This is a genomic window from Ruegeria sp. CDSB013 (assembly GCF_059611165.1).
On record NZ_JBXWPA010000008.1, the window covers coordinates 110,589 to 224,316 of the forward strand.

General features: G+C 57.1%; 106 protein-coding genes, 2 tRNA genes and 1 riboswitch (2 of these 109 only partly in view). Of the genes, 46 read left to right on the top strand and 62 right to left on the bottom strand.

Going from position 1 to position 113,728, the window contains the following annotated elements; genetic code table 11:
- On the top strand, nt 1-1,538 hold the 3' portion of the coding sequence (locus AC2FJF_RS14710; protein WP_496726064.1) for an ATP-binding protein. Its footprint begins 1,141 nt before the window's first position; 1,538 of the gene's 2,679 nt are visible here — the last part of the coding sequence; its start codon lies off the left edge, out of view; its stop codon occupies nt 1,536-1,538.
- 77 nt (nt 1,539-1,615) lie between these two features.
- Complete coding sequence (locus AC2FJF_RS14715) at nt 1,616-2,722, top strand: FliM/FliN family flagellar motor C-terminal domain-containing protein (RefSeq protein ID WP_496726065.1); 1,107 nt, start codon at nt 1,616-1,618, stop codon at nt 2,720-2,722.
- 18 nt (nt 2,723-2,740) lie between these two features.
- Here the strand turns inward: AC2FJF_RS14715 and AC2FJF_RS14720 are convergent, their stop codons facing one another.
- The 4 genes from AC2FJF_RS14720 to AC2FJF_RS14735 are packed head-to-tail and all read right to left on the bottom strand — an operon-like array spanning nt 2,741 to nt 4,931.
- A complete protein-coding gene (locus AC2FJF_RS14720; RefSeq protein ID WP_108861797.1) occupies nt 2,741-3,172 on the bottom strand; it encodes a protein tyrosine phosphatase family protein in 432 nt (143 codons plus the stop codon).
- Between the two features lie 9 nt (nt 3,173-3,181).
- A complete protein-coding gene (locus AC2FJF_RS14725) occupies nt 3,182-3,613 on the bottom strand; it encodes a DUF6691 family protein (RefSeq protein WP_496726066.1) in 432 nt (143 codons plus the stop codon).
- The gene (locus AC2FJF_RS14730; RefSeq protein ID WP_058277020.1) at nt 3,613-4,035 is read right to left on the bottom strand and encodes a YeeE/YedE family protein; all 423 of its coding nucleotides are present in this window, start codon (nt 4,033-4,035) and stop codon (nt 3,613-3,615) included. The genes AC2FJF_RS14725 and AC2FJF_RS14730 overlap by 1 nt, the downstream gene beginning before the upstream one ends.
- A gap of 32 nt (nt 4,036-4,067) precedes the next feature.
- Entirely contained in the window at nt 4,068-4,931 is an 864-nt protein-coding gene (locus AC2FJF_RS14735; protein WP_496726067.1) for an MBL fold metallo-hydrolase, read from the bottom strand.
- A gap of 245 nt (nt 4,932-5,176) precedes the next feature.
- Between AC2FJF_RS14735 and AC2FJF_RS14740 the strand changes: the two genes are divergently transcribed.
- Nucleotides 5,177-5,392, top strand: coding sequence for a hypothetical protein (locus AC2FJF_RS14740; protein ID WP_496726068.1), 216 nt, complete (start codon nt 5,177-5,179; stop codon nt 5,390-5,392).
- A 9-nt stretch (nt 5,393-5,401) separates the two neighbouring features.
- On the opposite strand, the gene AC2FJF_RS14745 is transcribed toward AC2FJF_RS14740, so the two are convergent.
- Entirely contained in the window at nt 5,402-5,620 is a 219-nt protein-coding gene (locus tag AC2FJF_RS14745) for a hypothetical protein (protein ID WP_170565420.1), read from the bottom strand.
- Between the two features lie 161 nt (nt 5,621-5,781).
- On the opposite strand from AC2FJF_RS14745, the gene AC2FJF_RS14750 reads away from it, so the two are divergent.
- Complete coding sequence (locus tag AC2FJF_RS14750; protein ID WP_058272185.1) at nt 5,782-6,048, top strand: DUF2312 domain-containing protein; 267 nt, start codon at nt 5,782-5,784, stop codon at nt 6,046-6,048.
- 13 nt (nt 6,049-6,061) lie between these two features.
- Here AC2FJF_RS14750 and AC2FJF_RS14755 read toward each other — a convergent pair whose 3' ends face one another.
- Nucleotides 6,062-6,622, bottom strand: a complete 561-nt coding sequence (locus AC2FJF_RS14755) for a hypothetical protein (protein WP_496726069.1) — start codon at nt 6,620-6,622, stop codon at nt 6,062-6,064.
- A 500-nt stretch (nt 6,623-7,122) separates the two neighbouring features.
- Here AC2FJF_RS14755 and AC2FJF_RS14760 point away from each other — a divergent pair.
- Nucleotides 7,123-7,198, top strand: a tRNA-Thr gene (locus tag AC2FJF_RS14760).
- Nucleotides 7,199-7,330: 132 nt separating this feature from the next.
- Nucleotides 7,331-7,621 (top strand): hypothetical protein, encoded by a 291-nt coding sequence (locus tag AC2FJF_RS14765; RefSeq protein WP_496726070.1) that lies wholly within the window; start codon nt 7,331-7,333, stop codon nt 7,619-7,621.
- 455 nt (nt 7,622-8,076) lie between these two features.
- Here the strand turns inward: AC2FJF_RS14765 and AC2FJF_RS14770 are convergent, their stop codons facing one another.
- The 3 genes from AC2FJF_RS14770 to AC2FJF_RS14780 form a co-directional block, all read right to left on the bottom strand.
- A complete protein-coding gene (locus tag AC2FJF_RS14770) occupies nt 8,077-9,900 on the bottom strand; it encodes a hypothetical protein (RefSeq protein ID WP_496726071.1) in 1,824 nt (607 codons plus the stop codon).
- A 360-nt stretch (nt 9,901-10,260) separates the two neighbouring features.
- Nucleotides 10,261-11,340: a DUF6538 domain-containing protein gene (locus tag AC2FJF_RS14775; protein WP_496726072.1), complete on the bottom strand. Its 1,080-nt coding sequence runs from the start codon at nt 11,338-11,340 to the stop codon at nt 10,261-10,263.
- A gap of 354 nt (nt 11,341-11,694) precedes the next feature.
- On the bottom strand, nt 11,695-12,177 hold the full coding sequence (locus AC2FJF_RS14780; RefSeq protein WP_496726073.1) for a hypothetical protein: 483 nt from the start codon (nt 12,175-12,177) through the stop codon (nt 11,695-11,697).
- 236 nt (nt 12,178-12,413) lie between these two features.
- On the opposite strand from AC2FJF_RS14780, the gene AC2FJF_RS14785 reads away from it, so the two are divergent.
- Nucleotides 12,414-12,499: transfer RNA gene (locus AC2FJF_RS14785), tRNA-Leu, on the top strand.
- An 8-nt stretch (nt 12,500-12,507) separates the two neighbouring features.
- On the opposite strand, the gene AC2FJF_RS14790 is transcribed toward AC2FJF_RS14785, so the two are convergent.
- Both AC2FJF_RS14790 and AC2FJF_RS14795 read right to left on the bottom strand, forming a co-directional pair.
- Nucleotides 12,508-13,005 carry a hypothetical protein gene (locus tag AC2FJF_RS14790; protein WP_108862396.1) on the bottom strand — a complete coding sequence of 166 codons (498 nt, stop codon included), beginning with the start codon at nt 13,003-13,005 and terminating at the stop codon, nt 12,508-12,510.
- A complete protein-coding gene (locus AC2FJF_RS14795; protein WP_496726074.1) occupies nt 12,998-13,747 on the bottom strand; it encodes a helix-turn-helix transcriptional regulator in 750 nt (249 codons plus the stop codon). The genes AC2FJF_RS14790 and AC2FJF_RS14795 overlap by 8 nt, the downstream gene beginning before the upstream one ends.
- Before the next feature lie 604 nt (nt 13,748-14,351).
- On the opposite strand from AC2FJF_RS14795, the gene AC2FJF_RS14800 reads away from it, so the two are divergent.
- The 6 genes from AC2FJF_RS14800 to AC2FJF_RS14825 all read left to right on the top strand — a co-directional run bounded on the left by AC2FJF_RS14800 (nt 14,352) and on the right by AC2FJF_RS14825 (nt 23,028).
- Nucleotides 14,352-16,544 carry a hypothetical protein gene (locus AC2FJF_RS14800; protein ID WP_496726075.1) on the top strand — a complete coding sequence of 731 codons (2,193 nt, stop codon included), beginning with the start codon at nt 14,352-14,354 and terminating at the stop codon, nt 16,542-16,544.
- Between the two features lie 128 nt (nt 16,545-16,672).
- Nucleotides 16,673-18,616, top strand: coding sequence for a type I secretion protein (locus tag AC2FJF_RS14805; protein WP_496726076.1), 1,944 nt, complete (start codon nt 16,673-16,675; stop codon nt 18,614-18,616).
- 218 nt (nt 18,617-18,834) lie between these two features.
- Nucleotides 18,835-20,946 carry a type I secretion system permease/ATPase gene (locus tag AC2FJF_RS14810; protein WP_496726077.1) on the top strand — a complete coding sequence of 704 codons (2,112 nt, stop codon included), beginning with the start codon at nt 18,835-18,837 and terminating at the stop codon, nt 20,944-20,946.
- Complete coding sequence (locus tag AC2FJF_RS14815) at nt 20,943-22,295, top strand: HlyD family type I secretion periplasmic adaptor subunit (RefSeq protein ID WP_496726078.1); 1,353 nt, start codon at nt 20,943-20,945, stop codon at nt 22,293-22,295. The genes AC2FJF_RS14810 and AC2FJF_RS14815 overlap by 4 nt, the downstream gene beginning before the upstream one ends.
- 72 nt (nt 22,296-22,367) lie before the next feature.
- Nucleotides 22,368-22,739 carry a rhodanese-like domain-containing protein gene (locus AC2FJF_RS14820; protein ID WP_496726079.1) on the top strand — a complete coding sequence of 124 codons (372 nt, stop codon included), beginning with the start codon at nt 22,368-22,370 and terminating at the stop codon, nt 22,737-22,739.
- A 100-nt stretch (nt 22,740-22,839) separates the two neighbouring features.
- Nucleotides 22,840-23,028 carry a hypothetical protein gene (locus AC2FJF_RS14825; RefSeq protein ID WP_496726080.1) on the top strand — a complete coding sequence of 63 codons (189 nt, stop codon included), beginning with the start codon at nt 22,840-22,842 and terminating at the stop codon, nt 23,026-23,028.
- Here the strand turns inward: AC2FJF_RS14825 and AC2FJF_RS14830 are convergent, their stop codons facing one another.
- The gene (locus AC2FJF_RS14830; RefSeq protein WP_496726081.1) at nt 23,029-23,787 is read right to left on the bottom strand and encodes an alpha/beta fold hydrolase; all 759 of its coding nucleotides are present in this window, start codon (nt 23,785-23,787) and stop codon (nt 23,029-23,031) included. It abuts the gene before it with no gap.
- Between the two features lie 92 nt (nt 23,788-23,879).
- On the opposite strand from AC2FJF_RS14830, the gene AC2FJF_RS14835 reads away from it, so the two are divergent.
- Complete coding sequence (locus AC2FJF_RS14835; protein ID WP_496726082.1) at nt 23,880-24,254, top strand: hypothetical protein; 375 nt, start codon at nt 23,880-23,882, stop codon at nt 24,252-24,254.
- Nucleotides 24,255-24,318: 64 nt separating this feature from the next.
- Here AC2FJF_RS14835 and glyA read toward each other — a convergent pair whose 3' ends face one another.
- Complete coding sequence (gene glyA / locus AC2FJF_RS14840) at nt 24,319-25,614, bottom strand: serine hydroxymethyltransferase (RefSeq protein ID WP_058274229.1); 1,296 nt, start codon at nt 25,612-25,614, stop codon at nt 24,319-24,321.
- Nucleotides 25,615-25,782: 168 nt separating this feature from the next.
- On the opposite strand from glyA, the gene AC2FJF_RS14845 reads away from it, so the two are divergent.
- On the top strand, nt 25,783-26,544 hold the full coding sequence (locus AC2FJF_RS14845; RefSeq protein ID WP_058274290.1) for an NAD kinase: 762 nt from the start codon (nt 25,783-25,785) through the stop codon (nt 26,542-26,544).
- A gap of 258 nt (nt 26,545-26,802) precedes the next feature.
- Here AC2FJF_RS14845 and AC2FJF_RS14850 read toward each other — a convergent pair whose 3' ends face one another.
- From AC2FJF_RS14850 to AC2FJF_RS14860, 3 genes are all read right to left on the bottom strand, one after another.
- The gene (locus tag AC2FJF_RS14850; RefSeq protein ID WP_496726083.1) at nt 26,803-28,236 is read right to left on the bottom strand and encodes an amidase family protein; all 1,434 of its coding nucleotides are present in this window, start codon (nt 28,234-28,236) and stop codon (nt 26,803-26,805) included.
- Between the two features lie 94 nt (nt 28,237-28,330).
- On the bottom strand, nt 28,331-30,220 hold the full coding sequence (gene prpE, locus AC2FJF_RS14855) for a propionate-CoA ligase PrpE (protein WP_496726084.1): 1,890 nt from the start codon (nt 30,218-30,220) through the stop codon (nt 28,331-28,333).
- A 274-nt stretch (nt 30,221-30,494) separates the two neighbouring features.
- The gene (locus tag AC2FJF_RS14860) at nt 30,495-32,768 is read right to left on the bottom strand and encodes an NADP-dependent malic enzyme (RefSeq protein WP_058274225.1); all 2,274 of its coding nucleotides are present in this window, start codon (nt 32,766-32,768) and stop codon (nt 30,495-30,497) included.
- 185 nt (nt 32,769-32,953) lie between these two features.
- Between AC2FJF_RS14860 and AC2FJF_RS14865 the strand changes: the two genes are divergently transcribed.
- The 7 genes from AC2FJF_RS14865 (at nt 32,954) to upp (ending at nt 39,352) form a co-directional block, all read left to right on the top strand.
- On the top strand, nt 32,954-33,658 hold the full coding sequence (locus tag AC2FJF_RS14865) for a hypothetical protein (protein WP_496726085.1): 705 nt from the start codon (nt 32,954-32,956) through the stop codon (nt 33,656-33,658).
- The gene (locus AC2FJF_RS14870) at nt 33,621-34,724 is read left to right on the top strand and encodes a cupin domain-containing protein (protein ID WP_496726086.1); all 1,104 of its coding nucleotides are present in this window, start codon (nt 33,621-33,623) and stop codon (nt 34,722-34,724) included. Before AC2FJF_RS14865 ends, AC2FJF_RS14870 begins: the two co-directional genes overlap by 38 nt.
- A gap of 103 nt (nt 34,725-34,827) precedes the next feature.
- Nucleotides 34,828-35,220 carry a cytidine deaminase gene (locus AC2FJF_RS14875; protein ID WP_496726087.1) on the top strand — a complete coding sequence of 131 codons (393 nt, stop codon included), beginning with the start codon at nt 34,828-34,830 and terminating at the stop codon, nt 35,218-35,220.
- A 4-nt stretch (nt 35,221-35,224) separates the two neighbouring features.
- Nucleotides 35,225-36,532 (top strand): thymidine phosphorylase, encoded by a 1,308-nt coding sequence (locus AC2FJF_RS14880; protein ID WP_496726088.1) that lies wholly within the window; start codon nt 35,225-35,227, stop codon nt 36,530-36,532.
- The gene (locus AC2FJF_RS14885) at nt 36,529-37,740 is read left to right on the top strand and encodes a phosphopentomutase (RefSeq protein ID WP_496726089.1); all 1,212 of its coding nucleotides are present in this window, start codon (nt 36,529-36,531) and stop codon (nt 37,738-37,740) included. The genes AC2FJF_RS14880 and AC2FJF_RS14885 overlap by 4 nt, the downstream gene beginning before the upstream one ends.
- Nucleotides 37,737-38,723 (top strand): adenosine deaminase, encoded by a 987-nt coding sequence (locus AC2FJF_RS14890; RefSeq protein WP_496726090.1) that lies wholly within the window; start codon nt 37,737-37,739, stop codon nt 38,721-38,723. The genes AC2FJF_RS14885 and AC2FJF_RS14890 overlap by 4 nt, the downstream gene beginning before the upstream one ends.
- Nucleotides 38,720-39,352 (top strand): uracil phosphoribosyltransferase, encoded by a 633-nt coding sequence (gene upp / locus AC2FJF_RS14895; protein WP_058274218.1) that lies wholly within the window; start codon nt 38,720-38,722, stop codon nt 39,350-39,352. Before AC2FJF_RS14890 ends, upp begins: the two co-directional genes overlap by 4 nt.
- 5 nt (nt 39,353-39,357) lie before the next feature.
- Here the strand turns inward: upp and AC2FJF_RS14900 are convergent, their stop codons facing one another.
- A complete protein-coding gene (locus AC2FJF_RS14900) occupies nt 39,358-40,371 on the bottom strand; it encodes a hypothetical protein (RefSeq protein ID WP_496726091.1) in 1,014 nt (337 codons plus the stop codon).
- 153 nt (nt 40,372-40,524) lie between these two features.
- On the opposite strand from AC2FJF_RS14900, the gene AC2FJF_RS14905 reads away from it, so the two are divergent.
- Nucleotides 40,525-41,460 carry a DMT family transporter gene (locus tag AC2FJF_RS14905; protein WP_496726092.1) on the top strand — a complete coding sequence of 312 codons (936 nt, stop codon included), beginning with the start codon at nt 40,525-40,527 and terminating at the stop codon, nt 41,458-41,460.
- A 322-nt stretch (nt 41,461-41,782) separates the two neighbouring features.
- Nucleotides 41,783-42,541: a Hint domain-containing protein gene (locus AC2FJF_RS14910; protein ID WP_496726093.1), complete on the top strand. Its 759-nt coding sequence runs from the start codon at nt 41,783-41,785 to the stop codon at nt 42,539-42,541.
- 63 nt (nt 42,542-42,604) lie between these two features.
- On the opposite strand, the gene AC2FJF_RS14915 is transcribed toward AC2FJF_RS14910, so the two are convergent.
- From AC2FJF_RS14915 to AC2FJF_RS14950, 8 genes are all read right to left on the bottom strand, one after another.
- Nucleotides 42,605-44,806: a 3-hydroxyacyl-CoA dehydrogenase NAD-binding domain-containing protein gene (locus tag AC2FJF_RS14915; protein ID WP_496726094.1), complete on the bottom strand. Its 2,202-nt coding sequence runs from the start codon at nt 44,804-44,806 to the stop codon at nt 42,605-42,607.
- The gene (locus AC2FJF_RS14920; RefSeq protein ID WP_496726095.1) at nt 44,799-45,287 is read right to left on the bottom strand and encodes a cupin domain-containing protein; all 489 of its coding nucleotides are present in this window, start codon (nt 45,285-45,287) and stop codon (nt 44,799-44,801) included. Before AC2FJF_RS14920 ends, AC2FJF_RS14915 begins: the two co-directional genes overlap by 8 nt.
- Nucleotides 45,287-46,498: an acetyl-CoA C-acetyltransferase gene (locus AC2FJF_RS14925; protein WP_496726096.1), complete on the bottom strand. Its 1,212-nt coding sequence runs from the start codon at nt 46,496-46,498 to the stop codon at nt 45,287-45,289. The genes AC2FJF_RS14920 and AC2FJF_RS14925 overlap by 1 nt, the downstream gene beginning before the upstream one ends.
- An 11-nt stretch (nt 46,499-46,509) precedes the next feature.
- On the bottom strand, nt 46,510-47,148 hold the full coding sequence (locus AC2FJF_RS14930) for a glutathione S-transferase family protein (protein ID WP_496726097.1): 639 nt from the start codon (nt 47,146-47,148) through the stop codon (nt 46,510-46,512).
- Between the two features lie 135 nt (nt 47,149-47,283).
- Nucleotides 47,284-47,496, bottom strand: a complete 213-nt coding sequence (locus AC2FJF_RS14935) for a hypothetical protein (RefSeq protein WP_058274212.1) — start codon at nt 47,494-47,496, stop codon at nt 47,284-47,286.
- A 54-nt stretch (nt 47,497-47,550) separates the two neighbouring features.
- Complete coding sequence (locus AC2FJF_RS14940) at nt 47,551-49,332, bottom strand: acyl-CoA dehydrogenase C-terminal domain-containing protein (RefSeq protein ID WP_496726098.1); 1,782 nt, start codon at nt 49,330-49,332, stop codon at nt 47,551-47,553.
- Between the two features lie 49 nt (nt 49,333-49,381).
- Nucleotides 49,382-49,783 (bottom strand): MerR family transcriptional regulator, encoded by a 402-nt coding sequence (locus AC2FJF_RS14945; RefSeq protein ID WP_058274210.1) that lies wholly within the window; start codon nt 49,781-49,783, stop codon nt 49,382-49,384.
- Nucleotides 49,784-50,065: 282 nt separating this feature from the next.
- Nucleotides 50,066-50,434 carry a MerR family transcriptional regulator gene (locus tag AC2FJF_RS14950; RefSeq protein WP_496726099.1) on the bottom strand — a complete coding sequence of 123 codons (369 nt, stop codon included), beginning with the start codon at nt 50,432-50,434 and terminating at the stop codon, nt 50,066-50,068.
- A 117-nt stretch (nt 50,435-50,551) separates the two neighbouring features.
- Here AC2FJF_RS14950 and AC2FJF_RS14955 point away from each other — a divergent pair, with 117 nt between their 5' ends.
- Genes AC2FJF_RS14955 through AC2FJF_RS14965 form a run of 3 tightly spaced genes read left to right on the top strand, consistent with a single transcriptional unit; the run spans nt 50,552 to nt 52,812 of the window.
- A complete protein-coding gene (locus AC2FJF_RS14955) occupies nt 50,552-50,971 on the top strand; it encodes a PaaI family thioesterase (RefSeq protein ID WP_058274208.1) in 420 nt (139 codons plus the stop codon).
- Nucleotides 50,971-51,489: a PaaI family thioesterase gene (locus tag AC2FJF_RS14960; RefSeq protein WP_496726100.1), complete on the top strand. Its 519-nt coding sequence runs from the start codon at nt 50,971-50,973 to the stop codon at nt 51,487-51,489. The genes AC2FJF_RS14955 and AC2FJF_RS14960 overlap by 1 nt, the downstream gene beginning before the upstream one ends.
- Nucleotides 51,490-51,495: 6 nt before the next feature.
- Complete coding sequence (locus AC2FJF_RS14965; RefSeq protein ID WP_496726101.1) at nt 51,496-52,812, top strand: MATE family efflux transporter; 1,317 nt, start codon at nt 51,496-51,498, stop codon at nt 52,810-52,812.
- Here AC2FJF_RS14965 and arsC read toward each other — a convergent pair.
- From arsC to AC2FJF_RS14985, 4 genes are read right to left on the bottom strand one after another with little or no spacing between them, the layout of a single operon-like run.
- Entirely contained in the window at nt 52,809-53,150 is a 342-nt protein-coding gene (gene arsC / locus AC2FJF_RS14970) for an arsenate reductase (glutaredoxin) (RefSeq protein ID WP_496726102.1), read from the bottom strand. The genes AC2FJF_RS14965 and arsC overlap by 4 nt on opposite strands.
- Nucleotides 53,147-54,205, bottom strand: coding sequence for a quinone-dependent dihydroorotate dehydrogenase (locus AC2FJF_RS14975; RefSeq protein ID WP_496726103.1), 1,059 nt, complete (start codon nt 54,203-54,205; stop codon nt 53,147-53,149). The genes arsC and AC2FJF_RS14975 overlap by 4 nt, the downstream gene beginning before the upstream one ends.
- Nucleotides 54,202-54,633 carry a DUF1330 domain-containing protein gene (locus AC2FJF_RS14980; RefSeq protein WP_496726104.1) on the bottom strand — a complete coding sequence of 144 codons (432 nt, stop codon included), beginning with the start codon at nt 54,631-54,633 and terminating at the stop codon, nt 54,202-54,204. The genes AC2FJF_RS14975 and AC2FJF_RS14980 overlap by 4 nt, the downstream gene beginning before the upstream one ends.
- On the bottom strand, nt 54,630-54,968 hold the full coding sequence (locus AC2FJF_RS14985; RefSeq protein ID WP_496726105.1) for a DUF952 domain-containing protein: 339 nt from the start codon (nt 54,966-54,968) through the stop codon (nt 54,630-54,632). Before AC2FJF_RS14985 ends, AC2FJF_RS14980 begins: the two co-directional genes overlap by 4 nt.
- A 108-nt stretch (nt 54,969-55,076) precedes the next feature.
- Here AC2FJF_RS14985 and AC2FJF_RS14990 point away from each other — a divergent pair, with 108 nt between their 5' ends.
- From AC2FJF_RS14990 to mnmH, 3 genes are all read left to right on the top strand, one after another.
- Complete coding sequence (locus AC2FJF_RS14990; protein ID WP_496726106.1) at nt 55,077-56,654, top strand: bifunctional metallophosphatase/5'-nucleotidase; 1,578 nt, start codon at nt 55,077-55,079, stop codon at nt 56,652-56,654.
- 131 nt (nt 56,655-56,785) lie between these two features.
- Complete coding sequence (locus tag AC2FJF_RS14995; RefSeq protein WP_496726107.1) at nt 56,786-57,451, top strand: SOS response-associated peptidase; 666 nt, start codon at nt 56,786-56,788, stop codon at nt 57,449-57,451.
- Nucleotides 57,452-57,493: 42 nt separating this feature from the next.
- Nucleotides 57,494-58,546, top strand: coding sequence for a tRNA 2-selenouridine(34) synthase MnmH (gene mnmH, locus AC2FJF_RS15000; protein ID WP_496726108.1), 1,053 nt, complete (start codon nt 57,494-57,496; stop codon nt 58,544-58,546).
- On the opposite strand, the gene selD is transcribed toward mnmH, so the two are convergent.
- From selD to AC2FJF_RS15035, 7 genes are read right to left on the bottom strand one after another with little or no spacing between them, the layout of a single operon-like run.
- Nucleotides 58,537-60,696 carry a selenide, water dikinase SelD gene (gene selD, locus AC2FJF_RS15005; protein ID WP_496726109.1) on the bottom strand — a complete coding sequence of 720 codons (2,160 nt, stop codon included), beginning with the start codon at nt 60,694-60,696 and terminating at the stop codon, nt 58,537-58,539. The genes mnmH and selD overlap by 10 nt on opposite strands.
- Nucleotides 60,697-60,701: 5 nt before the next feature.
- Nucleotides 60,702-61,088 (bottom strand): Na+/H+ antiporter subunit G, encoded by a 387-nt coding sequence (locus tag AC2FJF_RS15010; RefSeq protein WP_282119930.1) that lies wholly within the window; start codon nt 61,086-61,088, stop codon nt 60,702-60,704.
- A 7-nt stretch (nt 61,089-61,095) separates the two neighbouring features.
- Nucleotides 61,096-61,365 carry a K+/H+ antiporter subunit F gene (locus AC2FJF_RS15015; RefSeq protein ID WP_058274196.1) on the bottom strand — a complete coding sequence of 90 codons (270 nt, stop codon included), beginning with the start codon at nt 61,363-61,365 and terminating at the stop codon, nt 61,096-61,098.
- Complete coding sequence (locus AC2FJF_RS15020) at nt 61,362-61,862, bottom strand: Na+/H+ antiporter subunit E (RefSeq protein WP_496726110.1); 501 nt, start codon at nt 61,860-61,862, stop codon at nt 61,362-61,364. Before AC2FJF_RS15020 ends, AC2FJF_RS15015 begins: the two co-directional genes overlap by 4 nt.
- Entirely contained in the window at nt 61,859-63,403 is a 1,545-nt protein-coding gene (locus AC2FJF_RS15025) for a monovalent cation/H+ antiporter subunit D (RefSeq protein ID WP_496726111.1), read from the bottom strand. The genes AC2FJF_RS15020 and AC2FJF_RS15025 overlap by 4 nt, the downstream gene beginning before the upstream one ends.
- On the bottom strand, nt 63,400-63,759 hold the full coding sequence (locus AC2FJF_RS15030) for a Na+/H+ antiporter subunit C (RefSeq protein ID WP_108860216.1): 360 nt from the start codon (nt 63,757-63,759) through the stop codon (nt 63,400-63,402). The genes AC2FJF_RS15025 and AC2FJF_RS15030 overlap by 4 nt, the downstream gene beginning before the upstream one ends.
- A complete protein-coding gene (locus tag AC2FJF_RS15035) occupies nt 63,759-66,629 on the bottom strand; it encodes a monovalent cation/H+ antiporter subunit A (protein ID WP_496726112.1) in 2,871 nt (956 codons plus the stop codon). Before AC2FJF_RS15035 ends, AC2FJF_RS15030 begins: the two co-directional genes overlap by 1 nt.
- A 218-nt stretch (nt 66,630-66,847) precedes the next feature.
- Here AC2FJF_RS15035 and AC2FJF_RS15040 point away from each other — a divergent pair, with 218 nt between their 5' ends.
- On the top strand, nt 66,848-67,321 hold the full coding sequence (locus AC2FJF_RS15040) for a rhodanese-like domain-containing protein (protein WP_496726113.1): 474 nt from the start codon (nt 66,848-66,850) through the stop codon (nt 67,319-67,321).
- A complete protein-coding gene (locus AC2FJF_RS15045; protein WP_496726114.1) occupies nt 67,318-68,133 on the top strand; it encodes a CE1 family esterase in 816 nt (271 codons plus the stop codon). Before AC2FJF_RS15040 ends, AC2FJF_RS15045 begins: the two co-directional genes overlap by 4 nt.
- On the opposite strand, the gene mdoH is transcribed toward AC2FJF_RS15045, so the two are convergent.
- The 13 genes from mdoH to cbiE all read right to left on the bottom strand — a co-directional run bounded on the left by mdoH (nt 68,134) and on the right by cbiE (nt 82,868).
- Nucleotides 68,134-70,002 (bottom strand): glucans biosynthesis glucosyltransferase MdoH, encoded by a 1,869-nt coding sequence (gene mdoH, locus AC2FJF_RS15050; RefSeq protein WP_496726115.1) that lies wholly within the window; start codon nt 70,000-70,002, stop codon nt 68,134-68,136.
- Nucleotides 69,999-71,504, bottom strand: a complete 1,506-nt coding sequence (locus AC2FJF_RS15055; RefSeq protein ID WP_496726116.1) for an OpgD/OpgG family glucan biosynthesis protein — start codon at nt 71,502-71,504, stop codon at nt 69,999-70,001. Before AC2FJF_RS15055 ends, mdoH begins: the two co-directional genes overlap by 4 nt.
- Nucleotides 71,501-72,718, bottom strand: coding sequence for an OpgC family protein (locus AC2FJF_RS15060; RefSeq protein ID WP_496726117.1), 1,218 nt, complete (start codon nt 72,716-72,718; stop codon nt 71,501-71,503). Before AC2FJF_RS15060 ends, AC2FJF_RS15055 begins: the two co-directional genes overlap by 4 nt.
- 32 nt (nt 72,719-72,750) lie before the next feature.
- Nucleotides 72,751-74,121: a tetratricopeptide repeat protein gene (locus tag AC2FJF_RS15065; RefSeq protein ID WP_496726118.1), complete on the bottom strand. Its 1,371-nt coding sequence runs from the start codon at nt 74,119-74,121 to the stop codon at nt 72,751-72,753.
- Nucleotides 74,122-74,302: 181 nt separating this feature from the next.
- Complete coding sequence (locus AC2FJF_RS15070; RefSeq protein ID WP_496726119.1) at nt 74,303-75,487, bottom strand: CaiB/BaiF CoA transferase family protein; 1,185 nt, start codon at nt 75,485-75,487, stop codon at nt 74,303-74,305.
- Nucleotides 75,474-77,093, bottom strand: coding sequence for a thiamine pyrophosphate-binding protein (locus tag AC2FJF_RS15075; RefSeq protein WP_496726120.1), 1,620 nt, complete (start codon nt 77,091-77,093; stop codon nt 75,474-75,476). Before AC2FJF_RS15075 ends, AC2FJF_RS15070 begins: the two co-directional genes overlap by 14 nt.
- A gap of 78 nt (nt 77,094-77,171) precedes the next feature.
- Entirely contained in the window at nt 77,172-77,630 is a 459-nt protein-coding gene (locus AC2FJF_RS15080) for a DUF302 domain-containing protein (protein WP_496726121.1), read from the bottom strand.
- A gap of 100 nt (nt 77,631-77,730) precedes the next feature.
- Complete coding sequence (gene cobF / locus AC2FJF_RS15085; protein ID WP_496726122.1) at nt 77,731-78,474, bottom strand: precorrin-6A synthase (deacetylating); 744 nt, start codon at nt 78,472-78,474, stop codon at nt 77,731-77,733.
- Nucleotides 78,467-79,195, bottom strand: coding sequence for a uroporphyrinogen-III C-methyltransferase (gene cobA / locus AC2FJF_RS15090; protein WP_496726123.1), 729 nt, complete (start codon nt 79,193-79,195; stop codon nt 78,467-78,469). The genes cobF and cobA overlap by 8 nt, the downstream gene beginning before the upstream one ends.
- Entirely contained in the window at nt 79,192-80,520 is a 1,329-nt protein-coding gene (locus AC2FJF_RS15095) for a cobyrinic acid a,c-diamide synthase CobB (protein ID WP_496726124.1), read from the bottom strand. The genes cobA and AC2FJF_RS15095 overlap by 4 nt, the downstream gene beginning before the upstream one ends.
- Nucleotides 80,513-81,307, bottom strand: a complete 795-nt coding sequence (gene cobM, locus AC2FJF_RS15100; RefSeq protein WP_496726125.1) for a precorrin-4 C(11)-methyltransferase — start codon at nt 81,305-81,307, stop codon at nt 80,513-80,515. The genes AC2FJF_RS15095 and cobM overlap by 8 nt, the downstream gene beginning before the upstream one ends.
- A complete protein-coding gene (locus tag AC2FJF_RS15105) occupies nt 81,304-81,672 on the bottom strand; it encodes a cobalamin biosynthesis protein (protein ID WP_496726155.1) in 369 nt (122 codons plus the stop codon). The genes cobM and AC2FJF_RS15105 overlap by 4 nt, the downstream gene beginning before the upstream one ends.
- On the bottom strand, nt 81,669-82,868 hold the full coding sequence (gene cbiE, locus AC2FJF_RS15110; RefSeq protein WP_496726126.1) for a precorrin-6y C5,15-methyltransferase (decarboxylating) subunit CbiE: 1,200 nt from the start codon (nt 82,866-82,868) through the stop codon (nt 81,669-81,671). Before cbiE ends, AC2FJF_RS15105 begins: the two co-directional genes overlap by 4 nt.
- On the opposite strand from cbiE, the gene AC2FJF_RS15115 reads away from it, so the two are divergent.
- Nucleotides 82,867-83,616: a cobalt-precorrin-6A reductase gene (locus AC2FJF_RS15115; protein ID WP_496726127.1), complete on the top strand. Its 750-nt coding sequence runs from the start codon at nt 82,867-82,869 to the stop codon at nt 83,614-83,616. The two genes, cbiE and AC2FJF_RS15115, sit on opposite strands and share 2 nt — an antisense overlap.
- On the opposite strand, the gene cobJ is transcribed toward AC2FJF_RS15115, so the two are convergent.
- From cobJ to AC2FJF_RS15150, 7 genes are read right to left on the bottom strand one after another with little or no spacing between them, the layout of a single operon-like run.
- On the bottom strand, nt 83,589-84,341 hold the full coding sequence (gene cobJ / locus AC2FJF_RS15120; RefSeq protein WP_496726128.1) for a precorrin-3B C(17)-methyltransferase: 753 nt from the start codon (nt 84,339-84,341) through the stop codon (nt 83,589-83,591). The genes AC2FJF_RS15115 and cobJ overlap by 28 nt on opposite strands.
- Nucleotides 84,338-85,066 carry a precorrin-2 C(20)-methyltransferase gene (locus AC2FJF_RS15125; protein WP_496726129.1) on the bottom strand — a complete coding sequence of 243 codons (729 nt, stop codon included), beginning with the start codon at nt 85,064-85,066 and terminating at the stop codon, nt 84,338-84,340. The genes cobJ and AC2FJF_RS15125 overlap by 4 nt, the downstream gene beginning before the upstream one ends.
- Nucleotides 85,063-85,692, bottom strand: a complete 630-nt coding sequence (locus AC2FJF_RS15130; RefSeq protein ID WP_496726130.1) for a precorrin-8X methylmutase — start codon at nt 85,690-85,692, stop codon at nt 85,063-85,065. The genes AC2FJF_RS15125 and AC2FJF_RS15130 overlap by 4 nt, the downstream gene beginning before the upstream one ends.
- Complete coding sequence (gene cobG, locus AC2FJF_RS15135) at nt 85,692-86,819, bottom strand: precorrin-3B synthase (RefSeq protein ID WP_496726131.1); 1,128 nt, start codon at nt 86,817-86,819, stop codon at nt 85,692-85,694. The genes AC2FJF_RS15130 and cobG overlap by 1 nt, the downstream gene beginning before the upstream one ends.
- On the bottom strand, nt 86,816-90,109 hold the full coding sequence (gene cobN, locus AC2FJF_RS15140) for a cobaltochelatase subunit CobN (RefSeq protein WP_496726132.1): 3,294 nt from the start codon (nt 90,107-90,109) through the stop codon (nt 86,816-86,818). Before cobN ends, cobG begins: the two co-directional genes overlap by 4 nt.
- Before the next feature lie 3 nt (nt 90,110-90,112).
- On the bottom strand, nt 90,113-91,168 hold the full coding sequence (gene cobW, locus AC2FJF_RS15145; RefSeq protein ID WP_496726133.1) for a cobalamin biosynthesis protein CobW: 1,056 nt from the start codon (nt 91,166-91,168) through the stop codon (nt 90,113-90,115).
- Nucleotides 91,165-91,554: a DUF1636 family protein gene (locus AC2FJF_RS15150; protein ID WP_496726134.1), complete on the bottom strand. Its 390-nt coding sequence runs from the start codon at nt 91,552-91,554 to the stop codon at nt 91,165-91,167. Before AC2FJF_RS15150 ends, cobW begins: the two co-directional genes overlap by 4 nt.
- An 83-nt stretch (nt 91,555-91,637) precedes the next feature.
- Nucleotides 91,638-91,847, bottom strand: a riboswitch (cobalamin riboswitch).
- A gap of 570 nt (nt 91,848-92,417) precedes the next feature.
- Between AC2FJF_RS15150 and AC2FJF_RS15155 the strand changes: the two genes are divergently transcribed.
- Nucleotides 92,418-92,588 carry a hypothetical protein gene (locus tag AC2FJF_RS15155; RefSeq protein WP_496726135.1) on the top strand — a complete coding sequence of 57 codons (171 nt, stop codon included), beginning with the start codon at nt 92,418-92,420 and terminating at the stop codon, nt 92,586-92,588.
- A gap of 241 nt (nt 92,589-92,829) precedes the next feature.
- Here AC2FJF_RS15155 and AC2FJF_RS15160 read toward each other — a convergent pair whose 3' ends face one another.
- The 3 genes from AC2FJF_RS15160 to AC2FJF_RS15170 form a co-directional block, all read right to left on the bottom strand.
- A complete protein-coding gene (locus tag AC2FJF_RS15160) occupies nt 92,830-93,786 on the bottom strand; it encodes a hypothetical protein (RefSeq protein WP_496726136.1) in 957 nt (318 codons plus the stop codon).
- An 861-nt stretch (nt 93,787-94,647) separates the two neighbouring features.
- A complete protein-coding gene (locus AC2FJF_RS15165; protein WP_496726137.1) occupies nt 94,648-95,172 on the bottom strand; it encodes a flavodoxin domain-containing protein in 525 nt (174 codons plus the stop codon).
- 134 nt (nt 95,173-95,306) lie between these two features.
- Nucleotides 95,307-95,771: a hypothetical protein gene (locus AC2FJF_RS15170; protein WP_496726138.1), complete on the bottom strand. Its 465-nt coding sequence runs from the start codon at nt 95,769-95,771 to the stop codon at nt 95,307-95,309.
- 291 nt (nt 95,772-96,062) lie between these two features.
- Between AC2FJF_RS15170 and AC2FJF_RS15175 the strand changes: the two genes are divergently transcribed.
- The 8 genes from AC2FJF_RS15175 to AC2FJF_RS15210 all read left to right on the top strand — a co-directional run bounded on the left by AC2FJF_RS15175 (nt 96,063) and on the right by AC2FJF_RS15210 (nt 106,054).
- Nucleotides 96,063-96,509 (top strand): universal stress protein, encoded by a 447-nt coding sequence (locus AC2FJF_RS15175; RefSeq protein WP_496726139.1) that lies wholly within the window; start codon nt 96,063-96,065, stop codon nt 96,507-96,509.
- Nucleotides 96,510-96,857: 348 nt separating this feature from the next.
- Nucleotides 96,858-97,643: a formate/nitrite transporter family protein gene (locus tag AC2FJF_RS15180; RefSeq protein WP_496726140.1), complete on the top strand. Its 786-nt coding sequence runs from the start codon at nt 96,858-96,860 to the stop codon at nt 97,641-97,643.
- Nucleotides 97,644-98,099: 456 nt separating this feature from the next.
- On the top strand, nt 98,100-98,477 hold the full coding sequence (locus AC2FJF_RS15185) for a SnoaL-like domain-containing protein (RefSeq protein WP_496726141.1): 378 nt from the start codon (nt 98,100-98,102) through the stop codon (nt 98,475-98,477).
- Between the two features lie 347 nt (nt 98,478-98,824).
- A complete protein-coding gene (locus tag AC2FJF_RS15190) occupies nt 98,825-99,820 on the top strand; it encodes an HlyD family secretion protein (RefSeq protein WP_496726142.1) in 996 nt (331 codons plus the stop codon).
- Nucleotides 99,817-102,513: a ribosome-associated ATPase/putative transporter RbbA gene (gene rbbA, locus AC2FJF_RS15195; RefSeq protein ID WP_496726143.1), complete on the top strand. Its 2,697-nt coding sequence runs from the start codon at nt 99,817-99,819 to the stop codon at nt 102,511-102,513. Before AC2FJF_RS15190 ends, rbbA begins: the two co-directional genes overlap by 4 nt.
- A complete protein-coding gene (locus AC2FJF_RS15200) occupies nt 102,514-103,632 on the top strand; it encodes an ABC transporter permease (RefSeq protein WP_496726144.1) in 1,119 nt (372 codons plus the stop codon).
- A 196-nt stretch (nt 103,633-103,828) separates the two neighbouring features.
- Complete coding sequence (locus AC2FJF_RS15205) at nt 103,829-104,329, top strand: Hsp20/alpha crystallin family protein (protein WP_496726145.1); 501 nt, start codon at nt 103,829-103,831, stop codon at nt 104,327-104,329.
- A 150-nt stretch (nt 104,330-104,479) separates the two neighbouring features.
- On the top strand, nt 104,480-106,054 hold the full coding sequence (locus AC2FJF_RS15210; RefSeq protein WP_496726146.1) for a trypsin-like peptidase domain-containing protein: 1,575 nt from the start codon (nt 104,480-104,482) through the stop codon (nt 106,052-106,054).
- A gap of 9 nt (nt 106,055-106,063) precedes the next feature.
- Here the strand turns inward: AC2FJF_RS15210 and AC2FJF_RS15215 are convergent, their stop codons facing one another.
- Nucleotides 106,064-107,680 (bottom strand): MFS transporter, encoded by a 1,617-nt coding sequence (locus AC2FJF_RS15215; RefSeq protein ID WP_496726147.1) that lies wholly within the window; start codon nt 107,678-107,680, stop codon nt 106,064-106,066.
- A 48-nt stretch (nt 107,681-107,728) separates the two neighbouring features.
- On the bottom strand, nt 107,729-108,949 hold the full coding sequence (locus AC2FJF_RS15220) for an APC family permease (protein WP_496726148.1): 1,221 nt from the start codon (nt 108,947-108,949) through the stop codon (nt 107,729-107,731).
- Between the two features lie 263 nt (nt 108,950-109,212).
- Between AC2FJF_RS15220 and AC2FJF_RS15225 the strand changes: the two genes are divergently transcribed.
- The 3 genes from AC2FJF_RS15225 (at nt 109,213) to AC2FJF_RS15235 (ending at nt 110,734) form a co-directional block, all read left to right on the top strand.
- Complete coding sequence (locus AC2FJF_RS15225; protein ID WP_496726149.1) at nt 109,213-109,683, top strand: c-type cytochrome; 471 nt, start codon at nt 109,213-109,215, stop codon at nt 109,681-109,683.
- Between the two features lie 133 nt (nt 109,684-109,816).
- Nucleotides 109,817-110,266 (top strand): phasin family protein, encoded by a 450-nt coding sequence (locus AC2FJF_RS15230; RefSeq protein WP_496726150.1) that lies wholly within the window; start codon nt 109,817-109,819, stop codon nt 110,264-110,266.
- Nucleotides 110,267-110,326: 60 nt separating this feature from the next.
- Nucleotides 110,327-110,734, top strand: a complete 408-nt coding sequence (locus AC2FJF_RS15235) for a universal stress protein (protein WP_496726151.1) — start codon at nt 110,327-110,329, stop codon at nt 110,732-110,734.
- 199 nt (nt 110,735-110,933) lie between these two features.
- Here the strand turns inward: AC2FJF_RS15235 and AC2FJF_RS15240 are convergent, their stop codons facing one another.
- Nucleotides 110,934-112,208 carry an adenylate/guanylate cyclase domain-containing protein gene (locus tag AC2FJF_RS15240; RefSeq protein WP_496726152.1) on the bottom strand — a complete coding sequence of 425 codons (1,275 nt, stop codon included), beginning with the start codon at nt 112,206-112,208 and terminating at the stop codon, nt 110,934-110,936.
- A 572-nt stretch (nt 112,209-112,780) separates the two neighbouring features.
- On the opposite strand from AC2FJF_RS15240, the gene AC2FJF_RS15245 reads away from it, so the two are divergent.
- A protein-coding gene (locus tag AC2FJF_RS15245) for a flavin-containing monooxygenase (protein WP_496726153.1) crosses the window boundary here: on the top strand, nt 112,781-113,728 show its 5' portion. 285 nt of this gene lie beyond the right edge of the window; only the first 948 of its 1,233 coding nucleotides appear in the window; it begins with the start codon at nt 112,781-112,783; the stop codon falls past the right edge of the window.

Genomic DNA, 113,728 nt, shown 5'->3' on the forward strand with positions numbered 1-113,728 from the left:
CGCGGCGCGTGTCCATCGCGGTCATCATGGCGCTGGGTTACTACTACTACCGCTTGTCGGGCGGTGGGGCGGCTCTGGCGTCGATCGGGCTGGTGGCCTTTGCGGGCATTTCCCAGATCCTGCCAGCGCTGGTCGGAGGACTGTTTTGGCGTGGGGCCACGAGAACCGGGGCGTTGGTCGGGCTGACGGTTGGTTTTGTGCTGTGGATCTACACCTTGTTACTACCGGGGATGGGCGGCGCAATAATGCCCGACTCGGTATTGCAAAACGGCCCCTTCGGTTGGGGCTGGCTGCGTCCACGGGCCCTGTTCGGGATCGAAGGAATGGACCCCATGGTCCACTCGGTTATGTGGTCATTGGCGTTGAACACGGCTGCATTCTGCGCCGCGTCCCTGCTGAGCTTTCCCAGCCCGTTGGAGCGTCTTCAGGGTGCGCAGTTCGTCAATGTTTTTGACCACTCGGTCTCACCGGCTGGCTGGACCGGGTCGGTGGCGCAAAGCGAAGACCTGATGATCATGACACAGCGCATTCTGGGCTCTGGCCCGGCGCAGGAGTTCTTTCAGCACGAGGCCGAAGCACAGGGTGGACGGACAAGCCTGCCGGAACCCACGCCGGGTTTTTTGGAAAGACTGGAACGTGAACTCAGCGGCTCGGTCGGCGCGGCCACGGCCCATGCGATGATCGGGCAGATTGTCGGTGGATCGTCCGTTTCGGTTGAGGACTTGCTTGCGGTGGCTGACGAGTCGGCGGAACTGTTGGAGTATTCCAGCCAGCTTGAGGCCAAATCCGCCGAGCTCAGCCGAACCGCGCGCCAACTGCGTGAGGCGAATACCAAGCTGACACAGATCTCGGAACAAAAAGACGGTTTCCTCAGTCAGGTCAGCCATGAACTTCGGACGCCGATGACCTCAATCCGGGCCTTTTCCGAGATCATGCGCGATACGGATGGTTTGAGTGCCGAAGAGCAAACGCGCTATGCCGCGATCATCCATGATGAAGCCCTGCGGCTGACGCGCCTGCTGGACGATTTGCTGGACCTGAGCGTTCTGGAAAGCGGTCGTGTAAGCCTGAATATGGGTGGGGATACCCTTGGTTCGATCCTGGATCGGGCGGTTTCAAGCGCATTGGCAGGATCGCACCCAAAACTTAGAATTCGCCGCTCGCGACCGTCCGAGCGTATTCCGCTGAACACTGATCTTGATCGGTTGGGGCAGGTCTTTATCAATCTGATTTCGAACGCGCAGAAATACTGCGATGCGGATGAACCCGTTCTGACCATCTCGGCCCATGATGTCGGGGGCCAGGTCGTTATTGATTTCACCGATAACGGCAGTGGTATCCCGCCCGAAGCGCAGTCGATGGTGTTCGAAAAGTTTGCCCGTGTCGGTGGGGACAAGGCGGGTGGCGCCGGGCTGGGTCTGGCGATCTGCCGCGAGATCATGCAGCGTCTGGGCGGCGAGATCAGTTATCTTCCTGGGCAGGGCGGCGCGGCCTTTCGCGTCCGCCTTCCGCTGGCGCACCGGCAAGCTGCGCAATAATGCGAACATAAAGACATTGGTAACCCGCCTCGGGTTAGACCGGATACCAGGTTCAGAAACTCAAATCGGTATCGGCCATGACGCAGTCTGTCAGCACAGCTTTGGCGCGCAAACTTTCAGCGGGACAAGAAGAGCAAGGTGAAAAGCCGCGTTCCGTTCTTCGTGCCCTTCGACTGGCCTTTGCGCGAACGGCAGGGGATCAGTTCCAGCTGCCGCTATCGGTGATCGGTGCAAGGCAGTCTCTCAAAGCTCAGGACACGCTGGCTGAGGTGATTGATGCGGACTGGATGCTGCTGCGCCTGGGCAACGCGGACGGGATGTCCGCTGCGATTTGCGTGGATATGGGGGTCGTGTCAGCGATCGTGCAAGTGCAGACAATTGGTGAAGTTATGCCGAACCCGCCAACAGCACGGGAGTACACAGATACGGATGCAGCAATGGTGGCGCCGCTGGTCGAAGACGCTTTGATCAGGGCCGTCGCGCTGGTCGATACAGCCGCCGATCAATCCAGTCTTGCCGGTTATGAATTCCGGGCGCGGATGGCGGATCTGCGTTCATTGTCGCTGGCTATGGTCGAAGACGCATATCGCGTGTTTGACCTGACGGTAGAACTTGGCGGCGGGCTACGACAGGGGCAGATCACAGTCCTGTTGCCCGATACACCGTCAGAGCAGGGGGCCGATGATGAAATTCAAGTTGCTGCCGGCCCGAAGCTTGAGCAAGCGTCGGGGGTTGTCCGGGCCGAATTGAATACGGTGATCGGCAGGATGTCAGTGCCATTGGTAACCCTGTCCAGGCTGTCAGTTGGGGACGTTCTACCGTTGACCGGATCACGGCTGGATCGTGCGGAAATCCTGACAATTGGTCGAACGCGGGCTGCAATTGGGCGTTTGGGACAATGCGGAGGGATGCGCGCAGTACGGTTGAACGAATGTGCTTCGGCTGCAGCGTTGGAGCAAGCTGAAATGCCTGAGTTTCTGGAAGCGCGAAGCAACGCGCCCATGCCGGACACTCTGAAAGATCCGATGCCACCCAACCCGTCACATGAAGTCGTGCCAATAGATTCAGTGGCATTGAACGAATTGGAGGGCGATCTGGGCTTTGGCAGCCCGGATCAGATGGCGGCCGAGATTTCGCAACTGGCAGGTCTGACAGGATTGGACGACGTTCCCGACCCAACCTAACCTGAGTTCCAAAGGTCCTCAGCCGTCAGAACCGCGCATATGCTCCAGCGCGGGGCGCAGGTTGTCCAGCATATAGCCGGCTTTGGTTGTGGCCTCGAGGATCTCATCCGCGCTCATGTGGTCGCACTGGCCCAAAGCCCAAACCACCGAACAGCGGGTGCCAGACGCGCAATAGGCTAAAACGGGGCCAGAGCAGCTTTCGGCCAATTCTCGTTGCAGGGCAACATTGCCGGGCGTCATGGTCTGGTGGGTCAGTTCCAGAACCTCATATTCCATCCCGGCTGCCCGGACGGCCTGCCCGATTGCATCCGACTGCATGGTTGGTGGAACTTCCGTATTGGGACGGTTGCAGATGACCTTAACGAAACCAGCTGCGGCGATGGCTGGGACGTCCTCGACCGTGATTTGGGGCGAGACGGCATAGCGGGGGGTTATTGGTCGAATCTCCATGGCAATTGCTTAGGCCGCGTTTGCGGATCTGTCCAGTTGTGCACCAAGCCCGGGCGCCGCAAACATTCCCGTGATCATCGCAGCCAGAAACACGAGGCCGCCAAGGCCGCCATAGGTGATGGACGCGATGGCAGGTCCAGGACAAAGCCCGGACAAGCCCCAGCCCATGCCAAACATCACGGAGCCGATAATCAAGCGGCGGTCCAACTCGGGCGGGCTCATCTTAGGAAACTGACCACCGGTCAGCGGCCTGCGGTGGGCCGTCATTCTCCAGGCGATGAGCATCGGCAGGATCGCGCCGCCCATCACAAATGCCAGGGTGGGATCCCAGTTCCCGAACACATCCAACCACCCCTGAACCTTGGTGGTATCGGTCATGCCCGAGATCAAAAGGCCGGCACCAAACAGTGCTCCAGCCAGCATTGATATGAGAACCCGCATCAAATCAGCCCCCATACATGGCGCATCAGCGCAATTGTTGCCCCACCTGCGCCGATATAGATCAACGTCGCGATGATGCCCCTGACGGAGAATCGAGAAATACCACATACCCCGTGCCCTGAGGTGCATCCATTGGCAATGCGCGTTCCTGCGCCAACCAAAAGGCCGGCGATGACGATCACTGCGAAGTTGTCGGTCAGATGTGTCATGGGCGCAGAAGAGAGTAGGGGACTCAAAATAAGTGGCGTCGCGATGACGCCTGCGATGAAGCTTAAGCGTTCTAACGTGCGGTCACTGCCATCAACCAGCCCGCCCAGAATCCCACTGGCGCCCATGATGCGCCCATTGCCCAAAAGGTAGACTGCAGCGCCCAGCCCGATCAGCAAGCCACCGGCAAGCCCCCAAATCCATTCAATGTACATTTGTTATCCTCAGTTCGCCTGTTGGGTCTGCGTCACAACTTGTTGATCGGCACCTTCAGGAATACGTCGCCCTGTTCGTCCGCAGGCGGCATCTGCCCGGCTCGCATGTTAACCTGCAAAGACGGCAGGATCAGACGAGGCATGGGCAGGGTTGCGTCACGGGCATCGCGCATTTCAACAAATTCTTCGATTGATTTGCCTTGTCCGATATGGACGTTCAGGGCTTTTTGCTCTCCGACTGTTGTCTCCCAGGCAAATTCATCACGCCCCGGAGCTTTGTAGTCATGACCGACAAAGATGCGCGTCTCATCCGGCAGTGCCAGGATCTTCTGGATCGACTCGAACAGCATTTCCGAAGACCCACCGGGAAAATCGCATCGCGCGGTTCCGAAATCCGGCATGAACAGCGTGTCACCGACAAAAGCCGCGTCTCCGATCACATATGTCAGGCAGGCGGGCGTATGACCGGGCGTGTGGACAACATCGCCGCGCATCTGCCCAACGTGGAAGCTGTCGCCATCGCGGAACAGTGCATCGAACTGGCTGCCGTCGCGCTGAAACTCAGTCCCTTCATTGAAGATTTTCCCGAAGGTTTCCTGAATCGTCACGATCTGTTCACCGATGCCGATCTTTCCGCCCAGTTCCTGTTGCAGATAGGGTGCCGCTGAAAGGTGGTCGGCATGCACATGGCTTTCCAGAATCCACTCGACCCTTAGCTCATTGTCGCGAACATAAGCGACGATCTGATCCGCTGAGTTGGTCTTCGTTCGGCCCGAGGCGTGATCGAAGTCCAGAACGCTGTCGACGATTGCGCAGGCCGTCCCTTCGGGTTCCTGCACAAGGTATGAGACCGTATTGGTTTCAGGGTCGAAAAACGCTTTCACAATTGGTGTCATCTGGCTCTCCGTCAGCGCGCAACTCATCATATATGTTTTTCAGAATATGATGCAACCGGCAATCTTTGATTTGATGCGTGTCAAGGCAAGTTAATCCAATTCCGATTAGAATTTAATCATTCTGCCTTAGGTTGCCGATACCGGGTGGGCGACAGGCAGTTTTCCGCGCGTTTGTTCGCCAGGATAACCAGGTCTTAAAACCGTTACCTATATCGGCGACAGTGATAGAAATTGGGAGGAATAAAATGTCTGCAAAAAGTTTGTATTCCGAAGCCGAACACCTGGAGCAAAAGCTGCAGAATGCCTGTTTTGAGACCCGGCTTGCGCTTCAGCCCAGTGTAACCAAAGTGATTGATCGGATGCGTCAGGAAGGCATGCACGTGCCATCGCGCCTGCGACACCTGGATGCGGCTTTGTGCGAAGATGTCATCGAGGCGCAGTTCGACAATATGCCGGTCTGAGGCGAAGTGTCAGCTGAACGAGATTCCCAAGATCACCAGCATCAGGCCAATCACCGAAAGAAAAAGCGACGCCAGATTCCACGGCAGGACGCCTTGAACAGCGGCGCGCAATTCATCGTCCGACAGGCCGGATTTGCGCGCTTTCATCACACGCAGGATACACCAAACCAGACCCAGCAGGCCTGCAAGTGACAGAGCGGCACCGCCCCAGGTGATGATTTCGAACATGGTTCCCCACATTTTTCCGCAAATCCTGGTTGCGCTTAGCGGATCGACCGACCGCGCACAAGCCCATCGAGGATTGGATGCTTGCAGCTCACGCGGCGGCAATGTATCCGGCTAACTGCCGTTGCTAATGCATCAGATCGCAGCCTTTTGGAGAGATAAATATGGAAGACGTGACCGAAGATCAGGCCGCCGCCAACTACCGTGTGACAGCGGGCGAGCTGCGTCAGTTCGTGGAGCGGATTGAACGCCTGGATGCCGAAAAAAAGGATCTGGCGGAACAACAGAAAGAGGTCATGGCCGAAGCCAAAGCCCGCGGTTACGACACAAAAGTGATGCGCAAGGTCATCGCGCTGCGCAAACGCGACAAGGACGATATCGCCGAAGAAGAGGCGGTACTCGAAATGTATAAGGAAGCGTTGGGCATGTGAGCCGCGCCCGGGGTCAGGGTTTCAGAACCTTCACCCCGGCCATCGTTTCCAACCTGGCCAGATCCTGCTCGTAAAGTTCGGAAAATGCGTCGATGATCTCATCGCTCCAGCCGGGCAGGTCCAGCTCTTCTTCCATTTTGTCCGGTTGAGCATGGTTCGCCAGAATGTCTGCAAGAACGTCTCGGGTCTCAGCCTGTGAAAGCGTCGAAACCTGGTCCAGAATCGCCTGCGCTTGTGATTGACCTTCTTCGGTCAGCAAAGAGATCAGCAGGTCATATTCATCCTTGATCGCAACGTCCGCAGCAAGCCCGCCGACGCTGCGCACAACGTCCCCCCACAGAAGCGGAATGTCCTCATTGCACCACAGGGTAATCTGCACCCCGGGGGCAAAGTCGTGAACATCTTCGATCATCTCAACCCAGCTGAGGTGACTAAGATCATTGTTGCGGATCACGTCCTCGCGCGCCTGTTCCGGTAAAGACATCAGGTATTTCGGGATAAAACTGCCGGGGTTCCTGAGCGCCAGAAACAATTCTAACTGACAATCGCTAAAGGCCTCTTCCAGAACAGACACTCGTTTGCCCGCGAAGGGATAGAATTGCCCGTCCGCGAGCACCGAATCTTTCTCACCAATGAAACCCTCACTGGAAAAAATGGCTCGCGCTACCTCTGGTTGGATCGGCAGATTGCTCCGGATGCGTTCAATCTCATCTGGCAACGGCGGTCGTGTATTTAGTGCTTGGAATGCCGGTTTGAATACTTGCCGGTAACGACGAGGGCCAAAATAAGAAACACTATTTTGGGCCAGAGCGGCTCCATTGGTTTGCAACGATCTGAGGAGCCGCCCTTCATCGGTAAAAGCTGCGCCTGCGTGGATAGCAACCTGCATGATTGGTTCTTGTCCTTGCATTCCTGAACCTGCCTGTCGAGTTACAGGCTGTGCTGGGGACAGTCAAATATTGCCCCCCCACCTAAAGGTGATCGGTCGCGTCACAAGGAAAATTCAAAATCCCTAAGTTTGGATGAAAATTGAGGCTTGCAGTCCGTCAAAAGAGAAAGTAATCGACACCCAGCGCCCCTATAGCTCAGCTGGTAGAGCAACTGATTTGTAATCAGTAGGTCCGCGGTTCGAGTCCGTGTGGGGGCACCATTTTAAGCGAAAATTTCCATAATATTTGGTTTTCAGTTGATTTGGCCGTTCGGTGAGAAAAACTGCCACACATTTTGCCACACATAAGATAACGACAACGAATTCTTCGACGCCGGTGTGACCTTGGTCCGCATGCCCCATTTTGTTGACTGCCAAAGAGAGTCACTTTTCTTATCAAACCCGCATGGCGTTTTGCCGGACGATCTCACTTCCCCTTCGGACATGCAGGGGAATAGCCGTGAGCGACCAAGTGGAGCGTTTGGAGAATGCAAGGAAACAATGGTGAACATCGTTTTCAAAAGAAAAGATGGCCGAAAATTTGTTCCAATCGTGCTGCGCTTGGAACAGGAAATCGCAGCATGTCAAAGTGACGATCAGGAATTTGAAAGAATTTTGACCTTGGCAGCTGCTTCGGTGAAGTGAGGCTTAATGTTTGGCTTAAGTGGCTGTGTCGCTCGTACGCGAGACATCCAGCACAAACACGTCTAATGCCATCGCCGTTTCTTTGGTTCGCGGGGACAAAATTTCTATTTTGTCCGTTGTGCGCCTTAACTTTTTTACGGAGATAGAGAATTTTCATGACGGTCAAAAATATTGACGAAACTTTGGAAACACTTTTGGCTTGGTTGTCTGTGCATTGTCGCCGGCGGCGGTTAGTGGATTTGAAACTGGGGCAGCTGACAAGTGGTCAGCGCTGCGCTGCTATGAGCGCGACGTTGGACTTTTTGGAACGAACTATAGAGCGGGATCATGAAGCGAATGCCGCCCCAAACCCAGAAGAGGAACAGGGCGAGGTGAAAGCGCGAGAGCGCTGTCTTGGGCGCTGACCTCCCACTTGGCTTATAGTCAACAGGAGGTCGTGCCTCTTATACAATAGCTTAGAAACCAGTTGCATTTTTTGGGTCTTCGTTTCGATTGTTGCCTCCTGCCGGGAAGGCAACGACATCTCCACCTTGTTGTTGGGTGCCGTGCATTGAGATCCGGTGAGATCTAAGAACTGCCGCCAATCTCTTGCGGTTACGCCATTCTTCTTGTTTGTCGCTGGCGGACTTCAACGCAAGATGCTTGTCGAACAACTGGTCAGCGATGGGCTGTGCGTCTGGAAACAGAGGCATTGTGTGCGCCTTTTGGATCTTCTCTATCAAGCTCTTTATCTCCTTTATCCGTGCTGAGGTTAGGTTTTGACGTGCCTTCGCGCTGAGGCTTCGGCTGATGTCGCGCACCGACGGGTTGGTATTGCCTTTGGCCGCCAACCTTTCCGTTTGCCGCATTACAGTCTGGATGTGATTGGAGCTGCCGTTGTCATATTCACGGATCATAGCGAGCGCACTCTCAAGGTGAAATTCGGCATATTTTGTCGCGATCTCCGCCGTTTCAACGCCAATCGAACGAGACGAGAGACCCAGTAAGAAGTGGATAACAACAAGGTAGCTGAACACTGAGAAACCAATTCGCCGGATAAATGATCCGGGAAGTGCACCACCGCCCCAAGCTGGGCGAAGGCCCAGCCACCATTTTTGTATAAAAGGGAGCGTTTCAGGTGACAGTCTGTATGCTTCCTTGGCGCCTGTCTGGCTGCAAAGCGCAGCCCACATTGATCCCAACTTTTCTTCGTTCCGTGCACTGCTTTTTGTGCCGAAAAACAAAAAATGATCGAACATATCTGTGTCTTGTCGTGGCTCGGCAATGACGTAGTTGAACCGTTGGCACAAACCATCAATCATGCTCGAAAGATCGATGTCGGTCTTCCATGCCTCACGAACCGAAAGCCCGTAGAACGTAAAATGTGGGTCCTCCACCACAAGCTTGTCGGCTTCACTCTTCAACCTGTTTGATATCGATTTTTGCGAGTAAGCGTCGAGAATCCAAGGCTTCATGCGCACAAACTGTGAACTTGTAAGAACTTTGTTTAGGTATTTCCCAGCCTCATCTTGAAGCCAAAAAGAACCGTTGTTTTCCCTCAAGTCCAGAATCCACTGTGCATCAGACCCACTATCAGGAAGGGTAGTGATTGCTTGATCTTCCCCGGCACCGTCCAAAATTTTTGACACACGATCAGTCGCGAGCGTCTTTGAACTGCCAGAGGGCGCGAGTGCAATTGTCCACAATATTGGGCGATGCGAGCCGAGATGGGGGACTTCAAGGACCGCACCGCTTTGAACAAGCCACGAGGATGCCGACATATTCAGCTGAAAAAGCGGAAGCGCATAACTTGAATCGGTGTCTTTGAAGTGATGTGTCATTCGTTGGATGAATGATCCGCGTGGGATCAGAGGCGTAATGTCAAGTGCTTCCGGACGCTCTTTCGTCATCAGCATTGCTGTGAGGTCGGAAATTTCGGAGGCTGACAGTCGCCGGTTAGAGTTGCCTTCCTTGATGCGTAGGTCAGCATACAAGTTTTCCTGTTTACCCTTTGGTGACTTGGATCGGTTCCCTGCTCTTGGTGCCATCTGCACGCCCTTTTTGTTGTTTCGTGCCGATGAGATGGTGACAAAGAAAAATCTGAGAAATGCGGTTTGATTGTTTTGTTCTGCTGGATTTACGTGCCTGCGCCGACAGCCGACAATTTCACCAACCGGTTGAACAATATGGAAAAAAATGATCCTGGGCTGCCGACAACGCGCCGACAGCCCAGAGAGATAGGCATTGCAATCCCAAAAGGTCGCCCGGGAAAAGTTCCTCACAACAGGGCTCTTGTTCATTCTACGCGAAAGCCTTTTTCGGCCAGTAGGTGGTCGATTTGCCCGCGCAACTCTTTGATTGAGCGGGGTTGCCAAGTTGTCGTGGGGAACGAGATCATTTCCTGATACAGCGCGCGGAGACGCAAGTCTGGCATTGATCCGTAGACCGGTCTCCCTCTTACAGCGGCCACAGAATGTCCCATCAAGTAGGCTCTTTCTTCATTGGACATTTTTGCGTGCAGCATTCGTTCTTCGAAAGTGTGCCGTGCGCAGCCCACGGTGTATTTCCCGTCGCTCCCTTCGGGGAGAGCCGGGAAAAGAGCTCGTTCACGAAAATACTTGTTCGTTGTTCCAGAGAAGCTTTTTTTGCCACGATATTTACTAAAGCCAGTCCGGTGCCGTTTCATGGCATCCAGTGCCGCACCGAGAAGAACTACAGAGCGTGTAGACGCTGAGTTCTTGAGTAGTATTGAAACGGCCATCTCGCACGATCGCAAGCTCGACATGAGGTATTTCGTGATCGAGTTTGATCGCTGTCGGTGGAAGATCGTAGATTTCCGTCTGTCGACATCCACATTCGGCGGCAATCGAAAGAATGTCGCGGGCCTCCTCATTTAAATTCTCCAGCCCAGCCTGTTCGATCAACCTATGCTGAACCCAAGGCATCGGAAATGAAAGCTTCTTGGCAGCCACTTCTTCTATCCCGATCTTAGAAATCTTGAGGCCTTCAAATGGGTTCTTGCGCTGGCTGTGTGGAACATCGAACCGCGTGAAGTATGCTTGAATCAGCTGCTTGATAAAGCGGAGCTTTTTGTCTGCGTAGTCGGTGGTTACTTGCCCTGTGTCTCGCCGGTTGAGCCAATGCCGATGATATTTCATGGCGTCCTGTTCCGAGATGTCCAGAATGGCCTTGTCGTTTACAACAGTGCAGAAACATTTTGCGGCATGCCGGTATTTGTTATTCCATTCGTCAAGTTGCCGATCGTTTTTTGCAGAGATTTGCAATTGATTCACCTCGGCGACAATTGGCGGCATCTCTGAAACTTTGACAGGCGGAAATTCGAGTTGTCCGAGAACTGCGGGGATTTTTGCAGAGTTCATTTCAGTGTTTTCGAGCGCTTCGATCCGATCGAGCAACTGCTCCACCGGTGCAGCGAGAATTTGTTGCTGAGGTTGATACGGCAGGCCCATGCTGCGCATTAGATCGATTGCTGCATCAAACGCTTCGATGGACGTTTCGCCCCGGGCTTCTGCAAGCATCAGATCCCAATCAGCAGTGAGCGCTCGTTTTGCAAGCGCCAGACGTTCTCTGGCTTCAGATAGATCTCGTGTCTTCAGAGATCGTTTGATTTCTTTGCGGGGCTCAACTGAGGCATAGCGCTTTGGCACTCTCCAGCGGAGATAGTAGACTTTTCCTCGACGCTCGATGCCCTCGACGCATTTGTCCTCAACAGCTATCATTTTTTTGCCCCACACTCTGCCACACACAGTGGCCCCTTTCGATTTTCGGCGGTCAGGAAGGAAAACCGCGATTTACTCAGGGAAACTGTGAATCTTTTGGAAAAATCAAAATCGACGTTTGATTCCGATCAGACCGTGTGGGGCACCACTAAATCTCCAATATCTAAGATGCAGTAAGTTAGCGGAATGACTGCACGAACAGATCGATTCTGTCTCTGTCAGATTGAGGCGCTATCTGCGCGCATGCTCTAGCTGCTATTTGGTGGCTGATTGGGCGATATCAAAATTCTGTTTCGAATGGTGCGCGACTCACTTTTCCGCTGCAGTTGGCAGCGATCCAACGGCCCCCGATATCTAGGTTAATCCGATAGTGATGCCAAAGATGTATAGGCTGGAGGGCTCGGTAATCTTTTGCATGAACTCAACCCAGTCCTCACTGTACATTCGTTCGAATTGAACGGGGTAGGCCCAAACCAGATTGTGGAACGTGAAAGTTGTCAACAAGACCCCAACTGTGCTGGCACTTGCGAACTCTTTTTGCTTGTCCCTGAGAAACATCGAAATGACCATACCCGCCAGGCTGGCCATCGCGATGCCGATAAAGTCCTGTGTGTTCACTTTGCCTGCTTCCGGCACGCCCACCATTTGAAACTGTATGAAACGGGTCAGAAAAACCACCATGGAGCCAAGCGTAAATGCGCCCAAGAATGCCCCTGGATAGGCGAGGCGTTTCCAAATGTTATCGGTTTTGGGTTTGGGATTTTTCCGGGCTGTTTCTTCCGTGCGTTTGTTGATTTGGGCGATACGATCCTCAAAGGACTTTTGCTCGGTGCTCACGACTTAACTCAATTGCTTTTCTGCTCTGCAGCATAGTTTAACTCCAAGAGGAGGTTAAGCAAGCGTCATGCAACCCAAGAGAAAGTGATTGAAGTGCCGCGGCGATGGAAGGGCAGGGGAAATGCGGGGAATACCGCGACGTTTTGATGCCAAATTTTCCCAGGCGAAACGCATTGAATTCGTGATCTGATGGCCTTACTGAGTTCCTGAGGTCCAACAGAGGCCTGGCACGCTGAGCGGGCGTGATGGAATGGTAGACATATCAGACTTAAAATCTGAAGGGCGTATGCCCGTGTGGGTTCGAGTCCCACCGCCCGCACCAGCGCATTGCTAAGCCGGAAACCCAAGATCGTTGATCAGTTTCCACATTTCCCGGTTCGCCACTGAAAGTTGGTCGACGACCTTTTCGATTTCTTTCATCGCACCTTCGTCAACCGTATCCTGGCGGCCCAGTTTGATGTCCGTCTTCCGGTCCGCAATGCGCATCAGGATTGTCTTCGGATTGCCGCTGTCTGGGTCGAAGGAATAGATGCAATGGTTGTATCTGTTCCGAATTCCCGAAAGCTTGCTGAGACGTTTCGTGTGCTCAAGGATTGGGTCACGGATGTCTGGCGGGCGGCCCTCCATCTTGGCCAGCCGCTCGACCAGATCAATTCTGGCGCGGGTTGTGTTCAGCGTCAGAAAGATGATGACTGAGGTATCCTTGTTGGTGCGGGTCAACCCGGCGATTAGGTGAATCAACAGGCTTTCCGTGTTGGTCCACATGTAGTTCAACTTGCCGACCAGCAGGATCAGGCGGTCAAACCGGGCTTCGAAATCGTCAGTCAACCGGCAGTTCTCGCGCTTCGTCCGGCGCAATCTCGAAATAGAATTGTGCGGCTGCAGTCCGGTTGCTTACACCGATCTTACCCGCCACGTTGTGCATATGAAGTTTGACCGTGTGTTCAGTGATGCCCAGGTTCGATGCGATGATCTTGTTGCTTTGACCTTTCGACACCAGTTTCAGCACCTGCTTTTCCCGGCGTGTCAGCTTGGAGTATGTCGGGTGGAGGTCGCTGGGCTTTGAAGTCGCTGCTGGCGCACCATTCGACGGCGTGGGTGAATGTGGCACGCAATCCGCAAGAAAACACGGCAGGTACAGTTCTTCATGCAACAGCAGGCGCAAAATAGATCGCCATACATCCGGCGCGACGTTCATCGGAAGGTATCCGATGTCGCCGAATTTGCTGCGATCCCACTTTTCGAACGCAAGCCGGGCAGCTTCTTCCTTGCGATAAGCAAAGGCCAAGCTGCCCGATCCCGCGATTTCCATATAGGTCTGCGGTCGGTTCAACAGGTCGTCCAGCATCATCTGGTCGACGACGACCACTTTTCCGGCCCCAACGTCCGAGCCGCTTGGCGCAGACAGCGCGTCAATTGTTTCGATCCGGCGCGTGATCACGCCAAACTCGGATTGGACACCATGGATCGTTTGATTTGAATAGAAGAGTTCTTTGCCGACGAAATTGATCGAGAATTCTTCGGGATTGTAATCGTTTTGACCAGCATCTTCCTGAATCGGAATGCCCATTGCCACGCCCCCTTTTAATTAACCCACGCCGCGAAAAATAACGGCGAAATTGTAACCAGTACTGGTAGAACAGAATTAAAGTAACTTACGCTATTGGGGCACGACTATAGCTGAAAGTACAAGTTTTATCAATGATGTGCGCCGTTCCGAAAATTCAGTTCTAATGCTTTCGTTTAGGTCGGCAGTACTTCCTCACGCGTAAGTGGTGGAAAACAATGGGTTTCCCAAATTGTGAGATTTGACCCGCGCGATTGGCCATTGCTGCGACTGCTATTCGATCACACGAGCATTACAGTAATGAAATCAAGGCCCTGGGCGTTCTAGTCCTTTAAGGTAGCTATTCACGACGCGCTCTGCCTGTAACCATGATCCCGCTTCTATTCTGAAGCCTTAATTCCTGATGTGTCCGCGAATCGCGCATTTCCGCGAGCTACTTCCGCCGACACGGCGTCGGCTAAGCCGAGAAAGGAGGGTGGGTAAAATTCACTGAACGAAACCGCACACGCGTGTTTTGCGTATGAGTGCGGCCCTTATTATTCAACTGCGCCAGTAACCGTTTTAGAGATGAGTGACGGTCAGCGCGCTTCATAAGTGGAGAACTATTATGAGTAGACGCAACCAACCGTACAACGACATTACTGCAATCGGTGAAGTTGAGGTCGAAGAGGCCCATGTTGATATCGATGCCGATATTACAGTCGAAGAAGCTCAGATTGACGCAAATCTAAATGAGCAAGAGCAAACCAACGACAACAGCGTCGACAACGAACAGAACCAGCAACAACAGCAAAAGAACAAGGTCGAAAACGAACAGGGTCAGGATCAGGATCAGGGTCAAGACCAGGATCAAACACAGTCGCAATCAAATGAAAACGGTGGTGACGACAGCAACGACAACTCGAACAGCAATGCTGTGAACATTGACTTTGGTGGTGGCGAGTGGATCCCGCGTGATGACGATCAAGTCGACCTGGATCTGGGCGACAACGCCAGCATGGGTGACGTAATAATTGCTGGTCGCGATCTTGACTATGATCCCGGCGACGACATGAACCTCAACATTTCGTTGGATGGCGAAGGAAACGATATGTCTTTTGTCAGCAATCAGTTGGCAAGCCTTGAAGACAATGACGACCTCGACAACGCTGAGGTCGGAAACTACGGCGACTTCCAGCAGAATGGCGATGCCAATGGCGGTGAAGCCAACGCTAAGGAAGGTATCGGTTCCGCAGCAAATGGCGCGAGTTCCGGCATGGGCGGCGACAGCCGCGGTGGCGACGGCTATGGTGGCAAAACCATCGGTAGCGATGCGTACGGCGAAGGCGGTCAGACCGGCAACGCAGATGCAGACGCAGATGGCGGTTATGGTGGCCATACTGGCGATGCCGACAATGAAAACACCGGTAAAGCGCGTTCGAATTCAGAAGCGGATGGTGAAAGCGGCGGTGGCGATGGTGGCGAAGCGGGTAGCGACTCGAACGCTGACAACTCGACCGACGCTGACAACGATGCAGACAATGCAGGCGGTGACGGTGGTTATGTAGACTCTTACGCAGAGGGAGTTGGGACTGCTGATGCCGACAGCGACTCGAATGCACAAGCCGATGGTGGTGACAACGAGTCCGCGTCCAAAGCCAAAGGCTACGGCGAAACCGACAACGATGGTGACGCCTCCGGAGCAGATGGTGGCGATGGTGACGCAGATGCAGACGGCTCTGCTGACAACGCCAGCGACAACAACACCGACGCCAGTGACAATGATGCGGGTGATAATACTGCTGACGGTACAGGCAGTGGTGAATCCGACAACGATACCTCGGCGGCCGGCGGTGACGGAGAAGGCGGCTTCTCGCGTCTCGTAGAAGAAGCCATTGCGCGCCTCCAACAGGAAATCTCGGAAAGCGGAAGAGGCGACGCAGATGCCGACACCGGTAATTCCCAAGCGGATTCTGGTAGCGGTTCGTCGACAGCCGGTGATGGCAACGGTGGTGATGGCAATGCTGGAGACGCCGCTGCAGATGTCGATGGCCAGGGTGTAGGCGATCAATCCGCTTCTGGCCCGGATGTCGACCAGACCTCGGGCGACGTTGCTGGTGCTGCCGATAACGCTACTGATGCGGATGCAGATGGTGGCGACGGTGGAACCAATACAGCTAGCGGTGCCGGCGATGGAACTGGCACCGGTAGCTCAGCAGCTGACGGTGATGGTGGTGCAGGTGGAACAGGCTCTTCGGCGGCTGATGCTGACGCTGATGGCGCCGGTACAGCACAATCTGACGCGGTTGGCGGCGGTGGTGGTGCAGGTGCACTCGACTCCGTGTTCGAAGCCGATGGTTCGGCAGACAGCTTGGCTGAAGCAATCGCCGGGTACGGCGGCGCGTCGGCATCCGATAATGACTCGGATTCGTCCGCTATGAACGAAGCCACGGGTACTGCTACTAGCGGTGCTGGCGGTGCTGGCGGTGCCGGAACGGCAACGGGCGGCTCAAGCGGCCAGGCCACTGTCGACGTTATGTCCGGGGATTCCATGGGTGGTGACAGCATGGGCGGTAGCTCGGCCGGCGCATACTCGGGCGACGGCGGAGCTGGCGGAAACGCAGGAACCTGGGGCTCTAACAACGGTGGCGACGGTATCATCAACGGCGAGTCGTATGCATCTGCAGCCGCAGTTGTCGATACTTCGGCCTTCAACCAGTCGATCGTCATGGGTGCCAATGTTCTTGGCAACTCGGTCGACACCACGATGGTTGGCGGTGCGATGAATTCGAGCTTCGCAAGCGACGACACCGACGTGTAAGTCGCAGTCAGGGCCCGAATTATCGGGCCCCGACCTTCTGACGAAACCGCCGAGGCCGCGACAAGTGGCCTCGGCACAACAAACCCAAAGCGGAAATTTTAGGCCGGGGCGGGGAAAAGGAAACCGATATGTCTCTCGACAGTATTACAGAAACGATAGCGCATTTTATTGGAACCTTTGAGCTTACGATTGAACAGGCCCGGCTGAGAGATCAGTACGAAGAATTCACGGCGCTTCGGCGCAAAGTCGAACTGGATGAACTTGACGATCCGATATCCATACGGATCGCTACTGAATTAGATCTCCCACCAGGAGAATATGATCCACTCCCTTATAAACTTCTGCCTCCTCCTGCCGATCTTCCTTTGCCGCCCGTGCCTGATGGGCCGCTTGCGTTGTCAGAGATATATGTCGGTCCCAGCTTCGGACCCGATCCCTATATTCCGGATGTTCAGTTGGGGACGGCGCAGACAGCAGTATTGATTCTGGATCCACAAGTCCCACCACTCATCATCGGCTCGGCCGTGACCTACACGTTCCAGGCGATTGTCCTGAACGACAACGATGTCATCGGTCACGGCGATTTTCGCGATATCGAAATCCAGATTGCGCAAGGCGAGCAGATGCTGGATGTCGCGTTGTCGATGCACGCCATTGCAACGCCATCTCTGAACATTGAAGACTATAAGTCGCTGGAATACCTCGAAAGCCTGGCTGAGCAGATGCAGTCGCCAATGATATCCCAAATCGAAGGCGTGACCATTTACCAGTTCCACGGCGAGGACGCGATGGGCGTTATTGTGAATGGCGAAGTGGTCGAAGAAATTCCGGATTGGAACGATCTTCTGCCCGCGCATCATCAGACAGAAGACGAGGAAGAAGAAGACGATACGCCAGACATGACCCCGGACGAATGGGACCGCTCGGATGATGATGAGTTCGGCGAGGGCCATACGGTTATCGCGGGCGGAAACCTTGCGATTAACGAGGTTAACATCACTGTGGCTTGGGTTGACGCGCCGGTCATCGCGGTGGGCGGCAAGTCCGTTAACCTGACAGTGATCAGTCAGGTGGCGGTGGTGTCCGACATCGATCAGGGTGAACCCGGTGTTCAAAGTGACACCAATGTGGTTCAGGCGTCATTTATCGGGACCGAAGCCAGCGAAGAGTGGTGGCAGGACGACAATGTGGCAGAGCCGGGTGCGGATCCGATTGTCTCGGTCACGTGGATACAAGGCGATTTGTGGGTCACGAACTTCATCAAGCAGGTGATCGACGCCACAGATATCGACAAGATCAACACAGAAATCACAGCTTCGACCAGCCTGTTCACACTGGGTGACAACGTTTTGAGCAACGTCACCAATATCGTTCAGTTGGGTAACTTCTATGATCTAATAATGATCGGCGGAAACATGGTTTCGGTCGATATGCTGCACCAGACCATCGCGCTTTTGGATGATGACATCTACGGCGCTGGCAGCAAGCCAGCTGAGGGTGATGACAATCTGGTCATGAACCAGGCCTCTCTGACGACCACCGGGGAGGACACGGTGGAAGAATTGGACATGGCCCATGCCGAGGCTATGCCGTTGCAGCAGATTGATCGCGAGGCCTTTGAAGACGCTTTGACATCCAATCCGGACTACGCCGGCATGGAGTTGCTTCGCGTACTGAAGATCGACGGCGATCTTTTGCAGGTCAATTCGGTCGAACAGGTCACATTGTTGCAGGATCAGGACGATATTTCGCTTGAAGCAGCAGCTGCTGTTGATGCCGCTGTCAACGGAGCCGGAAACGCCCTGTTGAATGCAGCCAACATCACCAAGACTGGTGTCGACTCAACCATTATGGCAGCGGGCGGCGAATATTCGGACCTGCTGTTGCATCAGGCAGCACTGATTGACATCCCCGAAGTGCCAGACGCTTCGGAGTTGGCCAATGAAGTCATTGCCATAATAATGGAAGAGACGGCTGGGATTGGCGAAAACGCTATCGCACAGGCACAATCGAACCTTACGCCTTCTGAAAATGCTAGCACTGATGATGCGATGCAAACGATGCTGGCGTGAAATTTCTACCTGATTTGGTCAATTCGTGTTAGCGTAGTGACTGTATTTGTTACGAGTGTTCCGAAAGTTTTAAAATGTCGATTGTTTTTTCGTCGCGTCGTTCTTCTGATGCCAGCCCGCTTGATATTGAGGGCGTTGGCACGCCCACGCAGCCGCATGGCAGTGATGAATCCCTACCAAAAGCAGCTAAGACGCCAAGTTTGCGTTTGAACAAAGAAATGCGTGTACCAGATCCAGAGGACAGTCCCAAGATGACTGCGAAAAAGGACGATGCGGTTGCCGCAAAAGCTGTGAAGCCCAAAAAGCAGGCGACCAAAACCAGGTCGGAACCACCAACTCGTGCCGCGGCTTCCCCCCGGCGCGAACAGTCGCAGCCCGCTCAAGATCAGAATGCCCAGGGCCGCGACGCTGGGGTGGCCGAAGAAGCCCAAAGCCCCGATCCTAACACCGCCACAGAAACGACTGCGCGGGTGACCCCCCAAACGCGCTCGAAGGGCGGTGAACACTTAGGTGCCACTATCGAGGCCAAGGCGAACGAGCCGATGCAACTCCGACAAACGGGCGGAGGTGACGGCAACGGGCCACCCCAGACATTCCACAAACGCACGCCGCCAGAGGATTTCCAAAATACTCTGCGCACCTCTCTAAAGGCGATCTGGCGCAATCTGGCATTTGTCCTGGTTCTGACCTGCGCAACCAACATCCTGATCCTAGCGATCCCGATCTACCTGTTTCAAATCAGTGACCGGGTGCTGACCAGCCGGTCTTTGGATACACTGATCATGTTGACCGCCATTGTTGCGGGGGCTGTGATCTTTCAGGCGGCATTTGACGCGGTGCGCCGTTTTATTCTGATGCGTACAGCGGTCGAGGTTGCCGCGCGATTGGGCGCGCCCGTTCTAAGTGCGGCAGCACATGCGTCGCTGCACGGCAACGGCCGGGAATACCAGACGCTGGGCGATCTTCAGCAAGTGCGCGGTTTTTTGGTGTCGGGGACGTTGATTTCATTCCTTGACGTTCCTTTCGCACCGCTGTTCATCCTGATGATTTTTCTGGTGCATCCGCAGCTGGGATCAATCGTTATCGTAACCGCGATGCTGCTGATGATTATCGCAGTGATTAACCAGAAAATGACTGCCAAGCCATTTGCCGAGGCGAACAGATCTCAATCAATGGCGAACCTGCACCTCGACTCGATGGCGCGTAACAGCCAGATCATCAACGCTCTGGCGATGATCCCCGAGGCGGTACGCATCTGGGGTCGCGACACGGCACAATCTCTGACATGGCAAGTACGGGCGCAGGACAGGAATGTGATCTTCGCGGCCATCTCGCGTGCGATACGCCTGCTGACACAAATTGCCATTCTGGGCTGGGGCGCTTATCTGGCGCTGCAGGGCGAGATCACTGGCGGTATGGTCATCGCCGCTTCGATTATCGCCGGGCGCGCATTTGCACCTATCGAAGGGTCGATTGAAGGCTGGAATGCATTCCTGCTGACGCGCGCCGCTTTTGGGCGCATCAAGAACCTTTTGTCCAATTCGGCCCTGCAATTTGAAAAGTTGCGCCTGCCGCGTCCCGAGGGGCGCATGGATGTGGAGCGCCTTCTTTATGTTCCGGGCGGCACCAAACGTGTTGTCCTGAACGGCATCAGTTTTTCGCTTAATCCCGGCGAAACACTTGCCGTTATCGGCAATTCTGGGGCGGGAAAAACCACGTTGGGCAAAACGCTGGTTGGGTCGATCCTGCCGACCTCCGGCAGTGTTCGTCTGGATCTGATGGATATCCGCAACTGGGACCCACGTCAGTTTGGTGAGAGCATCGGTTATTTGCCGCAGGATGTTCAGCTGTTCCCCGGTACGATCAAAGACAATATCGGCCGGATGCGTGCCGACGCGACAGATGAGCAAATCCACGACGCCGCTGTTCTGGCTGATGTGCACAACATGATTGCCACGTTGCCACAAGGGTATGAAACTGTGGTTGCGGCAGATGGCTCACCGCTGTCGGGCGGGCAAAAGCAGCGTATCGCACTGGCCCGCGCTTTCTTTGGCAATCCGCGCATGGTGGTTCTGGACGAGCCGAACTCGAACCTAGACGTTGCCGGTGATCAGGCGCTGTCGCGGGCGATTGAACAGGCCAAGGAAAGCAAGATTACCGTCGTGGTGATCACCCAGAAACCGACGCTGTTGAGCGTTGTCGACAAAATTATGCTGCTGACAGATGGTCGTGTGGCGCTGTTTGGTCACCGTGAACAGGTGCTGCAACAGTTGAACGCCTCGCGTGGGAACAAACCAGGTATTCAGTCGCAGCAGGGGGGGCCAAAATGAACGAAGTTGTACCCGTAAACAATGACCCCAAGGATCCAGCAGTTTGGTATGCCGAGGTGCCGCGGTCGATCCACCGCTTTGTTACCATCGGTGTGATTTTGCTGGTTGTCTGCTTTGGCGGGTTTGGCATCTGGTCCTTTAGTGCGCCATTGGCCGCGGCGGTCATTGCGCAGGGCAGCTTTGTTGCCACAGGTCGCAATAAGATTGTTCAGCACCTCGAAGGTGGGATCATCGAAGATATCAAAGTCATCGAGGGTCAAGCCGTTATCAAAGGACAAGTTCTTATGACCCTCGACCAGACTTCGGCCGAGTCAAATGAACGCGAACTGTTCATCCGCAAAATTCGTCTGCAAGCTATGTCCCAGCGCTTGTCCGCTGAAAACAATGAGCGCGATCGGCTTGAGTTCTCGCCGGAACTGATTGAAGCGTCGAGCGATGTCGAGGTGATGGCGATCCTTGACGGGCAAAGGATCAGCTTTGATGTATCCAGAAAGACGCTGCTAAACGACATCGCTTTGCTGGAACGCAACATGGAAGCGTTGAAAATTCGCTCAAGCGGGTTCGAGGCGCAGTTGGAAAGTATGGTTCGACGTTCGGAAATTTTGCAGGAAGAGTTCGAAACCAAACAAGCACTGTTCAAAAAAGGGTTGGTGCGTAAGGGCGACATCAACACGATCCGCCGCGTGCAGGCTGAGGCCGAGGGCCAACTGGCGCGGTTGACGGCTGAAACGGCTGAAATCAACCAGATGCTTCTGAAATACGAAGAACAGATTTCCCGCACGCGATCGGCCTATCGCGAGGCTGCGTTGGATGAATTGAGCGTGATTGCGGCTGATCTGGAAAGTGTGCGCGAAAAATCCCGGCAGGCCCGAAGCGTTCTGGACCGTGCGGTTGTGCGCGCTCCGGTTACGGGAACCGTAGTGCGATTGCACTATCATACGGCTGGCGGTGTTATCGAAACTGGTGAGCCTATCGCGGAAATCCTGCCTTCGGATGCCCCCCTGATTATCGAGGCGCAGATCCCCCGAACGGAAATCGACAGCGTCGTGATGGGGCAGCAAGCAACGGTTCGACTGGTCGGGCTTAACCAGCGTACCACTCCTGTGCTGAGCGGCGAGGTCTACTATGTCTCGGCGGACGCGCTGGTGGAAGATTCTGGAGGAATTCCGCAAGAGGTTTATCTGGCGCGCATTTCGCTGGAACCCGAAGAGATGGACCGCGTGCGTGGATTTGTTCCCACACCCGGAATGCCCGCTGAGATCATGATCCAGACCGAGGAACGCACCTTTGCGGCCTATATTGCAAAGCCTGTGACAGACAGTATGTCGCGCGCCTTCCGCGAGCACTGATCGCTCTATAGACCTGCTCTTTCCCGGTTTACCGTGTTAGCCTCTGGTGAGATTCACCAGAGGGGACGCCTTATGCCATTAACCGTAGGCCAGATGATGGAGGCAGCAAACGCTGCCGTCGAACGGATCGACACAAACACAGCAAAGGAATTGATGGGGCAGGGTGCGTTATTGCTGGACGTACGCGACGCGGTCGAACTGCATCAAACCGGCCGTGCGCAAGGCGCGCATCATATCCCACGCGGTATGCTTGAATTCCGCGCTGACGACGCGCTGAAATCCCATGACCCCGAGCTGCGCAAGGACCGCGCAATCGTGCTGTATTGCGCGGCAGGTGGTCGTGCGGCACTGGCGGGCAAGCTGTTGAAAGATATGGGGTATGAAAAGGTCTACAACATCGGTGGGTTGCCGGACTGGGTCAGTGGCGGCGGCGAAGTGGCCTGATTTCTGACCTCTGTCCGTTGAAATCTGACGCAGATCAAGGCGTATAGCAGACCAGTTGTCTAAAGCGATAATCGGGCTTCTGACTAAAGGACAACTGACCATGCTACGCCTTGCCTCTATCCTGTATACTTTGATCGCAACCGCTCTGGCGGGGTCAGGCGTTATTGCCGTCCTGTCCGCAGGATTGGTGTCTACGGTTGCAATCGTTTCTGCAGCCGCAGCTGGCTGTGTGGCGGCCTTTCCAGTGTCCTGGTTGGTGGCGAAGAAACTGTACCAGAATACAGCCTGATCAGGCGTTAAGGTAGGTCCTGACCGCGGCTTCAAACTCACGAGGTTTCTCGGCGTGCAGCCAATGGCCTGCGCCGGGGATTTTCGCAAATCGTGCGGCGGGAAAATGCGCGCGGATGGTGCTGCGATGTTCGGGCAGGACGTAATCGGAATTGCCACCGGACAAAAACAGGGCCGGGCCGTTCCAGGATGCATCAGTTTCCGGAAAGCCCATGATTTTGGGCATCTCTGCCGCCAGCGTGTCAAGGTTTAGAAGCCAACGCTTCCCTTTGACGTCCAAAGATTGCGTGAAAAAGCTCTGCAACGCTTTTTCGACGCCTTGCGCCGCCAACTGTCCCTCGGCGTCCGAGCGTCTTTCAATCGTTGAAAAATCCACGGCTCGCATGGCTTCGATAAATTGGATTTGGCTGTGCGAATAAGTAACGGGCGCAATGTCCGCCACAACCAGCTTGTGCACCAATTCTCCGTGGCTCAGCGCCAACATCATCGCAGCCTTACCACCCATCGAATGCCCGACAACATCCGCTTTGCCGCCAAGGTGCAGGATCACCTCGGCCAGATCTTCGGCCAAATCGGGATAACCGTGCTGGTCGTTCCATTCACTGTAGGCGTGGTTACGCATATCGACTGCAACGACCTGCCTTTCGTCACATAGTCGGCGCGCAATAACCCCCCAGTTTCGGGCTGATCCATACAGCCCATGCGCAATCAGCAGAGGAGGGTTTGAGGTCGGTTCACCGTGAATGATCGTGTTCAGCATTCTGGTTTGATACCTGCGTGCGTTTGAAACGACCAGCCCCCATTGTCGCCCCTGCGGGCTGAGGTTAGATTGCGCAGGCAGGAGGCAACGTCATGTCGCAAACCACAGATATCCAAAGCCAGATCGCGCAGACAGTGCAATTGCTGCGTGAAACGCTGGGTGTAAAGGACCAGACGCTGACGGCTTCGGTCCGCAAGGCCAAGCGCCGATTGCCGCGCCGCGTATACAAGCAAGCAATGTTGCTGGCGGGTGCCGAGCAAATGGCCTCGCACCCCAAGTTACGGTTGGTTTTGGACGCTCCGAAACTGGCCAAGGCATCGGAAGAAGTTCAGACCCATCTGAGCGGTATAAACCTGGCCGATCGCCGCTGGGGCTGGTTCCTGAATTTTCTGGGGGCGGTCGCTTTGGGATTTCTGGCGCTGGCGGCTTTGGCAGTTATTGTCCTGCGCTGGCGCGGCTACATCTGACTGCATTTCCAACAAAAAAACGGCGCCCTTTGGACGCCGTTCTGATCTGTGATCCCTGTGTGGCCTACAGGTTTGGATAGATCGGGAATTTAGCGCAAAGCTCTGCAACCTCGGCTTTGACTTTGGCCTCAACTGCGCCATTGCCGTCTTCGCCATTGGCAGCCAGGCCGTCGACCACTTCGATGATCCAGTCAGCGATTTGGCGGAATTCGATCTCGCCAAAGCCGCGGGTGGTGCCGGCGGGGGAGCCCAGACGGATGCCCGACGTGATGGTCGGTTTTTCCGGATCAAACGGCACGCCGTTCTTGTTGCAGGTGATGTGCGCCCGGCCCAGAGCCTTGTCGACAATGTTGCCGGTTACGCCTTTGGGTCGCAGATCGACCAGCACCACATGGGTGTCGGTACCGTGGGTCACCGTGTCCAGACCGCCCTTGATCAGCTGGTCTGACAGCGCCTGTGCGTTCACGACGACCTGCTTGATGTAATCCTTGAACGCAGGTTGCAACGCCTCGCCAAACGCCACGGCCTTGGCCGCGATCACGTGCATCAGCGGGCCGCCCTGAATGCCGGGGAAGATGGCCGAATTCACTTTCTTAGCGATATCTTCATCATTGGTCAGGATCATGCCGCCACGCGGGCCGCGCAGGGTTTTGTGCGTGGTTGTGGTCGCCACATGCGCATGCGGGAAGGGGCTGGGGTGCTCACCCGCTGCCACCAGACCGGCGAAGTGCGCCATGTCCACGTGCAGGTAGGCGCCGACCATGTCGGCGATCTCGCGCATGCGGGCAAAGTCGATCTGTCGCGGAATGGCCGAGCCACCGGCGATGATCAGCTTGGGTTGGTGTTCTTTTGCCAGCGCCTCGACCTGATCATAGTCCAGCATGTTGTCTTCTTTGCGGACGCCATACTGCACCGCATTGAACCACTTGCCCGACTGGTTGGGACGGGCGCCGTGGGTCAGGTGACCGCCTGCGTCCAGGCTCATGCCCAGAATGGTATCGCCAGGCTGGATCAGTGCCTGGAACACGCCCTGGTTGGCCTGAGAGCCAGAGTTCGGCTGCACGTTGGCAAAGCCGCAGCCAAACAGCTCTTTGGCGCGGTCGATGGCCAGGTTCTCGGCGATGTCTACGTACTGGCAGCCGCCATAGTAACGCCGTCCGGGATAGCCTTCGGCGTATTTGTTGGTCATCACCGAGCCTTGTGCTTCCATCACGGCGGCAGAGACGATGTTTTCGGATGCGATCAACTCGATCTCGTCGCGCTGACGACCCAGCTCGGATGTGATCGAGCCGAACAGCTCGGGATCACGGTCAGACAGGGACTGGGTGAAAAATCCGGTATCACGGAGATTGGCGTTCATGGGGGCTCCACATGGCTGGGTAAGAATCTTGCGGATTTCCTATCGGAAACGGTACATGCGCAAAAGCTTTAAAGCGACGAATTGGCCCGCTGTGGCGTCAAGTCTGGCTTATCGGGGAAAGGTATGGTTGTTTCGGAACCAAATGTGCAAGACCGGAAACCGCAACAAATGATCCAGAGAATCGCTTTCCTCGCCAGCGACGTCAAAGTGGCCCAAACAGCCCGCGACGTGCTGGTGAAACGTTATGGAAACGCGGCACCGCGGGATGCCGATGTGGTCGTTGCACTGGGCGGTGACGGGTTCATGCTCCATACGTTGCACAGCATGCAGCATCTGGACACGCCGGTTTATGGCATGAACCGAGGAACAATCGGCTTTCTGATGAACGAGTTCCACGAAGCCGACCTGATGGCCCGCCTTGGTGAGGCCGAGGAAGAAGTCATCAACCCACTGGCCATGCGTGCGATGGATCAGTCAGGTAAGATGCACGAAGCGCTTGCGATCAATGAGGTCTCGCTGCTGCGCGCAGGGCCACAAGCCGCGCGCCTCAGGATAAGTGTCGATGGCCGTGTTCGCATGGATGAACTGGTCTGTGATGGCGCGTTGTTGTCCACGCCTGCCGGATCGACCGCCTATAACTACTCGGCTCACGGCCCGATTCTGCCAATTGGATCAGATGTTCTTGCCCTGACGGCTATTGCTGCATTCAGGCCGCGTCGGTGGCGCGGTGCGCTGTTGCCCAAGATCGCCAAGGTGCGTTTCGATGTGCTGGATGCGGACAAACGCCCGGTCATGGCCGATGCAGATTCGGTTTCATTCCCTGATATCGACTGGGTCGAGATCCGCTCTGAACCTGCAATCCAGCACCGCATTTTGTTCGACCCGGGGCATGGGTTAGAAGAGCGCCTGATATCCGAGCAATTCACCTAAATTTTGGGACTTACGAATTTTTTAGAAGTTGTGTGAAGCAGTTCACATGAGCTTCATTAACTTTCCGCTAATCTGATCTTGCCCGGAGAACACGTCTAGGTGGGAGTGAGTGGCCACCAAACGACGTTTTCGAACGATTGCGCAGTTTACGCGCTGGCGAGGGTAGGTGGTGCTACGCTCGTTAATGATATCTGGGCTTATTTTAGTAAGCGGACCCCGGGCACAATAACCCGGGGTCTATTTTCTTAAGGGGCCTGTTTATGCGCCCGTCTTCTCCCACAGTGGCAGACACATTTGACCGACTCGGTCCTCAATTGCGGCGGCGGCGTCCACGGCCAGATCTTCACGCCAGCGGCGGGCAGCGATCTGGACGTTGATCGGCTGTGGGCCGTTGGGCAAATCCGCCAGCCGGGCCGGAACGCACGCGGCGGGCAAGCCCAGAAAGTTCATCGCATAGGAATACACGGCGCAGCCAAGCACCTCGTGCACCCCTTCGGCACCTTCGGTGTCCCGGTCGGGTTTAAAAAACGGTTGCGGCAGGAAGGGTGACAGGACCAATGCGTAGTCTTCCATAAACAACGACCATTCCCGGGCGAAGTGACTACGCTTGGCCAGCATCCGGATCAGGTCAGTGTCCACAATGGGTGGGAATTCCTGAAAATAGACATCAAAGATCTCGCGGATGGTTTCAGATCCTGCCGCCTTGATGTCGCTTTGCATCAGGGTCAGGACTTCGCCCATCAAGGCGCGATAGCCTGACCGTCCGCATTCAAAGACATCCGGCGGATCGATCTCTTCCACCAGATAGCCTGAGTCGGTCAGCGCATCGCGGGCCGTATCCAGCGCCTTTTCGACCTCGGGGTGCAACGCATAGCCAAACGTGTTCTTGGTGAAGGCCACTTTGATCGGGCTGTCCATGGCTTCCCCGCGCCATGGCATCGAAACGTGAAATGGATCGCGCGGGTCGGGGCCGATCAGGCTGGGCATAGACAGATGCAGGTCCTCTGCCGAGCGGGTGATCAGCCCTTGCACCGACATGGATTGGGCCAGAATTCCGCGTTCGGCCTGTTGGCTGGGGTTCCACGCAGGGACACGCCCCAATCCGGGTTTGACTGTGACCGCTCCATTGGCCGCCGCAGGAAACCGCAGGCTGCCGCCGATGTCGTTGCCATGGGCAAGCGCACCGATCCCCGCCATCACCGCGGCACCAGCCCCGCCCGAGGACCCACCGGGCGAGATATGGCGACCCCACGGATTATGCGTCCGGCCATGTAGCGGGTTGTCGGTATCGGCGCGAAAGGAAAACTCGGGCGTGTTGGTTCGGCCAATCACAATGGCCCCTGCATTCTGCAGGTTGCGCACAATGGGTGCGTCGTCGGGGGCGATCACATCCTTCAGCGCAACAACACCGTTCGAGGTCGCGTGGCCCGTTTGATCGACATTGATCTTGATGGTGACAGGAACCCCATGCAGCGGACCGGCAGGTGCGCCGCCAGCCACAGCCGCATCCAGTTCACGTGCACGCTCCAGCGCTTCGGCACTCAGGTCTTCCACCACCGCATTCAGGTCTGGATTGGCCTGATGCATCCGGTCAATGGCATCCTGGGTGACTTCTCGTGCGCTCAACTCGCCATTACGGGTCAAGGCGGTCAGGTCGGTGGCGTTCAGACGCCAGATGTCGGTTTGTGTCATAGGCCCTCGCTGTCTTGGGATGACAGTAGGGGGCCTGTTTCAGGTTGCAAGCGAAAGACAGGTGACGGGCGACGGATCGTCGCCCACTGATTTGTTATTGAGCGTAGCCAATAGATTTCAAAGCGTCAGTGATTTCGTCCAGAATGGCCGGATCATCGATGGTTGCCGGCATCTTGTAGTCCTTGCTGTCGGCAATCGACACCATCGTTCCACGCAGGATCTTGCCCGAGCGGGTCTTGGGAAGGCGGTCCACCACTACGGCCAGTTTGAACGCGGCAACCGGCCCGATTTTTTCGCGGACAAGCTTGACCACATCCTGCACGATCTCGCCATGGTCACGGTCGCAGCCTGCGTTCAGGCACAGGAAGCCAACGGGCATCTGTCCCTTCAACTGGTCCGTGACACCGATGACCGCACATTCAGCTACATCGGGATGAGCGGCCAGAACCTCTTCCATTCCGCCAGTCGACAGCCGGTGGCCCGCGACGTTGATCACGTCATCCGTGCGCGCCATGATGTAGAGGTAACCATCCTCGTCCACCATTCCCGCATCGCCGGTCTCATAGTAACCGGGGAAGTGGTTCAGGTACGAGCTTTTGAACCGTTCTTCGGCGTTCCACAGCGTCGGGAGAGTGCCGGGGGGCAGGGGAAGCTTGACCGCAATCGCACCCAGCTCACCAGGTTTCATCGGATGACCGCCTTCGTCCAAAATCTGCACATCATAGCCAGGCATCGGTTTGGCGGGTGAACCCAGCTTGACCGGCAGTTCCTCGATCCCCAGTGGGTTGCCGGCGATGGTCCAGCCGGTTTCGGTCTGCCACCAGTGATCGATCACCGGCACTTTCAACGCGTCCTGCGCCCATTCGATCGTATCTGGATCAGCCCGCTCGCCCGCCAGATACAACGCGCGCAGGCAGGAGAGGTCATACTTCGCCAACATCTCGCCCTTGGGGTCTTCGCGTTTGACGGCGCGGATGGCGGTTGGGGCGGTGAAAAAGCTTTTGACCTTATGCTCGGAAATCACCCGCCAGAACGTGCCTGCATCGGGGGTTCCGACGGGCTTGCCTTCAAACACAATCGTCGTGTTGCCGTGAATCAACGGAGCATAACAAATGTAGGAGTGTCCTACGACCCAGCCCACATCCGACGCTGCCCAGAACACATCGCCCGGATCGACATCGTAGATATTTTTCATCGTCCAGTTCAGCGCCACCAAATGGCCTGCGGTCGGACGCACAACGCCCTTGGGCGCGCCGGTCGTGCCCGAGGTGTACAGGATGTATGCCGGATCATTGCCATCGACCGGAACGCATTCGGCCGGTTCGACTCCGTACTGGAAGCCGTGCCAGTTGTAGTCGCGCCCTTCAATTAATTGCGCCACTTCCTGCTCGCGCTGGAAGACCACACAGAATTCGGGCTTGTGGTTAGCCATGTCGATGGCCCCGTCCAGCAGGGGTTTGTAATGCACGACGCGACCCGGTTCCATCCCGCAGGATGCGGCGATGATCGCCTTGGGTTTGGCGTCGTCGATCCGGACAGCCAGCTCATTGCTGGCAAAGCCGCCGAATACCACCGAGTGCACGGCCCCCAGACGTGCGCAGGCGAGCATGGCCTCCAGCGCTTCGGGGATCATCGGCATATAGATGATGACACGGTCGCCCTTTTCGACGCCCTTGGCGCGCAATGCCCCGGCCAGATTGGCCACGCGGTTGCGCAGTTCGACATATGAAATCTCGCGCTTGGTGTGGGTGATCGGGCTGTCATAGATGATTGCGGCCTGTTCGCCGCGACCGTTTTCGACATGCCGGTCGACCGCGTTCCAGCAGGTGTTCACTTTGGCATCGCTGAACCACTCATACAAAGGGGCGTTGTCGTCAAACAGGGCTTTGGTCGGCGGTTGAACCCAGTCAATTGCCTTTGCAGCGTTCATCCAAAAAGCCTCTGGATCCGATTTCCAGCCTTCGTAAATGTCCTGATATGCCACGGTGAACTCCTCCTAAATCTCCTTGAGAAATGTGTTATGTGGCCAAGGGGCACCGCACAAGCGAGCGCTGTGACGGAGCGTCACTTTATCGCAAAAAATTTGCAAGATTCCGCAGTTTGGCCTGCAAATTTTTGCAAATCATTGCCTTTTTGCTGACTTCTGACGATCAATTTTGCGTTTTTGCAAAGTTGAATATTTTGACGTGCAAATTATTGCCTGCTGTGAATCAAACAGGGCGCCGATACTGGCGCCCTGAATACTGTGCTCAGGTTTATTAACCGTAATGCGCTACGGGTGTACCCGCGATCGCCGCCATATTCAGCAATCCGCGCGCTGTGATCGACGGCGTCACGATATGCGCCTTGTTGCCCATGCCCATCAGGATCGGGCCGACCTCCAAGCCATCGGCCTTCATTTTCAGGATATTGCGCACTCCGCTCGCCGCATCCGCATGGGCAAAGATCAGAACGTTTGCTGTTCCTTTCAGGCGTGAGTTCGGGAAGATCCGCGAACGCAGTTCAGGGTCGAGGGCCAGATCCAGATTCATTTCACCTTCATATGTGAAATCGCGCGGCTCGGCGTCGAGGATATCCAGTGCCGCCCGCAACCTTTTGCCCGATCCTTCAGCCTGATTGCCAAACTGCGACTGAGAACAGAAGGCGATTTTAGGCTCGATCCCGAAACGCCGAACATGACGCGCGGCGCCAATGGTCGACTCGGCCAGCTCTTCGGGGGTTGGTAGCTGCCGAACATGGGTATCGGCAATGAACAGCGGTCCGTCCTCGAGGATCATCAGCGACAGCGCGCCATGCGGGTGCAGATCGACATCGCCCAGAACCTGTTCGACGTAGTTGAGGTGCCAACGATACTCGCCAAAGGTACCGCAGATCATGCTGTCTGCCTCACCACGTTGCACCATGATGGCCGCAATGGCGGTGTTGTTCGTCCGCATGATCGCCTTTGCCAGGTCCGGCGTGACACCGCGGCGTTGCATGATCTCGTGATACGAGTTCCAGTAGTCGTAATATCGCGGGTCGTCTTGCGGGTTTACAATCTGGAAGTCTTTGCCGGGACGGACCGTCAGCCCCAACCGTTCGCATCGTGCATTGATCACTTCGGGGCGGCCGATCAGGATTGGGGTTTCGGTTGTTTCCTCAAGAATAGCCTGAGCTGCGCGCAGAACACGCTCGTCCTCGCCCTCGGCAAATACGATCCGGCGCGAGGCCACGGCCGCGGCCTCAAAGACCGGGCGCATCAGCAGGGCAGACTTGAAGACAGACTGATTCAACCGTTCTTTGTATGCCTCGAAGTCGTCGATCGGGCGCTTGGCCACACCGCTTTCCATCGCGGCTTTGGCAACGGCCGAGGACACGACGCCGACAAGGCGCGGGTCAAAGGGTTTGGGGATCAGATAATCGGGGCCAAATGTCAGTTGCTCACCTTTGTAGGCCGCAGCCGCCTCGGCGCTGGTCGTGGCGCGTGCCATCTCGGCGATCCCGTCCACACAGGCGATCTGCATTTCGTCGTTGATTTCGGTCGCACCCACATCCAGCGCTCCCCGGAAGATGAAGGGGAAACACAGCACGTTGTTGACCTGATTGGGAAAGTCGCTGCGGCCGGTGGCAATGATCGCGTCCGGCGCGACTTCGCGTGCGGCTTGTGGCAAAATTTCCGGGCTTGGATTGGCCAGCGCGAAGATGATCGGGCGCTTGGCCATCTTCTCAACCATCTCGGGCTTCAGGACGTTCGGCCCGCTAAGGCCAAGGAACAGGTCTGCATCGCCGATTACATCGTCCAGCGTGCGCAAATCCGTTTTTTGTGCGAATTGATCCTTGTGCGGGTTCATGTCCTCTTCACGGCCTTCATAGACAAGCCCGTGAATGTCGCACAGCCAGATATTCTCGCGCTTGACGCCCAGTTTGACCAGCATCATCAGGCAGGCAATTCCAGCTGCGCCGCCACCGGTTGAGACAACCTTGACGTCTTCAAAATTTTTGCCGGCGACGTGCAGCGCATTTTTGGCCGCGGCACCCACTACAATCGCGGTGCCGTGTTGGTCGTCGTGAAAGACCGGGATGTTCATCCGTTCCCGGCACAGCTTTTCGACAATAAAACAGTCTGGCGCCTTGATGTCTTCAAGGTTGATCGCGCCAAAGGTCGGTTCCAATGCGCAAACGATATCCGCCAGTTTTTCGGGGTCGGGTTGATCGACCTCGATGTCAAAGCAATCGATCCCGGCGAACTTCTTGAACAGGACGGCCTTGCCTTCCATCACCGGTTTGGATGCAAGTGCGCCGATGTTTCCCAGCCCCAGAACAGCTGTCCCGTTTGAGACGACAGCTACCAGGTTCCCGCGTGCGGTATACAGCTCGGCGTTTGCAGGATCCGCTTTGATTTCCAGGCTGGCCTCTGCCACACCGGGCGAATAGGCGCGTGCCAGATCGCGGCCGTTCGCCATCGGTTTTGTCGCTTTGATTTCAAGCTTACCGGGCTTTGGATGGGCGTGATATTCTAGCGCGGCCTGCCGCAGGCTGGGTGTGTCCGACATCGGCGACTCAACTCCTCAGAAAATTTGATTTAGTGTTAAACTATTTCCCCGGCTTTGGCTACGCTACGTCATTTTGCAACAGTTTTGCTAAAGTTCACCGACGTCCCGTTGAAAAGCGTCGTATTGCTTTTACATTCGGGCAACTTTGGAGCCAACCTAGACCTGTCGAGCACTGAAAGCCATAAATGAGCTATAAAGATGAATTTCAGGCCGGGACCGCCTTCCCGGCGGACCAGGTTGTTGTTGGTCCGGATCGCGCCGTTTACATATCGGTTTTGCTGATCGCCATCCTTGTCCTTGCCGCCGTCGGTATCTGGCCGGTTCAAGCCCTTGCTCTGAACGAAGAGGGCGGATTGTTCGAAACGATCTCGGCCGCTGCGCTGTTTGTCGCGGGCCTGGCTGCGCTCTGGCGCTATCCCGGCATAACCCGTCTTTACATCGCGCTGGTCTGTCTATTGCTGACGGAAAGAGAGCTTGAGGCGGAAATCTATCCAGTTGACAGCCTGCCATATTGGGTCCTGAACGGTTTGGATAATTTGCTTGATATGACGCTGTTCCGGGTGGTTCTGGCCGTCATCGTGATCGGAGGTGCCCTATGGCATGGAGCCCCGGCGGCTTGGCAGGCGGTAAAGCGACGGGCGCCTTTTTTCGTGATTTTCGTGCTGGCGGGATTGCTGGCGGTAACCGCTCAGCTGCTCGAGGAAGTTTCCGGAATTTGCCAGGCAGATCTGTCCACACTTATGACAGTGCGGCTCTTTGTTCTGGAAGAAACGCTTGAGATGTTCTTTTCGATTGGCATTTTGGCTTCTGTTCTGATCGGATGGCCAAAATCCGATGCCGAAGAGACGCTGAATGACCTCAACCAGAAACAACTGCCAGACACGCGCTGAAATCCGTCTGCCGACAGGCGAGCTGCGCGACGACATCCCGTTTTTCACAAAGACCCTCGGCATGAGGATGGATATGATCTATCCCGCCGACGACCCGCGTGTTGCCGTGTTTTCCGGCCACGGGTTGCGCCTTCGGATCGAAAAAGACGCGCCCGAGGCGGCAGGCACAATCTGTATCCTGACAGACGATCCTGACGGTTTTGCAAACGGACAGCGCACTCTGGTTGCGCCCAATGGTACGCGTGTTGAAATTGACGAGTTGAACCCGCCAATGGTGATGCCCGAAACGGTGCATTCCTTCGTGGTGCGCAGGCTCAAGGATCAGGCCCCATGGATCATCGGGCGGGCAGGGATGCATTACCGCGATCTGGTACCGGATCGGCTAGGTGGATCGATCATCGCCAGCCATATCCGTATACCCGATGGGGGCCCGGTGCCGGATATGGTGCATTTCCACAAGGTCGGGTTTCAACTGATTTTCTGCATTCATGGTTGGGTCGACGTCGTCTACGAGGATCAGGGCGACAAAATGCGCCTGACAGCTGGGGATTGCTTTATCCAACCCCCAGAAATCCGCCACCGGGTTCTTGAAGCCTCGGATAATGTTCAGGTGATCGAAATCGGTGTTCCCGCCGAACATGTCACCGAAATCGACCACGAGATGGACCTGCCTACGCCGAATTTCCGCCCGGACCGCGAATGGCAAGGGCAGCGTTTTGTCTATAACAAAGCCGAGAATTCAGCGTGGGGACCATTTCGCCTGCCAGGATACATCTGTCGCGACACGACGATTGCCGAGAATACCAAAGGTGTTGCAGGCGTGCAGGTCGTACGAAAAGGGCAGGGTGAACCGGTCTGGGCGACGCATGACACGGATATCCATTTTACCTTCGTCATGACGGGTGAGGTGACTCTGGAAGGTGAAGGGCGCGATCCGTTCCGTTTGGAACAAGGGGATGCGTTCGTGATCCCGCCTGGCATGCGGACAAAACTGTCCGAACCTTCCGATGATGTCGAATTGCTTGAGGTTACGCTTCCGGGGATCTTCAATACCAAGCTGGGCTAAGAGGATTTTAGTCCAGGAATCTTGCGCGCGGGGGTTCAACTCCTTGGGCTCTTTCCTTTAGGGTATGATTTTCTGACCAGTTGATCAAAAACGGGGAATCGCCATGACTTTGAAAGATGCAGCACTGTCTGTTCGGGAAAAAGCCTATGCGCCTTATTCCAACTTTAAGGTTGGGGCGGCGATCCGGTCCGCATCCGGCGAGGTCCACGCGGGTTGCAACGTGGAAAACGTGGCCTATCCCGAGGGCACCTGTGCCGAGGCCGGGGCTATCGCTGCGATGGTCGCTGCGGGCGAACAGGAATTGTCCGAGGTCTATGTTGTTGCCTCAAGTCCGCAACCGGTTTCGCCCTGTGGCGGTTGCCGGCAAAAGCTGGCCGAATTTGGCAAGCGGGACGTCAAGGTGACGCTGGCGACCGTGGATGGCGCCGAGTTTGTAACCACGATTGGACAATTGCTGCCGGGCGCTTTCGACGCCTCGCACATGGAGGACGTCTGATCCAATGGACGCCCGTTCGATCATTGCAAAACTGCGCCGGAACGAGGTGCCGACCGGAGATGAGCTGAACTGGTTCGCGCAAGGACTGGCCGATGGTGGTGTCAGCGACGCCCAAGCGGGCGCTTTTGCCATGGCCGTCTGCATGGGCGGGTTAGGCACCAAAGGGCGCGCCGATCTGACGATCGCCATGCGCGACAGCGGTCACGTGCTCAGCTGGGATTTCGATGGCCCGGTAATTGACAAACACTCGACCGGTGGGGTGGGAGACAGTGTAAGCCTCGTACTCGCCCCTGCACTGGCTGAGATGGGGGCGTATGTCCCCATGATCTCGGGACGGGGTCTGGGTCATACTGGCGGTACCCTGGACAAGCTTGAGGCCATTCCCGGCGTCAGCACCCAGATCGGTCAGGAGCGGCTGACACAAATTCTGCGGGAAACGGGCGCGGCCATTGTCGGGGCTACGGGGCAGATCGCCCCGGCAGACAAGCGCCTTTATGCGATCCGTGATGTGACGGCGACCGTTGAAAGCCTGGACCTGATCACAGCCTCGATCTTGTCCAAGAAACTGGCCGCCAGCCCCGAGGCTTTGGTACTGGACGTCAAAGTCGGCAGCGGGGCGTTCATGAAAACGCTGGACGACGCGCGCAACTTGGCGCGCGCCCTGTCGGAAACTGCGAATGCGGCAGGTTGCCGGACCTCGGCTGTGATCACCGATATGCACCAACCTTTGGCTCCTGCGCTGGGCAATGCACTAGAGGTGGCTGAGGTGATGAAAGTCATGACGAAAGACCATTACGCGCCCCTTGCTGAAATTTCGGCCGAGTTGGGTGGAGTTCTGCTGGTGGATGCGGGGATGTTTGCAACCGCCGAGGAAGGGCGCGACAAGATCACAGATGTCATCCGCGATGGTCGCGCGGCTGAACGCTTTGGGCGCATGATGGCGGCTGTGGGCGCGCCTTTGCAGTTCGTCGACAACTGGTCCCGCTACCTTCCAGAGGCCAGCGTGATCCTTGAGGTCACAGCACCGACCAATGGACACGTTACTGCGATTGACGGCGAAGCGCTGGGCTTGACCGTTGTTGCACTGGGCGGCGGACGACAGGTCGAAGATGACGTGATCGACCCGGCGGTTGGGTTGTCCGGCATCGTTCGTCTGGGCGACAAAGTCGAGAAGGGTGCACCACTGGCCGTGGTTCATGCCGCGCGCGAAGACGCTGCGCGACAGGCCGCAGATGCCGTTTTGAAGGCGATTACAATTAGTGACGACGCCCCGATGGAACCTATACTCATCCACGAAAGGATCACGCCGTGACCCGCGCGTTCTTGGTGGTGATGGACTCGGTCGGTATCGGGGGTGCGCCGGATGCCGATCGGTTCTTCAATGGCGAGATACCGGATACTGGCGCAAATACGCTGGCGCATATTGCACAGGCCTGTGCCGAGGGGCGCGCCGAAAAGGGGCGCTCAGGTCCGCTGCACCTGCCAAGCTTAGATGCGCTTGGGCTTGGGGCTGCAACGCGGTTGGCATCGGGGGCCGCAACACCGGGATTGGATGCCGAGCCGGCTGGGCTCTGGGGCAGCGCACGCGAGTATTCGCCGGGCAAGGATACGCCTTCGGGCCATTGGGAGCTGGCCGGATTGCCGGTGCCGTGGGATTGGCACTATTTCCCGGACACGGCGCCTGCTTTCCCTGCCGAATTGCGTCGCGCTGCGGCTGAGGCGGCCAGTACAGACGATATACTGGGCGACTGCCACGCCTCGGGCACGACCATCATTGCCGAATTGGGGGCCGAGCATATGCGGACCGGCTGGCCGATCTGCTATACTTCGGCCGACAGCGTTTTCCAGATCGCCGCGCATGAGGAAAGCTTTGGCCTGGACCGTCTCCTGAATATGTGCAAGGCGCTTGCTCCGCGTTTGCATGAGATGAAAGTAGGCCGCGTCATTGCGCGACCCTTTGTAGGCTCAGTCAAAGAGGGCTTCACCCGTACCACTAACCGCAAGGACTTCGCCATACTTCCCCCCGCGCCGGTCCTGACCAATTGGGTGCAGGATGCGGGGCGTCGCGTCTACGCGGTAGGCAAGATCGGCGACATCTTCTCGATGCAAGGAATCGACACGTTGCGTAAAGGCTCGGATGCTGAGTTGATGGGTCACCTGTCTGATCTGGTCGATATGGCCGAAGAGGGTAGCCTGACCTTTGCCAATTTCGTTGAGTTCGACAGCCTCTATGGCCATCGCCGCGATATCAGCGGCTATGCCAGCGCCTTGGAATGGTTCGACCGTGAAATTGGAAAGATTCTGAATAAGCTGCGCCCTGGTGATATGATGTTGCTGACCGCTGATCACGGCAATGATCCCAGTTGGATCGGCACCGACCACACGCGCGAACAGGTGCCCGTTTTGATCGCGGAGCAAGGCACGGGCCAAATCGGGGCCGTCGATTTTGCCGATGTCGCCGCAAGTATCGCACACCATCTGAACATTCCGGCACAAGGACCGGGGAAGAGTTTTCTATGACCGTCGCAGACCTACCCAAAATCGAGTTGCACCTGCACCATGAAGGTGCAGCGCCGCCTGATTTCATCCGCCAGCTAGCGCATGAAAAGCGTATAGACCTGAGCGGAATTTTCAAACCGGACGGAAGTTATGACTTCCGCGACTTCGCCCACTTTCTCAGTGTCTACGAGGCCGCCTGCGAAGTACTTAAATCGCCCGAGGATTTCCGTCGCCTGACTTTGGCCATTCTAGAGGAAAGCGCTGCGAATGGGGTGGTCTACTCGGAAACCTTCCTCAGTCCAGATTTCTGCGGCGGCGGGGATGTGCACGCCTGGCGTGACTATCTGAACGCCATTCAGGACGCGGCGGACGAAGCCGAGCGCAAGTTCGATATCACTTTGCGCGGCGTTGTCACGTGCGTCCGGCATTTCGGACCCGAACAGGCGAAACAAAGCGCCTATTGCGCAGCAGAAACCGCCGGTGACTGGATCACTGGGTTTGGAATGGGCGGCAATGAGGGCGTCGGGACGCAGGGCGACTACAAATGGGCCTTTGACTGCGCCCGCGAAGCTGGGCTGCGCCTGACCACCCATGCCGGAGAATTCGGCGGCCCCGAAAGCGTACGCGATGCTGTTCGAGACCTCGGTGTCGAACGGGTTGGCCACGGCGTGCGGGCCATTGAGGACGACGATCTGATCCGGGAACTTGTTGACCGCGAAGTCACGCTTGAAGTCTGCCCCGGTTCCAACGTGGTTCTGGGCCTGTTCCCAGATTTTGCGGCACATCCGATTGCCCGGTTGCGCGATCAGGGTGTAAACGTCACAGTTTCCACCGACGATCCGCCGTTTTTCCATACCACCATGCGGCGCGAATATGAGATGCTGCATCAGGCCTTTGGCTGGGACGCCGAGGATTTTGCGGCCCTGAACGACATAGCCCTGAACGCGGCCTTCTGCGATGATGACACCCGCGAACGGGTGAAGAAAAGACTGGAGAGAACATGAGCGAACACCTGACCGTCGTTGACCACCCGCTGGTGCAGCACAAACTGACGCTCATGCGGGACAAGGGCACCTCGACCGCCGTGTTCCGCCAGCTGTTGCGCGAGATCACCCTGCTGTTGGCCTATGAGGTCACGCGCGAACTCAAGCTGACCACCCGCCACATTGAAACACCAATGGAGGAAATGGACGCCCCCATTCTGGCGGGTAAAAAACTGGCTCTGGTGTCGATCCTGCGTGCCGGAAACGGAATGTTGGACGGGGTGCTGGAACTGGTCCCCTCGGCCCGTGTCGGGTTTGTCGGGCTGTACCGCGACGAAGAAACCCTGAAGCCTGTGCAATACTACTTCAAAGCGCCTGAAGGTCTGAAGGATCGGCTGGTCATCGCGGTTGATCCGATGCTGGCAACCGGCAACAGCTCGGCTGCGGCGATTGATTTGCTGAAAGAAGCCGGGGCGACCGATATCCGTTTCCTCTGCCTGCTGGCCGCGCCCGAAGGCGTCGCCCGCATGAAAGAGGCGCATCCTGACGTGAACATCGTCACGGCGTCGCTGGATCGCGAGTTGAACTCGAAAGGGTATATCATGCCTGGGTTGGGCGATGCTGGCGACCGGATGTTCGGCACCAAGTAACCGGCTTACTCGCCACAGATATTCTGCAGCCGGACCCAATCGCGGTCCGGCAGCACTTGTGATAGAGGGCGCCCGGCCATCGGGTCCGCCTCGATCAGGCCCAGAGTGTCTTCCCCCGTGACATCCACAGCATAGGCATATGGCGTTGAAGGCAGCGCCGCCTGGGCGAATACCTCTAGCAAAGCTTGATCGGACAAAGTTGGGCGCGGTTCTGACAAGACCTGTTCGGTATAAGCGTCAACGATTTCCGGCGTCAGCTCTCCGGTTGTCAGCAGGCGGAACGCCGTGGTTGGGCCAGTTCGATCCAGCACCTCGTCCAATGGGTCTTGTGCGGTGGCTCGCGCGCGTTCGGCGATGATGTAACCGGCAGCGATGGATGGGTCCTCGTGATCTTCGACCAATGAGCGGTTCAGCAGAATGATCCCACCAGGCAGGCCGAGGCTTGTTTGTACCCCCGCGGGCAGAATAACGACCTCTCGCACGCCGGTTCGGGCTGCCAGTTGGTCCAACGCAGCCTGCGCATCCTCTGAGGTGCACGAGACACCAGAAACCCGTTCAATCCGGTGCAGGATCGCATCCCCGATATCGTATCGCTTAATCTCGGGGACAACAGAAACGACGTGGTTTTGCAGCGCGGCTGGAACCCAAAGCAGCAATAATGCGGCAACTGCAGCAATCACACCCGCAACACTAAGCCAACGCAACCGTCCGGGATGCGGGCGCGACCGATCAATTGCCTTTTGCAAACGGTCGATCGCCGCGATCATCGTGGTCTCTGTTTCTTCCAGCTCCAGCGTTTCGTCGGGGTCGCCGTCCGGGTTGAAGATGGCTGGATAGCTTCCGGGATTCTGCCGCTCCAAAGCTGCCAGCGACCAGTGCGTCAGTGCCCGGTCGTTGAAATCAGAAATCGTCAGCGTTGCTTCGCCAATCGACACCACAACCTCGCGCCGCTGCACGTCGGGCGAGGGGCGCCACAGACCGGTGGCTTCGATCCGTTGGTACTGTTTCAGAGCCGTCATCAAGGTGAGGTTTGCTCGTTATTATTTTGCCCCAGCTTAACATGGTAAATTCAAAGGGCGCAAACCAGTTGCGCCATCTGCGATAAATGTGCTGGATACAACGACACGTGCAGGGTTGTCCTGTCGTGCCCCACCATTTTACCGAGGCGAAAGATGCAGGCGGACACTCAGACCTCACCGATACTGGCATCGGTGCTGATGATCAGCGCCATGGCGATCATCGGGGTGATCGACAATGTGGTGATCCTGTTGGCGGAAACGGTTGGCCTGTGGCAATTCCACCTGAGCCGCGCGTTGCTAATGTTGCCGCTGATCTTCGGTCTATCGCTATTGGGGCTGGGCAGAATGCGCCCGAAACGATTTGGCCCGGTGATTCTGCGCAGCATACTGATCACCCTGGCCATGTTGTTCTATTTCGCATCGCTTGCGGTCATGCCGATTGCGCAGGCGCTGGCCGGGTTGTTCACATCGCCGATTTTTGTCCTTTTGATCTCGGCCCTGGCAATGAAGCAGCGGATTGGCCCTTGGCGTATTGTTGCGGTTCTACTGGGGTTTGCGGGAATTCTGTGCGTGCTGCAGCTTGACCCCTACGATTTCGATACTCGCAGCCTGTTGCCGGTCGCCGGGGGTCTGTTCTACGCGCTGAGTGCCGTTATCACGCGCAGCCATTGTTCCGGTGAAAGCACCGTGGCGCTGCTGGCTGCGATGATCATCACGCTGGGATCGGCCGGGGCGATTGGCCTTCTGGTACTTGAGCTGTTTCCGGTGGCCGCGCCGGATGGTCCCGACGGCTTCGCCGCGCGGGGTTGGGTCTGGCAGATGCAACCTGCATTGCCGTGGATCGCAATACAGGCGGTTGGTTCCACGATTGCCGTCTTCATGTTGATCAAGGCCTATCAGGTGGGCGAGCCGTCCTATGTCGCGGTCTTTGAGTACTCGGTCATGATTTTTGGTCCGCTCTTTGCCTTTGCGGCTTTCGGGCAGGCGATCGGGCCGATGCAGATTGGCGGGATTGGCTTGATTGCAATCGCAGGTACCCTGTTGGGATGGCGAGCAGGGCGCGAGGCTGCCCGGCCAGAACCGGTTTAGCCTTATCCTGAGGCCAGCCATTTGTTTTGGGTGGGCAATCGGGGATCATTCAGACCGGATACCGATGGGTGTAACACGACCTGCCCGATTTCAGCCGACGGGCTCAGACAGATTCGGCGGCACGGATGACCGCTGGTGTAAATTATAGTTTCCAAAAATCTGCCAATTTTTACCAATTGCGCAGTGTTGTTTAAAGAATTGTTGTTTTTCACGGCTTTAAGAGCGCAAATTGGGCGGCAATGTGTCTGAATTAAGTCGCCCATGGTTAAGTCGTGCTAGTCGTTATGAGTAGTTGTTTTTGTGTCAGAAATGGGTGCGACACGTGTTAAATGTACAGAGTGTTTTGAGTTATGAGGCCGTTCCGAACCGGGAAGTGCAGGACAATCCTGCGATTTCGCTGAACGCGCGTCGGGGTGGTTTTGTCCACGGAACTAAGATTGCGACGGATCGCGGTTGGCAGCCTGTTGAAGGACTGCAAGCAGGCGATCTGATCCGCACGATGGACAACGGGTTCAGGGCAGTCTCGCGGGTTGCGACGGATTGCATAGCAATCGCTGCCAGCGAGTCCAGGTCGGAAAACTTACCTGTCCGTGTGCCATCGAACACTTTGTATAACGGCGATCCGGTCTGGTTGATGCCAGAGCAGGGCGTGGCGTTGGACAACACCAAGCTGAGCCAGGGTCCGATCACGCTGCCGATCAGCATGCCTGTGGTGCCTGCGCGGGTTCTCAGTGGAACGTTTCGACTTTCGTCCAGCGCGCCCTCATTGCTGTTTGAGGTTTGTTCGTTGTTCTTTGAGCAAGACGAAGTGATCTATATCGAGGGTGGTTTGCGCGCCTTTTGTCCTGCGGGCCGCTTTGGGTCGAACAGCCGGCCCGCGAACGCCTCATACAAGGTGGTCGATGCTGATCGGACCGAAGACCTGATCGACATGGTCGCGCATAGCAGGGACATTGCTGTTCTTGCGAATTCACTGGGCGCATTACCGGCTCCGATCATGCAGAACCCGATTTTTCCAGCGCGGCCTGTCATGGGTGCGCGACGTCCTGGTCGGCCGGGGCGGCCTGCACCGATATTCTAATTATTTTAAGCTATTGATTAATGAATGACGCTGGCGCGGTAACCCGCACCAGCGTCTATTTTTTTAGGCAGCTTTTGCTTCGGGGTCAAAGCGGCCATAGAAGCTTTGGCCTTTCTCAGCCATCTCACGCAGCAGCGGCGGGCAGGCGAAGCGTTCGCCATACTGCGCAGCCAACTGGTCGCAACGCTCGGCGGCATAGGGCGTGCCGATGATGTCCAGCCAGCTGAGCGGACCACCCGACCATGGTGCAAAGCCCCAACCAAGGATCGCGCCCACGTCGCCCTCGCGGATGTCCTCCAGAACGCCTTCTTCCAGCGCGCGGACCGCTTCCAGAACCTGTGCGAACATCAGACGTTCCTGAACTTCGATCAGATCAGGCTGGTCCTCGGCATGCGGGTATTTCTCCTGCAGACCCTTCCAGTACTCGGTGCGCTTGCCCTTTTCGTCATAGTCGAAGAAACCTGCGTTTGCCTTGCGTCCCAGACGACCCTCTTCCTCCATCCAGAAGATCAGATCATCGCCGGGGTTATCCGGATAGGCATTACCCATCGCGGCTTTGGTCGCACGAGCAATTTTGGCCCCCAGATCAATCGAGGTCTCATCGTTCAGCTGGATCGGCCCAACGGGGAAGCCCAACTGACGCGCGGCGTTGTCGATCAATACTGGGCTGACGCCCTCGGTGATCATGCGCAGACCTTCGTTGATATAGGGAATGATGCAACGGTTGGCGTAAAAGAAGCGCGCATCGTTGACCACGATCGGCGTCTTGCGGATCTGGCGGACATAGTCCAGCGCCTTGGCCACCGCGCGATCACCGGTTTCCTTGCCCTTGATAATCTCGACCAAGAACATTTTCTCGACCGGCGAAAAGAAGTGGATGCCGATGAACTGATCCGGGCGCACGGATGCTTTGGCCAGATCGGTGATCGGCAGGGTCGACGTGTTCGAGGCAAAGATGCAATCCTCGGGGATGATCGCCTCGACCTTCTTGGTCATCTCGGCCTTGACGCCCACGTCTTCGAAGACGGCTTCGATGATCAGATCGCATCCTTTGAGGTTGTCCAGATCCGGGGTCGCGGTGATGCGGGCCAGCATGGCCTCTTTCTTCTCAGCCGTGACTTTGCCGCGCTTCAGGCCCTTGTCGAGATAGCTCTCGGTATAGGCTTTGCCTTTGTCCGCAGCTTCCTGGTCGCGGTCCACGAGAACCACTTCCATCCCGGCCTGGGCCGACACCAGCGCGATACCGGCACCCATCATGCCTGCGCCCAGTACGCCGATCTTCTTGACCGACTGATCGGGAACACCGGCAGGACGCACGGCACCTTTTTCCAACGCTTCCTTGTTCAGGAACAGCGACCGGATCATCGCACCCGAAGAGGGGTTCATCAGGACAGAGGTGAACCAACGCGCCTCGATCTTCAGGGCGGTGTCGAAATCGACCAGCGCACCTTCGTAAACCGCGCTCAGCAGAGCCTTGGCCGCAGGGAAGGCGCCTTGGGTCTTGCCGTTTACCATCGCCGATGCACCAACGAAGTTCATGAAACCAGCAGGGTGGTAAGGCGCGCCGCCGGGCATCTTATAGCCCTTCGCATCCCACGGTTTGATGATGTCTGCGTCCTTGGCGTTCAGCACCCATTCCTTGGCTGCGGCCTTCGGGTCGGCTGCGACCTCGTCAATATAACCCGCGCCCTTGGCTTTCTTGACGTCCAGCATTTTGCCTTCCAGCAGCAGCGGAGCCGCCGCAATCGCGCCAACCTTGCGGACCATCCGGGTGGTGCCACCCGCGCCGGGGAAGATGCCGACCATGATCTCGGGCAGGCCATATTTGGCCTTGGGGTTTTCGGCCGCAAAGATGCGATGCGTGGACAGCGGCAGTTCCATGCCAATGCCTGCGGCAGTGCCAGGCAGAACGGTGGCAATCGGCTTGCCGCCCTTCTTGGTCTTGGGGTCCATGCCCGCCATCTCGATCTTGCGCAGCAGTGCGTGCATCTGCATTGTGCCCTCGAACAAGCCTTTTGCCGGGTTGTCGCCCGCCTGTTCCTTCATCACTGCCAACAGGTTCAGGTCCATGCCACCAGCGAAGGACCCTTCCTTACCCGAGGTGATGATGATGCCTTTGACGTCGTCGTCAGCCAGCGCCTGATCGACCAGATCGCTCAGCTGTGCCAGCCCGTCAAAGGACATCACGTTCATGGTTTTCCCGGGCACATCCCAGGTGATTGTGGCGACGCCGTCTGCGTCTTTGCTCAGAGTGAAATCAGTCATTGTCATCTCCAATCTGGTCAGCCGTCAACGGGCTGCCATCCTTGCGGGTGAAGGAGAATCCGTTCTCATCATCCTTCACCATCATGTCTATGTCGCTGTAATAGCCGGTCTCGGTCGGGGTCCGTGTGCCCACCACCAGAAAGGTTGCGGGCGCATCGGTTTTGTTCACAAGGTGGTGGCCGTTGGCCTCACCTGCGGGCCAAGCGGCGCAGTCGCCGGGCTGCATCTCATGCTCACCATCGTCATCGATCAGCACGCAGGTGCCGCTGAGCATGATGGCAAATTCGTCCTGCTCCATATGGTAATGGCGCAGTGAAGACATGCCCTGCGGTTCCAACCGCACGACGTTGACCCCGTATTGGGACAGCCCGCCTGAATCGCCCACACGCTGAACGAAACGACCTGCGGTCGCTTCAGCCAGCTTGCCGGGATAGGCCGAGCCGCCCTTGAACGGAATCTGAGAGAGATCCAGCTTGGGCATCAGACCCGCTCGATAATGGTTGCTGCACCCATGCCGGATGCAATGCAGAGCGTCGCCAGACCGGTTTCCTTGTCCTGACGCTCCAACTCATCCAGCAACGTGCCGATGATCATCGCGCCCGTTGCGCCCAGCGGGTGACCCATCGCAATCGAGCCGCCGTTCACGTTGACCAACGCCGGGTCGACGTCGAACGCCTGCTGGAAGCGCAGCACGACCGAGGCGAAGGCTTCGTTGACTTCGAACAGGTCCAGATCGCCGATCTTCATGCCATTGTCGGCCAGGATCTTCTCGGTCACAGGAACCGGACCGGTCAACATGATGGTCGGGTCAGTTCCGATCTTGGCGGTTGCCTTGATGCGGGCGCGGGGCTTGAGGCCGTATTTCTCGCCGAATTCCTTGTTGCCGATCAGAACAGCCGCCGCACCATCCACAATGCCCGAGCTGTTGCCCGCGTGGTGGATGTGGTTGATCTTTTCCAGATGCGGGTATTTCAGCATGGCCACCTTGTCGAAGCCGGGCATCTGTTCGCCCATCATCTGGAAGGCCGGGTTCAGGCCACCAAGGCTTTGCATGTCAGTGCCGGGGCGCATGTATTCGTCGCGGTCCAGAATGGTCAGGCCGTTCTGATCCTTGATGGTGATAACCGATTTATCAAAACGGTTGTCTGCCCATGCTTCCGCGGCTCGGCGCTGCGATTCCATCGCCAACGCGTCGGCGTCGTCACGGCTAAAGCCATATTCGGTCGCGATAATGTCGGCCGAGATACCCTGCGGCACGAAGTAGGTCTCCATCGCCAGCGAAGGGTCAACCGCGATCGCTGCACCGTCGCTGCCCATTGCCACACGGCCCATCATTTCGACGCCACCTGCGATGTAAGCCTCACCTGCGCCGCCTTTGACCTGGTTCGCCGCGAGGTTCACAGCTTCCATGCCGGAAGCGCAGAAACGGTTGATCGCCAGACCGGGGATCGACTGATCCAGATCAGAGGCCAGAACCGCCGAGCGTGCCAGACAGCCGCCTTGTTCCATCACTTGCGTGACGTTGCCCCAGATCACGTCTTCTACGGCGTGGCCTTCGAGGTTGTTACGCTCTTTCATCGCGTTCAGGGTCAGGGCGGACAGGCGCACCGAGGTTACCTCGTGCAGGCTGCCATCCTTGCGGCCCTTGCCGCGCGGGGTGCGCAGGGCGTCATAAATATAAGCTTCGGTCATGGGTCTTCTCCTCAAGCTCGATCCGACGGGTTGCCGGGCATCAGGTCATAGGGGTGTTTCCAGCCAGGCTGCTCGGACAAGCGAGACAGCCAGGCGTCGATATGGGGCCAGTCGACGCGGTCAAAGCCGAATGGTTCGGGATAATACAGATAGCTGCAGCAGCTGAGATCGGCATTCGTGACATCGTCGCCAACAATCCAGTCGCGGCCGTTCAGATGATCGTTCAACACTTGGTAAGCGGCCTTCAGGCGCCCTTGATTGAAAGCGATCACATCGGGATTGCGGTGCTGTTCCGGGAGGAAATTGATCAGGAAGCGGGTCAGGCCGGCCATCGAGCTGAGTTTGTGATTATCCCACAGCACCCAGCGCAGAACATCGTAATTCTCTTCCCGGTTCTTGCCGCCGAACTTACCTGACTTCTCAGTCACATAGGTCTGAATGGCGCCAGACTGGCTTGTGCGGAAATCACCGTCGATCAGGACAGGTGCTTCGCCCATTTCATTCACTTCGGCGCGAAACTCGGGCGTGCGAGTTACACCTTTGAAAAAGTCGACAAAGACCGGTTCCCACTCCAGCCCGGACATTTCTAGCGCCAGCGCAGCCTTATAACTGTTTCCGCTTTCTCCGAAGCAATGAAGCATGATTGTCATGTGATCGCCCCTCCCAAGGCGCATGGTGCGAAGTCGAATTTCGCGTATTTCGAGAAAGACGAACCATAAGGCTAAGCGCCATTGGGGTTTGGCTTTCTGAAAACACGCCCACCTGAGTGAAGGTGGCTGTAACGTTTAACGCTTGCGGTCATCCAACTCGGAATTGAAAATACGCAGGCGGTGGGTCAGGTTGTCCTCGTTGATCACGCTGTTGAAATTCTCGAACAGAAACGACAGCGCCTCTCCTTCGTCCAATCCAGCATCACGCGCGAACGCCTTGAGCTTGCGATACCCGTCTTCGGTCATTGCTACGGGAAAGCGGCGGGTTAGTCGAAAACGCTTTGGCATATGGTTCCTCCGGTAAGCAGGGTCCGGGCACTGTCACCCGGACCCAGACTGAGATCAGAAGCTCGCCGCGTCCAGAGCCATGACCGTGTCCGCGCCCGTCTGGATGCGTGCCAGATGCATGCCTGTAGCAGGCAGGCGGCGGGCCATGTAGAAACGGCCGGTGTTGATCTTGGTCTCGTAGAACTCTTTGTCCGACGCACCACCGTCCAGCGCTTCTTGCGCGGCTTTGGCCATCTGCGCCCACATCAGGCCCAGGCAGACATGGCCGAACATGTGCATGAAATCATAAGAACCGGACAGAGCGTTGTTCGGGTTCTTCATGCCTTCCTGCATGAAGTACATGCCAGCGGCCTGCAGGTCTTTGGACGCAGCCTTCAGCGGTTCGATGAAGGCCTTGTCATAGGCTTCGTCTTTACCAGCGTTGTCTTTGCAGAAGGTCTTGACCATGTCGAAGAACGCCATGACGTGCTTGCCGCCGTCTTGCGCCAGCTTACGACCGACAAGGTCCAACGCCTGAACGCCGTTGGCGCCTTCGTAGATCATCGCAATGCGTGCGTCGCGGGTGTATTGCGACATGCCCCATTCTTCGATGTAGCCATGGCCGCCATAGACCTGCTGTGCCTGAACGGTCATGTCATAGCCCTGATCGGTCAGGAAGCCTTTGATAACCGGTGTCAGCAGCGAGATCAGCCCGTCCGCATCTTTGTCGTTTGACCGGTGTGCTTTGTCGATCATGGTCGCGCCCCACAGGATGAACGCACGCGCACCTTCGGTGAAGCTTTTCTGATCCATCAGGTTGCGGCGGATGTCCGGGTGCACGATCAGCGGATCAGCTGGCCCGTCCGGGTTCTTAACACCGGTCACGTCACGGCCCTGCAGGCGGTCTTTGGCGTATTCGACGGCATTCTGGTACGCGGCCTCTGCCTGAGACAGACCTTGCATGCCTACACCCAGACGCGCTTCGTTCATCATGGTGAACATGGCACGCATGCCTTTGTGCTCTTCGCCCAGCAGCCAGCCTGTGGCTTCGTCATAGTTCATGACGCAGGTCGAGTTGCCGTGGATACCCATCTTCTCTTCGATCTTGCCGACCGAGACACCGTTACGCTCGCCCGGCGTACCATCTTCATTGACGATGAACTTGGGCACGATGAACAGGGAGACGCCCTTGATGCCTTCGGGGCCGCCGGGGATCTTGGCCAACACCAGGTGGATGATGTTGTCAGCCATGTCGTGATCGCCGGACGAGATAAATATCTTTTGGCCCGAAATCTTATAGCTGCCATCGCTCTGCGGTTCTGCTTTGGTGCGCATCAGGCCCAGATCGGTGCCGCAATGCGGTTCCGTCAGGTTCATGGTGCCGGTCCACTCGCAGCTGACCATATTGGGCAGGTATTTGTCTTTCTGTTCGTCGGTTCCGTGCGCCAGGATCGCTGACGCCGCGCCGTGCGTCAGGCCCTGATACATCACGAATGCCTGGTTCGCAGCCGAGAACATCTCGCCAACGGCGGTGCCCAGGACGTATGGCATGTTCTGACCGCCATACTCTTCCGGCATGTCGAGGCCAGTCCAGCCACCTTCTTTCATCTGCTCAAAAGCGTCTTTGAACCCGGTGGGCGTGTATACGATACCGTTTTCCAATCGGCATCCTTCGGTGTCCCCAACCACGTTCAGCGGGTGCAGAACATTGGTGGCCACTTTGCCTGCTTCTTCCAGAACGGCGCCTGTGAATTCGGCTTCAAGCTCGTTGTACCCCGGAACGTCGGAGTCCGAGATTTTCAGTACATCGTGCAGAATGAACTGCGTATCTTTGGTTGGCGCGTTGTAGACGGGCATGTGAAGCTCCCTTTAATTCATATGTCCGGGTGGTAGGCAGGCGAGGGGGTTACTCGGCAGCCTTTTTGTCTTGTTTGACCGAGGCGATGACTTTCTCGCCCCAGCGCAACTGTTCTTTCAGATCGTCGATCGCCTGGGTCAGTTCCTCACGGCGCGCTTCCATATCTTCCAGGCGCTCGCACGCAATTTCATAGGTGCGTGATATCTGAGTCATCTGTTGGTCGCCGACATGGTAAAGGTCCAGAAGCTGGCGTATTTCTTCAAGGCTGAACCCAAAGCGCTTGCCGCGCAGGATGAGTTTCAGGCGGGCACGATCACTTTTGGTGAACAGCCGTTTCTGACCTTCACGGATCGGAAACAAAAGCTCTTTGGCCTCGTAAAACCGCAACGTGCGGGGCGTGACATCATATGTCTCGCACATTTCTCGGATGGTCATCAGATCTTCGGTCATGGTTTCAGCACTCTCGTCACTGGCGTCAATGAAAGTCAGTTGCGCAGTCGATGCGCACGTTACAACACGTAGATGACGTTCACGTAATGTGAACGCTGCGTCACAAAATAAGTTTACGTAACTTCCACACGCGTCAAGTCGCGGATTTCCGACTTTTTCGAATTTAACGTAACGGAATTTGGGGGTTCAAAAACCAAAAGAGCGACCCGGCACGCCCTAAGGCATGGACGAACTTAGCGAGAGTCGTTTCTTTTTCTGGAGCGCCATGGCGCGTCGACGGAATCACTCGAGCGATTTGGCCGTCTGGTCGCGCATCTCGGTCAGGGCATCAATCGCCTCGTCCAGTTGCTGCCGTTGCTGGTTCAGTTCGACGATCTGCTTGTCCGCGACGTCGACAAAAGCGCGCATCTGGACCTCGTTGCCCTCATTTTCATAGATCAGCAGCCACTGGCGGATATCTTCCAGCGAAAATCCATACTTGCGGCCACGCAGGATCAAAGTCATGCGCGCGCATTCTCGCGGACCATAAAAACGCGATCTGCCTTCCCGGTCAGGTTGCAGCAATTCAATGTATTCATAGTAGCGCAGGGTACGTGGAGTCACATCGTACTCGGCGCACATCTCTTTGAATGACAAACGGTTGTCGGACATTCCTGATCTCCTCTGGCGCAGCCTATGTTCTGTCAGCCGCAAGCGCAACCGGCGGGCTTGCTCTTTTGGCGGACACGGGCTCATAAAGGGATGAACCAAGAGAACGGATTCAAGTACATGGTCGACAAAGCCGCAATTGCGCGCCAATTCATCGAGGCGATCCCGCATGCAAAAGCGTTGGGTCTGAAGCTGACCTCAATCGGAAATGGTGAAGCGGGTATTACAATGCCGTACAGCAAAGAGCTTGTTGGCGATCCGCGCACCGGGGTGATTCATGGCGGCGCTGTTTTTGCCGCATTGGACACCTGTTGTGGTGCCGCCGTCATGAGCCATCCGTCGGCTCCCGGCGGTACGGCGACGATTGACCTGAGGATCGACTACATGCGGGCGGCAACACCGGGACAGACGATAACGACCCAGGCGACATGCTACCACATCACACGGAACGTCGCCTTTGTGCGCGCGACGGCGATGGACGAAGACGAAGGTCTTCCGGTGGCCACAGCGGCAGGGTCATTCACGGTGGAGGGTTTGTAATGGCGCGTACTCGCCCCGAACCCGTCCAGGTCGTAAAACAACGCCGGGATGCGGCGCTGAACGCTATAGTCGAAGGTGTGCCCTACATCCGGTTCCTCGACATCGGCTTTGATCGCCGCGGTGATGAACTGACTGGCGTGTTGAACTTCGACCAGAAACTGATCGGCAACCCGTTACTGCCCGCATTGCATGGCGGCGTCACGGCGGCGTTTCTAGAAGTCACGGCTGTCATCACGCTGAGTTGGGAGTTCTTGCTGCCCAAGATCGAAAGCGGGGAACTGAATGCCAGTGATATCGCCAACTGTGAAACGGTACGTTTCCCAAAGACCGTCGATTTCACCGTCGACTATCTGCGGTCAGGCCTGCCGCGTGATGCCTATGCGCGCGCATTCATCAGCCGGGCCGGGCGTCGCTATGCCTCTGTCAGGGTCGAGGCCTGGCAAGACAATCACGCGAAGCTCTTTGCACAGGCTTCCGGGCATTTCCTGATGCCACAGCCCACTACTGACGGAAAATAGAACGCTATGCAGGACGCTTCGGCACCCATTACGCATAAGCGGGTGCTCCGGATTGCAGCGCCGATCGTATTGTCCAATGCGACGGTGCCTATACTGGGGGCGGTGGACACTGGTGTTGTGGGGCAGTTGGGGCAGGCGGCCCCGATAGGCGCTGTCGGCATGGGTGCCGTTATTCTGGCCACCATCTACTGGGTGTTCGGGTTCCTACGTATGGGGACAACCGGTCTTGCTGCCCAGGCACGTGGTGCAGGGGACACGGCGGAAACCGGAGCCTTGCTGATGCGCGGGCTGTTGCTGGGCGGCGCGGCGGGTCTGTTCTTTATACTGACGCAGGTCTGGTTGTTCTGGGGGGCGTTCGCCCTGTCTCCAGCCAGTCCAGAGGTTGAATCTCTGACCCGCGCCTATCTGGAGATCCGTATCTGGGGGGCTCCGGCTACGATCGCGCTTTTTGCCGTGACAGGTTGGCTGATCGCGGTAGAGCGCACCAAGGGTGTGTTCGTTTTGCAGATCTGGATGAACGGGCTGAACATCGTTCTGGATCTTTGGTTTGTTCTTGGCCTTGGCTGGGGCGTCGAAGGTGTCGCGATCGCGACGCTGATCGCCGAATGGACCGGGCTGGCGCTGGGTTTCTGGTTGTGCCGCGACGCGTTTGCAGGAAATCAATGGCGCGACTGGCCCAGGATCTTTGACCCTGCGCGTCTGCGCCGAATGATGCAGGTGAACGGCGACATCATGGTGCGTTCGGTGCTTTTGACCGGTGCGTTTACCACTTTTTTGTTTGTTGGTTCCGATCTGGGGGACGTCAATCTGGCAGCAAATCAGGTGCTGCTGCAATTCCTTGAGATCACCGCCTTTGCCTTGGATGGTTTCGCCTTTTCCGCAGAGGCTCTGGTGGGCAGCGCGGTCGGGGCGAGAGACCGCGCTCAGGTCCGGCGCGCGTCGATCATGGCCTCGCAATGGGGTGTCGGAGGTGCGTTTGCCCTGGGGCTTGTGTTCTTTTTAACCGGACCATCCCTGATTGATCTGATGTCAACCTCACCGGAAGTACGGATTGCCGCGCGGGAGTTTCTGCTCTGGGCGGCCCTTGCGCCGGTGATCGGCGTAGCCAGCTGGATGTTCGACGGTATCTATATCGGGGCGACCTGGACCCGCGCCATGCGGCAGGCGATGATCCAGTCCGTCGCGATCTATGTAGTGGCCCTGTTCCTGCTGGTGCCGACGTTCGGCAACCATGGGCTTTGGGCCGCGCTGATGGTCCTGAACATCGTGCGCGGGGTCACGTTGGGATGGCGTTACCCTAAGCTGGAAGCGCAGATCGCCTAAAGCAGCGACAGCAGGTTTTCGGGCGGACGACCGATCGCGGCCTTATTGCTGGCCACGGCCAGAGGACGTTCGATCAGGATGGGGTTTTCCACCATCGCTTGAATCAAGTCATCGTCTGGTGTCGTTTTCGTCAGCCCCAGTTCTTTGAAGCGCTTTTCGCCCGTCCGTATCATCTCGATGGCCGGAACTCCCAATTGGGACAGCACTGCGCGCAACTCTTCGACTGACGGCGCATCCTCCAGATACTTCCGAATTTCGACCGTCGCACCGTTTTCTTCCAGCAATGCAAGTCCGGCGCGGGATTTCGAACAGCGCGGGTTGTGCCAATATTTGATCACAGCCAGTCCTCTCTTTTGCTGCCAACGGCCTGATCGACCGACGTGAAACCGTCCTGCTTCAGCAGGTCATCCAGACCTTGGGCAATCTCTGCTGCCAGCGAAATGCCGCCGTAGACCATAGCAGTATAGAACTGTACGGCTGATGCCCCGGCGCAAATCTTGGCGTATGCCTGCTTTGCTGACCCGATCCCGCCAACGCCGATCAGCGGGATTTTCCCGTCGGTCAGTTGGCTGAGCTGCGCCAGCACGTGGGTTGATTTCTGGAACACAGGTGCGCCGGACAGCCCGCCCGCTTGGCCCTTATGGGCACTTCGCAGGCCATCCCGTGACAGGGTGGTGTTGGTTGCAATCACTGCATCGACGCCGGTTTCGCGGGCCACTTTGGCGATGTCCTGCAATTCGGTCTCGGTCAGGTCGGGGGCAATCTTCAGAAAGATCGGCAGCGGACGGGGCAGAGCGTTGCGGGTTTCAATCACGCCGCTTAACAGGGCAGAAAGTGCCGCCTTGCCCTGCAGATCCCGCAGCTTTTCCGTATTCGGGGATGAGACATTGACCGTTGCAAAATCCAAATGCGCGGCGCAATGAGCCAGAACTTTTGCGAAATCACCTGCGCGGTCATCACTGTCCTTGTTGGCACCCAGGTTCAGGCCGATCACCGCGTCCTTTGGACGGTCAGCCAAACGGCGGGCCATGACCTCCATGCCTTCGTTATTGAAACCGAACCGGTTGATGGCGGCCATGTCTTCGGTCAGGCGGAACAGGCGGGGTTTTGGATTACCGGGCTGTGGGCGCGGCGTCACGGCGCCAACCTCAATAAACCCGAAACCGGCGCGGGACAGCGGCCTAAGTACCTCGCCGTTCTTATCAAACCCAGCGGCCAGTCCCACGGGGTTTGGCAAATCCAATCCCGCAAATTGAGTGCGCAGCCGAGGCGACGTCACTGGACCCGGCGCAGGAGCTAAACCGGCTTTTAGCGCCTTGATCGACAGGCTGTGTGCAGTCTCTGGATCCAAGCGGTGCAGGGCTGCCAGGCCCAGTTTTTCCGTCAGTTTCATCCGAATGCCTCTCCGACTTGGGCAGGGGCGCATCTTATTAGCCGAGAGGTCATGACCGCGGCTTGCCGGTGCACCACGGCTTTTTGATATGCAGGGTCCGTCACCATTTCCAAGAACGCGTTCGCAGACGGATAACGGGCGATGAACACAGCGTCCCAGTCTTCGTCCTGCGGGCCGATCAGCGTTGTTTCAAACTCGCCGCGCCATAGGATCGAGGCACCAAGGCGGGCAATGATCGGTGCTGTTTCCGAGCCGTAGTTGCGATAGGCCTGCGCGCCGGTCAGGCCGGCATCGGCAAGTTTGTGCCCTGCGGGATACGCAGCATCGGTACGAAACTTAACCAGGTTCAGCATTTCGATCGGGTGGTTCCGATCGAGGTCCTTGAAGGCCTCAAATTGGGCACGCTCCGGATCGACAAAATCGGTCATTTCATTTCCTTCGGAAATTGGTGAACCGTTCCATCAAAGGGGAGGGGGTGCGACCAAACGATATCGGTCATACGAATCTGCCGGTAGAGATGCGGGAACAACGCGTCACCGCGTGAGACTTCCCATTTCAGGTCGTCGCCCATCGCATCAACGTCACAAGCCAGCAGGGTCAAACCTTCGACACCGGCGAAATGTTTGGCGGCTGTTTCTGCGGCCTGTTCGGCGGTTGAGAAATGGACATATCCGTCAGTGACATCAATTGGCGCGCCATCCGATGCACCTTGCGCCTGTAACGTGGCCCATTCGTCGGCCCTAAAAATTTTGTAAATCAGCATGCGGTCGTGATGCACCGGGCCACGGGTAGAATCAAGCCGGATTTCCCCCTTTGACTCTCGGCGTCGCGCGTCGCAACATCTCCGCAATTAACAATAGGGAGTTAAACTATGCTCACCCGTCTTTTGACATCTGCCGCCGCGCTCAGCCTGACCGCAGGCATGGCATTTGCCGAGTACAAGCTGACGATTCTGCACACCAACGATTTCCACTCGCGTTTTGAGCCGATCAACAAATACGACAGCGGTTGCGGTGATGAAGACAACGCCGAAGGCAAGTGTTTCGGTGGTTCCGCACGCCTGGTCACTGCGGTCGAGGAGGCACGTGGCCGTGCCGAAAACTCGATTCTGGTTGATGGCGGAGACCAGTTTCAGGGATCGCTGTTCTATACTTATTACAAGGGCAAGGTCGCGGCCGAGTTTATGAACAAGCTGGGCTATAACGCGATGACAGTGGGTAACCACGAATTCGACGACGGCCCCGAGGTTCTGCGCGGCTTTATCGACTCGGTCGATTTCCCTGTTCTGATGTCCAATGCGGATATTGCGGACGAAGAGTTGCTGACCGACAAAATCAAGAAATCGACCGTGATCGAAGTTGGCGGCGAAAAGATCGGCCTGATCGGCCTGACACCAATCGACACTGACGAGCTTGCCTCGCCCGGTCCGAATATCTCGTTCTCGGACCCGGTGCCTGCGGTTCAGGCCGAGGTGGACAAGCTGACCGGTGAAGGGGTTAACAAGATCATCGTTCTCAGCCACTCGGGCTACGGTGTGGATCAGCGCGTTGCGCAGGAAACCACCGGAGTTGACGTGATCGTAGGTGGTCACTCGAACACATATCTGTCGAATACGTCGGACAAGGCCGCTGGCCCGTATCCGACCGTGGTCAACGGCGTTCAGATTGTTCAGGCCTATGCCTATGGCAAATTCCTGGGTGAGCTGAATGTGACCTTTGACGATGACGGCAACGTGGTCTCGGCTGCTGGTGAGCCGCTGATCATGGACAACTCAGTTACCGAGGATCAGGCCGCTCTGGATCGTATTGCCGAGCTGGCCGTGCCATTGGATGAAATCCGCAACAAGGTGGTTGCAAGCTCTGCCGATGCCATTGAAGGCGACCGCGCTGTTTGCCGCGTTCAGGAATGCCAGATGGGCAACCTTGTAGCCGACGCCATGCTGGCTCGGGTTGCGGATCAGGGCGTCAAGATTGCGATTGCCAACTCGGGCGGTCTGCGGGCTTCGATCGATCCGGGCGACGTGACCATGGGCGAAGTGCTGACCGTTCTGCCGTTCCAGAACACGCTGTCGACCTTTGAGATCAGCGGCCAGGGCGTCATCGATGCGCTGGAAAACGGCGTCAGCCAGGTGGAAGAGGTCAAAGGCCGCTTTCCGCAGGTTGCTGGCCTGACCTTCACTTGGGACCCGGCAGTCGCACCGAACGAAGGGCGTATCGCTGAGGTCATGGTTGCCGACGGAGACGGGTTTGTTCCCATCGATCCGGCCGCGACTTATCTGGTGGTCACCAACAACTATGTCCGCAATGGCGGCGACGGCTACAAGATGTTCTCGGGCGACGACAAGAACGCCTATGACTTTGGCCCTGATCTGGCCGATGTAACGGCAGAATACCTGGCCGAAAACGCGCCTTACACGCCCTATCTGGATGGCCGGATCAAGCAGAAGTAATCTTACTTCGACTAAGACCCCAAAAGGCCGCGTTTGACGCGGCCTTTTTTCATGCCCAAACCCGGGTTGCCAACGGCGGACGGCCTGGGCCATCTTGCAGACATGTGACATAAAATCCGGAGCTAAGGCGCATGTGTGGACGGTTTGCCGTCACACTTCCCAACGATGCAATGGCGCAGCTTTTTTCGGCGCGCCCGGCTAACACTTTGCCTGCGGTGCCGAATTTCAACGTCTGCCCGACCAATCAGGTGCATGTCGTGCGCGCCGGGGAAACTGGGCGCACGCTTGATCCGCTGCGCTGGGGGTTTTTGCCCCATTGGTACAAGGCGGAAAACGCAGGACCTCTGTTGATCAACGCGCGGGCGGAAACGCTTGCCGAAAAGCCCGCCTTTCGCGCTGCATGCCGGGAACGCCGCTGCCTGATCGCCGCGACGGGGTTCTATGAATGGACCAAGACAGAACAAGGCGACCGGTTGCCGTGGTACATTTTCCGTCAGGACAACGCACCGATTGCCTTTGCCGGTGTTTGGCAGGATTGGGGGCCTGAAGATGCGCGACAGGGCACCTGCGCCATCGTCACGACACTGGCCAACCGTCACCTCAGCGCAATCCATCACCGCATGCCTCTGATCTTGGAACCTGATGACTGGCCCCTTTGGCTGGGCGAGGCGGGCAAAGGGGCCGCGCGTCTGATGCGACCGGGGGCCGAAGATGTCCTCAGCTATCACCGCGTCGACCCGACCGTGAATTCGAACCGCGCCAGCGGGCCGGAATTGATTGAACCGATCGAAACTTAGCGCTGCCTTTTCATTCGCAGCCTTGCGGGATAGACCTCTGACATGGTTCTAAAATTCGACAGTTTGCCCGATCTTTACGCGCATGAATTCGACACGGTAATCGACGTGCGCAGCCCGGCGGAATTTGACGAAGACCACCTTCCCGGCGCCATCAGCCTGCCTGTTCTCGACAACGAGGAACGCGCCCGTGTCGGCACGATCTATGTTCAGGAAAGCCCATTTTTGGCGCGCAAACTGGGGGCCGCGCTGGTGTTTCGGAATGCGGCCAATCACATCGAGAACAGCCTGTCTCATCACGAAGGCGGGTGGCGGCCGCTGGTTTATTGCTGGCGTGGCGGGCAAAGATCAGGGTCATTCACCTGGATGCTGCAACAGATTGGCTGGCGAGCCGAAGTGGTCGAGGGTGGCTATCGCAGCTATCGCCGCTTGGTGAAGCGGTATCTTTATGATGACCCGCTGCCGCATCGTTTGATCGCGTTGGACGGCTATACCGGCACGGCTAAGACCGAATTGTTGGCGCATCTTGCCGTACGTGGCGTTCAGGTTCTGGATCTGGAAGGGTTGGCTAACCATCGCGGATCCTTGCTGGGTGAAATGCCCGGCGGCCAACCCAGCCAAAAGGGGTTCGAGTCTGCCCTGTCGTCTGCGCTGTGCCGTCTGGACATGTCGCGCCCCGTGGTAGTTGAAGCGGAGTCGTCCAAAATCGGGTCTCTGATCCTGCCGCCGACGCTTTGGGCGGCCTTGCGTCAAGCCCCTCGCATCCAAATAACAGCCTCCGTTCAGGCGCGTTCGGACTACTTGGTATCCGCCTATGATGACGTTCTGTCGGACTCTGACCGCCTGCGCGACCGCCTTTCCCCGCTGCGGTTTCACCGCGGGCATGACGTGGTGGACGGTTGGCTGGACATGATTGACGCTGGTGACAAACGCGCACTGACTCAGGCGTTGATCGAGCAGCATTATGATCCTGCATATAGTAAGTCCAGCCGCGTGCGCAGGTCAGACGTTATCGCGAATATCCATGCGTCGACGCTGGATCATGCTGGCTTGTCTGCAACAGCAGCGCAGATCGAAGCCATCCTGGATCAGGTTTGAACCCGAAGCCCCGGTGCATCGGTCATGTGCCCAATGATTACGGCAGGATATCCCGCTTCGCGCAAAGCTTCGCAGATTATCTGTCCTTGATCCGCTGGTACCGCGGCCAGTAAGCCTCCGGCAGTCTGAGGATCATACAGCAGGTCAGCTTTGCCGCCCGTCGGTAATTCGGGCGTAATCGCGCGATTGTCTTCGAATAAGGTTGACCGGATGCCCTGCGCGGCCAGTTCCCGCGCGCCATCCATTACCGGAACTGCCGCAAGATCCAGGGCGGCACCACAACCCGAGGCCTCGGTCATGCCCAGCAGGTGCCCCGCCAGACCAAATCCCGTTACATCGGTCATCGCATGTGCATCTGCCAGTACTTCCGAAGCCCGGCCTTGTGGCTGCACCATGTGTGCAACGCCCGCCGCAACCCATTCGCCCTTTGCTGCGCCCGCCATTTCTGCCGCCATCAGAACGCCGCTGCCCAATGGTTTGGTCAGGATCAAAGCATCGCCGGGTTTGGCGCCGGTCAGTGTGATCGGGTCGGCGTCGCACAGACCGGTCAGGGTGAACCCGATCGTCATCTCGTCACCCATCGAGCTGTGCCCGCCGACAATCTCGGCCCCGGCGTCACGGATGACGTCGCTGGCCGTGGTCATAATCTCGGCCATGGTGCGACGCTGAAGGGTTGGCGACATGCGGGGTAGGATGATCGTCGCCGTGGCGGCTTGTGGGCGGGCTCCCATAGCCCAGATATCCCCGAGCGCGTGAACCGCTGCAATGCGCGTCATCAATGCGGGATCGTCCACGAAGCTGCGCAAATGGTCCGAGGTCATGACCTGCCGAGCACCCCCGGTCTGCAACAGGGCGGCATCATCGCCGGGCAGTGGAGTCACGTCCGCACGAACAGGGGAAGGCAGATCGGCAAGCGCAGTATGCAGCGCACCGCGTCCGACCTTGGCACCACAGCCCCCGCACATGGGTTTGTCGCCCAAGGCTTCGGTTAAACCAGCCGCGTGATGGCGGGGCAACGCCGGAGGCTTCATCTGCGGCAAATTGCGAAACTTGTCCATAAAACTTTGATCGATGTGGTTTTTCCATTTCCACATCAACGGCCCGCTGAACGAGGTCCCCAGCCGTTCTCCCAATGCAGACTTGCCGCCTAGTGATATGAGCTTGAGGTAATCCTTTTGCGGCTCATACCGCCGCATGGCACCTGACCCCAAGGCGGCCCTTAGGTTTTGGAACAAAACGGGGGCCTCGCGGACTGCATAGACACCTGCTTTGGGGCGGGGATTTTCGCTCAGATGTACGCAGTCGCCCGCTGCAAAAATCGCAGTATCGCTGGACTGCAGGTGCCCGTCGACGCGGATGAAGCCGTCCTGAAGATCCAGCCCTGTATTCGTGATCCAGTCATAGGGTTTTGCACCGGCCGCACCAGTTACAAAGCTGGCCGCGAGTTGACGGCCATCCTGCAGTGCGACGTGATCCTTGGCGATGTGCGAAACAGATGCCTGTTCGACCACTTCGATACCCAGATCAGCCATTGCCTTGCGAATGGTCTGCGCGGATTTGGGATGAGTCGCCGTCAGGGCATGTGCGCTGTCAATCAGGGTCAGGTGCGCGGTGCGCCCCTTGGTGCGCAAGGCAAAGGCCATAGCCATGATAAGCTCGGCACCGGCCACCCCGCCGCCGATGACAGCGACCGAGGCTTCACCCGATCTTTCCAGATATTCTACCCATCTGGCAGCAAACGGGCCCAACGGTTTGGCCGGAACCGCATGCTGGGCAAAACCGGGCACGTCGGGCATGTCCGATGTAATACCCACATTGACTGAAGCCACGTCAAACGCCACCGGGGGACGGTCTGGCACATGAACCTCGCGCCGTTCTGGGTCGATGCCGGAAACCGCGCCCAGAATGATCCGCGCGCCGGCAAAGCGGGCTAGTCTGACCAGATCTATGTTCAGGTCTTGACGTGCGTAGTGCCCGGCGACAAAGCCCGGCAGCATCCCCGAATATGGCGCCGTGGGACCGGGGTTGATCACCGTCACCCGTGCGCCAGCCAAGGGGTTCATGCCCCACTTGCGCAGCAACAATGCATGGGTGTGACCGCCGCCGATTAGAACCAGATCGCGGGTTAGGGGCAGCGCTGGTTGGTGCATCAAACTCAGGACTTGCTGTGATCAGGGACGTCTTCGACCTGCTCAACAGCGTGCGTAGCCCAAAGTTCATCCTCGCCCGCATCTGGCAGATCGCTGGGCTTTTCATGGCGGTGAATGTGCCATTTGGCAATGAACAGGGCCGTGATCGGCGCGGTCAGGAACAAAAACAGTGTGATCAGAAGTTCGTGTAGCGACAGGTGCTGTTCGATCAGAACCGAGTGGCAGATCGATGCCAGCAGCACGCCACCCACACCCAGGGTCGTCGCCTTGGTGGGTGCGTGCAGGCGGGACATCGGGTCTTTCAGCTTGATCATGCCGTAGGACCCGACAAAACCGAAGATGCCTGAGACAACTAGGAAGAAGGCGATCAGAAGTTCTATGATGAAACTCATACCACCCTCACTCAATGATATTGCCACGCAGCATGAAGCGCGCGTAGGCAACCGTTGAGACAAAGCCCAGCATGGCAATGATCATGGCAGATTCGAAGAACACTTCTGTTCCCAGAGTCAGACCATATAGGATCAAAAGAGCGATCGTGTTGATGACCATCGTATCCAGCGCAAGAACGCGGGTGCCGACGCCGTCTGCGGTGATGATCCGCCAAAGGCACATCATAATGGCCGCGCCGAAGCAGGCGAATGCAAAGGCGATTGCAATGTCGATCATTCGAAAATCTCCTTCAGGCGACGCTCATAGCGGCTTTTGATCTGATCTCGCACGGCGTCAGGGTCGGGTGCATCCAGACAATGCACGAGCAGGTTATGCCCCTGCGCAGACAGATCGCTGCTGACGGTGCCGGGTGTCATGGTGATTGTACCTGCCAGCACCGTGATCGCCTCCGGGGTGCGCAATTCCAGCGGGACACAGATCCAGGCCGGCTGACGATCTGCGTCGCGTTTGAACAGGATAATCCGGGCGACAGTGACGTTGGCGACCACGATGTCCCACAGTACGACCAGGATGTATTCAGCAACCATAGGCCAGTTGCGCAGCTTTGGGCGATCAGGCCAGTATGGTTGGGTGATAAAGGGGATGATAATCCCCAGGATCAGGCCAAAGACCAGCGAATTCAGGGTCATGTTGTTGGCCAGCAGGACCCAAACGATGGTCAGCAGGAATGTCAGGTGCGGGTGCGGAAAAATCCGGTGCAGAAGTCTGATCATGCGTCGCCTCCCAATACGGCTGCGATGTAGTTTTCGGGTGTGAACAATTGTTCCGCCGTCTTGTTGGTATACTCCAGCGCAGGCCCGGCAAACACCGTCAGTAGAACAAGGCCTATTGCCATTGCGAACACGGCCGTGAAGGTCAGGGCGGGGTTCGGCTCGGGCGCAGGTACGGGCTGGGCTTCTTCTTCGTTCTCCGGATTCATTTCGGTGTTGTGCTGGGCATCATGGCTTTTCCAGAAGATCAATGAGCCTGCCCGGGCAAGACCCACGATTGTGACGAAGGAACCGATTAGGATTACGGCCCAGATAGCGTTTGCATCCGGGGCGTCGCGCGCGGCATCCAGAACCAGCAGTTTGCCGATAAAGCCCGACAGCGGTGGCATACCCGCCAGCGCAATGGCCCCCACGAAGAACAGGGCCGAGATCAGACCCGTTTGCGGCATCGGAGCTGTTGGGGCAATCACGCCGCCCCGACGCTCCATCACCAGATCGGCGACCAGGAACATAAGCGCGGTCGCCAGGGTTGAGTGATAGACATAGTACAACGCTGCTGCCGTCGCCGTCTCAGTGAACAGCGAGATCGCGATCAGCAAAGTTCCCATCGATGTGATGGCACAGAACGCCACCATACGCGCGATATGCTGTGTGCCCAGAATGCCGATGGCACCAACGGCCAGCGTCACCAAAGCGGCGGGTTGCAACCAAGCACCAACAAGCCCCTGCGTAGCCTCAACCTCCGGGCCGAAGCCCAGTGTGTACATCCGCAGAATCGAGTAGGCGCCAACCTTGGTCATGATCGCAAACAGGGCGGCTACTGGCATGGGCGCGCTGGCATAGCTCGCGGGTAGCCAGAAATGCAGCGGCAAGACGGCGGCCTTGATACAGAACACCAGCAGCAGCAAAACTGCACCAACCCGCAGCAGGGCGGTGTCATCCGCTGGCAATTCGGCCACCCGCACGGCCAAGTCGGCCATGTTCAACGTTCCGGTGACAGCATAAAGCGTGCCTAAAGCAAACAGGAACAGGGTCGACCCAAGCAGGTTATAGGCCACATATTGCACCCCGGCTTTCAGCCGAACTGCTCCGCCCCCATGCGTCATCAGGCCATAGGACGCGATCAGCAGAACTTCGAAGAAAACGAACAGGTTAAAGGCATCGCCGGTCAGAAATGCGCCGCAGGCGCCCATCAACTGAAAGTGGAATAGGGCATGGAAGTGTTTGCCCCTATCGTCCCAACCGGACGCGATCGCATAAAGAACGATCGGCAAAGCCAATAGTGCCGTCAGCAGCACCATCATGGCCGAAAGCCGGTCCAACACCAGAACGATGCCAAAGGGCGCGGGCCAGTTGCCCAGCTCATAGACCTGAATATCGCCGCCTGCCGCCTGTGCGGTGACGGTCAGAGCAATCCCCAACAGGGCCACCACACCAGCGACCGAAAAGATGCGTTGCAGGTCCAAGTGAAAGCGCAGGACCATGATAATGAACGGGGCCAGAATCGCGGGCAGGACGATTGGCGCAACGATCCAATGGTTCATGCGTCTTCTCCCGGCGCGTCAACGCTGTCATGGGCGTTCATGTCGATATGGTCATCCTTCGAGGACAAATAGGCGCTGAGCGCGATCATCACGATTACGGCGGTCATCCCGAACGAGATCACGATGGCCGTCAGCACCAAAGCCTGCGGCAGAGGATCGGTATAGGGTACCTCTTTGTATTTGTTCAAAACGGCAGGCGCGTCCAAAGCCAACCGGCCCGTTGCGAACAGGAACACGTTCACGGCGTAAGTCAGCAGAGACAGACCCAGAATGACAGGGAAGGTCCGGCGGCGCAGGATCAGGAATATCCCGGCAGCAGTCATGACGCCAACGGCAGAGGCTACGAGCGCTTCCATCAGACCTGCTCCTTGTTTTCTTCTTCTTGCGGCGGATTATCGCGCAATGGGTTGATATCCATTGGGAATTCCTGCGCCATACCCGGTTGCCACGCAAATCGGGACAGGCTGTCCAGCGCCAGCATCACCGCCCCCAGAACAGCCAGGAAAACGCCGGTGTCAAACAGGATGGCGGTGGCCCATTCGAATTCCTCCAGCGGTGGCCAGTGGATATAGCCAAAATCGCTGGTCAGGAACGGACGCTCGTTAAACCAAGCACCCAGCCCGGTGGCGGCAGCGATAAGCACACCCCAACCGATAGACCCGTGGTAGTAGAACCTCTGACGTTCGATGGCCCAGGTATAGCCGCTGGCCATGTATTGCATCAGGAAGGCAATGGCGACGACAAGACCCGCGATAAAGCCGCCCCCCGGCTGATTGTGGCCCCGGAAAAAGATGTAAGCCCCGACCATCAGCGCGATTGGCATCATCATCCGGGTGACGACCACCATCATCAACGGGTGCGAGTCTCCGGACTGCGGCCAATGCGGTTTCCGGTTCAGCAAGTAGCTGCGGACATTCGTGCCCAGCACCGACTCGGTCAGGGCAAAAATGATCAGCGCAGCGATGCCCAGAACGATGATTTCGCCGAAGGTATCAAAACCCCGGAAGTCCACGAGGATGACGTTGACAACATTGGTACCGCCACCACCTTTGTATGAATTCGCCAGATGGAATTCGGAAATTGTCGGAAAGGCAAAATCCCGCAGCAGCAGCGCATAGATCAGCGCGCCCGAACCAATGCCCGCCACGACTGAGATCGCTGCATCGCGCCACCGCCGTGCAGCGCTGCTGTCCCAAGGCGTATCCGTGGGTAGGAAGTTCAGTGACAGCAGCAGCAGGATCATCGTGACCACTTCGACCGAGATTTGTGTCAGTGCCAGATCCGGTGCAGACAAGTAGTTGAACGCCATCGAAACGATCAGGCCGACAACACCAATCAGAACCAGCGACAACAGGCGATTGCGGTGGAACCACATGATCGCGAGCGTCGCGCCGACAAGGCAGATCCAGCCGATCAGCGGAATGATCTGTATGGGCAAAGCCTCACGCGTTTCGGGGCCGATCGAACCGCTCGTATAAGCGTAGTAACCAAGACCAACCGTGAAGGCGATCATGATGATCGCATAGCGGCTGAGGACACCGTTGTGCAACGTATCAGTGATCACCTGGCTGATCTTTGTCAGCATCGCAATCACCGCGTCAAAGATCGCCTTGGCTTCGGGACGCGGCAGGGAGTTCCAGACTTTTTCTTCATGCTTGTGCAAGCTCAGCAGGAACAGGCCGCCCAGCGTCGCGACCACGGACATGTAAAGGGCAGGCGTGAAGCCGTGCCACAGTTTCAGTGAATAGTAGGGCAGTTTCTCGCCGCCGATGACCGCGCTGGATACCACCGCGACCAATGGCCCGACGATAGCCTTGGAATAGAGCCCGATCAGGACCACCAGAACCACGAGGAATGCTGGGGCCAGCCACAAACCAACTGGCGGGTCATGAGGATGCGCCGGATAGTCGTGCCGCTCGGGGCCCATGAACACATGGCTGACAAAACGGAAAGAATAGGCCGCCGAAAACAGCGCCGCCAGCAAAGCCAGCCCCGGTACAAGGTAGTGCGAGTTCAGCCAGGTTGTGTGGACGGTCTCCTCAAGCATCATTTCCTTTGACAGGAACCCGTTGAGAGGCGGAATCCCGGCCATAGACAGCGCAGCGATTGTGCCAATCGTAAAGGTGATAGGCATCAGATGGCGCAGTCCGCCCAGCCGCTTTATGTCACGGGTGCCGGTTTCGTGATCCACAATCCCGGCGGTCATGAACAAGGCCGCCTTGAAGGTCGCGTGGTTGATGATGTGGAACACTGCGGCGACCGCGGCGAATTTGGTGCCAAAGCCCAAAAGCATGGTGACCAGCCCCAGATGCGACACGGTTGAAAACGCCAGGAGGGCCTTCAGATCATCCTTGAACAACGCGATCACCGCGCCGATCAGCATGGTGATAAGTCCAGTTGTGGCAACAATGTAGAACCAAGCGTCAGTGCCAGCCAAAACAGGCCACATCCGGGCCATCAGGAACAACCCGGCCTTCACCATCGTTGCCGAGTGCAGATAGGCCGAAACAGGCGTCGGGGCCGCCATCGCGTGGGGTAGCCAGAAATGAAACGGGAATTGTGCTGACTTGGTGAAGCAGCCCAGCAGGATCAGGACCAGCGCGGGCAGGTAATAGGGCGAAGATTGAATCAGCTCTTTGTTCTGCAGGATTACACTCAGGTCATAGGAGCCGACGATGTTGCCCAGGATCAGCATCCCTGCGATCATCGCCAACCCGCCAGAGCCGGTCACCGCAAGCGCCATCCGCGCGCCCTGACGACCTTCGGGCAGGTGTTTCCAATATCCGATCAACAGGAAAGAGCTAAGCGACGTGAGTTCCCAAAAGATGAGCAAAAGCAGTATGTTGTCGGATAGAACGATCCCAACCATCGCACCCTGAAACAGCAGCAGATAGGTGTAGAACTGCCCCATCGGGTCCTCGCGCGACAGGTAAAATCGTGCGTAGAGGATGATAAGCAACCCGATACCTAGTATCAGCAAGGCAAACAAAAATCCCAAGCCATCCAGCATGAAATTTGCGTTCAATCCAAGGGCTGGTATCCACTCGAACCGGGCGGTCACAACATCGCCTCGCATCACAGACGGGATGTGGATCAATAGACCCATCAGCGCCAGAAATGTGGTCAACCCAGCAGCAGAAGCAGCTGCATTTCGTCCTGCCCTGATCAGAAGAGCTGGAAAAACAGCGCCGAGAAAAGGAAGGGCCGCGATGAGGAATAGGGACAAGTGCGATACTCCGTTCTGGGCGGTCAAGTAGTACTGATTTTGTAAGGATAATTTTCTTACTGTCCAGCTAATACAACTCATTTGCCGCGCGCCAACACAGCGAGGCTGCGGCTTTTGCCTGCAAAAATGACGTGAACTTGAACTGCCAGAATAAATTCGGCGCGGATTCCAATTCTGCGCTGTGATAGAAACCTGGTGTCAGGTCAGGAGGGTGCGACGTGGCCCGAAACATAAACCGATCCCGCAGGTGGATATTGATCGGAGGCTGTGCCGCAGCGGCGGGGGGATTTGCGATACGCGAATACCGGCTTATTCCGCCTGACTATGCGGGACGGCAACTTAGCGTGCAGGATGCACATACGCAGGCCGTGGCCGGAGACGTATTGTTGCTGGACATTCGCACCCCGAAAGAGTGGCAGTCCACGGGGATCGGAGAGGGCGCCCAATCTTTGGACATGCGCCGTGATGATTTCATTCCCGCTCTGACGCAGCTCGTCAAAGGTGACAAGGGCGCGGCAATTGCGTTGATCTGTGCGCGGGGCGTGCGTTCGGCGCGGTTGAGCAACCGGCTGACCGAGGCAGGATTTACGAATATTATTGATGTGCCCGAAGGCATGTTGGGGTCGGCCGCTGGGCCGGGATGGGTACGCGCCGGATTGCCGGTTCGCGACTACGACAGGAGTGCAGTATGATCCGGGAATTAACACTGGCAACGGGTTTGGCGCTGGTCGGGCAGTCGGGGCTGGCCGCCTGTGCCGATCTGGAGGGTATGTGCGAAACCGCCTCAGGCGGGTACCATATCGAATTGCCCGAGGATGAGAACCCGCCACTGGTGGTGTTTCTGCACGGCTATGGTGGCACCGCCACCGGTACTTTGAAAAACCGTGGCATGGTGGAACCGCTGCTAGCGCGCGGCTACGCTGTAATGGCGCCAGAAGGGTCGGAGCGCAACGGGCGACAAAGCTGGAACTTCTTTCCGGGTTGGGAAGGACGCGATGAAACCGTCTTTTTGACCGAGGCGGTTGAGGATGCCGCGGATCGGTTTGGCGTGGATACGGACCGGGTCGTTCTGGGCGGGTTCTCGGCAGGGGCGTTCATGGTCTACTACCTTGCCTGCGCCGCGCCCGATACGTTCTCGGCCTATGTGCCCGTTTCAGGTGGTTTCTGGCGCCCTGATCCTGAATCTTGCGATGGCCCGGTTCGGATGTTCCACACCCATGGCTGGACGGACAATGTGGTGCCGCTGGAAGGGCGCTTGCTGGGCGGTGGCCGGTTTCATCAGGGCGATATCTTTGCCGGGCTCGAGATTTGGCGCATCGCAAATGGCTGCGTTGATACGAAGCCCAGCGGGTTCTCGACCACTGGTTCTTTCATGCGCCGATACTGGAGCGGGTGTGACGAGGGCAGCGCGCTGGAATTCGCGCTGTTCCCCGGTGGTCATTCGGTGCCCAAAGGCTGGGCTGACATGATGATTGACTGGTACGAAGGCCTGCCGGGTGGCTGATCACTCGGCAGGGGTCATCACGCCTTTACCCTCGATCACATTCTTCAGTTCATCCCTGTAACGACGGGCCGAGCGTGTGATTGCGGGCTCGTTAAAGTCCTCTTTCATGCCAACCATACGGCGCGCTGCACCGGCTGACACGCCGCTGAGTGCGGACAAGGGGATTGCGAAGGCAAGGCTGATCGCGATCGGAGCCAACCAGATTGATACAAGACCGGACAGGATGCCCACGCTAAGGGCCGCGCCGCTGATCGTTTCGACCGTGTGGCAAAAGATCAGCGTGCGCAGACCATAGCTGCCGCCATCCCGCGCCTGAGGGGACCAGCCCTTTTGGATACCAAAGGTGGTACGAATGACGGCGATCATCTGTTGCACCATCAGAATGGGGGCGTAGAGGATCGACAGAACAACCTCGGCCAGGAATGAGGTCAGGAATTTGCGCCCGCCACCGAATTCGGCATAGCGCACACCGCTGAGCGGCAGGGCCAGAACACCCAGCACCTTTGGCGCAAGCAGCATCGCGTACATGACCAGAATGATCAGCACATGGCGGGTTTCCGTCATCTCGGGCCATTGCGGGAACAGTGGATTGTCTGGGCTGAAATAGTGCAGGACCGAGGCATCCTCACCCTGACCGATCAGCGCCCACATCACCAGCAGCGCAAACCAAAGCGGCGACATCAGATATCCGACTGCGCCGTGGAACATGTGGAACCGTGAAACCGACTGAAATCCGGCTGAGCCCAACAGCTTTAGGTGCTGCAAATTGCCCTGACACCAGCGCCGGTCGCGCAGGGCGTGATCAATCAGTGTCGGCGGTGTTTCTTCATAAGACCCGCGAATGCGGGGCAGGAATCGCACGCCCCAACCGGCCCGACGCAACAGACCGGCCTCGACGAAGTCATGGCTCATGATCAGTTTTTCCTGACCATTCAGCGCCCGCAGTTTCGGCAAACCCGCGCAATTGGCGAATGCTTGGGTGCGGATAATGGCGTTATGGCCCCAATAATTGCCTTCCTGACCGCACCAGCGCGCAAGTCCTTCGGCAAAAGCAATTCCATAGACGCCATTGGCGAACTGCTGCATTCGCGCAAAGACCGATTGTGCCCCGATCAGCTGAGGATAGCTCTGGATCAAACCGGCGCCCGGGTCCCGCGCCAGTGCATCCGTCAAGCGAGAAATGGCACGGCCAGTCATCAAACTGTCGGCGTCCAGTACCAACATCGCGTCCCAATCCGCACCCCAGCGGCTGACCCAATCGGCGATGTTGCCAACTTTGCGGTCCGTGTTTTGTTCGCGGCGGCGGTAGTACAGCTCCAGCCCGGGGGCAAGGGTGGTACGCAGCGCTTCGACACTGGCTTGTTCTTGTGCGGCGATCTCCGGGTCGCGCGTGTCCGAGAGGATGAACATAGCATAGTGATGCTGCCCACCGCGCGCCTGCAAGTCTTCAAGCATGGTCCGGGCATTGCCCAGCACGTTCCAAGGCACCTCGTTATAGACCGGCGTCAACAGGGCGACGCGCAGCGGTTGGGCGCGACCCTGACGTACGGGGCGCGCCTGCCGGGACAGGGAAACCATGCCCAGCAACACAGTGCAGACCGTGAAGGAGATCCAGAAGAAGTTGAAAGAGATCAGCGCCAGAAGGATAGCCTCGATCAGGTTGATGCCTTCAGCGTCGAACCAATCCGTCATGACCCAAAACAGGCCCACCGTTGCCGCCATTGCAGGCGAAAACGCCAGCGCACGCCAGAACCCGGCCGAAGGGCGTTTTGCGTCAGGAACCCGTGCATCCCGGAAACCCGCGCTAAAGTCCTGCGCGGGCATGGCCAGAGGCGTCTCGGGCGGCATGATATGAAGATCTCTGGTCATGAGGTCCAACGGTAAAGCCAGACCTCAGAGGCTGGCTGTTTGTCTTTCAGCAACTGCGCGCGCAATTCAACATGGTCGCGGTCGCGGTCGCCGGGCTCGAACGAAAACGCAAGCCGCAACCCCCCTGTTTCTGGGTTGCGCTGCAGCACGCCTTCGGACGTTTCGGCGTGTGGCGAGTCCACGAAAATGGTCATCGCCTCCGGGTCGTCGAACAGCTCGCTTTCTTCAAAATCGATGACGGCCAGACGCCCTTCACCAAACGTGTTGTCGCCCATGGCCGTGTTGATCACGCGCGCCATCGGTGTGCGCTGGGGCTCATCCCCCCAGATCAGGCGATAGGACAGATCGACCTGGCTGCCAGCCGTATAGGGTTCGGCAGGGCGCCAGTAGGCGACGATGTTATCGTAGATTTCCTGATCCGCCGGAATTTCAACCAGCGTGACGGCACCTTTGCCCCAATCCGCACCGGGTTCGACCCACAGGCTGGGGCGTTTGTGATAATTCGCCTCAAGATCCGCGTAATCCGAGAACTCACGCTTCCGCTGCATAAGGCCAAAGCCGCGCGGGTTCGTGTCGACAAACGACGAAATCTGCAAACGGGTCGGGTTCGCCAATGGCCGCCACAGGACCTCTCCGGCACCGTTGCGGATCAGTAAACCGTCGCTGTCGTGTACTGCAGGCCGGAAGTCGTCGAAACGACTGTGGTTGGTTTGGTCAAACAGGAACATAGACGTGCCGGGAGCGATGCCTACATGGCTCAGGTCCTCGCGTGGAAATAGCGTGGCTTCGATATCCATCACGCAGTTTTCGCCTGCGGTGACATTGAACCGATATGCACCGGTGACACTTGGGCTGTCCATCAGTGCGTGAACAACCATGTCGCGTTGGCCGGGTTTCGGGCGCTCCAGCCAGAAGCGGATGAATTCAGGGAATTCCTCTCCATCCGGGTCGCCGGTTTTGAGTGCCAGACCACGGGCAGAAAGGCCGTAAACCTCATGCAGGCCGATGGCGCGGAAATAGCTGGCGCCTTGCCAGACGCAGAACTCATCGGTTTTGCCGGGACGGTGCATTTCGGTGCGCAGACGCAGGCCGGAAAAGCCCAGCGTGTCGTCGATTGGCAGTTCCGGGACGTCCTCGGATTTGTCGAACATCTCCAGATCAAACGCGACCGGAGTGGCCATTCCATTTTCAACGGTTTCAACTTTAACAGTGCGCGGGAAGTACAGGCCTGGTGTGAAGAAATCGACGTTGAAAGGCGTTTCCGTTTCATACCAAAGCGCGCGGTCCAGCCGAAACCGGATCGAGCGGTATTGCTGATATGTCAGATCCTGCCATTCCTGCGGCACCATCTCGCGTTCCGCATAAGGTCGGCTGGCCAGATCGCGGGCCATCTCAATGACGACATTGCGGTCAAATGGGACCTCGCCGCCGGTGGCGAAGGTCGCGGGCGCAAATGCAAGCGCCGACGTTGAGATCAGAAATGCACGACGTGTAAAATTCATTTCTTAGACTTCCAAGGTTGTGACTTAAACCAAGCGGCCATGTATGCCACGCCGATGATCATCGCAAAGCCAATCATGTTGGCGACAAAAACACTGGCGACATCTCGCCCACTAAGGTCCAGCCCAACGCCGATAAGTCGTGCTGCAGCCATCGAAAATACGAACACTGCCAATGATTGCTGACCAACTTTGGTGATGACGGTCAGCAGGAATTGCCAGACTTTGGCCGCGGTACCTTGACCGGTTGCAATCAGGCGATGCCCATGTTCCCCGGCGACAACCCAGCCCAGATACGCGAGTGACAGGAAATGCAGATAGCGGAACAGGCCAAAATCGGTTTTGTCGCGGAACTCTTTCGTCACGGGCCAGACCTTGCGGATTTCGTCAGCCAGATCGGGGGCAGCTGCGTTGATCCATGTGAATACCTTCCACGAACCAAAGGGCATCGAGAAGATCAGGAACAGTGCTGCCGCCCAGATCAAGGTTTTCGATACCGGGGGGGCAGGTATCCAGCCGCGCATGAAGGCAAAACCAGTAAAGAACAGCAGTTGCCAGCCAAAGGGGTTGAAGAACCACTGCCGCTCAGACCACGGTTCGGCTGGGAGGTCCAGAATGTCGGTCTGTGCGACCAGCCAGATCGCGACGGATGTCGCAGCGACGGCCCAGAAACCGAACCGGTAGAGGCCCATAAACATGGGCATCATTGCCAGAACCACCAGATACATCGGCAGGATGTCGAAATAGTTCGGAACATAGGTCAGCGTGAACAAACCCACGATCTGAGGCGCCGGATCGTTGAAGAAGTGCTGCAGGTTCAAAGACGAAACGTAGGTCTTTTCAAACAGCCCCGATTGATCCAGCGCGGCCATTGACATGGCGACAAAGAAGAACAGACAGATATGTGCCCAGTAGACCTGCCAAATGCGGAACGAGACGCGGGCGGTGCCCATCCACCACCCCTTGCGCAGGAATGCTCCGCCAAAGGCAATCGCCGAAGCCATGCCCGAACAGAACACGAAAATCTCGGTCGCGTCCGAGAATCCAAACCGCGCGGGAATCCACTTGGCCCATGGATCGTTTGGGATATGGGCGATCAGGATGATGAACATCGCGATACCGCGATAGAAATCCAGGCGCGGGTCGCGCGTGCGGGCAGGGGCCGCCGCAGAGGCAGCCACTGGCGCAAAATCAGAAGCGGGCGAAACTGTCGCCATACGTATTCTGTCCTTCTTGGTCTTAGTTTTTGTTATTCAGCCGGGACGCTTTGTGCGTCTCCGTTGTCGCGTGCCGCATCGATCAATGTGCGGCGCGCAAGAGCGTAATTGTCTTCGCCCCCGGCTCTTTTGGCGCGACGGTCATCCAGGATGCGCTCGACAGCATCCAGGCGGCCGGCGCGCAGGCCGGAATCAATTGTGATGCGCTCGAATACATCACGTTGGGCGTGGCTTCCACCTGCCAGTTGCATACCTGCTCGGGCGTTTGATAAAAAGTCGAAAGCGTCGCCGTAAAGGCCTTCGCCAAAGGCCTCAAGCCCCTTGGCGGCTGCAATGCCCGGATCGGACATGCGGATCGGGGTGTCCCCCTGATTGCGCTGCGCATCTTTTTGAATACGCTGCAACATTTTGCTGGTCGCCTCTGGGCGATTGTCGCCGGTCAGGGCCAGAAGATAGTGAAGATCGGCAAAAATCAGGCAACCGTCTTCGGTCCGTGCCGCACTGAGATCCGCCAGTTCTTCCCAGCGGTTGCCCACATTGACGCCCTCAAGCTCAAGTCGTGATAGCAGGGACGTGGCGTTCGAGATATCGCGGTAGTCGTCGGTTTTGTCCTGACGGATGTAGTTGTCATACAGCTCCATCACCTGATCGACCTGACCCAGATCCAGATGCATCAGCGCCTTGTGCCACCAGACGTGATAGCGAAAGTTGTTGCAGTGGGTCCAAGCCTCTTCGCGACCCGCGAGCCAATCAAGGCCCAGCTGCGCGTTGCCTGTCATCTCATGCACGTGTGCAACGGCGTGCAGACCCCAGGCATCGTCCGAGACCATCCACAGAGCCTGCCGTCCGGCGATTTCGGCCTTTTCGTAGGCACCGGTCTCTTCCAATGCAAAGGAATGACAACCCAGCAGGTAACCGCGGCCGGCATGATCGGGTTCATAAGCGGGAAGAACGCGCTCGATCGACCGGCGCATCCCTTCCGAGTCGCCAAGTACGAATCTTGTCGCGTGGCTGAGTTTCATGGCCAGCGAGTCTTGTGGGTGATCCCGCAGAATCTCTTCGAACTTTTGGATGGCTTGCGTGGGCAGGTCGGCCAGATACAGACCCAGCGCTTCGACATAGAGCCGTTCACGGGCCGAGACCGGCTGACGTTCCATGGCGCTGTTGGCGGCTGCCATTGCTTCGACGGCGACCGGCATCATCTCGCGGCGGCCCAGCAGGACCATGAACAAGCCTTTGATCGCGTGACCCAGGGCAAAATCGGGCTCAAGCTCAAGAACCTTGCCAAGATGCTGTGGCGTAACGGCGGCATGGGCCATGAACCCAAGCAGAACACCATCCCACGCCTCGGCACTTGCCGGGTGGCTGAGGGTGTTCATCTGTCCGAAAACGTCTTGCTTCATGTTCATGTTCCGATCCAATCGAGAATATCTACAGCACTTGATGTATCAGAGACTGTGGGCGGGTCGTATCAGTATCGGCCCTGCTCTCGAATTGGTGAAATGCCGTGTGGACAAAAATTGAAAAAAACCGCCGATTCAAGGGCATGTTTCAGCAACATGCCGCCGAAACGGGCACAGTGTTTCAATCGTCAAAGGGGTTTTTAGCGCGTAAAACGGCCTGCGTATCGGCCCCAAAGACGGGCGGGGCAGCCCGATATGTTACAGGTGTGCGCGACAGTTTCAGCGGATTCCCGATCAGTTGAACGTCGCCCGGTTCGGCCTGCATCGCGATCTGCATCTGGCGGGCTTCGACCTGATCGGTCGCAAAAACCTGATCCAAAGTCTGTGCCGGGCCAACCGGAACCTTGCGGGCCTCGAGCTGAGCAATCATGGTCTCAGACGCGTGGGTCTTGACCGCCGGACGCAGCACTGCGTTTAGCGCGTCACGATTTTCCAGCCGGGCTGGGTTGGTGGCGAAACGGGGGTCATCAGCCAGATTGGCGTGATCGATGAATTCACAGAAGCGTCGGAACTGACTGTCATTGCCAACGGCCAGAATGACGTGGCCATCGGCGGTTTCATAGACGTCATAGGGCACGATATTTGGGTGTCCGTTGCCGCGCCTTTGGGGCACGTTTCCCGAGGTCAGGTAGTTCACCCCTTCGTTGATCAGCCACGCAATCTGCGCATCCACCAGCGCCAGATCAATCTGCTGGCCTTCGCCGGTCTGATCGCGGTGGCGCAGGGCGGCCAGAATGCCGACACTTGCGTACATTCCGCACATAACATCGGCGATGCCCACGCCCACCTTCATCGGCGCGCCATCGGGTTCGCCTGTCAGCGACATGATCCCACCGTACCCCTGCGCCATCAGGTCATAGCCCGGCTTGGACGCATTTGGCCCGGTCTGGCCGTAACCCGATATCGAGCAATAGACTAGGCTGGGAAAGTCTTGCGACAACGTGGCGTAGTCCAGACCGTATTTCGCCAATCCGCCGGGTTTGAAGTTCTCGATCAGAATGTCCGCATGCGAGGCCAACCGTTTGATTTCAGATTGCCCCTCGGTCGTGGTGATGTCGATAGCCACGGATTTCTTGTTGCGGTTGGCCGACATGAAATAAGCGCTTAGATCGGACCGGTTGCCTTGCGCGTCTTCGACGTAAGGAGGGCCCCATTGGCGGGTGTCATCACCGCCGGTCGCGGGGTTTTCGATCTTGATTACGCTGGCCCCCAGATCGCCCAGCAACTGCGTGCAGGTCGGTCCGGCCAAAATGCGACTGAGGTCCAGGACTTTGACGCCCTTCAGCGGTCCTTCAGATCCGGCCATCATAGCCTCCACGATCAATTTCGGCGGCAATCACGGTGAAAGAGTTGGCCTTCAACGCCTCATTCAGGGCAGTGCGCAGTTCCTCGCGGTTTCGAACGGTGTGACCGTTGCCGCCAAACGCCCGGCCCATGGCGGCAAAGTCATGGCGGTCGAAATCGACACCTCTGTTGCCCATCTGGCGCTGACGTTGTTTCAGCTCGATCAACGCGAGGCTTGCATCGACAAAGACCAGAAAGATCGGGTTTCCGCCCATTTCGGCGGCGGTCGACAGCTCTCCGGCGACCATCAGGAACCCGGCGTCGCCCGAAAAACTGATAACCGGGCGGTTTGGTTCGGCCAGTTTCAGACCAATCGCCATTGGCACGGCGCAGCCCATGGTACACAGCGCCGAGGACTGGATCAGTCCGCGTTCCTCGGAACAATCCCACATCTGACTCAGCAAGATACGATGCGCGCCGCTGTCGGCCGTAGCCAGTGTTTCGGCAGGCAGGGTTGCACGGGTTTCGGCGATGACGGCGGCGGGACCCCATTCCTCGTCGGTCGGGAACGCCTGAGCCAGCGCGGCTTTGACCTGTGCGGGTTCACCGCCCGGCCACGTATCGCGGGCAGGGTTGCCCTTTGCCATGGCCTCCAACGTAGCACCCGTATCGGCGACCATATTCAGGCTGGCCTGATGCATATAGTGGTCATTGATCACAGCCGAGATGTCGATAACGCGCTTTTCTTCGGGGTCCCAGACCTCGCGCCAGCCGGGGCGCATCTCAATTGGGTCGTAGCCAAGGCACAAGACTAGATCGGCTTGTTCGACCAGCGGCAAAAGGTGTTTGTCGGCCAGCGGTGACAATCCGGCCCCGCCAAGGCACAGGGGGTGATCTTCAGCCACAACTCCCTTGGCTTTGTAAGTCGTGACAAAGGGGATGCCAAAATGTTCCAGAAACGCCTGCACGATATTGCGCGACCCGTCATACAGCACGTCCAGCCCCACAATCGCAATGGGACGTTCCGCGTCAGCCACCCAACGGCGCGCTTTTTCAAGGCAATTGCCCTCTGGCGCGACGGCTGCAGCCCTGACAAGTCGCCGCTTCTTGACGCCGGACACACGCATATCCGCAACCGAGATCGGAACGTCGATATGCACCGGCCCGGGGCGCGACTGGTTGGCCAGCGATACGGCCTTGTCTGCCACGATATCCGCGCCCTGTGCCGTCAGTTTAAAGGTTCCTTTGGTGATCGAGCGATAGACCTGTGCGTGATCCATAACCTGATGGGTATAAGTCAGCGCTTCATTCGCATCGACGCAACCGGTCAGCACGATCATCGGCACCCGGTCTTGCAAGGCGTTGGCGACCACGTTGATCCCGTTCATCGCGCCGGGGCCAAGCGTCGCCACCAGAATGGCAGGTGCACCGTCGCGGTGATGCACGGCTTCGGCCATGAAACCGGCGGCGTTTTCGTGCTTGGTCAGGTGAAAGGTGATCCCCGCCTGTTCCAGCGCATCCACCAACGTCAGAACCTCGCCACCGGGCATACCAAAGGCATGGCGGCATCCGGCCTCGTAAAGTCTTTGGGCCAAAAGGTCCGCGGCGCGGGGCGAAAGGTCCTGCATTAGTTATGCTCCGAAATAATACGTCATTGCAGATTGCGGAGGACGCGTCCGGACGCAAGCAGGTTCACGGCAGTGTGACTAATTGACTGCGGATTCCGCCACTGCCTGAAACTTTTCATCCAGTTCTGCCGCAATTTCTTGCAGTGGCTCACCGCCTTGCTGGGCATAGGGGGCAAAGACGTGGCTTGGGGTTTTGTAGGACAAAGTCGCCGTGCCGTCCGCATTTTCGGTCACGTAGAACCGGATGGGCGCTTCGATCATTGCGTTGACCGAGGTTTCCAGAACCCGAACTGCATAGTCGTTGTTAAAGGCACCGATCACTAAGTTTCCGGGAATGATGATGCCACGAGCCGCTGCCGCCTTGGTGGGCCCGGCCTGCGTTACAACAATCAGACCGTTATCTTTGACCGCGGCCTTCGTATCCGCGACCAACGCTTGATAGCTTTTGGCGGTCGAATGAACGGCCCAGCCTGGTAGAGCTTCTTGCGCCAGCGCGGGAAAGGCCAGCAAACACAGTACGGTCGAAATAGCCTTCATTGCGCTGTCCTCTTGGGTACGGGTGCGAAGTTGATGCCAGAAACTCGTATTTCGCGCAGTCACAATCCCGTGGGTAGCAGCCGCAGTGGATGCTTTCGGATCAGTCCAGGCGCCTTTTCAGCAGATAAATGTCCATGATCCAGCCATGATCTGCCCGCGCTTTTGCCCGTGTTTCGATAATCTGCGACGCCAAATCAGCCAAAGGACCGTGGATCAGGATTTCTTCCTTCATCCCCACATAAGCGCCCCACCAGATTTCGTAGTTGGCCATCTCAAGGTTTTGAAACGAACACTCGCCGTCCAGCATAACAGCCACTTTTGAGGCGTTTAGCGGCCAGCCTTCATCCCGAATGCGCCGACCTGTGGTCACGACATACGGCGCGCCCAGATCGTTGATCGGTATCGCATGCGCCGCGGTCAGTGCCTGCAACGCAGTGATGCCGGGGATCACACGTGTTTCCGGTTGGGGCTTCAGTCGTGAGGCGATGCGCAGCGAACTGTCATAAAGCGACGGATCGCCCCAGATCAAAAGAGCAACCCGTTTAGCATCACGATGCGCCGCGATCGCCTCTTGCCACCGCAGAGCGATGGCGTCGTGCCATTCATCAACACCGCGCAGATAGCCATCATCGGCGCGTCGTTTGGGAATATCAAAATATGCGATCTGTGGCGCGGTGTCGGTCACCTGCGCGATAATCTCTTCCCGCAAACCGGCCAGATCGGCTTTGTTCTCGCCCTTGCGCGGGATCAGGATCAGGTCTGCGGCCCGAATGGCACTAGCGCCTTGAAACGTCAGGTGGTCCGGATTGCCGGTGCCAATACCGATCAGAGTTAAGTCAAACATTGTCGGTCGCTGCCAGAGGGCCATAGAGTATCAGGGCAGGGGCCGTGCCGATCTCAGCGCCCAACTTGTCCGCCAACTCACCAACCGTGGATCGGTGTAGCACCTGATCCGGGGTTGAGACGGATTCAGCCATCAGCGCCGGTGTTTCCAGCGGCAAGCCATGTTCATTCAGTGCTTTGACCAGCAAAGGAAATGTGCGCTTTCCCATGAATACAACGGTGGTGGCATCTGGGTCGGCAAGGGCGGTCAGATTCAGATCATCGGGCAGCTTGCCACTGACATCGTGGCCGGTGACGAATTGTACGCGGCGCGCCGTGAGCCGCCGCGTCAGGGGAATGCCGGCCGCTGCTGCTGCGGCAACCGCCGAGGGGATGCCGGGGATAATCTCATATTCGATCCCGGCCTCGCGCAGCGCCACCAGTTCTTCTTCCAGACGTCCAAACAGACCGCCATCGCCGGATTTCAGTCGCACCACGCGCGCGCCAGTTTTTGCGTAATCCACCAACAGGCGGCTGACGTGGTCCTGTTTTGGTGATGGTCGCCCGGCGCGTTTGCCAACCCCGACAAGATCTGCGTCCTGATGCGCATGGCCGAGAATCGGGCCACTGCTGAGGTCGTCAAACAGCACCGCATCCGCCTTTTGCATCCGGTCAACGGCCTTAAGCGTCAGCAGTTCCGGATCCCCGGGACCGGAGCCAATGAACGAAACGAAACCGCTCATGCCTGCGCCTCTGCGATCAGATGAAAGAATGTTCCGGTCACGTTGCCACGAACCGACCCGGTTTGCGGCCCCTCAACCCCTTCGGCATCGAACACCCGGGCCAAAGGCGCGTCGGGTTGTTCCAGGATCGAGGAATAGTGGAACTCATGGCCTCGCAATGTCGCATCGGCAGCAAAACCCGGCATAGAGGCCAACAACTGCGCCTTGCGATACCCAAGATTGAACTTGCGCTTCTCATAGGACGTCACAAGCCCAAGTAGTCCCGCCATCTGGTGCCGGACCCCTTCCTTGTCGACCAGCGCGTCGCCCAAGGCCATATACCCGCCGCACTCACCATGAACGGGCTTCGTCTCGGCATGTTTGCGTAGACCGTTCAGGAATGTGTCGGCAGCGGCCAGAGTGCCCGCATGCAGTTCAGGATAACCGCCAGGCAGCCAGACCAGATCGGCATCCGAAGCGGGCGCTTCGTCGGCCAGCGGTGAAAACGGTAGGACTTCCGCCCCGGCTGCATGCCAACCTTCCAGCAAATGCGGATAGGTGAACGAAAATGCTGCATCCCGTGCCAGCGCGATCCGCTGCGCCGGGGGGCGCGGCAGCGCGGCTGACGATGGCCCATTCGGGCCTGAGGAAGCCGCAGCCTTGATCGCTTCGAGGTCCACGTGTTCGCGAAGGAACGCGGCATACCCGGCAATCGCGCTTTCCAGATCTGGGTGCTCGACCGCTTGGATCAGGCCAAGATGCCGCTCGGGCAGGGTCAGGTCTCCGCGCCGGGGCAACACGCCCAGAACCGGCAATCCTGCTCGCTCCATCCCCAATCGGGTCAGGCGTTCATGGCGTGGGCTGGCGCAGCGGTTCAGGATCACGCCGGCGAAGGGCAGGTCGGGATTGTACATCCGAAACCCCAATGCGGTTGCCGCTGCCGATTGCGCCTGACCGCCCACATCCAGCACCAAAACCACGGGCCAGCCCATACGCTGCGCGGTTTCGGCGCTGGACCCGTGACCAAGCTCTCCGGGCTTGGCAACGCCGTCGAACAGGCCCATCGAACCTTCGGCCACAACGATATCCGCGCCCTCGGCCTGGGCAGAAATCGCGTTCAGCAGCGGATCGGCCATCGCCCAGCTGTCCAGATTGAATGAGGCGCGTCCGGCTGCGGCACGGTGAAAGGCTGGATCGATATAGTCCGGTCCGCTCTTGAAAGGTTGCACCGTCAGGCCATCCTCGGCAAGCGCACGCAGAAGACCCAGCATAACGGTGGTTTTGCCCGTCCCGGAAGACGGCGCAGAAATCAGTAATCCCGGAGGGTTGGTCATCCCGTCATTCATTCTCGGGGCTCCAGCTTGACCACGGGCTGTCCGCGCTTTGCGGGCGATACCGGCGGTCGTAGTCTTTTGAATAGAGACAGCTTTCGTCAAACCCTTCGCCCGCAAGGGCAGGACCGACCATGATTAGAGCGGTCCGGGAAATACTTTCGTCCAGCGCGTCTTTCAGGGTCGCCAATGTGGCGCGAATGATCCGTTCATCTGGCCAGCTGGCGCGATACACCACTGCAACGGGGCAGTCTGCTCCATAGGCCGGGGTAAGGTCCGCGATCACGTTGTCCAGATTTCCGATCGACAGGTGAATGGCCAGCGTCGCGCCGGTCCGGGCAAAGTTTTTAAGCGTTTCGCCTTCAGGCATTGAGGACGCGCGCCCGGGCGTCCGGGTCAGAACCACTGACTGCGCCAAACCGGGCAAGGTCAGTTCCGTTCCCAGCGAAGCAGCCGCTGCGGCGAAGGACGGTACACCGGGGGTCACGCTGACCGGAATACCCATCTCTTTCAATCGCCGGATCTGTTCACCCATTGCCGACCAAACCGACAGGTCGCCGGAATGCAGACGTGCAATGTCATGGCCAGCCTTATGCGCCGCCTCAATCTCGGCCATGATCTGATCCAGATCCATTGGCGCGGTGTTGATGATCTTTGCGCCCTCGGGGCAGTGGGCCAGAATTTCCTCGGGCACCAGCGATCCCGCGTATAGGCACACCGGGCACGACGCGATGATATCACGCCCCCGCAGGGTCAGAAGGTCGGCAGCGCCGGGTCCGGCACCGATGAAATGAACGGTCATGTTTGTCCTCCGATGGCGACGGCGCAGGTTGCAAGCCGGTCGTCCGAAATCTGTCTGGGTGAGGTCAGCCGCGCGCCTGTTCCGGCGGCGGCAAGGGCGGATGCTTCGGCTACGCTGCCGGTGCCATAGGTGGCACGGCTGCGGTTCGAGCAGGTGAGAGTGCGCTGTCCCGCCAGATCGGCAGCAGCTATGAAATGCAGGGGCAGGGCGGTCTCTGCGGCAAACTCCGACAGCGCGGCGTGACCTTCCTTGTCGGCAACAGTGGCCAGCGCGTCGACGTTTTGCCCAACGCTGGCCCGCTCAAATGCGGCGCGCAGGCTGTCCACGGTCGCAGTCGATGAAAACCCTAACCCTGCGACGATCATAAGATCACGCTCCACTGCACCACCGGATATGCGGATTTCCAGCCGCGCCGAGGTCCCAGTGCCGAAGCCTGCGCCAGTTCGATGCGCAAAAGCTCCCCGCCCAGTTTTTCGTGCCATTGCGCCAGTAAGGCTTCGCTTTCCAGCGTCACAGCATTGGCGACCAACCTAGTCCGGGCGGGCAGGGCGGCGTGCAGCCAATTCAGCAATTCGGTACTCAGGCCGCCGCCGATGAATACCACATCCGGAAACCCAAGGCCGTCCAGTGCGGTTGGCGCTGTGCCATGCACAACTTGCAGCCGGTCTTGGCCCAGCGCGTCGGCATTTCGGCGAATGCGATCCGCGCGATCCTCGCGGGGTTCGATCGTGGTTGCGGTCAGGGTCGGGTCGCACATCAGCCACTCGATGCTGATCGAGCCGGTGCCGCCGCCGATATCCCACAGATGCTCGCCGCGCTTGGGGGCCAGCGCCGACAGAGTCAGCGCCCGCACGGGGCGTTTGGTGATCTGGCCATCATTTTCGAAGATATCATCCGGCTTACCCGAGGCCTTGGGCAGCGCCTGTCCTTCACCCGCAACTTCAAGCCCAACGCAGACTGGATGGTCGAATCCACCCAGCAGGGCTTCGGTCAGCGATACACTGCGCGACCGTTCGCGCGGGCCGCCAAGGGCCTCCATCACGTGCAGCTGCGTATCGGCAAACCCTGTTTCGTTCAGATATGTCGCAAGCTCGGCCACCGCAGCGCCGTTGCGCAGCAACAGAATGGCGCGCAATCCAGGCGAAAGATGCGGGCGCAGACGGGTCAGCGGGGCGGCGTGCAGACCAAATGTCTGCGTACTTTCTAACGGCCAGCCCAGACGTGCCGCAGCGAGCGAGAACGTGGACTGACCCGGATGGGCTGTCCATTCTCCGGCGTCGAAGTTGCGCGCGATTACCGAGCCCGCGCCGAACCAGAACGGATCGCCCGAGGCCAGAACAACTGTTGGGCGTCCGCGAAACCCGGTCAGGATCGGCAGGCCGTCGGAAAAAGGCACGGGCCATTCCACCTGTTGCGCGCCTGTGTCGGGGATCAGTGACAAATGGCGCGGCGGGCCCATGATGATTTCGGCACGCTCCAGTACTTGACGACTTGCGGGTGACAGGCCATCCAGTCCATCTTCGCCCAAGCCCAAAACGCTTAGCCACGGAGCTTCATGCATGACCAACCTCCTGATCCTTGGTGGCACGACCGAGGCAAATGCACTGGCCAAAATCTTGGCCGATCAGGGCATCCCGGCGATCTATTCCTATGCCGGACGTGTGGACAATCCAAGACCGCAGCCCCTGCCGGTGCGTGTTGGAGGGTTCGGAGGTGCTGAAGGCCTGGCCCGTTACCTGACGGACCACGCGATCACTCATGTAGTCGATGCCACCCATCCCTTTGCCGCGCAAATGAGTACCAACGCCATTTCCGCGTGTCGCGAGGCCGGGGTGCCCATGGCCGCTTTGACCCGTCCGGCATGGCGCGCGCAAGACGGAGATCGTTGGCAGCACGTTTCTGACATTGAAGCGGCAGTTGCCGCTTTGAGAGGTCCTAAGCGGCGTGTTTTTCTGGCCGTTGGCCGCCTGCATCTTGAAGATTTCGCGGCTCAGTCCCAACATCACTTCTTGCTGAGGCTGGTGGATGAACCGGATGCACTGCCGCTGCCCGATTGCGAGGCGATCGTGTCGCGCGGACCTTTCACCGAAGCAGGGGACCGGGCGTTGATGCTGCAGCATGGCATTGACCTGGTTGTGTCCAAGAACTCTGGCGGTACCGGTGCACGCGCCAAGCTGGATGCCGCGCGCGCGATGGGCGTACCGGTGTTGATGATCGACAGGCCGCCCCTTCCGCAAAGGACCGAATTGTCGAACGTGACGCAGGTTCTGGACTGGTTGGCTCATTCCGGGGTGAACCTCGGGGTATAGACGATCGGCGCGCTGTCACGGTTGATGACGCGCGTCAGGGATGACCCGACAATGACGACGGTTTGCATGTCGGCCATGTCAGGTGTCGCCTCGGCCAGTGTCGAAATCCGGATCGCCTCATCAACGCGGGATACGGCGCGCGCGAACAGGATCAAGCGTTCGGGCTCACATTCTTCGCGTAGGATTTCCAGTGTTTTCACAAAGCCTTCCGGGCGGGATTTCGAGCGTGGGTTATAAAACGCCATCGCGAAATCCGCCTGCGCCGCAAGTCGAAGACGTTTTTCAACCAGCGACCAGGGTTTCAGATTGTCGCTGAGGTTGATGGCGCAAAAATCATGTCCCAGTGGTGCCCCGGCTCGCGCGGATGCCGCTAGCATCGCGGTGATCCCCGGCAGCACTTCGATGGGAATTTTGCGCCACTTAGCGGGGCCATTTTCCAGCGCCTCAAATACTGCGGCGGCCATCGCGAAGACCCCGGGATCACCCGAGGACACAACGACCACGCGCTTGCCCTCAGCCGCCATCTGCAACGCGTGTTGGGATCGGTCGATCTCGACCCGGTTGTCGCTAGCATGCAGCGTCAACCCGGGGCGTTCCGCCACGCATGCGACATAGGGGATATAGCCGACCACGTCCGTGGCATCCATCAACGCAGCTGAAACCTCGGGGGTTATAAGATCTTCGTTACCAGGCCCCAGGCCCGCAATCTTGACCCAACCGCTCATGGCCGCCGTCCCTGACCATGCACGATGATGATCGAGAAATAGGGCGTCACCTTTTCGCATGCCTCGGACAGTTTCGTCACCACTTGGTTCGGCATCTGCGCAAACTCGACAATCCATGCGCGGTCATACAAACCGGCTGTTTTCAGCGCGCGCTTCACCTTGTCGATATTGCGTCCGATTTTCATGACAACCAGGGCGTCAGTCTGCGCCATGCGAATTGCCAGATCTTCTTCCGGCAGGGTGCCGACCAGTACTGTAAGCACATCATCGCCCCAGGTGATCGGGTTACCCGTTGCTGTCCATGCGCCGGACATGCCAGTGATGGCTGGCACGACCTCAACATCGGCCTGATCGCGCAAGCGGCTGTAAAGATGCATGAAAGACCCGTAGAAAAACGGATCTCCCTCGCACAGAACCACCACATCCTCACCCTGATCCGATAGGGTTTTCAAGTGCGCGGCGCAGTCCTTGTAAAAGGCAGAGAGCAATTCGTTATAGCGCGGATCATCCAGTGGAATTTCCGTCGTGACAGGGTATTCCATGGGAAACTCAACAGCGCTGTCCGGGATCATACCATTGACGATCTTGCGCGCCTGACCGCTGCGACCGGGCTTGCGAAAGAACGCCACGTGGCGCGCATTGCGCAGCAGGCGGTCGGCCCTCACGCTCATCAGGTCCGGATCACCGGGGCCAAGGCCCACGCCGTATATCTTGCCGCCACTCATTCGGCGCGGCTCGCAATGGCGTTGATTGCGGCGACGGTGATGGCGCTTCCGCCCAGACGGCCCTTGATGATGCAAGAGGGCACGGGCTGCGCCTCCCACAATGCGTCCTTGGATTCGACGGCACCGACAAAGCCCACCGGGCACCCGATGATGGCGGCCGGGCGTGGGCAATCGGGGTCTTCCAGCATATTCAGTAGGTGGAACAGAGCGGTCGGCGCATTACCGATCGCGACCAGAGCGCCTTCCAGATGCGGACGCCACAGCTCCAGAGCAGCAGCGGATCGGGTGTTGCTCATCTCAGCCGCCAGTGGGCGCACGCGTTCGTCATGCAGAGTGCAGATCACCTCATTATCGGCCGGCAGGCGGAAGCGGGTCACACCCTCGCTGACCATTCGCGCATCGCACAGTATAGGTGCGCCATTCTCTAACGCGGTCCTTGCGGCTGGCACGAAACCGGGCGAAAAATGTACGAATTCTTCCAGACCGACCATTCCGGCGGCGTGGATCATGCGAACCGCAACCTGCTCTTCATCAGCGTCAAAGCGCGCCAGACCGGCCTCAGACCGGATCGTGGCAAAGCTTTGCTTATAGATCGCTGCGCCATCGGTTTCGTATTCATAGGGCATCAGGAGAGGTCCATAGTCATAAGTGTTTCAGGTGTCAGCCCGCGTTGGGACGGCTCATCCCCCGCGCGACCGTTTTTGACAAGATCAAATCGTCCGTCATTGCCGACCAGTGTGACATTTGCCGTCCCCATTCGGGCGCAGCCTTTGGCGCAACCGGATACGTGTAGGCTGCCTGCAACCCGCGCCGCCAATTCGCGCGCAACCCTACGGGTTTCCACTTGTGCTTGCGGGCAGAATGGTGCGCCGGGGCAGGCGTCGGTTGTCATCAGCGGGTCGTTGCCATCTATGACAAAGTCGGGTGTTTGTATCGCCGCCCCGCCTTCCAGCAGAATCAGCCGCCATGGGGTGACCCGCAAGGCAGACGCCCCGCTGTCTGCAATGAGGTCAGAGAGTTGTCGCGCCGGCAATTGTCCGAACGCCGCGCCATACAGAGTACCCAGATCGCAGGCGCCGGGTTGTGGCGGTGCGCCGATGTCACCAGGCGCGCTGCCTTGCCACTCCGCTGGCAAATCCTGCGTCGCGACCACACGCACCATGCGGCGTGTTTCCGGTGTGACCCGCTCGGAAAACCATTCGGCCAGAGCGATAACCCGGTCAATCGCGTTGGATTCTGTGACCCGGCAACCAGTCTTGGCCCCGTCGGCGCGCAGGATGAGGCCATCGGTGCCTGTTTCAACTCGGATATCGGCCGAATCCGCCGCCAACAGGCGCTTGGGGCCAGTGTCGATGGCAAAGCCGAATTTGGCGGGCAGGGGCGGCAATTCACCCAAGCGGTTGATCAGTTCCTGGGTCAGCCGTGCGGTTCGATCACCTGATCTGTACAGGGGCGACACCAGGATATTGCGGCGCACTTCAATACCGGGCTCAGCATCCAAAAGGTTCAGTGCGGCCAGTTCGGCCAGCAATGCCTGATGATCGTCTTCTTTTACCCCGCGCAGCTGTAAATTGGCGCGGTTGGTCAGGTCGATCGTACCATTGCCAAATCGCTCGGCCAACTCGCACAGACCAATCATCTGAGCGCTGCCAAGCCGGGCCAAACGCGGGCGCACCCGAACAACCAGGCCATCGCCCGACATCATCGGCCGGTGCGCGCCGGGGCACCATCCCTGAACGACCGGGGCGCTCATCCCAACCCCTCCAGATCCGCCCGGATCGAGTTTCGGCGCGTGTTCCAAAGGCCCGCGTCCAGCAAGGCGCGGAACCGGTCCTGCATCGCCTGATACGCGCGTGGGTTGGCCTCTTGCAAAAAAGTATCGACCTCAACGTCGCCCAAAGTGGCGTCGTGATAGAGGTCGAACAGATGCGGCGCGACCGTGCCTGACAGATGCGCGAAAGAGGCCATGTGATCCAGCGTCGCCGCGATTTCCGCAGCGCCCCGGAACCCATGCCTTTGCATACCTGCGATCCAACCGGGATTGGCAGCGCGGGCGTGCACGACGCGGCTGATTTCTTCAGGCAGCGTTCGGGCGCGCGGGTTATCCGGGTTGGTGTTGTCCAGATGGTATAGCTGCGCCGTACCACCGGTGACTTTCTTGGCGGCGGCGAATCCGGCCTCATGGGTGGCATAGTCGTTGGCCAACAAAAGGTCGGTTTCGGTCAGATCCTGCAGGTGTACGAAACTGTCGGCATTCGTGACCCGTTGGGTAATGCCGTCCATATCCTGTGTGATGTGTTCGCCTTCCAAAGCGAAAGAACTGGCCTCAAGCCATGCCTTACCCGCCTGCGCGCGGGCCTCATCCGTATAGATTTCGGACAGCTGGGTCATGTTCACGCCATAGCTGCCCGGTGCCGGGCCAAAGACGCGCGCTGCCGGGGCCTGCCCGGCATATGGGTTCCAGTCTGGCGCTTCATCGCGTTCCGACAACGCGCGAACAGCTTGACCATAAAGCGCCGAAAGGGTCGGGAACACATCGCGGAACAAGCCTGAGACACGCAACGTCACGTCCAGACGCGGGCGGCTGAGGTCAGTGATGGGCAGCACTTCGATGCCCGACACCCGCTCGGCCCCTTTGTCCCAAACGGGTTTGACGCCCAGCAAGTGCAGCGCCATGGCAAACTCTTCGCCCGCCGTGCGCATCGTGGCTGAACCCCAGAGATCAACGATCAGCCCCTTGGGATAATCGCCCTCTTCCTGCAGGTGTCGCCGCACCAATTCTTCTGCCAGCTTGACGCCTTGGGTATAGGCTGCACGGGTGGGGACTGAGCGCGGATCGGTGGTATACAGATTGCGCCCGGTGGGCAGCACGTCTGACCGCCCGCGATAGGGGGACCCGGACGGGCCTGCCTCGATCCGTTTGCCAGCCAGCGCGTCGATCAATGCCCGGCGTTCGGCATGGGCAGAAGGAGCCGTGTCAAAATTGGCGGTGGCTTCGGGCACACGTCCAAAGATATGCAACCCGTCGCCGAACTGGCTTTCTTTGATGTCACAGACGAAACGGTCGATGCGAGTGATCGCCTCGGCGATGCAGGTGGCCTGATCGAGGCCAAGGTCGCTCTCCAGCCCGATGGCTTGCGCTTCGTCCCGGATATCTTCTTGCAGGCGGTCGCGACGTTTGGGGTCCAAGCCATCAGCGTTCGAGAATTCGTCCAGCAGCGATTCCAGCCGAACCATCCGATCCGGGGTACCGCTTTCTCTCATCGGCGGTGGGACATGACCCAGCGTGACCGCCCCGATCCGGCGCTTGGCCTGCGCGGCCTCGCCAGGGTCGTTGACGATGAAGGGGTAAATGACAGGCAGGTCGCCGATCAGCGCTTCGGGCCAGCATTCGTTGGACAGCGCGACCGACTTGCCGGGCAGCCATTCCAGCGTGCCGTGCGCGCCGATATGGATCAGCGCATCCGCACTAAGACCTTTGCGCAGCCAAAGGTAGAAGGCCACGTAGCTGTGGCGCGGGGTACGCGACAGGTCATGATAATCGTCATCACGCAACTCGGGCGTGCCGCGTTCAGGTTGCAACGCGACCAACGCCTTGCCGCGGCGCAGGGCGGTGAAGTGGAACGCGCCATCTGCAAAGGCCGGATCATCCTCGGGCTTGCCCCAGACGATTTCGAGGTCTGCGCGCAGTTGTTCCGGCAATTCTGCTAGCGCAGTCAGATATTCGCCAAGCGACCACGTAATCCGCGCGTCCAACAACGTATCAGAAATCGGCTGGGCAGGAGCGGTGTCATACCCTTCGCCTTGCAGGTCGGCCAGCATCGCCTCGGCCGAGGCCAAAGCATCGAGGCCCACCGCATGGGCCATCTGCCAATCCTTGCCGGGATAGGTGGACAGCACCAAGGCGGGCACCTGATCCCATTTGGGCTTGTCGTTCAGGTTCAGCCAGCCGACGACACGGTCGATGATGGCCTCGATCCGTTCCGGTTCAGCCCGGTGGGCAAAACGTGAATACTCCAGATGCGGGTCACGCTTGCCCGGTTCCTTGAACGAGGCAATGCCTGCAGAAATTCGCCCGTCCACTTCAGGCAGGACAACGTGCATAGCCAAATCAGCGGGCGAAAGACCGCGTTCCGCCTCGGCCCAGGCTTTGCGGCGGGACGTTGCGAGAGCAACCTGAAACACCGGAACATCGGCAGCGTCCAGCGGCGATGTACCCGATGCGCCTTTGCCCGAGAAGGAAGTGGCGTTGATAATGGCCGACGGTTTAATGGCGGCGATGTTCCCGCGCAGCCAATCGGCGGCGGCAGGTGCTTTTAGCGAGGGGGCGAACATGCCTACTGCTTCGAACCCGCGTTCCCGCAATCGGCGGATCAGGGCTGCGACCGGGGCGGTGTCTGCAGATGTCAGATAAGCCCGGTAGAAGGTCACGAGGATACGCCTCGCGTCGCTCGAGAATGCTGTTTCGACCGGGATTACGCCACGATCCGGGCACCACGCACCGCACTTTGGCAAGGTCTTTGCGCCCATCACCGGCCCGGCATAAAGCCCAGCCGCCAGCGCCATTTGTGCCAAGGCCGCTTGCGCCGCGACTTCGCCGCCGGTGTCACACAGATGCGCAAGCCGCCGCAGGGTTGAGACGGGCAGGGTGGAGTAATCATCCAGCCGCGTATCCTCACGCCCATCGGCAGGTAGGACGGCCAGTGCGATCCCCTTGGATTGCGCCAGCGCCAGAACTTGCTGCAAGCCATAGGACCAGTAAGGCACGCCGCCGATCAAACGGATCAGAATGCCCTTGGCGCCCTCGAGCGTTTGCTCGACATAAGTGTCGACGGACAACGGGTGTTTCAGTGCTGTCAGGTTGGCCAGCCGCATTGTCGGCATTCGCCCTTCGGCCCCGCCACCGCGATGCCAGCCCGCCGCGAAAGCACCAAGGTCACTGTCCGAAAAGGACAGCACCACCAGATCCGCCGGACTTTGGCCCAGATCGGTCGGGGTCTCGGTTTCCTCGAGCCCGTGGCTTTCGCGGAAGACGACGTGCATGGCTTACTCGGCGGCCTCGGTCACGCCCACGAGGATATCGCGGATCGCGGCCTCTTTGATGTCGTCGTGTTCGGCGATGACCACCAGACGCGAACGGCGCTCTTCACCGGGTTCCCACGGGCGGTCATACTGGTGACGTACGCGGGCACCAACGGCCTGCACCAGCAGACGCATGGGTTTGCCCTGAACGGCGGCATAGCCTTTGACGCGCAGGATGTTCAGCTCATTGGCCAGACGTTCGATATTGGCGACCAGTTGGGCCGGGTCGGTCTGTTCAGGTAACTCGACGATGATGCTTTCGAAATCGTCGTGTTCGTGGTCGTGATGGCCATCGTGATGCGACGGACGGGCATCCATGTCATCCTCGGCGGCCGCTTCCAGCCCCAGCACGACGCGCACGTCTACGGCACCTTCGGCGACTTCGACCACTGGCAGCGGACGCGGAGCTTCGGCGGCGATGACTTCTTTGGCTTTCGCCACACCTTCGGCGCCCGCCAGATCGGGTTTTGTCAGCAGGATGATGTCGGCGCACGAGATCTGATCCTCGAACACCTCTGACAGGGGCGTTTCGTGGTCGATCGAGTCGTCAGCCAGGCGCTGGGCGTCCACGGCTTCGACATTCGGAGCGAAGCGCCCGGCGGCGACGGCCTCGGCATCGGCCAGAGCGATCACACCGTCAACGGTGATCTTAGAACGGATATCCGGCCAGTCGAACGCCTTCAGCAGCGGCTTCGGCAGCGCCAGACCAGAGGTTTCAATCAGAATGTGATCGGGGCGCGGCTCCAGCGCCATCAGTGCCTCGATGGTCGGAATGAAGTCATCGGCTACGGTGCAGCAGATGCAGCCATTGGCCAGTTCCATGATGTTTTCCGCCGGGCAATCCGGAATGGCGCAGGATTTCAGGATATCGCCATCGACGCCAACATCGCCAAATTCATTGACGACCACAGCCAGACGCTTGCCCTGCGGGTTCTGCATCAGGTGCTTGACCAGCGTGGTCTTGCCCGAGCCCAGAAAGCCGGTGATCACGGTGACGGGAAGTTTTTCAAGATTGCTCATTTCAGGGCTCCAATCGGGGGAATGCGGGCCGCACAGTTTTTGCGGAAATGCTCGGGGCGCTCACGCCATTTCACCAGACCGTCTTCAGCGGCCAGATATTTGGTGACGCCTTCGACGATGGTCTCGACATGGTCGGCCTCGTCGAGGTTTTCATAGACGAAGGTCCATCGGGACGGGCCACCACGCAAAACGATCGAACATCCCTGATCACAATTCGACAGGCATTCCACCGGCTTCAGGTCCACGCCGTCAGGCAAGCCCGCCTGTTCAAGCGCTGTGTGCAGCAAAGTGCCGGGTCGCTGAGCGTCATCTTCGATGGGCAACCCACGGCGGCATGTCGTGCAGACCAGCAATTCGACTGGTGCGGTCTCGGTCACGTCTCTCATCCCCCTAATCCTTTGTACGGGGGACGGGGTTTCATGCGGGCCACGTGTGCGACATGGACCCGACACCGGAACACCCCGCCCGGTTTCAACTTCGGGTGCTGGCAGGTCTCCCGGCTTGCGGATGTCAGAGCGTTTGCCCTGTCGGATGTCCCGCCTTCCCGGCCTATTGGGCCAGTGGCTTTGGGCACCCTCTCCGGTCACGGTCGCGGGGGCGGCTGTGCTTGGCGATGACATCGCTGGCACATTCCCTTTTCATCCATCCGAGGATGGACACCAACGCATGCGACATGCGGCACGGGCAGGGGGCTTGTCAAGCACGACTGAGGATTGAAAACCGGTTAAGTCAGAAAAGCGACCAGCCGAAGTCAGTCAGCGGCATCCGATGCGATCCGATCACGAAGCCAGGAGCAAAACAGCCCCGCAGCCGCGGATGATTGAGCGCTTCCGGGCTTGGCAATCAGGTAGTGCGGTTGTGTAAACGGAATCGCTGGACCGGCAATCGCAACAGGCGCGCCTTGGGCAATCGCGTTCTGTGCGAACCTTTGGGCAATATTAAGGAAGCGGGCAAAGGCGCGACAAAGACAAAGCACATCCCTCTACCACTGTCGCATTGTGCGTCGCGCCGTTTGTTCGCGGGAAAAGATTTGGCACGTGTGGCATTACTTTCAAACCGCTTCGACATTTAACCCCGGACATCAACGGCGACGGTTATGCTGTTCCAGAAGCCAGTAGGAACATGATACCCAAGTGTATACGCCCGGATTTGCGAAAGCAGCGCAGAAAGCTAAGTGTTTGAAAAGAAGTGGAGGCGAGTACCAATTTCGAACTTGCGTAAAGGAATTAAATTTCTTAATAAATAACAATTGTTTAGTGAGATTTTATCGGTACGTGGGCTTGCGAATGTTGCGGGATTGTTGGTTGAAATTGTTCATTGGCTTAACGCCATCAAGGATGATGCTCGATTTTTGGTTCAAGTGGATTTTGGTGCAATGATCACAGCAACGCTGATTGCTTTCAGGCGCGTCGCAGCCTGAATGCGCCGTCACTCGACCTTCCGCCCGTCAAGATATGAGCCGGTGTTCGGATACCTTAAACGCTGCTTCAATAGCTGCACGATTTCGTCGGCAACAACTGCCATTTTTCATTTGAAAGATTCTGATGCCGGTTTGCCAGAGTAGTCAGTTGTATACGTAATTCTTCATCCGGAATGGAGCTGTCTAGAGCCACCGACATAATGCTGGGGCTTACAACGCGTGCTAAAACAGTTGAGCGCCGTTAGACAATTGCTCCCGGATCGAACGTCGCGTTCTGGAGGTGTCTAAACCTGGTTCGTTCGTGAAGGTAAGTGTCGTGAGCGAACTTTTCCTCCGGTAGTCGTTTCTCTGCGATCTTCCGATGGAACCTTACAAGTCTAGCAACGTCTTTGACTACAGTGGTGGTCGTTTTCAGTGCATCCAGCTTTTTGTCCGAACGGATGTATTCTCGAGCGTCCGCTTTCCACTTGAAACCTGCGAAAAGCAAAGCGTTTGAATCGAGTAGCAGTCGCACCGTGCGACTTTCCCCCATCGAAATGGTTATGCCAGGCTCCACCAAATGATGATGTAGAATAAAGTTCCTTAGACCCATGGCAAAACTATGCGCGCCGGAGTTCTTCCCGATTACCCTTCCAATTCCCCGGGTGTAAGATTCACTGTTTTCCAGCTTGGTGTATTTTCGGATACGTCTGCAAACATCTACGTATGAAGCATAAAGCGCAGAGAATGTTAAAAGATTGGATGTTGCCTTAGATTGTTCTCGAGCATACGCAGAGTTATCTGAGCGCTTGAACTCAAGAACGGTGTCCATCCCTGCCGTAGCCGCATTCAAACCAAGGCTTGCTTCCAGCATTGCGGCATGCACCCTTTCTAAGTTCTCCAGTGCGGTATGAACTTTATGGTAAGGGGAAAAGCGCAATGCGTAATTCCACGATTCCTCTTGCAGCTTTGAAGTGTATGCGGCGAAACCCTCTGGATGATCCGTGCTGCTTTCTGCAATATATGTTGCGACCGTCAGCGCTCGGTTTAACTCGGCGAGCTGACCGTCTCCAAAGTCCCATCTCAGTAGGTCGACTTGAGAGAAACACTTCGCTAATTGAAACTCCTGTGTGGTAACACCCTTTGAGACGGATGCAAAAAGATCGTGTGGTTTAAAGCGATGCTTGGCAATGAAACTCGCAAAATCTTCTTTGGGCATTCGAAACCTAGCTAGTTTTGTTGATATCGCATCGAAGACTTTCCGACATGAACTATAAAATTGACTACTAGGGCGCCGCTCTCGGGCGTCTTCTGGTTCCAGCTTCAACCTATGCGGTTACTATCTAGGTATGATGAAGCTTGCAAATCTGTTCCGAAGACAACAACCCCAACCCAAAAACCCACTTTTGAGTTTTTTCGCACCGGCCAATAGAACACGGCGCGAATAAACCCACGTAACAATGCCATGGAAGGACCCGCGATTTTCTTCGGTGGACCAATGTATGAGTTCTTGGCTCGGTTTTGATGACTACGTGGGAGGGAAGGCGAACAAACACTGTCGGATTCTTCGCAATGAACGCAGCAGTGTTGTGCACTGTTTTCAAAGTGCGGGGAGCGGGGGAGGGGGATTCCTTAGAGCATTCTAGAAAAGTGTATTTCTGCGTTTTTTCACATTCTGCGCTATAGGGTATCCCCAAGTCTCCCCATAAATTTATAACTATATTTAAGATATTGATACTAATAATAAATGCCCTGTTGACACCTCCTCAAAACGGTCCCCGAATGGCTCCCCATGCTTCCCCGGCGCTCCCCGAGATTTTCTTAGATTCGCCGTCAGGCCCCCTGCGACCTGGCCGAATAACCAGTCTCGACTCCCCGGTAGGGAATGGCGGGGAACTGATATAGGGGCGCGGGGGAAACTGTGGCGGAGTTGAGGCATAGGTTAAACGCAGTTGGGCAATCGTACACCTGATCTGGCGTTGATACTCGATATAAGGATAACGCCAGCGCCCTCATCCGAGTCAGTGAAAGGCCGGCCGAACTCTGTCATTGGTTCGATGCTCTCCGAGGTGATGGCGCACTATTCGTCCAGGAATGCTGTTATGGTTATTTTCAACGCATCCCAATCGGTGAATTCTCTCAAGCCATCTCGAGGATCAATCTTCTGGCCTAGCATGACAACGTGTTGGACGATCTCTCTTTCAAAATACCCGTAACTATCAGGCCGTACGGCACCAGCGACCAAGGCGGTCGCGTCTGGTTCGAATTTCGTCCGCATCAGCATTTCGGTAAGATAGTCCCGCGCGTCCTCCTGACCTTTCTGAAAAGCAGCTTTTAGACTGACGGAAAGCAAAAGTGATTTTCGCGAGGATAATGCGTCATGGTGCCTTTCTAAAAACTCCTCGAACGGCTTGGGGTGCCGGCGTTCATGGACGGGAGCCGCAAGGATAACGTGGTCTACATCTTCCAAAGACACTGGACCTGCCAGTTGGTCGATATCGATCAGCCTAGTTTCGTATCCTGCCCCTAATGTGACTTTGTTGATGAAGCGCGAAATCTTGGCGGTCTGACCTTCAATAGTTCCGTAGGCAATAAGTACTGTCATAATGACGCTCCCGCAAACCGGTCTAAACAGCGAACTTACTATGCCGAAACTCTTCGCCACGGCCTTTGATTTCAATCAAAAATGCCGGTCTCTCTAAGCAATCTGGGTAAAGGCGCGACGTCGAAATGACTGGCTCATCCTGTTCTGGAAAGCACAAAAGCTATGGCAAGCCAAAATCCAGTGCGTATGGTCATTGCACCGACGGTTCGCCATTCAAATGGCGTGCCACTAAGAGCCACTAATATTAGAACAGCAAACACCAATAGTGTAGATAAGCCAATCAACCAGGCAATGCGTTGTGCCCAGAATGTGGATTTGTAGATTGCGAATGCGCCAATCAAATAGACAAATCCAGCCAGAAAATTGAACCAAAGCACGAATGGTACCGCATCTCCCACTGCGGCTTTGGCAGCAGCACCCCCAAATAGAGCCGTTCCGCCGGAGAAAATGGTAAGAAGACCAAAGAGTGCTGCGGCTATTGCAACTGGGCGAACCCAAGGCGAAGAGGAAGGCATCGTTGTTTTCCTCTGGAATAAGATTGAATTTCGTGTCGTAAGCAATCCGCCGTCCTCGCCAAACGAACTGAAACGCACGTCCATAGTAGCAATTTTTCTCGCCATTACCCTTGATCTTTATCATTGGGCATAAATTGATACCCTTTGAAAAAAGCAGCGTCTGCGGGAGGTTTTTCGCAATAGACATGCTCTGTTGCCCCTTTGGGTTGACCCGTTTGCAACTCCAACAATTATCAAAGTTGGTTCTGTTACCGTGAATCTTCTGGAAATGGACGGACGAATACGCTCGAATTTGCAGCGAAAAGTGTTGATTTGAGTCAATGCTAGTTGCTGCAAGTTCACCCATACTGACCCTCACAAAGGAGGGAGTGCGACATGTTCAAAATAATTGTGGTTGGCTTGGATGGATCAGAGGCGTCAGAAGCAGCTCTACGCGTTGCCTGTGATATCTCAAGCAAATATGGCTCTCAAATTCACCTTGTCCATACACCTCAGCCGCAAACCGTGGCTTTCGCAATGGGCGCGGTTGCTGGCTATCACGCCGTCACGACAATGCCTTCAGACGAAGAGGTTCAGCAGGCTGCAGACAAGATCATTTCCGCGGGTAAAGAGATTGCCAAAGAATACAATCAGACGGTTTCGCAAACACATACCCAACGCGGTGATCCGGTCGACGAGATCATCGCATGCGCCAAGCAATGCACAGCAGACCTGATTGTGACGGGCCGCCGCGGATTGGGAAGCATTGGTAGCCTGATTCAAGGGAGCACCTCTCAAGGCATCAGTCGGAATGCCACTTGTGCGGTTTTGACCGTTGCCTAAATATCAAACTTGGTCCCAATCGGCACAAAAACGATGACGATCAATAAGCTTTGCATTGAAGCCTCGTGACAGAACTAAGGTTCGATGGCTACGCCGTGACGCTGAACTCCCGACCGTGAAAATGGAGTCAGATATCCACTGCTTCATGACGGTGGCACGAAAACGGAGGCTGAAACAGAGGTCATGGTTGCCTGTGGCGATGACCGGAGACCAAACTGTGTTAGGCGAAACTACCCGAACTGTGGTGGAACAGATGAACTTCCCCTTTTATTTGTGCATTGGTTCGAGGTCAGAAGATAGGCTGTAAATTTCCTGCTACGTAGATCCGTGTTAACTTTGGAGCCCGACATGAACACCCCGTCCCTGTTCGACGCTCATAAACCCTCTGAAATTGCGACATTAGTTGAGACTGCTGGGGTCACAAAGGCAAAGTTGCCAATGGCACCCATGTTCGTTCTTGCGATGCTGGCTGGGGCATTCATAGGGTTTGGCGCAGCGGCCTATACGATGGCGGTTACTGGCGCAGACAGCGCTGCGGGGCCGATCCGCGTTCTGGGTGGCGCGGTGTTTTCCCTGGGCCTTATCCTGGTGATCGCAGGTGGTGCAGAATTGTTCACCGGAAATGTTTTGATGGTGATCGCAGCGGTCGACCGCAAGATACCGCTGCGACTGCTGTTTCGAAGCTGGGGCATCGTCTATGCCGGAAACTTCGCGGGCGCCCTCGGGCTTGCATTGGCCTTCTCTCTGACCGGCCTGCTCGAGGGGCCGATGGGCAATACCGCCGTGGTGATAGCCGATGCCAAAGCGGGGTTGGAACCGATGGAGGCCTTCGCCCGTGGCGCACTGTGCAACGGGTTGGTATGCCTTGCTGTTTGGCTGTCCTTTGCCGCCCGCAGCGTCGCCGGCAAGGTTCTGGCCGTTTTGTGGCCCGTCACTGCTTTTGTGTTGCTGGGGCTCGAGCATTCGATTGCGAACATGTTTTTCTTCCCGCAGGGTTGGGCAGCGGGGGCAACTGTTCCGGTTTTCTCAGCGGCGACCAATCTATTGTGGGTTACTCTGGGCAACATTGTCGGCGGGGCGGGAGGAGTCGCCTTGGCCTACTGGTTTGCTTATCTTGGCGCTAATAGACGGTAAGACCCACTTCTTCGATCACAGCGCCCGCCAGAGCAAAACGATCGGTTTCAGTTGGTTTTGAAGACGTTGTCTAATTGTGCAGCCCAGATCAAGCTTTTCCTGCACTTAATAGTCTAGATGCCGGGAGCATGGTTGTCTTCGTGTTCGATATCGGTTGTCGCATGATGGTGCACCACGAGGGGAAGCGGCACAGGCTTGCTTAAGTCCGCTGATTGGGATGCGAGCCGGTTGATCAGTCAGATATGAGTTGGATGCGGAGGTAACTCACCGACCACGAGGCAAGGAGATGGCACATTGGTTAATGACGGTGCCGGGAATTGGGCCGTTCTTTGCCACTGCACTAGTTGCCCTCTCGTTCCCAAACTGGATTCTTCGCCAACATCTAAATTCATTGATCCTCGTCAAGATTGGAAAAGGCAAGATGTGATACAGTTGATGCCTAAAATGAGGGCTATCATGGAAGAATTAGTCGAGATTGGAAGAACACTTGTTCAGGCAATGCGTGATCGCAGGGGCCTTGCAAATGTTGATGAAATGTATGCCGAGAACGCTCAATCCATAGAAGCGGTTGTGCCTCCGGTTCGACAGTTTCGCATCACCAAAGGCCGTGATGCTATCAAAGGGAAAAGAGAGGATTGGCTGGCAACTCATGAAATCATCAAATTCGACGTCGATGGCCCCTATGTTCATCCCCCAAACCGCTTCAGTGTGCGATATAAGGCTGACGTAAAGCAGAAGGAAACTGGACAACGTATCGCCTTGAGCGAGATTGCAGTTTATTCGGTAGCAGACAGAAAGATTGTACTGGAAGAGTTCTTCATGTTGCCGAAGTAGGAGCGGCAACCCGCAATACTGACGCAGTGTTGGTTTCATCCGCACGCTGGAAGCGTGACTTGTAAGTGCTTTGACTCCACGGATGGACAATTGGGCATTTGTCTCGACCGCGTGATGCTTGCCCATGCGCAACAATTCCGTCAGTTCGGCGCAACCGAAATCGAAAGTCACGCCGTGAAATCCGCTTTGAGCCATTGATGCGGGTTAACCATCAGACTGCTGCGCCGGTTTTCTACCCGAGTTTGGCCTGAACAACCCTCTAAAGGGCTCTGTTTGATTCAAAACAAAGCATTTTGCGGGGTTTGAGATAACGTCACCTCGTAGCTCTAACCGCGGTACGCCAGATCATGAAAAAGAATGTGCGCGCAATACTGATCATCGTAATGCTCCTTCTCGCAGGTGCGGCGTTGTACATATTCGTTTCAGAAGACAGCAGTGAATTGCCAGTTGGATTTGTACAGGGCAATGGACGGATAGAGGCCGAACAAGTGGAAATTGCCCCCACCTTCGCAGGGCGGGTTGCAAAGGTTTTGGCGGCAGAAGGCAACTTGGTTGTTGTGGGTGAACTGTTGGTCGAGATGGACACCGATGAACTGTCTGCAGCGCTTGATCGCGCCAAAGCCGAAGTAGCATTGGCGCGTCAAGCCAAGGCCGAAGCCGAGGCTGTTGTTGTCCAACGAGAAAGCCAACGGCGTCGCGCGGCGCAGGAACTGGAACGGGCAAGGGCACTGTTGGCCGGTCAAAACATTTCGATGACAGTCTTTGAAGATCGCGAAACCGCATTTCAGGTTGCCGACGCCGTTCTGGGTGCCGCCAAGGCCCGGGTTGCAACCTCGGACAGCCAGATCGCGGCTGCCGAAGCCGAAGTGCGCCGGATCGCTGCTCAGATCGAGGATGCTTCGCTTGTCGCCCCCATGCCAGGGCGCGTTCTTTACAGACTGGCTGAGCCCGGTGAAGTTGTCGGCGCGGGGGAGCCGATCCTTACGCTTCTCAGCTTAGAAAACGTCTATATGGATGTGTACCTGCCCGCACGCGAAGCGGGGTTGCTGCCCATCGGGGCTGAGGCGCGCATCGTACTTGATGCCTTGCCGGATTTTGCCATTCCTGCAACCGTCACTTTTGTATCCCCTGAAGCCCAGTTTACTCCGAAGCAGGTCGAGACACTAAGCGAGCGTGAACAGTTGGTCTTTCGCGTTCGGGTTCGCATCCCCCAAGATCTGATCACAGAACGGATCGAACATGTGAAAACCGGCCTTCGCGGTGTCGCTGTGATCAGGCTTTCTTCTGACAGCGTATGGCCGGAATATCTGGAAAGGCGGATCCCACCCGAATTGTTCGAATGAATTCCCAGGCGGGCACATCTGGTTTCTGCATCAGCGGTGTCACGCATAAGTATCGCCAGCGCATTGCACTGGATAACCTGTCGCTTGATCTGCCGATTGGTCAGCTTATTGGACTGATCGGGCCTGACGGGGTTGGCAAATCAACGCTTTTGGGTTTGATCACCGGCGCGAAGAAGCTTCAGTCTGGTACGATCAATGTTCTCGGAGGTTCGATCGACGACCGCGCCCATCGTCACCATATCTGCCCTGCGATCGCATTTATGCCGCAGGGGTTGGGCCGAAACCTCTATGCAGAATTGTCGGTGCAAGAGAACCTTGAGTTCTTTTCGCGTCTCTTCGGACAGGGGCAGCAGGAGCGTGACATCCGGATCGCAGCATTGCTGTCGGCAACCGGGCTTGCGCCTTTCTCTGATCGGCTGATGGGAAAACTCTCGGGCGGCATGAAGCAAAAGCTCGGGCTGTGTTGTGCACTGATCCATGATCCTAAGCTTTTGGTTCTGGATGAGCCGACCACCGGCATCGACCCACTGTCGCGGCGTCAGTTCTGGGCGCTGATCGACGCGGTCCGAGAGGCCACACCCGACCTCTCCATACTGGTTTCGACAGCTTATATGGAAGAAGCCGAACAATTCGACTTTATCGTCGCGATGGATGCCGGGCGCGTGCTTTTCCATGGTTCTCCGGCAGAATTGAAGGGGGAAGCCAGCGATCTTGAAACGTCCTACCGGCGGTTGCAGGCGCACGGAGATCCCCTGATCGCACCAAGGAAAGCGCCCACACATCACCGTGAGGCAGACCCAGTGATCACGGCACGCGGATTGACGCGGCGCTTTGGCGATTTCACGGCAGTCAATAACGTCGAATTCTCGATCAACCGTGGTGAGATTTTCGGCTTCCTCGGGTCGAACGGCTGCGGCAAGTCGACCACCATGAAAATGCTGACAGGTCTTCTGCCCGCAAGTGACGGTGAGGCGCTACTGTTCGGAAGACCGGTTGATGCACGCGACCTGAGGATGCGTCGCGAGATTGGCTATATGAGTCAGGCATTCTCGCTTTATGGCGAGTTGACCGTTCGGCAGAACCTTCAGCTTCACGCCCGCATCTTTGCGATCACGGACCGCGATAGGCGTATCGACGAACTGGCGGAACGCTTTGGCCTGATTGCACATATGGACACGCTGGCCACGGCGCTGCCACTTGGCATCAAGCAACGTCTTTCCCTGGCGGTCGCTGTGATCCACCGACCTCGCGTACTGATCCTGGATGAACCAACTTCGGGGGTGGACCCTGAGGCGCGCGACTCGTTTTGGGCGTTGCTGATTGAGCTTTCGAGAGATGAAGAAGTGACGATTTTCGTCTCGACCCATTTCATGGCCGAAGCAGAGCGCTGTGATCGGGTGTCGTTCATGCACGCGGGCCGTGTTCTGGCTGAGGGAACACCGGATGAGTTGATCACCGAGGCACAGGCAGACAGTCTGGAAGAAGCATTTGTCACGGTATTGAAGGCAGCTGACCCTCCGGCACCGGTGAAAGCTCCTGAGGCATCGGTTCATGCCCTTGATGACAGCGCTGGCGGGGGTATCAGGCGCACACTGGCATACGCGAAGCGTGAAACCATCGAGATTTTGCGCGACCGCGTGCGTTTGGCGTTTGCGTTCCTGGGCTCGGTGATCCTGATGCTGGTCTTTTGCTATGGGATTACGCTGGACATCGAAGAACTGGATTTCGCGGTACTGGATTTGTCACAGGGCCCAGAAAGCCGCGCCTACATTGCAGAGATTTCAGGATCGCGCTACTTCAACCCAACGCAGCCACTGACGAGTATCGGTGAGGGCCATGAACGGCTGGCCCGAGGAGATGCCTCGCTGGTTGTCGAACTCCCACCTGATTTCGGGCGCAAGATCCGCTCTGGCGAAGCAACGGACGTGCTTGCAATTGTGGACGGCGCAATTCCATTCAAGGGCGAGACCGTGGAAGGTTATGTGGCGGGGCTCCACAATACCTTTTTGGCGGCAATGGCCCGCCAAAAAGGTGTGCATCCGGTCGAGATCGCCCGTATCGAACCACGCTTCAGGTACAATCAGAGTTTCGAGAGTATTGCCGCAATGGCCCCGGCCATGCCTGCGATCCTTTTGATAATGTTACCGGCAGTTCTGATGGCGGTCAGCGTCGCGCGTGAGAAAGAGTTGGGAACCATCACCAATTTCTATGCGACGCCAACGACGCGTCTTGAGTTTCTGATTGGCAAACAAATCCCCTATATCGCAATCGCGTTCGCCAATTTCCTGCTCTTGGCCGGAATGACGGTCCTTGTTTTTGATGTACCGCTCAAAGGCAACCCGGTTCCCCTGGCGATTGGCGCGTTGCTGTATGTCTGGGCGACCACATCTTATGGGCTGCTCATTGCGACCATGACCTCGAGCCAGGTGGCCGCTACCTTCGCTACCGCCATCGCCTCGGTCGTACTGACCATTCAGTTCTCGGGCCTGCTGCAGCCGGTTTCAACGCTTGAAGGCGGTGCGCAGACAATCGGATCGCTCTGGCCGTCATCCTATTTCCTGCACCTGAATGTCGGTGCCTTCACCAAAGGGCTGGGCTGGAGTGCGCTTGCCCCCGATCTTCTCGCCCTGGCCTGTTTCGGGCCGGTGCTGACGTTGATCGCGGCCCTTTTGCTTCGAGCGCAGGAGAAGTGAATGCAACGGTTGTCCTGCATCTTCTGGCTTGGCTTGAAAGAAATGATGAGCCTTCGACGTGACTGGGTGATGATGGCGCTGCTGGTCTGGTCATTCACGCTGGCACCCGTGATGGAGGCGACGGGGGTTTCGAACTCGGTCAACAATGCCTCCATTGCATTTGCCGATGAGGATGGCTCGCCCCTTTCACGGTCTCTTGCTACGGCGTTCTTCCCTCCGGAGTTTCAACCTGTTGTCCAGATCGCACCGGGTACCGGAGCCGAAAAGATGGATGCCGGGCATTTCCTGTTTGTGGTCGCGGTGCCACCAGGGTTCGAGAAAGATGTTCGCGCCGGGCGCTCACCTGAAATCCAGATTCTGATTGATGCGACGGCGATGGAACAGGCCGGGATTGGTGCAAACTATATCATCAATATCCTCAGCGCCGAGATCCGTCGCTTTGCCATCGGTGCGGACCTGATAGAGACATTGCCTGTCGATATCATCATGCGCAGTGCGTTCAATCCCAACCGTGATACTGTTCGTTTTGCCGGCATCGTGGCGCTCATCGGCCAGATCATGTGGCTGACTACGATCCTCACCGGTGCTGCAATGATCCGCGAGCGTGAACATGGCACAATTGAACACCTGCTTGCGATGCCGCTCACCCCGTTTGACATTGCGATGGCCAAGATTTGGGCAAACGCTGCTGTGGTTCTGGTTGCCGCAGCCTTGTCCTTGACCTTTGTAATGCAGGGTGCCCTGGGGATCAGCATCGCCGGTTCAAAAGGGTTGTTTCTTTTTGGCACCGCCCTGTTTCTTTTCACGGCGACCGCACTTGGGGTATTTCTTGCAACGATTGCACGCTCAATGGCGCAATTTGCACTTTTGGTAATGCTGACAGTCCTTCCGATGCTGATGCTGTCAGGGGGAGAGACACCGATCGAGGGTCAGCCCGACTGGCTTCAGATCGGAACATCGGTCCTCCCGTCCCGCCATTACATGTCCGCCAGCCAATCCATTATCTTCAAGGGTGTGGGGATTGAGACGGTCTGGCCAGAGCTCTTATGGATGGCGTTACTCGGCGCAATCCTTCTGGCGTCAAGCCTGATGCTTTTCAGACGCTCGGTGGCGCAATAGAGTTAGATCAGTTTGCCCCTTGGCCTGGACGTATGACTGGTAATACGCCTTGTTTCATTTCAGAATGCCGATACGGTCGGGATGTCTCTTGACGCGATACCGAGGACACTTGGTTGCGCAAGATCAAGGCAACTAGATGCATCTTTTGCCATAATGCAGCCTCCCCACAATCGCACCAAAGGAGGAGGATCAGAAAATGCTTGAAGACAAAAAACCACAACTGTTTGCTGGAACACATCCGCTCTCTGATAACTTTCGACGCGAAATGGAATCCATGATGTCGCGCTTTTTCGGGGGCGCAGCGCCATTCCTGCCGCTGGAAACAGCCGCGCAACGCACGGGCTTCCCGTCGTTGGACATGACGGGTGCGATTTCGCCGGCGATTGACATCCACGAAACGGATACAGCGATCGTTCTCACGGCTGAATTGCCGGGTCTCGAAGAAGACGACGTCGAAGTCGAAATCAAAGGCCGCAGATTGAACCTGCGAGGCCAGAAGAAGGTCACACATGATGACACGGGCGATCTGCGCGTTAGCGAGAGAAGCTTTGGCAGTTTCACCCGGACAATGACGCTGCCTGATGCAGTCGATCTCGAGGAGATTTCCGCTGCGTTCGACAAAGGTGTCCTGCACGTCACGATGCCGAAAACCGAACCTCAGGATCCCAGCCGGAAGATTAAGGTCTCATCGAAATAGGCGCAATGGAGGCGCACGCGCAACCATCATGGTCCGGGCAGCATGCGCGGACCCTTGGTGTTCTTAAAACGAGCACATTATTGCCCACCATAGCGGTTTCACTGCTGGGCATGATAATGTGCCAATAGCGCTAGAGAACTGAGATGGACGATGCGGACGCCTGACAAAAGCGATGTGGAAAGTGAAACTGGCGATGTCCGTGCATTTCTGGAGAGCTTGACGGGGCCGTCCCGCGGAACCGTTACCTGGCTTGTCGGCAACGCTTTGGCTGCTTCGGTGGGTCCTGATCGTATCCTGAAGTTCAGGCGGAAAGAGGATTTGCCCCCGCATGACGAAGACGTGGCGACCATTCAGTGGTCGCAAGGCGGTTTCACGCTAAACGCGTTGCCTGGCCGGGATATTTGGGTCAATGGTCAAAAAACTGCTTCGGCAGTTCTTGGGCATGGCGACATGATTGAGTTCGGTAAAGAGGGGCCCATGTCGCGCTACAGGGTGTGTGACCACTCATTCCCTGCACATCACACGGTCGAAGACATAATAAGTGACGCTTATGTGTATGCGCGCTCCAGCCGCCGACCCTTGGCCAGAAAAATGTCCGGTGCGCTGCGCGAAGGCGGGCGTCGGCTGACATCACAAACCACGGTTTTGTTCAGGGTTACCGTTATCGGTGTGCTTCTTCTGATCTTTGCCTTTGGCTATTTGCTTTTTCAGAACGACCGGAAGCTGGCGGACAGCCTTAAACAGGAGTCTCTCAAGATCGAGGCGGTTGCTGTCATGCTTACGCAGACGCGAGAAGATGCACTGACGGCGGATGATCTGGTGGCGCTCAGAGAAGCGTTTGACAACCAGGTGATTTCCACCGAGCAGCGCCTTGGCACTTTGGAAGAACGCGCTGGTGCGTCAAGGCGAGTTATCACAGCCTCGACGCGATCTATTGCCTTTATCCAGGGTGCTTACGGATTGCGACAGACCGAAAGCGGCAAATTGCTGCGGCATGTGCTTGGCCCGGACGGGGAGAAACTAAAAACTCCATTCGGAAAACCATGGATTGAACCGGATGCAACAGGCGCGCCGGCAGAGTTTCAGTTCTCCGGAACCGGGTTTCTGCTGCATGAGACCTCTCTGTTGGTGACCAACCGTCATGTCGCCTTGCCCTGGACTACCGGGGATCGGGCGCAGGCCCTGAAGGCCGCAGGGCTTGAGGCCGAGATACTTAGTCTGCTGGCTTATCTGCCAGAGCAATCCAAGCCAATGGAAGCGGTATTGCTTAGGGCAAGCAAAACGGCCGATCTGGCGCTTCTGTCTGTTGATGCGAGCCGGGTTCAAGGACTTGGGCTTTCGCTGGCACCTGACCCGCCGCGGGCAGGTGAAGAAGTCTTCCTGCTTGGATTTCCGACTGGCCTTAAGGCCTTGATTGTGCAGGCCGGTCCGGATTTTCTGAAAACGCTTGAGAGCGATGGCACCGTCGATTTCTGGTCGATTGCCAAAAACCTTTCAGAGCAGAACAAGATCAGGCCTCTGGCCAGCCGGGGGATCGTCGCCCAGACGAGCCCCGGTGCGGTCGTTTATGATGCGGAAACCACAACCGGCGGAAGCGGCGGACCTGCCCTGAACCGAAACGGCGAGGTGGTTGCTATCAATGCCGCGATCTTACCGGAATTTGGCGGCTCGAATATTGGCGTTCCAGTGTCACATCTCAAGATACTTCTCGATGAAAGCGATTGATCCGCATATTTAATCGCGTGTCTGATAAGGCGAGTTTTGCACAAGAAAAACCACAGCCAGTGGGATGATGACAGAGATCAACCCCACGGTAATCAGCAAGTTCCCTAAGTGGCTATAGTCAGCGACGGAGGCAACGGTACCCGTTCTGGGATCGGTAACCGCGCGGGTAACGGTAAAGATCTGATTCAGGTATTTTGTACCGAGACTGCTTGCTGACAATGCCATGTTGGTGAACGACGCCATGACCGCAAAAAAGGTAGCCTTCAGATGTGTTGGGGCGTTGCGCGCGATCCAAGCCAACATTGGGACCATCGCGATCTGACCCAGCGGTGACTCAACGGCTGTGTCAAGAATGGCGATAAACCTTGCATCCACGACCCCACCTGTGCGCGCGGCCGTCCATTCATGCACCCCGTAGTACAAGGCAAGGTTTGGCAGGGACAGCACTCCGGCGGCAATCGTGAGTAACACTACAACCTGCGCAATCGAACGACTTGCCATAAACGGCCTGAGGATAATCAGGCCAAGCAGAGCAAGTAGTGAGGTCAGAAGCGCTAGAATGGCCAGGAACTGTTCGTCAAACCCAAGCTCGTCGATCTCGAACCAGGTCAGGCCCGGTCCTGGCAAGGGAACTGCTCGAAAAACGAAAATGATAGTTGCTGTCCCGATCAGAACTTTGGCCTGTTTCGCCTCCAGCTCTCTCAGCAAACGCGACATGAGGTAGAGAATGACCGTGAGCGACACCGCAAAAACGGTCTCTTGCGCGAAGGCAAAATTTGCGGTTCCCAACACTATGCTGAGAACAACAAACGCAAGCCCGCCCAGCAGTATCGGCCACCTTACTTCGGTGGTTTGATCTGGTCTGTGCAGAAGGTGTCCTCGACGAACGAGGTGACGCTGTATCAGAGCGTGAAGAACCACTCCACTGACAGACAACAGTGGGATAGCCAGGGCAATGAGATAGACCCGACCGTAGAGAACCAAACGATCGGCTTGCTCCAGATTTTCCGCCCCCGAAAAAATCCAGATGTTAACCGCGGCGACCCCTGCAAACCCGGATATGATCGCAATCCTGCCGAGGGTCTGCATGGTGGTGTGCCGGGCACGAACTTCGTCCTGAATAAACGCGCGTCCGTCTCGGTCCGATTGCGGCACTGCTTCGACTGTCATGGCGTCAGCAACGACATCCTGAATGGCATAACCTGAAGGAGCCAACATCAAGGCAACGACGTACCAATTCTCAAGTGGCATAATGCCGGCCATTTGGTCAGGCGCAGCCACAAGCCTGTACATGATGAGCAATGACGTCGTGATAAGGGATGCGCCAACGACAATCAGCAGGGATTTCCAGCGCCAGAACAGATCAACAAGATGACCCAGCGGCATTTTTAGAATCCACGGCAACCCGGCCCAGAATGCCAATCCCGCAACAGAGGCGGCGGATAGATTCAGATAGTCTTTAAGAAAAAACGCACCGACGACGGATGTTAGTCCCGAAACCCCGGCCGCAAAGTAAACCATCAATGGTGGCAAGTAAGACCATTGCAATTGTGCGACCAGATCAACGAAAGTCCGGTGCCACCAGCCTGAAATCCGCCTTCCAATTGTTGATCGGTCAGTGTTCATGCGTCAGTCGGACCCCGTTCTGATGACCCTGTGCTGTCGGTTTTCCTCTCAGAGAAATCCGGCACCAAAAAGCAGAGCGCTGGTCAGCACCCCAAGGATTGGCACAACAAGAGGTACGCGGAAATGTTCCCGAGTTGACCCTGGCCGGGACTTCAGCAATATCAGCGAGATGTTGACCAAAACAAACACTCCCAAAACGATCTGGGATGTGCGTTCCGCTAGTATGCCGATTGGCAGAGTTTGCGTCAGCAGAAGGATTATCGCAACTACCAACAGGGTTGCGACGACCGGTGTTTGGGTAACCTGCGGGACAGTCGCCAGTATTTTCGGAAGATGATCCCGGTCGGCAAGACCATAGATCACCCGCGACGCCATAATCATCTGGATCAAGACGCCATTGACTGTTGCAACAACCGCGACTGCGGCGAACCCTTGTTTGATTACTTCGGGTGCGTCGAAGAAAACCAGCGTGAGTGGGGCGGCCGAGGTCGACAAGGTATGGATAAGAACAACGAGCAGGACCGTGATCGAGGTCGCTAGATACAAACCCGTCGCCAGAACGAGCGTCAAAAGGATAGCCTTTGGAATTGTGTGGATTGGGTCTTTTACCTCTTCCGCGACGTTTGCCATGTCCTCAAAGCCAACAAAGGCAAAAAAAGCCAGCAGAGATGCCGCCATAATACCGCGCCAGGTACTGAGCTCGAGCCCCGGAATCATCTCACTAATTTCATGGCCTTGCGGTTCCTGCACAGACATGCCCCAGCCAATCACAAAAAGAAGCCCCGCGATCTCGATGACCGTGATCACGGCTGCCACAAATACCGATTGTGTAATGCCCCAGAGTGCAATCAGCCCCATGACCGACACAACGCAGATCGTAAGCAATGCGGTGCCAAGCCCCGTCAGGGTGTGAAGGTATGAGGCCGCCCCAATCGCAACAGCGGAGGCTGAAATAATCCCAGACGCAGCAACGGCAAGACCGATTAGAACCGCCATCCAGCCCCTTTGAAATCCCGCTTCAACGTATGCCGCTTCACCCGCGCTTACGGGATAGCGTGTCGCGAGTTCGGCGTACGACAAAGCCGTCAGCGAAACGACGAGCGCTGCAACAAGAAACGAAACTGCAGCATAAGGGCCCGCGGCCTCGGCGGTTGCGCCGACGAGCACATAAATTCCCGCACCGACGGTAACACCGAGCCCATATAATGTAAGCAACGGGGTGGTGAGAGAACGTCGGAGTTTAGGGGACGGTGGATCAACTGTATGCATTCACCTCACTCCTTGATGGGCAATTGCCGGGTTACCGAAGCTGTGCCGCAAACAAGCACCCCGATGATAAACCAAGGGCTCATCACCACTCATGCCGAGCTCCTTCTTAAACATTCATACTTTGATATGTAATTCTTTATTTGGCATTGATCTATATCATCAGGCGCTAAGACTGATCAGAGAGGCGGATCCGAATGCTGCGACCGTCGTTTCGTGATGGTTTTTCCCAGCTGGTACTCAAAGGTTGAATATGAGCGAGATCAATGAAGCATTCATTCGATATCGCGTATTTTCAACTCGAAATGCTGATCTCGGAGGAAGAACAGATGCTAGTTTGTCGCGCACTTCTTTTGTCAATATTTGCTGCAAGTGCTGCACTGGCGCAGGATATAGACCTTCAAAATGGGCACGATCTCTACAGAACTTATTGTTGGCAATGCCATGGTTTCGAGGCCACAGGAGATGGTCCAATGGCAGAGATGCTGGCGATAAGGACACCTGATCTGACGAGGCTCGCAGCCCAAAACGACGGTGTTTTTCCGATTGAGGCGGTGGCGCGTCAAATTGATGGTCGCGCACCATTGCTCGCGCATGGCGGAGAAATGCCCATTTTTGGAACAGGTTTGGACTCGGACCAAAAAGTTGCGCTGACCATGCCTGATGGCCAGCCGATGTTCGCAGGTGTGCCGTTGGCAAATGTGATTTACTATCTGGAATCTATTCAAATCGAGTAGTTTGGTACAAATGCCGCCATTAGATTGTAGAGCACCACTGCCTACGTTTGGTGACGCCGGTTGATCTACATTAAGGTTATTTTCTACGGGAATTGGTAACATTCAGCATTGGGAAGATGAGGAGGAATCTCCGATGCCTGAAGAGAAGCCAAAATCAAGTTACTCCAACCCACTTGTCGATATTTTCAAGCAGATGCAGCCGTCTACTTCAGCCAATCCGTTTTTAGACGCTCAGCTTGAGCAATTCTGGGACACGCAGGAAAAATCGCTGAAAGAGGCAGAGGCCTTTGCTCAACATTGGTTTGAGAGGCGTCACGAGGCTGTTCGAACCGCGCTTGAAGCTGCGCGCTCGGCATCTGCTGCAGACCCGACTGATCCAGCAAAAGCACTGCAATCCATAGCTGAGTGGCAGAAGCACTCAGCCCAACGCCTGGTGTCTGACGCTCAGGAATGGTTCGAAACAGTTGCCCGATGTGCAGCATATGCAGCGGAAACCGAAGTCGAAGCTGTGGAGAAGACAATGGTTGATGTTGCAAGCACAGCTAAGAAGGCGGGCAAATCTCCGAATTCCGATCCGGTATAGAGAGCCGTATCACCACAGAGGTCGGAATGATCGCAACTGGAGCAAAGGAAGGTAGCTAATATGTATAAAAACATTCTGGTACCAGTCGCACTGGACAACGATCACGATACACAGGCCTCATTTGAAGCTGCTCGTTTGCTGGCGAAGGTCGATGCGGAATTCACAGTGCTTCATGTGCAGGAACCGATCCCTGCATATGTGGCATCTCAGATACCCGAGGAAGTTCTGGCAAACACGCGAAAAGAGCTTCAGGAAGGCTTACATCGGAACGCTGCAGAGCTACCGGGCGCGAAACCGCGGCTTATCTCGGGGAGCGCTGGCCGAGCGATCGTTGATTTCGCAAATGAAAACGAAATCGATTGCATAGTGCTGGCCTCACACAAGCCGGGGATCGAGAACATTTTTATTGGGTCGACTGCGAACCGGGTCGTTCACCATGCTAATTGTTCTGTCCACGTGGTCCGCTGAACCGGTCTCTGGTAAGTGCCGCACGTCGATTTAGCGTCGTGGATGAGTCGACTTTCCAGATCCCAGTTATTTTACGATCATCACACGCTGCATGACCATGTGGAAATGGAAGGCGTTGATAGGCTCAATGAGTGGGTCCGACTGAATGGATTGCGAAAGTTGAATTCAGGGGAATGGCAAAGCCATGAGCAAATACTTACTATTTCGGTATGTAGGTCCAAACGCCGATCTTTCCGCGTCTTCCTCTCAAATCTTGCACTCCGGCGGGAACCAATCTTTTGATTAAAGATTGCCCGACCTTGTCCATCGGATCTATTGCCTCGATCAACAAATCGCTAACCACCAAAGAGGCTTTTAGTTTCCGGGACAGCTGCTCAAGCCTGCTTGCGACGTTCACAGTATCACCGATGACGCTGTATTCAAGACGGCGCCGGTTTCCGATGTCACCTGAGATAACGGGACCGAAGTGGATGCCAATCCCAATGCGTACCGGAGGAAGCCTTTCGGCACTCCTGTCATGGTTCCAGATGCTCAATGCCTCAAACATGTCAAAGGCGCATTGAAGTGCCTTTCTGGCGTCGTTCTCACTGGCCTCTGGTGTCCCGAAGGTCGCCATCAGCCCGTCGCCCAGATATTTGTCCAGCGTGCCTCCGTTCTCGAAAACTGCCTTGCCCAACCTGTCATGATACCCGCGTAAGAAATCAACGACATCGCCAGGGGCGTCGTTCTCGCACATGGAGGTAAACCCGATGATGTCAACAAACATGACAGCGACGTCTTGTTCACGCGCATCGCCAAAGCTGTCCTCGGCACTACTGAGACGGTCCACAACGTTTGGCGAAAAGTAGCGTGCAAGATTGGAGCGTGACCGCTCTGTACGAATTCGACTTTCTACGAGCCAACGAGAGCGACGCACCAAGGCGGCGAGACCAGCAGTAACAAGCAAGCAAACGATGATCTCTTGAGCCCAAAATCCCAGAAAAATGAAATTCGGATCAGAGCGCGCCATCAAAAAGTCCTCCACAGTGCGCTCACTAAGATCGAGGTTGGTATAGGCGCCAGGTTGGCTCACAAACCAAACCAGCATTCCTGTGCGCGCTGTAACGATGCAAAAACCGCACCAGAGAACCAGGCTTGGGCGAAAGCTGAATGCTGCCTGCATCAGGAAGAGATAGAAATAGGTGAACTGGCTTCCATTCATCAGGATCGCAGGTGGTAAATTGTATTCAGCGAAAGGGTTTGGAGTGCTGGAGATGAAAGCCAGCAAAGCACAGTCGATGGCAACGAAGACATAGTTCATTACACTGGCATTCGCGCTATGCTTGGCTGAAAAGTACTGCAAGATTCCAAGCACCGCGAATACTGCAACCTGAGAAATATCGTAGAGAAAGCTGGCACCGCGGCTTTGTGTGTCTATCGCAACCCAGATCAAAACAATACAAAGTGCTGTGGTTCGAACCTTCGCGGCCAGCAAAAGACCCTGCTGCTCTGCCTCGGCAAATCTGTCTTCGTTGCGACGCGTCAGCCGTCCTTGCGCGCGCTCTACAGCTGTACGATCAGCCGTTACGGGTTTCTGAAGATGCGTCACACCGCTTCCCTCCGATATCGAACAGCATAGCGGTCGTCGTCACGGACTAGAAGCGGAGTACATCTGGCTGCGGTTTGAGAACAGGACATTCGCCGCAGTGCGATATCTGGGTAGTTTGGGCTGAGGCTGTGTGAAAACTCCGGCCCTCCAACTCTCTTGTCGAGCTCGTTTTCAGCGCCTGTGTAAATTGCTCTCTCAGAAGCGCGGAAGAACGCACATAAAGGGTATTTTCGACATATTTCGCCAACCGGTCAGAGTTTTCACACAGCCTCGGCTCATCGCAGACCTCGGAGCAAGTGCGGCAAGCACCCCGCCTCACATAATACTACCACCGAGGACGGCCCAAAGCCGCCATTTGCGCCAGCGGCATCGAAGGTCTAGTTCGAGCCCTGAGCGGACATTGATACATTGAAGCAACTAGCTGTCGCCGATAGAGTTTCATAGAGAGGTTTGCTGTTATGTACACCCTGATTGACACTGTGGTTGTGGGCGGAGGTCAAGCTGGTCTTTCCGTTAGCTGGCACTTAAAGCAGGCTGGCCTTGATCACGTTGTTTTGGACCGCGGGCAGATTGGCGATACATGGCGTAACCGTTGGGACTCGTTCTGCCTTGTCTCTCCTAACAAACTCTGCCGACTTCCAGGTTTCCATTACGATGGGGATGATCCCGATGGTTTCATGCTCCGCGATGAGATCGTCAAGTACATCGAAGACTATGCGAGCAGTTTTGGTCCGCCCTATCGAGGGGGCGTCGAGGTGGCTAGAATCGAGGCAAGTGCAGGACCGGGTCGGTTCAAACTAACCACATCAGATGGCGAAATCAGAGCGCAGAACTTGATCGTCACCGTCGGCACGCATCAACACCCGAATATACCAAGTTGGCATTACGATCTGCCCGAAAGGGTTACTGGCATACATACGTGTAACTATCGCAACTCAGCGAGCCTACCGGATGGTGCGGTATTCATTATTGGAAGTGGTCAGTCAGGGTGTCAGGTCGCTGAGGACCTGCACTTATCCGGGCGCGACGTACATCTCGCAGTGGGCAGTGCTGGCCGCATCCCACGTCGCTATAGGGGTCGCGACATTTTTGAATGGGACTTGGCGACTGGGTACATGAACATGGCGGTAAAGGACCATCCCAAAGGGACAGCTATCCGGTTCAAAGCCCATCCACATCTCTCAGGGCGAGAGGGTGGTCGTATTATTGATCTGCGCCAGATGGCGCTCGACGGGGTCAAACTACACAGCAAGGTTGAGGGTGTTCAAGACGGGTGTCTGATTTTGGCGGGCGGACTTGAAGAGACGCTCAAGGCAGTGGACGATGTGTGTCGCGCGGAAATGGAGAGCATCGACACGTTTGTTGCAGAGAATGGACTCGATGATCCCAAGGAAATTGTTGTCCCG

Bases quoted from the DNA above. Each gene is read 5' to 3' on its own strand.
- AC2FJF_RS14715 (WP_496726065.1), top strand. From the start codon at position 1,616: ATGACGCAGTCTGTCAGCACAGCTTTGGCGCGCAAACTTTCAGCGGGA.
- AC2FJF_RS14720 (WP_108861797.1), bottom strand. From the start codon at position 3,172: ATGGAGATTCGACCAATAACCCCCCGCTATGCCGTCTCGCCCCAAATC.
- AC2FJF_RS14725 (WP_496726066.1), bottom strand. From the start codon at position 3,613: ATGCGGGTTCTCATATCAATGCTGGCTGGAGCACTGTTTGGTGCCGGC.
- AC2FJF_RS14730 (WP_058277020.1), bottom strand. From the start codon at position 4,035: ATGTACATTGAATGGATTTGGGGGCTTGCCGGTGGCTTGCTGATCGGG.
- AC2FJF_RS14735 (WP_496726067.1), bottom strand. From the start codon at position 4,931: ATGACACCAATTGTGAAAGCGTTTTTCGACCCTGAAACCAATACGGTC.
- AC2FJF_RS14740 (WP_496726068.1), top strand. From the start codon at position 5,177: ATGTCTGCAAAAAGTTTGTATTCCGAAGCCGAACACCTGGAGCAAAAG.
- AC2FJF_RS14745 (WP_170565420.1), bottom strand. From the start codon at position 5,620: ATGTTCGAAATCATCACCTGGGGCGGTGCCGCTCTGTCACTTGCAGGC.
- AC2FJF_RS14750 (WP_058272185.1), top strand. From the start codon at position 5,782: ATGGAAGACGTGACCGAAGATCAGGCCGCCGCCAACTACCGTGTGACA.
- AC2FJF_RS14765 (WP_496726070.1), top strand. From the start codon at position 7,331: ATGCCCCATTTTGTTGACTGCCAAAGAGAGTCACTTTTCTTATCAAAC.
- AC2FJF_RS14770 (WP_496726071.1), bottom strand. From the start codon at position 9,900: ATGAACAAGAGCCCTGTTGTGAGGAACTTTTCCCGGGCGACCTTTTGG.
- AC2FJF_RS14775 (WP_496726072.1), bottom strand. From the start codon at position 11,340: ATGATAGCTGTTGAGGACAAATGCGTCGAGGGCATCGAGCGTCGAGGA.
- AC2FJF_RS14795 (WP_496726074.1), bottom strand. From the start codon at position 13,747: ATGGGCATTCCGATTCAGGAAGATGCTGGTCAAAACGATTACAATCCC.
- AC2FJF_RS14800 (WP_496726075.1), top strand. From the start codon at position 14,352: ATGAGTAGACGCAACCAACCGTACAACGACATTACTGCAATCGGTGAA.
- AC2FJF_RS14805 (WP_496726076.1), top strand. From the start codon at position 16,673: ATGTCTCTCGACAGTATTACAGAAACGATAGCGCATTTTATTGGAACC.
- AC2FJF_RS14810 (WP_496726077.1), top strand. From the start codon at position 18,835: ATGCGTGTACCAGATCCAGAGGACAGTCCCAAGATGACTGCGAAAAAG.
- AC2FJF_RS14815 (WP_496726078.1), top strand. From the start codon at position 20,943: ATGAACGAAGTTGTACCCGTAAACAATGACCCCAAGGATCCAGCAGTT.
- AC2FJF_RS14820 (WP_496726079.1), top strand. From the start codon at position 22,368: ATGCCATTAACCGTAGGCCAGATGATGGAGGCAGCAAACGCTGCCGTC.
- AC2FJF_RS14825 (WP_496726080.1), top strand. From the start codon at position 22,840: ATGCTACGCCTTGCCTCTATCCTGTATACTTTGATCGCAACCGCTCTG.
- AC2FJF_RS14830 (WP_496726081.1), bottom strand. From the start codon at position 23,787: ATGCTGAACACGATCATTCACGGTGAACCGACCTCAAACCCTCCTCTG.
- AC2FJF_RS14835 (WP_496726082.1), top strand. From the start codon at position 23,880: ATGTCGCAAACCACAGATATCCAAAGCCAGATCGCGCAGACAGTGCAA.
- glyA (WP_058274229.1), bottom strand. From the start codon at position 25,614: ATGAACGCCAATCTCCGTGATACCGGATTTTTCACCCAGTCCCTGTCT.
- AC2FJF_RS14845 (WP_058274290.1), top strand. From the start codon at position 25,783: ATGATCCAGAGAATCGCTTTCCTCGCCAGCGACGTCAAAGTGGCCCAA.
- AC2FJF_RS14850 (WP_496726083.1), bottom strand. From the start codon at position 28,236: ATGACACAAACCGACATCTGGCGTCTGAACGCCACCGACCTGACCGCC.
- AC2FJF_RS14860 (WP_058274225.1), bottom strand. From the start codon at position 32,768: ATGTCGGACACACCCAGCCTGCGGCAGGCCGCGCTAGAATATCACGCC.
- AC2FJF_RS14865 (WP_496726085.1), top strand. From the start codon at position 32,954: ATGAGCTATAAAGATGAATTTCAGGCCGGGACCGCCTTCCCGGCGGAC.
- AC2FJF_RS14870 (WP_496726086.1), top strand. From the start codon at position 33,621: ATGACCTCAACCAGAAACAACTGCCAGACACGCGCTGAAATCCGTCTG.
- AC2FJF_RS14875 (WP_496726087.1), top strand. From the start codon at position 34,828: ATGACTTTGAAAGATGCAGCACTGTCTGTTCGGGAAAAAGCCTATGCG.
- AC2FJF_RS14880 (WP_496726088.1), top strand. From the start codon at position 35,225: ATGGACGCCCGTTCGATCATTGCAAAACTGCGCCGGAACGAGGTGCCG.
- AC2FJF_RS14890 (WP_496726090.1), top strand. From the start codon at position 37,737: ATGACCGTCGCAGACCTACCCAAAATCGAGTTGCACCTGCACCATGAA.
- upp (WP_058274218.1), top strand. From the start codon at position 38,720: ATGAGCGAACACCTGACCGTCGTTGACCACCCGCTGGTGCAGCACAAA.
- AC2FJF_RS14900 (WP_496726091.1), bottom strand. From the start codon at position 40,371: ATGACGGCTCTGAAACAGTACCAACGGATCGAAGCCACCGGTCTGTGG.
- AC2FJF_RS14905 (WP_496726092.1), top strand. From the start codon at position 40,525: ATGCAGGCGGACACTCAGACCTCACCGATACTGGCATCGGTGCTGATG.
- AC2FJF_RS14915 (WP_496726094.1), bottom strand. From the start codon at position 44,806: ATGACTGATTTCACTCTGAGCAAAGACGCAGACGGCGTCGCCACAATC.
- AC2FJF_RS14920 (WP_496726095.1), bottom strand. From the start codon at position 45,287: ATGCCCAAGCTGGATCTCTCTCAGATTCCGTTCAAGGGCGGCTCGGCC.
- AC2FJF_RS14925 (WP_496726096.1), bottom strand. From the start codon at position 46,498: ATGACCGAAGCTTATATTTATGACGCCCTGCGCACCCCGCGCGGCAAG.
- AC2FJF_RS14930 (WP_496726097.1), bottom strand. From the start codon at position 47,148: ATGACAATCATGCTTCATTGCTTCGGAGAAAGCGGAAACAGTTATAAG.
- AC2FJF_RS14935 (WP_058274212.1), bottom strand. From the start codon at position 47,496: ATGCCAAAGCGTTTTCGACTAACCCGCCGCTTTCCCGTAGCAATGACC.
- AC2FJF_RS14940 (WP_496726098.1), bottom strand. From the start codon at position 49,332: ATGCCCGTCTACAACGCGCCAACCAAAGATACGCAGTTCATTCTGCAC.
- AC2FJF_RS14945 (WP_058274210.1), bottom strand. From the start codon at position 49,783: ATGACCGAAGATCTGATGACCATCCGAGAAATGTGCGAGACATATGAT.
- AC2FJF_RS14950 (WP_496726099.1), bottom strand. From the start codon at position 50,434: ATGTCCGACAACCGTTTGTCATTCAAAGAGATGTGCGCCGAGTACGAT.
- AC2FJF_RS14955 (WP_058274208.1), top strand. From the start codon at position 50,552: ATGGTCGACAAAGCCGCAATTGCGCGCCAATTCATCGAGGCGATCCCG.
- AC2FJF_RS14960 (WP_496726100.1), top strand. From the start codon at position 50,971: ATGGCGCGTACTCGCCCCGAACCCGTCCAGGTCGTAAAACAACGCCGG.
- AC2FJF_RS14965 (WP_496726101.1), top strand. From the start codon at position 51,496: ATGCAGGACGCTTCGGCACCCATTACGCATAAGCGGGTGCTCCGGATT.
- AC2FJF_RS14975 (WP_496726103.1), bottom strand. From the start codon at position 54,205: ATGAAACTGACGGAAAAACTGGGCCTGGCAGCCCTGCACCGCTTGGAT.
- AC2FJF_RS14980 (WP_496726104.1), bottom strand. From the start codon at position 54,633: ATGACCGATTTTGTCGATCCGGAGCGTGCCCAATTTGAGGCCTTCAAG.
- AC2FJF_RS14985 (WP_496726105.1), bottom strand. From the start codon at position 54,968: ATGCTGATTTACAAAATTTTTAGGGCCGACGAATGGGCCACGTTACAG.
- AC2FJF_RS14990 (WP_496726106.1), top strand. From the start codon at position 55,077: ATGCTCACCCGTCTTTTGACATCTGCCGCCGCGCTCAGCCTGACCGCA.
- AC2FJF_RS14995 (WP_496726107.1), top strand. From the start codon at position 56,786: ATGTGTGGACGGTTTGCCGTCACACTTCCCAACGATGCAATGGCGCAG.
- mnmH (WP_496726108.1), top strand. From the start codon at position 57,494: ATGGTTCTAAAATTCGACAGTTTGCCCGATCTTTACGCGCATGAATTC.
- selD (WP_496726109.1), bottom strand. From the start codon at position 60,696: ATGCACCAACCAGCGCTGCCCCTAACCCGCGATCTGGTTCTAATCGGC.
- AC2FJF_RS15010 (WP_282119930.1), bottom strand. From the start codon at position 61,088: ATGAGTTTCATCATAGAACTTCTGATCGCCTTCTTCCTAGTTGTCTCA.
- AC2FJF_RS15015 (WP_058274196.1), bottom strand. From the start codon at position 61,365: ATGATCGACATTGCAATCGCCTTTGCATTCGCCTGCTTCGGCGCGGCC.
- AC2FJF_RS15020 (WP_496726110.1), bottom strand. From the start codon at position 61,862: ATGATCAGACTTCTGCACCGGATTTTTCCGCACCCGCACCTGACATTC.
- AC2FJF_RS15025 (WP_496726111.1), bottom strand. From the start codon at position 63,403: ATGAACCATTGGATCGTTGCGCCAATCGTCCTGCCCGCGATTCTGGCC.
- AC2FJF_RS15030 (WP_108860216.1), bottom strand. From the start codon at position 63,759: ATGGAAGCGCTCGTAGCCTCTGCCGTTGGCGTCATGACTGCTGCCGGG.
- AC2FJF_RS15045 (WP_496726114.1), top strand. From the start codon at position 67,318: ATGATCCGGGAATTAACACTGGCAACGGGTTTGGCGCTGGTCGGGCAG.
- mdoH (WP_496726115.1), bottom strand. From the start codon at position 70,002: ATGACCAGAGATCTTCATATCATGCCGCCCGAGACGCCTCTGGCCATG.
- AC2FJF_RS15055 (WP_496726116.1), bottom strand. From the start codon at position 71,504: ATGAATTTTACACGTCGTGCATTTCTGATCTCAACGTCGGCGCTTGCA.
- AC2FJF_RS15060 (WP_496726117.1), bottom strand. From the start codon at position 72,718: ATGGCGACAGTTTCGCCCGCTTCTGATTTTGCGCCAGTGGCTGCCTCT.
- AC2FJF_RS15065 (WP_496726118.1), bottom strand. From the start codon at position 74,121: ATGAAGCAAGACGTTTTCGGACAGATGAACACCCTCAGCCACCCGGCA.
- AC2FJF_RS15070 (WP_496726119.1), bottom strand. From the start codon at position 75,487: ATGGCCGGATCTGAAGGACCGCTGAAGGGCGTCAAAGTCCTGGACCTC.
- AC2FJF_RS15075 (WP_496726120.1), bottom strand. From the start codon at position 77,093: ATGCAGGACCTTTCGCCCCGCGCCGCGGACCTTTTGGCCCAAAGACTT.
- AC2FJF_RS15080 (WP_496726121.1), bottom strand. From the start codon at position 77,630: ATGAAGGCTATTTCGACCGTACTGTGTTTGCTGGCCTTTCCCGCGCTG.
- cobF (WP_496726122.1), bottom strand. From the start codon at position 78,474: ATGTTTGACTTAACTCTGATCGGTATTGGCACCGGCAATCCGGACCAC.
- cobA (WP_496726123.1), bottom strand. From the start codon at position 79,195: ATGAGCGGTTTCGTTTCGTTCATTGGCTCCGGTCCCGGGGATCCGGAA.
- AC2FJF_RS15095 (WP_496726124.1), bottom strand. From the start codon at position 80,520: ATGAATGACGGGATGACCAACCCTCCGGGATTACTGATTTCTGCGCCG.
- cobM (WP_496726125.1), bottom strand. From the start codon at position 81,307: ATGACCGTTCATTTCATCGGTGCCGGACCCGGCGCTGCCGACCTTCTG.
- AC2FJF_RS15105 (WP_496726155.1), bottom strand. From the start codon at position 81,672: ATGATCGTCGCAGGGTTAGGGTTTTCATCGACTGCGACCGTGGACAGC.
- AC2FJF_RS15115 (WP_496726127.1), top strand. From the start codon at position 82,867: ATGACCAACCTCCTGATCCTTGGTGGCACGACCGAGGCAAATGCACTG.
- cbiE (WP_496726126.1), bottom strand. From the start codon at position 82,868: ATGCATGAAGCTCCGTGGCTAAGCGTTTTGGGCTTGGGCGAAGATGGA.
- cobJ (WP_496726128.1), bottom strand. From the start codon at position 84,341: ATGAGCGGTTGGGTCAAGATTGCGGGCCTGGGGCCTGGTAACGAAGAT.
- AC2FJF_RS15125 (WP_496726129.1), bottom strand. From the start codon at position 85,066: ATGAGTGGCGGCAAGATATACGGCGTGGGCCTTGGCCCCGGTGATCCG.
- AC2FJF_RS15130 (WP_496726130.1), bottom strand. From the start codon at position 85,692: ATGCCCTATGAATACGAAACCGATGGCGCAGCGATCTATAAGCAAAGC.
- cobG (WP_496726131.1), bottom strand. From the start codon at position 86,819: ATGAGCGCCCCGGTCGTTCAGGGATGGTGCCCCGGCGCGCACCGGCCG.
- cobN (WP_496726132.1), bottom strand. From the start codon at position 90,109: ATGCACGTCGTCTTCCGCGAAAGCCACGGGCTCGAGGAAACCGAGACC.
- cobW (WP_496726133.1), bottom strand. From the start codon at position 91,168: ATGAGCAATCTTGAAAAACTTCCCGTCACCGTGATCACCGGCTTTCTG.
- AC2FJF_RS15150 (WP_496726134.1), bottom strand. From the start codon at position 91,554: ATGAGAGACGTGACCGAGACCGCACCAGTCGAATTGCTGGTCTGCACG.
- AC2FJF_RS15160 (WP_496726136.1), bottom strand. From the start codon at position 93,786: ATGCCCAAAGAAGATTTTGCGAGTTTCATTGCCAAGCATCGCTTTAAA.
- AC2FJF_RS15165 (WP_496726137.1), bottom strand. From the start codon at position 95,172: ATGACAGTACTTATTGCCTACGGAACTATTGAAGGTCAGACCGCCAAG.
- AC2FJF_RS15170 (WP_496726138.1), bottom strand. From the start codon at position 95,771: ATGGACGTGCGTTTCAGTTCGTTTGGCGAGGACGGCGGATTGCTTACG.
- AC2FJF_RS15175 (WP_496726139.1), top strand. From the start codon at position 96,063: ATGTTCAAAATAATTGTGGTTGGCTTGGATGGATCAGAGGCGTCAGAA.
- AC2FJF_RS15180 (WP_496726140.1), top strand. From the start codon at position 96,858: ATGAACACCCCGTCCCTGTTCGACGCTCATAAACCCTCTGAAATTGCG.
- AC2FJF_RS15185 (WP_496726141.1), top strand. From the start codon at position 98,100: ATGGAAGAATTAGTCGAGATTGGAAGAACACTTGTTCAGGCAATGCGT.
- AC2FJF_RS15190 (WP_496726142.1), top strand. From the start codon at position 98,825: ATGAAAAAGAATGTGCGCGCAATACTGATCATCGTAATGCTCCTTCTC.
- rbbA (WP_496726143.1), top strand. From the start codon at position 99,817: ATGAATTCCCAGGCGGGCACATCTGGTTTCTGCATCAGCGGTGTCACG.
- AC2FJF_RS15200 (WP_496726144.1), top strand. From the start codon at position 102,514: ATGCAACGGTTGTCCTGCATCTTCTGGCTTGGCTTGAAAGAAATGATG.
- AC2FJF_RS15205 (WP_496726145.1), top strand. From the start codon at position 103,829: ATGCTTGAAGACAAAAAACCACAACTGTTTGCTGGAACACATCCGCTC.
- AC2FJF_RS15210 (WP_496726146.1), top strand. From the start codon at position 104,480: ATGCGGACGCCTGACAAAAGCGATGTGGAAAGTGAAACTGGCGATGTC.
- AC2FJF_RS15215 (WP_496726147.1), bottom strand. From the start codon at position 107,680: ATGAACACTGACCGATCAACAATTGGAAGGCGGATTTCAGGCTGGTGG.
- AC2FJF_RS15220 (WP_496726148.1), bottom strand. From the start codon at position 108,949: ATGCATACAGTTGATCCACCGTCCCCTAAACTCCGACGTTCTCTCACC.
- AC2FJF_RS15225 (WP_496726149.1), top strand. From the start codon at position 109,213: ATGAAGCATTCATTCGATATCGCGTATTTTCAACTCGAAATGCTGATC.
- AC2FJF_RS15230 (WP_496726150.1), top strand. From the start codon at position 109,817: ATGCCTGAAGAGAAGCCAAAATCAAGTTACTCCAACCCACTTGTCGAT.
- AC2FJF_RS15235 (WP_496726151.1), top strand. From the start codon at position 110,327: ATGTATAAAAACATTCTGGTACCAGTCGCACTGGACAACGATCACGAT.